105 protein-coding genes, 1 pseudogene and 1 riboswitch (1 of these 107 running past the window's edge) are annotated in these 111,233 nt (G+C 70.6%); of the genes and pseudogenes, 68 read left to right on the top strand and 38 right to left on the bottom strand.

The window, feature by feature from the left end:
* The 3 genes from OVA30_RS03755 to OVA30_RS03745 all read right to left on the bottom strand — a co-directional run.
* On the bottom strand, window positions 1-23 hold the beginning of the coding sequence (locus OVA30_RS03755; protein WP_268174656.1) for a uracil-DNA glycosylase. 682 nt of this gene lie to the left of the window's left edge; the window shows 23 of its 705 coding nt (coding positions 1-23); the start codon lies at window positions 21-23; its stop codon lies beyond the left edge, outside the window.
* A gap of 167 nt (window positions 24-190) precedes the next feature.
* Window positions 191-1,708, bottom strand: a complete 1,518-nt coding sequence (locus OVA30_RS03750; protein ID WP_268174655.1) for a bifunctional metallophosphatase/5'-nucleotidase — start codon at window positions 1,706-1,708, stop codon at window positions 191-193.
* 7 nt (window positions 1,709-1,715) lie between these two features.
* Window positions 1,716-2,687, bottom strand: a complete 972-nt coding sequence (locus OVA30_RS03745) for a class I SAM-dependent methyltransferase (RefSeq protein WP_003597672.1) — start codon at window positions 2,685-2,687, stop codon at window positions 1,716-1,718.
* A gap of 191 nt (window positions 2,688-2,878) precedes the next feature.
* Here OVA30_RS03745 and hemH point away from each other — a divergent pair, with 191 nt between their 5' ends.
* The 7 genes from hemH to OVA30_RS03710 all read left to right on the top strand — a co-directional run bounded on the left by hemH (window position 2,879) and on the right by OVA30_RS03710 (window position 9,752).
* Window positions 2,879-3,949, top strand: a complete 1,071-nt coding sequence (gene hemH, locus OVA30_RS03740; protein WP_012253087.1) for a ferrochelatase — start codon at window positions 2,879-2,881, stop codon at window positions 3,947-3,949.
* A gap of 268 nt (window positions 3,950-4,217) precedes the next feature.
* A complete protein-coding gene (locus OVA30_RS03735; protein WP_076644266.1) occupies window positions 4,218-4,787 on the top strand; it encodes a F0F1 ATP synthase subunit delta in 570 nt (189 codons plus the stop codon).
* A gap of 74 nt (window positions 4,788-4,861) precedes the next feature.
* The gene (gene atpA, locus OVA30_RS03730) at window positions 4,862-6,391 is read left to right on the top strand and encodes a F0F1 ATP synthase subunit alpha (RefSeq protein WP_003597667.1); all 1,530 of its coding nucleotides are present in this window, start codon (window positions 4,862-4,864) and stop codon (window positions 6,389-6,391) included.
* 185 nt (window positions 6,392-6,576) lie between these two features.
* Entirely contained in the window at window positions 6,577-7,467 is an 891-nt protein-coding gene (locus OVA30_RS03725; RefSeq protein ID WP_076644267.1) for a F0F1 ATP synthase subunit gamma, read from the top strand.
* Window positions 7,468-7,491: 24 nt separating this feature from the next.
* Window positions 7,492-8,949: a F0F1 ATP synthase subunit beta gene (gene atpD, locus OVA30_RS03720; protein ID WP_003597665.1), complete on the top strand. Its 1,458-nt coding sequence runs from the start codon at window positions 7,492-7,494 to the stop codon at window positions 8,947-8,949.
* A 123-nt stretch (window positions 8,950-9,072) separates the two neighbouring features.
* Window positions 9,073-9,324, top strand: coding sequence for a hypothetical protein (locus tag OVA30_RS03715; protein WP_003597664.1), 252 nt, complete (start codon window positions 9,073-9,075; stop codon window positions 9,322-9,324).
* Between the two features lie 26 nt (window positions 9,325-9,350).
* Window positions 9,351-9,752: a F0F1 ATP synthase subunit epsilon gene (locus tag OVA30_RS03710; RefSeq protein ID WP_003597663.1), complete on the top strand. Its 402-nt coding sequence runs from the start codon at window positions 9,351-9,353 to the stop codon at window positions 9,750-9,752.
* A gap of 100 nt (window positions 9,753-9,852) precedes the next feature.
* On the opposite strand, the gene OVA30_RS03705 is transcribed toward OVA30_RS03710, so the two are convergent.
* From OVA30_RS03705 to OVA30_RS03685, 5 genes are all read right to left on the bottom strand, one after another.
* A complete protein-coding gene (locus OVA30_RS03705; RefSeq protein ID WP_268174654.1) occupies window positions 9,853-11,127 on the bottom strand; it encodes a CCA tRNA nucleotidyltransferase in 1,275 nt (424 codons plus the stop codon).
* Complete coding sequence (locus OVA30_RS03700; RefSeq protein WP_268174653.1) at window positions 11,124-11,381, bottom strand: DUF6111 family protein; 258 nt, start codon at window positions 11,379-11,381, stop codon at window positions 11,124-11,126. The genes OVA30_RS03705 and OVA30_RS03700 overlap by 4 nt, the downstream gene beginning before the upstream one ends.
* A gap of 68 nt (window positions 11,382-11,449) precedes the next feature.
* Window positions 11,450-12,130: a CoA pyrophosphatase gene (locus OVA30_RS03695; protein ID WP_268174652.1), complete on the bottom strand. Its 681-nt coding sequence runs from the start codon at window positions 12,128-12,130 to the stop codon at window positions 11,450-11,452.
* Window positions 12,127-12,708 (bottom strand): DUF1285 domain-containing protein, encoded by a 582-nt coding sequence (locus OVA30_RS03690; RefSeq protein ID WP_268174651.1) that lies wholly within the window; start codon window positions 12,706-12,708, stop codon window positions 12,127-12,129. Before OVA30_RS03690 ends, OVA30_RS03695 begins: the two co-directional genes overlap by 4 nt.
* Window positions 12,705-13,139 (bottom strand): PaaI family thioesterase, encoded by a 435-nt coding sequence (locus OVA30_RS03685; RefSeq protein WP_268174650.1) that lies wholly within the window; start codon window positions 13,137-13,139, stop codon window positions 12,705-12,707. Before OVA30_RS03685 ends, OVA30_RS03690 begins: the two co-directional genes overlap by 4 nt.
* Before the next feature lie 196 nt (window positions 13,140-13,335).
* Here OVA30_RS03685 and OVA30_RS03680 point away from each other — a divergent pair, with 196 nt between their 5' ends.
* The 4 genes from OVA30_RS03680 (at window position 13,336) to OVA30_RS03665 (ending at window position 20,404) form a co-directional block, all read left to right on the top strand.
* On the top strand, window positions 13,336-14,346 hold the full coding sequence (locus tag OVA30_RS03680) for an AAA family ATPase (protein WP_012253080.1): 1,011 nt from the start codon (window positions 13,336-13,338) through the stop codon (window positions 14,344-14,346).
* Window positions 14,347-14,357: 11 nt separating this feature from the next.
* Window positions 14,358-15,272: a DUF58 domain-containing protein gene (locus OVA30_RS03675; RefSeq protein ID WP_268174649.1), complete on the top strand. Its 915-nt coding sequence runs from the start codon at window positions 14,358-14,360 to the stop codon at window positions 15,270-15,272.
* 13 nt (window positions 15,273-15,285) lie between these two features.
* Window positions 15,286-18,123, top strand: coding sequence for a DUF4159 domain-containing protein (locus OVA30_RS03670; protein ID WP_268174648.1), 2,838 nt, complete (start codon window positions 15,286-15,288; stop codon window positions 18,121-18,123).
* A gap of 190 nt (window positions 18,124-18,313) precedes the next feature.
* Window positions 18,314-20,404 carry a hypothetical protein gene (locus OVA30_RS03665; protein ID WP_268174647.1) on the top strand — a complete coding sequence of 697 codons (2,091 nt, stop codon included), beginning with the start codon at window positions 18,314-18,316 and terminating at the stop codon, window positions 20,402-20,404.
* Between the two features lie 53 nt (window positions 20,405-20,457).
* Here OVA30_RS03665 and OVA30_RS03660 read toward each other — a convergent pair whose 3' ends face one another.
* On the bottom strand, window positions 20,458-21,324 hold the full coding sequence (locus OVA30_RS03660; protein ID WP_326493630.1) for an AraC family transcriptional regulator: 867 nt from the start codon (window positions 21,322-21,324) through the stop codon (window positions 20,458-20,460).
* Window positions 21,325-21,491: 167 nt separating this feature from the next.
* On the opposite strand from OVA30_RS03660, the gene OVA30_RS03655 reads away from it, so the two are divergent.
* Together OVA30_RS03655 and OVA30_RS03650 are read left to right on the top strand one after the other, a co-directional pair.
* Entirely contained in the window at window positions 21,492-22,394 is a 903-nt protein-coding gene (locus OVA30_RS03655) for a DMT family transporter (protein WP_268174645.1), read from the top strand.
* Between the two features lie 155 nt (window positions 22,395-22,549).
* Window positions 22,550-25,828 (top strand): PAS domain S-box protein, encoded by a 3,279-nt coding sequence (locus OVA30_RS03650; RefSeq protein WP_268174644.1) that lies wholly within the window; start codon window positions 22,550-22,552, stop codon window positions 25,826-25,828.
* A gap of 31 nt (window positions 25,829-25,859) precedes the next feature.
* Here the strand turns inward: OVA30_RS03650 and OVA30_RS03645 are convergent, their stop codons facing one another.
* Together OVA30_RS03645 and OVA30_RS03640 are read right to left on the bottom strand one after the other, a co-directional pair.
* Window positions 25,860-27,911 (bottom strand): methyl-accepting chemotaxis protein, encoded by a 2,052-nt coding sequence (locus OVA30_RS03645; RefSeq protein ID WP_268174643.1) that lies wholly within the window; start codon window positions 27,909-27,911, stop codon window positions 25,860-25,862.
* Window positions 27,912-28,236: 325 nt separating this feature from the next.
* Window positions 28,237-29,121, bottom strand: coding sequence for an alpha/beta fold hydrolase (locus OVA30_RS03640; RefSeq protein WP_268174642.1), 885 nt, complete (start codon window positions 29,119-29,121; stop codon window positions 28,237-28,239).
* 220 nt (window positions 29,122-29,341) lie between these two features.
* Between OVA30_RS03640 and OVA30_RS03635 the strand changes: the two genes are divergently transcribed.
* The gene (locus OVA30_RS03635) at window positions 29,342-29,788 is read left to right on the top strand and encodes a hypothetical protein (protein ID WP_003601905.1); all 447 of its coding nucleotides are present in this window, start codon (window positions 29,342-29,344) and stop codon (window positions 29,786-29,788) included.
* A 23-nt stretch (window positions 29,789-29,811) separates the two neighbouring features.
* On the opposite strand, the gene OVA30_RS03630 is transcribed toward OVA30_RS03635, so the two are convergent.
* On the bottom strand, window positions 29,812-30,093 hold the full coding sequence (locus OVA30_RS03630; protein WP_268174641.1) for a hypothetical protein: 282 nt from the start codon (window positions 30,091-30,093) through the stop codon (window positions 29,812-29,814).
* A 180-nt stretch (window positions 30,094-30,273) separates the two neighbouring features.
* On the opposite strand from OVA30_RS03630, the gene fae reads away from it, so the two are divergent.
* On the top strand, window positions 30,274-30,813 hold the full coding sequence (fae, locus tag OVA30_RS03625; RefSeq protein WP_003601903.1) for a formaldehyde-activating enzyme: 540 nt from the start codon (window positions 30,274-30,276) through the stop codon (window positions 30,811-30,813).
* A gap of 114 nt (window positions 30,814-30,927) precedes the next feature.
* On the opposite strand, the gene fumC is transcribed toward fae, so the two are convergent.
* The 3 genes from fumC to cobU all read right to left on the bottom strand — a co-directional run bounded on the left by fumC (window position 30,928) and on the right by cobU (window position 34,167).
* Entirely contained in the window at window positions 30,928-32,469 is a 1,542-nt protein-coding gene (fumC, locus tag OVA30_RS03620) for a class II fumarate hydratase (protein WP_268174640.1), read from the bottom strand.
* 565 nt (window positions 32,470-33,034) lie between these two features.
* A complete protein-coding gene (gene cobO, locus OVA30_RS03615; RefSeq protein ID WP_003601901.1) occupies window positions 33,035-33,637 on the bottom strand; it encodes a cob(I)yrinic acid a,c-diamide adenosyltransferase in 603 nt (200 codons plus the stop codon).
* Window positions 33,637-34,167: a bifunctional adenosylcobinamide kinase/adenosylcobinamide-phosphate guanylyltransferase gene (gene cobU, locus OVA30_RS03610; protein WP_015822077.1), complete on the bottom strand. Its 531-nt coding sequence runs from the start codon at window positions 34,165-34,167 to the stop codon at window positions 33,637-33,639. Before cobU ends, cobO begins: the two co-directional genes overlap by 1 nt.
* Window positions 34,168-34,248: 81 nt before the next feature.
* Here cobU and OVA30_RS03605 point away from each other — a divergent pair, with 81 nt between their 5' ends.
* The 17 genes from OVA30_RS03605 (at window position 34,249) to OVA30_RS03525 (ending at window position 50,787) form a co-directional block, all read left to right on the top strand.
* A complete protein-coding gene (locus OVA30_RS03605; RefSeq protein ID WP_268174639.1) occupies window positions 34,249-34,740 on the top strand; it encodes a MarR family winged helix-turn-helix transcriptional regulator in 492 nt (163 codons plus the stop codon).
* A complete protein-coding gene (locus OVA30_RS03600) occupies window positions 34,727-35,149 on the top strand; it encodes a DUF1772 domain-containing protein (protein ID WP_015822075.1) in 423 nt (140 codons plus the stop codon). The genes OVA30_RS03605 and OVA30_RS03600 overlap by 14 nt, the downstream gene beginning before the upstream one ends.
* A gap of 44 nt (window positions 35,150-35,193) precedes the next feature.
* A riboswitch (cobalamin riboswitch) is annotated at window positions 35,194-35,392 on the top strand.
* Between the two features lie 41 nt (window positions 35,393-35,433).
* Entirely contained in the window at window positions 35,434-35,616 is a 183-nt protein-coding gene (locus OVA30_RS03595) for a CbtB domain-containing protein (RefSeq protein WP_003606625.1), read from the top strand.
* Window positions 35,617-35,646: 30 nt separating this feature from the next.
* Entirely contained in the window at window positions 35,647-36,414 is a 768-nt protein-coding gene (locus OVA30_RS03590) for a CbtA family protein (RefSeq protein WP_268174638.1), read from the top strand.
* Complete coding sequence (locus OVA30_RS03585) at window positions 36,407-36,814, top strand: DUF1636 domain-containing protein (RefSeq protein ID WP_268174637.1); 408 nt, start codon at window positions 36,407-36,409, stop codon at window positions 36,812-36,814. The genes OVA30_RS03590 and OVA30_RS03585 overlap by 8 nt, the downstream gene beginning before the upstream one ends.
* Window positions 36,811-37,845, top strand: coding sequence for a cobalamin biosynthesis protein CobW (cobW, locus tag OVA30_RS03580; protein WP_003606629.1), 1,035 nt, complete (start codon window positions 36,811-36,813; stop codon window positions 37,843-37,845). Before OVA30_RS03585 ends, cobW begins: the two co-directional genes overlap by 4 nt.
* Complete coding sequence (locus tag OVA30_RS03575) at window positions 37,842-38,738, top strand: DUF4349 domain-containing protein (RefSeq protein WP_268174636.1); 897 nt, start codon at window positions 37,842-37,844, stop codon at window positions 38,736-38,738. The genes cobW and OVA30_RS03575 overlap by 4 nt, the downstream gene beginning before the upstream one ends.
* Before the next feature lie 13 nt (window positions 38,739-38,751).
* On the top strand, window positions 38,752-42,183 hold the full coding sequence (cobN, locus tag OVA30_RS03570; RefSeq protein WP_268174635.1) for a cobaltochelatase subunit CobN: 3,432 nt from the start codon (window positions 38,752-38,754) through the stop codon (window positions 42,181-42,183).
* Window positions 42,180-43,466, top strand: coding sequence for a precorrin-3B synthase (gene cobG / locus OVA30_RS03565; protein ID WP_268174634.1), 1,287 nt, complete (start codon window positions 42,180-42,182; stop codon window positions 43,464-43,466). The genes cobN and cobG overlap by 4 nt, the downstream gene beginning before the upstream one ends.
* 6 nt (window positions 43,467-43,472) lie before the next feature.
* Window positions 43,473-44,105 (top strand): precorrin-8X methylmutase, encoded by a 633-nt coding sequence (locus OVA30_RS03560; RefSeq protein WP_012253060.1) that lies wholly within the window; start codon window positions 43,473-43,475, stop codon window positions 44,103-44,105.
* The gene (locus OVA30_RS03555) at window positions 44,105-44,902 is read left to right on the top strand and encodes a precorrin-2 C(20)-methyltransferase (RefSeq protein WP_003602221.1); all 798 of its coding nucleotides are present in this window, start codon (window positions 44,105-44,107) and stop codon (window positions 44,900-44,902) included. The genes OVA30_RS03560 and OVA30_RS03555 overlap by 1 nt, the downstream gene beginning before the upstream one ends.
* On the top strand, window positions 44,899-45,660 hold the full coding sequence (gene cobJ, locus OVA30_RS03550) for a precorrin-3B C(17)-methyltransferase (RefSeq protein ID WP_268174633.1): 762 nt from the start codon (window positions 44,899-44,901) through the stop codon (window positions 45,658-45,660). The genes OVA30_RS03555 and cobJ overlap by 4 nt, the downstream gene beginning before the upstream one ends.
* A gap of 424 nt (window positions 45,661-46,084) precedes the next feature.
* Window positions 46,085-46,513, top strand: a complete 429-nt coding sequence (locus tag OVA30_RS03545) for a hypothetical protein (RefSeq protein WP_042508767.1) — start codon at window positions 46,085-46,087, stop codon at window positions 46,511-46,513.
* Window positions 46,476-47,741, top strand: a complete 1,266-nt coding sequence (locus tag OVA30_RS03540) for a DNA-packaging protein (RefSeq protein WP_268174632.1) — start codon at window positions 46,476-46,478, stop codon at window positions 47,739-47,741. The genes OVA30_RS03545 and OVA30_RS03540 overlap by 38 nt, the downstream gene beginning before the upstream one ends.
* Before the next feature lie 46 nt (window positions 47,742-47,787).
* On the top strand, window positions 47,788-48,960 hold the full coding sequence (locus OVA30_RS03535) for a phage portal protein (RefSeq protein WP_268174631.1): 1,173 nt from the start codon (window positions 47,788-47,790) through the stop codon (window positions 48,958-48,960).
* A 57-nt stretch (window positions 48,961-49,017) separates the two neighbouring features.
* The gene (locus OVA30_RS03530) at window positions 49,018-49,488 is read left to right on the top strand and encodes an HK97 family phage prohead protease (protein ID WP_268174630.1); all 471 of its coding nucleotides are present in this window, start codon (window positions 49,018-49,020) and stop codon (window positions 49,486-49,488) included.
* Window positions 49,489-49,521: 33 nt separating this feature from the next.
* Complete coding sequence (locus tag OVA30_RS03525) at window positions 49,522-50,787, top strand: phage major capsid protein (RefSeq protein ID WP_268174629.1); 1,266 nt, start codon at window positions 49,522-49,524, stop codon at window positions 50,785-50,787.
* 6 nt (window positions 50,788-50,793) lie between these two features.
* On the opposite strand, the gene OVA30_RS03520 is transcribed toward OVA30_RS03525, so the two are convergent.
* Both OVA30_RS03520 and OVA30_RS03515 read right to left on the bottom strand, forming a co-directional pair.
* Window positions 50,794-51,642, bottom strand: a complete 849-nt coding sequence (locus tag OVA30_RS03520) for a S1 family peptidase (RefSeq protein WP_003606880.1) — start codon at window positions 51,640-51,642, stop codon at window positions 50,794-50,796.
* A 147-nt stretch (window positions 51,643-51,789) separates the two neighbouring features.
* A complete protein-coding gene (locus OVA30_RS03515; protein ID WP_268174628.1) occupies window positions 51,790-52,545 on the bottom strand; it encodes a trypsin-like serine protease in 756 nt (251 codons plus the stop codon).
* Between the two features lie 32 nt (window positions 52,546-52,577).
* Between OVA30_RS03515 and OVA30_RS03510 the strand changes: the two genes are divergently transcribed.
* From OVA30_RS03510 to OVA30_RS03425, 18 genes are all read left to right on the top strand, one after another.
* The gene (locus OVA30_RS03510; RefSeq protein ID WP_268174627.1) at window positions 52,578-53,153 is read left to right on the top strand and encodes a head-tail connector protein; all 576 of its coding nucleotides are present in this window, start codon (window positions 52,578-52,580) and stop codon (window positions 53,151-53,153) included.
* Between the two features lie 22 nt (window positions 53,154-53,175).
* Window positions 53,176-53,517 carry a head-tail adaptor protein gene (locus OVA30_RS03505; RefSeq protein WP_268174626.1) on the top strand — a complete coding sequence of 114 codons (342 nt, stop codon included), beginning with the start codon at window positions 53,176-53,178 and terminating at the stop codon, window positions 53,515-53,517.
* Window positions 53,514-53,933: a DUF3168 domain-containing protein gene (locus OVA30_RS03500; RefSeq protein WP_268174625.1), complete on the top strand. Its 420-nt coding sequence runs from the start codon at window positions 53,514-53,516 to the stop codon at window positions 53,931-53,933. The genes OVA30_RS03505 and OVA30_RS03500 overlap by 4 nt, the downstream gene beginning before the upstream one ends.
* A 29-nt stretch (window positions 53,934-53,962) precedes the next feature.
* Entirely contained in the window at window positions 53,963-54,373 is a 411-nt protein-coding gene (locus OVA30_RS03495; protein WP_268174624.1) for a phage major tail protein, TP901-1 family, read from the top strand.
* A gap of 2 nt (window positions 54,374-54,375) precedes the next feature.
* Window positions 54,376-54,702: a gene transfer agent family protein gene (locus tag OVA30_RS03490; RefSeq protein ID WP_268177452.1), complete on the top strand. Its 327-nt coding sequence runs from the start codon at window positions 54,376-54,378 to the stop codon at window positions 54,700-54,702.
* Window positions 54,699-54,929, top strand: a complete 231-nt coding sequence (locus tag OVA30_RS03485) for a phage tail assembly chaperone (protein ID WP_015950370.1) — start codon at window positions 54,699-54,701, stop codon at window positions 54,927-54,929. Before OVA30_RS03490 ends, OVA30_RS03485 begins: the two co-directional genes overlap by 4 nt.
* Window positions 54,929-55,555, top strand: coding sequence for a phage tail tape measure protein (locus OVA30_RS03480; RefSeq protein WP_268174623.1), 627 nt, complete (start codon window positions 54,929-54,931; stop codon window positions 55,553-55,555). The genes OVA30_RS03485 and OVA30_RS03480 overlap by 1 nt, the downstream gene beginning before the upstream one ends.
* A gap of 11 nt (window positions 55,556-55,566) precedes the next feature.
* A complete protein-coding gene (locus OVA30_RS03475) occupies window positions 55,567-56,208 on the top strand; it encodes a DUF2460 domain-containing protein (protein WP_268174622.1) in 642 nt (213 codons plus the stop codon).
* Between the two features lie 10 nt (window positions 56,209-56,218).
* Window positions 56,219-57,112: a DUF2163 domain-containing protein gene (locus OVA30_RS03470; RefSeq protein ID WP_268174621.1), complete on the top strand. Its 894-nt coding sequence runs from the start codon at window positions 56,219-56,221 to the stop codon at window positions 57,110-57,112.
* Window positions 57,113-57,119: 7 nt separating this feature from the next.
* Window positions 57,120-57,584, top strand: coding sequence for an NlpC/P60 family protein (locus OVA30_RS03465; RefSeq protein WP_268174620.1), 465 nt, complete (start codon window positions 57,120-57,122; stop codon window positions 57,582-57,584).
* A gap of 25 nt (window positions 57,585-57,609) precedes the next feature.
* Window positions 57,610-61,518: a baseplate multidomain protein megatron gene (locus tag OVA30_RS03460; protein WP_268174619.1), complete on the top strand. Its 3,909-nt coding sequence runs from the start codon at window positions 57,610-57,612 to the stop codon at window positions 61,516-61,518.
* A 24-nt stretch (window positions 61,519-61,542) separates the two neighbouring features.
* On the top strand, window positions 61,543-62,625 hold the full coding sequence (locus tag OVA30_RS03455) for a DUF2793 domain-containing protein (protein ID WP_268174618.1): 1,083 nt from the start codon (window positions 61,543-61,545) through the stop codon (window positions 62,623-62,625).
* 120 nt (window positions 62,626-62,745) lie between these two features.
* Entirely contained in the window at window positions 62,746-63,309 is a 564-nt protein-coding gene (locus tag OVA30_RS03450) for a lysozyme (RefSeq protein WP_268174617.1), read from the top strand.
* 33 nt (window positions 63,310-63,342) lie between these two features.
* Window positions 63,343-63,945, top strand: a complete 603-nt coding sequence (locus OVA30_RS03445) for a hypothetical protein (protein ID WP_268174616.1) — start codon at window positions 63,343-63,345, stop codon at window positions 63,943-63,945.
* A gap of 49 nt (window positions 63,946-63,994) precedes the next feature.
* Window positions 63,995-64,348, top strand: coding sequence for a hypothetical protein (locus OVA30_RS03440; protein ID WP_268174615.1), 354 nt, complete (start codon window positions 63,995-63,997; stop codon window positions 64,346-64,348).
* A gap of 20 nt (window positions 64,349-64,368) precedes the next feature.
* Window positions 64,369-64,617, top strand: a complete 249-nt coding sequence (locus OVA30_RS03435) for a hypothetical protein (protein ID WP_268174614.1) — start codon at window positions 64,369-64,371, stop codon at window positions 64,615-64,617.
* Window positions 64,618-64,798: 181 nt separating this feature from the next.
* Entirely contained in the window at window positions 64,799-65,170 is a 372-nt protein-coding gene (locus OVA30_RS03430; RefSeq protein ID WP_012752448.1) for a PepSY domain-containing protein, read from the top strand.
* A 38-nt stretch (window positions 65,171-65,208) separates the two neighbouring features.
* A complete protein-coding gene (locus tag OVA30_RS03425; RefSeq protein WP_003606557.1) occupies window positions 65,209-65,886 on the top strand; it encodes a response regulator transcription factor in 678 nt (225 codons plus the stop codon).
* Window positions 65,887-66,054: 168 nt separating this feature from the next.
* Here OVA30_RS03425 and OVA30_RS03415 read toward each other — a convergent pair.
* A pseudogene (locus OVA30_RS03415) lies at window positions 66,055-66,180 on the bottom strand (type II toxin-antitoxin system VapB family antitoxin); the annotation flags it as partial.
* 91 nt (window positions 66,181-66,271) lie between these two features.
* Here OVA30_RS03415 and OVA30_RS03410 point away from each other — a divergent pair.
* The 8 genes from OVA30_RS03410 to OVA30_RS03375 all read left to right on the top strand — a co-directional run bounded on the left by OVA30_RS03410 (window position 66,272) and on the right by OVA30_RS03375 (window position 75,220).
* Window positions 66,272-67,687, top strand: a complete 1,416-nt coding sequence (locus OVA30_RS03410) for an ATP-binding protein (RefSeq protein ID WP_012253034.1) — start codon at window positions 66,272-66,274, stop codon at window positions 67,685-67,687.
* A 146-nt stretch (window positions 67,688-67,833) separates the two neighbouring features.
* Window positions 67,834-69,417 (top strand): c-type cytochrome biogenesis protein CcmI, encoded by a 1,584-nt coding sequence (ccmI, locus tag OVA30_RS03405; protein ID WP_268177451.1) that lies wholly within the window; start codon window positions 67,834-67,836, stop codon window positions 69,415-69,417.
* Between the two features lie 162 nt (window positions 69,418-69,579).
* Window positions 69,580-70,125, top strand: coding sequence for a cytochrome c maturation protein CcmE (ccmE, locus tag OVA30_RS03400; protein ID WP_268174613.1), 546 nt, complete (start codon window positions 69,580-69,582; stop codon window positions 70,123-70,125).
* 46 nt (window positions 70,126-70,171) lie between these two features.
* Window positions 70,172-72,172: a heme lyase CcmF/NrfE family subunit gene (locus OVA30_RS03395; protein WP_268174612.1), complete on the top strand. Its 2,001-nt coding sequence runs from the start codon at window positions 70,172-70,174 to the stop codon at window positions 72,170-72,172.
* Window positions 72,169-72,630, top strand: coding sequence for a cytochrome c-type biogenesis protein (locus OVA30_RS03390; RefSeq protein WP_268174611.1), 462 nt, complete (start codon window positions 72,169-72,171; stop codon window positions 72,628-72,630). The genes OVA30_RS03395 and OVA30_RS03390 overlap by 4 nt, the downstream gene beginning before the upstream one ends.
* Window positions 72,631-72,744: 114 nt before the next feature.
* A complete protein-coding gene (locus tag OVA30_RS03385) occupies window positions 72,745-73,422 on the top strand; it encodes a DUF1007 family protein (RefSeq protein ID WP_265222707.1) in 678 nt (225 codons plus the stop codon).
* Entirely contained in the window at window positions 73,413-74,426 is a 1,014-nt protein-coding gene (locus OVA30_RS03380) for a nickel/cobalt transporter (protein WP_268174610.1), read from the top strand. The genes OVA30_RS03385 and OVA30_RS03380 overlap by 10 nt, the downstream gene beginning before the upstream one ends.
* Before the next feature lie 62 nt (window positions 74,427-74,488).
* The gene (locus tag OVA30_RS03375; protein ID WP_268174609.1) at window positions 74,489-75,220 is read left to right on the top strand and encodes a hypothetical protein; all 732 of its coding nucleotides are present in this window, start codon (window positions 74,489-74,491) and stop codon (window positions 75,218-75,220) included.
* Here the strand turns inward: OVA30_RS03375 and OVA30_RS03370 are convergent.
* Window positions 75,211-75,822 (bottom strand): histidine phosphatase family protein, encoded by a 612-nt coding sequence (locus OVA30_RS03370; protein WP_056112173.1) that lies wholly within the window; start codon window positions 75,820-75,822, stop codon window positions 75,211-75,213. The genes OVA30_RS03375 and OVA30_RS03370 overlap by 10 nt on opposite strands.
* A gap of 244 nt (window positions 75,823-76,066) precedes the next feature.
* On the opposite strand from OVA30_RS03370, the gene OVA30_RS03365 reads away from it, so the two are divergent.
* The 3 genes from OVA30_RS03365 to OVA30_RS03355 are packed head-to-tail and all read left to right on the top strand — an operon-like array spanning window position 76,067 to window position 79,719.
* The gene (locus OVA30_RS03365; protein ID WP_268174608.1) at window positions 76,067-78,235 is read left to right on the top strand and encodes a marine proteobacterial sortase target protein; all 2,169 of its coding nucleotides are present in this window, start codon (window positions 76,067-76,069) and stop codon (window positions 78,233-78,235) included.
* Window positions 78,232-78,867, top strand: coding sequence for a class GN sortase (locus OVA30_RS03360; RefSeq protein ID WP_268174607.1), 636 nt, complete (start codon window positions 78,232-78,234; stop codon window positions 78,865-78,867). The genes OVA30_RS03365 and OVA30_RS03360 overlap by 4 nt, the downstream gene beginning before the upstream one ends.
* 51 nt (window positions 78,868-78,918) lie before the next feature.
* Window positions 78,919-79,719: a helix-turn-helix transcriptional regulator gene (locus tag OVA30_RS03355; RefSeq protein ID WP_253389108.1), complete on the top strand. Its 801-nt coding sequence runs from the start codon at window positions 78,919-78,921 to the stop codon at window positions 79,717-79,719.
* Window positions 79,720-79,723: 4 nt separating this feature from the next.
* Here the strand turns inward: OVA30_RS03355 and sugE are convergent, their stop codons facing one another.
* From sugE to OVA30_RS03335, 4 genes are all read right to left on the bottom strand, one after another.
* Window positions 79,724-80,044 (bottom strand): quaternary ammonium compound efflux SMR transporter SugE, encoded by a 321-nt coding sequence (gene sugE, locus OVA30_RS03350; protein ID WP_003607143.1) that lies wholly within the window; start codon window positions 80,042-80,044, stop codon window positions 79,724-79,726.
* 138 nt (window positions 80,045-80,182) lie between these two features.
* The gene (pbpC, locus tag OVA30_RS03345; RefSeq protein WP_268177450.1) at window positions 80,183-82,219 is read right to left on the bottom strand and encodes a penicillin-binding protein 1C; all 2,037 of its coding nucleotides are present in this window, start codon (window positions 82,217-82,219) and stop codon (window positions 80,183-80,185) included.
* Window positions 82,220-82,389: 170 nt separating this feature from the next.
* Window positions 82,390-87,708 carry an alpha-2-macroglobulin family protein gene (locus OVA30_RS03340; protein ID WP_268174606.1) on the bottom strand — a complete coding sequence of 1,773 codons (5,319 nt, stop codon included), beginning with the start codon at window positions 87,706-87,708 and terminating at the stop codon, window positions 82,390-82,392.
* 112 nt (window positions 87,709-87,820) lie between these two features.
* Window positions 87,821-88,267 (bottom strand): DMT family transporter, encoded by a 447-nt coding sequence (locus OVA30_RS03335; RefSeq protein WP_265225246.1) that lies wholly within the window; start codon window positions 88,265-88,267, stop codon window positions 87,821-87,823.
* 179 nt (window positions 88,268-88,446) lie between these two features.
* Here OVA30_RS03335 and OVA30_RS03330 point away from each other — a divergent pair, with 179 nt between their 5' ends.
* Window positions 88,447-89,934, top strand: coding sequence for a trypsin-like peptidase domain-containing protein (locus OVA30_RS03330; RefSeq protein ID WP_268174605.1), 1,488 nt, complete (start codon window positions 88,447-88,449; stop codon window positions 89,932-89,934).
* Between the two features lie 15 nt (window positions 89,935-89,949).
* On the opposite strand, the gene OVA30_RS03325 is transcribed toward OVA30_RS03330, so the two are convergent.
* The 3 genes from OVA30_RS03325 to OVA30_RS03315 all read right to left on the bottom strand — a co-directional run bounded on the left by OVA30_RS03325 (window position 89,950) and on the right by OVA30_RS03315 (window position 91,565).
* Window positions 89,950-90,105, bottom strand: a complete 156-nt coding sequence (locus OVA30_RS03325; protein ID WP_003603329.1) for a DUF3309 family protein — start codon at window positions 90,103-90,105, stop codon at window positions 89,950-89,952.
* A 112-nt stretch (window positions 90,106-90,217) separates the two neighbouring features.
* Window positions 90,218-91,264 carry a cysteine synthase A gene (locus OVA30_RS03320; RefSeq protein WP_253389112.1) on the bottom strand — a complete coding sequence of 349 codons (1,047 nt, stop codon included), beginning with the start codon at window positions 91,262-91,264 and terminating at the stop codon, window positions 90,218-90,220.
* Between the two features lie 67 nt (window positions 91,265-91,331).
* The gene (locus OVA30_RS03315) at window positions 91,332-91,565 is read right to left on the bottom strand and encodes a hypothetical protein (protein ID WP_003603325.1); all 234 of its coding nucleotides are present in this window, start codon (window positions 91,563-91,565) and stop codon (window positions 91,332-91,334) included.
* Between the two features lie 137 nt (window positions 91,566-91,702).
* On the opposite strand from OVA30_RS03315, the gene OVA30_RS03310 reads away from it, so the two are divergent.
* Window positions 91,703-91,840, top strand: coding sequence for a hypothetical protein (locus OVA30_RS03310; RefSeq protein WP_268174604.1), 138 nt, complete (start codon window positions 91,703-91,705; stop codon window positions 91,838-91,840).
* A 530-nt stretch (window positions 91,841-92,370) separates the two neighbouring features.
* Here OVA30_RS03310 and OVA30_RS03305 read toward each other — a convergent pair.
* From OVA30_RS03305 to dctP, 4 genes are all read right to left on the bottom strand, one after another.
* Window positions 92,371-92,568 (bottom strand): NepR family anti-sigma factor, encoded by a 198-nt coding sequence (locus tag OVA30_RS03305; RefSeq protein WP_012253017.1) that lies wholly within the window; start codon window positions 92,566-92,568, stop codon window positions 92,371-92,373.
* A 167-nt stretch (window positions 92,569-92,735) separates the two neighbouring features.
* Window positions 92,736-94,088 (bottom strand): TRAP transporter large permease, encoded by a 1,353-nt coding sequence (locus OVA30_RS03300; protein WP_003603321.1) that lies wholly within the window; start codon window positions 94,086-94,088, stop codon window positions 92,736-92,738.
* Complete coding sequence (locus OVA30_RS03295) at window positions 94,085-94,810, bottom strand: TRAP transporter small permease (RefSeq protein WP_268174603.1); 726 nt, start codon at window positions 94,808-94,810, stop codon at window positions 94,085-94,087. The genes OVA30_RS03300 and OVA30_RS03295 overlap by 4 nt, the downstream gene beginning before the upstream one ends.
* Entirely contained in the window at window positions 94,807-95,829 is a 1,023-nt protein-coding gene (gene dctP, locus OVA30_RS03290) for a TRAP transporter substrate-binding protein DctP (protein WP_268174602.1), read from the bottom strand. Before dctP ends, OVA30_RS03295 begins: the two co-directional genes overlap by 4 nt.
* A gap of 163 nt (window positions 95,830-95,992) precedes the next feature.
* Here dctP and OVA30_RS03285 point away from each other — a divergent pair, with 163 nt between their 5' ends.
* Together OVA30_RS03285 and OVA30_RS03280 are read left to right on the top strand one after the other, a co-directional pair.
* Window positions 95,993-96,664, top strand: coding sequence for a GntR family transcriptional regulator (locus OVA30_RS03285; protein WP_012253014.1), 672 nt, complete (start codon window positions 95,993-95,995; stop codon window positions 96,662-96,664).
* A 104-nt stretch (window positions 96,665-96,768) separates the two neighbouring features.
* Window positions 96,769-98,241 (top strand): carbohydrate porin, encoded by a 1,473-nt coding sequence (locus OVA30_RS03280; RefSeq protein WP_268174601.1) that lies wholly within the window; start codon window positions 96,769-96,771, stop codon window positions 98,239-98,241.
* A 150-nt stretch (window positions 98,242-98,391) separates the two neighbouring features.
* On the opposite strand, the gene OVA30_RS03275 is transcribed toward OVA30_RS03280, so the two are convergent.
* The 7 genes from OVA30_RS03275 to OVA30_RS03245 all read right to left on the bottom strand — a co-directional run bounded on the left by OVA30_RS03275 (window position 98,392) and on the right by OVA30_RS03245 (window position 105,990).
* The gene (locus OVA30_RS03275; protein WP_268174600.1) at window positions 98,392-100,239 is read right to left on the bottom strand and encodes a caspase family protein; all 1,848 of its coding nucleotides are present in this window, start codon (window positions 100,237-100,239) and stop codon (window positions 98,392-98,394) included.
* A gap of 245 nt (window positions 100,240-100,484) precedes the next feature.
* Entirely contained in the window at window positions 100,485-102,638 is a 2,154-nt protein-coding gene (locus OVA30_RS03270) for a TonB-dependent receptor family protein (protein ID WP_268174599.1), read from the bottom strand.
* Window positions 102,639-102,680: 42 nt separating this feature from the next.
* Window positions 102,681-103,037: a hypothetical protein gene (locus OVA30_RS03265; RefSeq protein ID WP_268177449.1), complete on the bottom strand. Its 357-nt coding sequence runs from the start codon at window positions 103,035-103,037 to the stop codon at window positions 102,681-102,683.
* 142 nt (window positions 103,038-103,179) lie between these two features.
* Window positions 103,180-103,827 carry an SCO family protein gene (locus OVA30_RS03260; RefSeq protein WP_015822021.1) on the bottom strand — a complete coding sequence of 216 codons (648 nt, stop codon included), beginning with the start codon at window positions 103,825-103,827 and terminating at the stop codon, window positions 103,180-103,182.
* On the bottom strand, window positions 103,817-104,341 hold the full coding sequence (locus tag OVA30_RS03255; protein WP_268174598.1) for a copper chaperone PCu(A)C: 525 nt from the start codon (window positions 104,339-104,341) through the stop codon (window positions 103,817-103,819). The genes OVA30_RS03260 and OVA30_RS03255 overlap by 11 nt, the downstream gene beginning before the upstream one ends.
* A gap of 115 nt (window positions 104,342-104,456) precedes the next feature.
* Complete coding sequence (locus tag OVA30_RS03250) at window positions 104,457-105,512, bottom strand: DUF1775 domain-containing protein (protein WP_268174597.1); 1,056 nt, start codon at window positions 105,510-105,512, stop codon at window positions 104,457-104,459.
* A gap of 64 nt (window positions 105,513-105,576) precedes the next feature.
* Window positions 105,577-105,990, bottom strand: a complete 414-nt coding sequence (locus tag OVA30_RS03245; RefSeq protein ID WP_268174596.1) for a hypothetical protein — start codon at window positions 105,988-105,990, stop codon at window positions 105,577-105,579.
* A 284-nt stretch (window positions 105,991-106,274) separates the two neighbouring features.
* On the opposite strand from OVA30_RS03245, the gene OVA30_RS03240 reads away from it, so the two are divergent.
* From OVA30_RS03240 to OVA30_RS03230, 3 genes are all read left to right on the top strand, one after another.
* Window positions 106,275-107,579: a L,D-transpeptidase family protein gene (locus OVA30_RS03240; protein ID WP_012253006.1), complete on the top strand. Its 1,305-nt coding sequence runs from the start codon at window positions 106,275-106,277 to the stop codon at window positions 107,577-107,579.
* Window positions 107,580-107,817: 238 nt separating this feature from the next.
* Window positions 107,818-108,381, top strand: a complete 564-nt coding sequence (locus OVA30_RS03235) for a sigma-70 family RNA polymerase sigma factor (RefSeq protein WP_012752434.1) — start codon at window positions 107,818-107,820, stop codon at window positions 108,379-108,381.
* An 85-nt stretch (window positions 108,382-108,466) separates the two neighbouring features.
* Complete coding sequence (locus OVA30_RS03230; RefSeq protein WP_015822017.1) at window positions 108,467-109,237, top strand: anti-sigma factor family protein; 771 nt, start codon at window positions 108,467-108,469, stop codon at window positions 109,235-109,237.
* 1,055 nt (window positions 109,238-110,292) lie between these two features.
* On the opposite strand, the gene OVA30_RS03225 is transcribed toward OVA30_RS03230, so the two are convergent.
* A complete protein-coding gene (locus OVA30_RS03225) occupies window positions 110,293-110,940 on the bottom strand; it encodes a hypothetical protein (protein ID WP_268174595.1) in 648 nt (215 codons plus the stop codon).
* Window positions 110,941-111,233: the final 293 nt, after the last annotated feature.

Below are 111,233 nucleotides of genomic sequence, written 5' to 3'. Positions count from 1 at the left end.
GCGGCCTCGACGGGTCCGGTCACGTGAAGTCCCCTCTCATACCAAATCCGTTTGATCCCTCCGGGATGGCGGATTTGGGCTTCGGTGGGATCCCATCGCGCTGGCGCGATGGGTGCCCTCCTCAAGCGCCGCGCGGGCTGACCGATACGGTTCCCGCTTTGATCAAGCGGAAACCGTATCAGGCCGGTTTTCACGGCAGCAGCCGAATCCGCCCTCCGGTCTCGGCCGGCAGTGGCGCGTGGGTGCGGATATAGGCCATCACCTCGTTGGCGAGCAGCCGCCCGTCGGTGCCGCCGATCAGGACGCGGCCCTGAGCCAGCATCCCGTAATCGTTGCCGCCGCGCAGCATGAAGTCGTTGGCCGCCACGCGGTAGATGCGGGCGTCGTCCAGGGGGGCGCCCCCGACCGTCGCCGACACGACGCGCCGGCCCGGCGGTGCGTTCGGGTCGAGCGTCACCACCATTCCGGAGAGTTGAAGGAACCGGCCGGACGGCCGGCCGAGATCGCGAAACCCGTTCTCCAGGGCCTCGCGCAGGGTCGCCCCGTCGATCGCCACGAGCACGGTGGTGTTGCCGAAGGGCAGTTCGCTGAGGATGTCGCGCCGCGTCAGGCTGGTGCCCGCCGGGTAGAGTCGGTCGCCGCGGATGCCGCCGCCGTTCATCAGGCCGATCTCGGCCTCTGTGCCCACCCGCACCGCGTCGGCGACGAGATCGCCGAAGCTCGCTTCCCGCACCCGCACCGAGGCGATCCGGCTGTCGAGCGCGCCTAGCGTCGTGCCGATCACGACGTCGAGCTCCCGCGACAGCTCGCCCCCGAGCCGGCGCACCACGGCGAGCGTGTCCGGATCGGGCGTCACCTCGGCGGTGTCGTGGATGCGGAAGGCGGCGCGCCAGCGCACCGGCCCGTCGCCGGTCCCCGTGACGAAGACATCGATCGCGGTGACGTAATGGGCGTCGTGGCTCGATTCGACCATCACCGTCTGCCCGTCGTCGCGCACGACGAGGTCGTGGTCGTGGCCCGAGAGCAGGATATCGACGAGGCGCGCACGCACGATCGCGTCGTCGGTGACTCGCGCGGTGTGGGCGATCCCGACGATCATCTGCGCCCCGGCCTTGCGCAGGGCGTCCGCCTCGCGCGCCAGGGTCTCGATCTCGGGGCCGAAGCGTAAGGTCCCGGATTGCGATTTTTCCGGCGTCGCCTCCAGAGCGATGCCGACGAGGCCGACGCGGATGCCACCGAGTTCGATCAGCCGCGCATCCTCGATGCCGGGCAGTTGTTGGCCGTCCGCCCCGCGCAGGTTGGCGGCGAGGAAGGGGAAGCGGGCCTCCCTCCGGCGCTCGGCGAACACCGCGGGGCCGAAATCGAACTCGTGATTGCCCGGCACGAACACGTCGGGGGGTGCCAGATTCAAGAGTTCGACGATATGCGCGCCCCGGTCGAAGCCCGACATCAGCGAGGGCGAGAAGCTGTCGCCGGCATGCGCATAGAGCAGCGGCGCGCCGCGGGCGCGCTCGGCCTTCACCACCGCGTTGAGCCGGGCAAAGCCGCCGCGCCCCTCCACCGCGTCCATCGCGTAGATGTCGTTGACGAGGAGCAGGGTGAAGGTCGGCGTGCCGGCCAGCGCCGTACCGGTGCCGGCTGCGAGGAGACCCGCGCCAAGAAGCCCGGTTCCAAGCCCGACGACGGTCTCGCGGCGGCTCGGGCGCATCACCGGCTCAGCGCTTGGTGAGCCCGTCCTTGCTCATCCCGTCCCGCACCGCCTTGGCGTTGCGCCGCAGCGCCGGCCAGATCCAGGCGCCCGAGGCGAAGTAGAGCCCCGCCGACATCGGCTTCAGATCGACGGCGAGCCGGTCCGCGAGGCCGGGATTTTTCAGCGGCACGGCGGGCGCATCGGTCTTGCGGTAGACCACCGTGGTGTCCTCGCGCCAATACTCGGTATGCGGCACGAGGCCGGCGCGGCGGGCCAGCAGGTCGAAGGTCTCGCGCACGTAGCCGTGGACATGGGCGAAGTGGAAGCGCTCGTGCGGCGGCTTGCCGGTGGCGGCCATGTTCGGCACCGCCGCGTAGAGGATGCCGTCGGGCTTCAGCCAGCCGGCCAGCCGCTCCATCGTCTCGGCCGGGTTGCGCAGATGCTCCAGCACGTGGTGCGTGGAGATCACGTCGAAATGGCCGGCGGGGAAGCGGTTCGGGTCCTCGGCCTCGTCGAGCACCTCGACGCCGTGATGCGTCCGGGCGAAGGTCGCGTAGTCGCGGCCGGGCTCGACGCCGATCACCTCGCAGCCGCGCCGTTTGGCCTCCGCCAGGAACTCGCCGGAGCCTGAGCCGAAATCGAGCAGCTGCGCGCCCGCCTTCAGCTTCGGCGCCAGCAGGTCGGCGCGGAACGTCGCCTCGCGGGCCGAGCGGTTGAGATGGTGGCGCGGCGGCCCGCCCGCGAAGGCGAGCTGGTAATCGGCGCGGTAGGCGGTCGAGTAATATTCGGCCAGCTCGTCCGGCGTCGGCATCGGATCGGTGCGGATCAGGCCGCATTGCAGGCAGGCGATCGAGCGCAGGGTCTTGAGCCGCCGGTCGGTCTCGGCCACGGTGACGGCGTCGCGGCATCCGCACAGGTTGCACGCGGCCGGCGCCCCCTCGTAGGGGTAGCCGGTGAACGGCACGAAGTGCTTCAGGAAGTAGCGGGGGGACGGCATGTCGCGCTGGCCTCCGGAGCGATTTCGGGCAAAGGGTTTGCCGAGATTCGGGCCGGACTCCCCGCAAGAGTGTTCTCTCTCGGGTGAGCCTTGGCCTTGAAAAGCCGCCTGCTCTAGATCGAACGGCCGGTCCGCACAACCGGATCGCTTGCCGCATTGAGGGAGGCGGGGAGCCCGTGACCGGAAACCCGATGAACGAACGCGTCGAACCTCACACCCTCCTGCGCGATCCCGTGCCGGTCGCGCCCACCGCCCTGCCGCCCGACCACCCGGCGGTGCGGACCGGCCGCGTCGGCGTGCTGCTGATGAATCTCGGCACCCCCGAGGGCACGAGCTACTGGCCGATGCGCCGCTATCTCAAGGAGTTCCTCTCCGACCGCCGGGTGATCGAGGTGCCGCGGCTGATCTGGTGGCCGCTGCTCAATCTCATCATCCTGACCAAGCGGCCGGGGCCGAAGGGCCGCGACTACGCCAGCATCTGGAACAACGAGCGCGACGAGGGTCCGCTCAAGACGATCACCCGCGGCCAGTGCGAGAAGCTCCAGGCGGCGATGGGTGATTCCGTCGTGGTCGATTGGGCGATGCGCTACGGTAAGCCGGAGGTGAGCCTGCGCATCCAGGCGCTGCTCGACCAGGGCTGCGACCGCATTCTGCTGGTGCCGCTCTATCCGCAATACGCGGCGGCGACCTCGGCCACCGCCTGCGATCAGGCCTTCAAGGCCCTGATGCAGATGCGCTGGCAGCCGACCGTACGGGTCTCGCCGCCCTACCACGACGATCCCGTCTACATCGAAGCCATGGCCCAATCGATCCGCGAGGGGCTGGCCAAGCTCGATTTCGAGCCGGAGGTGATCCTCACCTCGTTCCACGGCGTGCCCAAGAGCTACCTGCTCAAGGGCGACCCCTACCATTGCCAGTGCCTCAAGACCGGCCGGCTGATCCGCGAGGCGATGGGCTACACGCCCGAGCGGATGCGGGTCACCTTCCAGTCCCGCTTCGGCAACGAGGAATGGCTCAAGCCCTATACCGACGAGACCGTGCAGGCGCTGGCCAAGTCCGGCGTCAAGCGCATGGCGATCGTGGCGCCGGGCTTCACCGCCGACTGCCTGGAGACGCTGGAGGAACTTGACGGCGAGAACCGCCACTATTTCGAGGAGAATGGCGGCGAGAAATACGCCTTCATTCCCTGCCTCAACGATTCCGACCTCGGCATGCGGGTGATCGAGAACGTGGTGCGCCGGGAATTGCAGGGCTGGATCTGACGGGGCTCGGACGGGGCTCGACGAACGCCGCGCAGGGTCCGCCGTGATCCCGCGCGGCGGTTCGCCATGCCGCGAAAGCGCTCCATCATCGCCCTAACGTTGCCTTGCGCCCCCTCGGAACGCATGCTAGGCGACAGCCGCGCCGCGGGGAGACCGATCAAGGCCTTCCGAGCCCGGTGCAATTCCAATCCCCACGGGTCTCACGCCGTCGCCGCAAGGCGAGTTCGAGCATGAGGGGCCGGCGGGCAAGGACAAGAGAGAGCGACGGGTGGCGCAGAACGGTTCCGAGGGTCCCCTGTTGGCCGGTGTGGCGGGCCGCTACGCGTTGGCCCTGTACGAACTGGCTCACGATCAGGGTCAGGTCGATGACGTCGCGAAGAACCTCGACGCGTTCGACGCGCTCTATCGCGAGAGCGACGACCTGCGCCGCCTCGTGCGGAGCCCGGCCTACTCGGCCGCGGAGCAGACGGCTGCCATCGGCGCCCTGCTCGATCGGGCGGGAATCTCGGGTCTGGCCGCCAACTTCATCAAGCTCACGGCGGCCAACCGCCGCCTCTTCGCCCTGCCGGGCATGATCCGCGCCTATCGCGAGAAGGTGCGTGAATCCAAGGGCATCATCCGCGCCGAGGTCCGCGTCGCCGAGAAGCCCTCGGACGCGGTGATCGAGGACATCAAGGCCTCGCTGCGCGACGTCGCCAAAAGCGAGATCGATCTCGATCTCCACATCGACCCGAGCCTGATCGGCGGCATCGTCGTCAAGATGGGCTCGCGCATGGTCGACGCCTCGCTCCGGACCAAGCTCAACAGCATTCGCCTCGCCATGCGGGAAGCCCGCTGAGCGGTCTCGATCAGACCCTCGCGAACCTCCCGACAGCCGAACAGACAGCCCCAGACCTTTAAAGAGGCCCGACGATGGACATCCGCGCCGCCGAGATCTCCGCGATCCTGAAAGAGCAGATCAAGAATTTTGGCCAAGAGGCCGAGGTCACGGAAGTCGGGCAGGTGCTCGCGGTCGGCGACGGCATCGCCCGCGTCTACGGCCTCGACAACGTCCAGGCCGGTGAGATGGTCGAGTTCGAGTCGGGCGTGCGCGGCATGGCCCTCAACCTCGAGCAGGACAATGTCGGCGTCGTGATCTTCGGCTCCGACCGTGAGATCAAGGAAGGCCAGACCGTCAAGCGGACCGGCTCCATCGTGGACGTACCGGTCGGCAAGGGTCTGCTCGGCCGCGTGGTCGACGGCCTCGGCAACCCGATCGACGGCAAGGGCCCGATCCAGTCGACCGAGCGTCGCCGCGTCGACGTGAAGGCGCCGGGCATCATCCCGCGCAAGTCGGTGCACGAGCCGATGTCCACCGGCCTCAAGGCGATCGACGCCCTGATCCCGGTCGGCCGCGGCCAGCGCGAGCTGATCATCGGCGACCGCCAGACCGGCAAGACCGCCATCGCGCTCGACACCATTCTCAACCAGAAGTCGGCCCATGCCGGCGCGGACGAGAACGCCAAGCTCTACTGCGTCTACGTCGCCATCGGCCAGAAGCGCTCGACGGTGGCCCAGTTCGTGAAGGTGCTGGAGGACCAGGGCGCCCTGGAATACTCCATCGTCATCGCCGCCACCGCCTCGGACGCCGCGCCGATGCAGTTCATCGCGCCGTTCGCCGGCTGCGCCATGGGCGAGTATTTCCGCGACAACGGCATGCACGCCGTGATCGTGTATGACGACCTCTCCAAGCAGGCCGTCGCCTACCGCCAGATGTCGCTTCTGCTGCGCCGCCCGCCGGGCCGCGAGGCTTACCCGGGCGACGTGTTCTACCTCCACTCGCGCCTGCTCGAGCGCGCCGCCAAGATGGGCGACGCCGCCGGCAACGGATCGCTCACCGCGCTTCCGGTGATCGAGACCCAGGCCAACGACGTCTCGGCCTACATCCCGACCAACGTGATCTCGATCACCGACGGCCAGATCTTCCTTGAGACCGACCTGTTCTACCAGGGCGTCCGCCCGGCGGTGAACGTCGGCCTCTCGGTCTCGCGGGTGGGCTCCTCGGCCCAGACCAAGGCGATGAAAAAGGTCGCCGGCAAGATCAAGGGTGAGCTGGCGCAGTACCGCGAGATGGCGGCCTTCGCGCAGTTCGGCTCGGATCTCGACGTCTCGACCCAGCGTCTGCTCAACCGCGGCGCGCGCCTCACCGAACTCCTGAAGCAGCCGCAATTCTCGCCGCTGAAGATGGAAGAGCAGGTCGCGGTGATCTACGCCGGCGTCAACGGCTACCTCGACAAGCTTCCGGTGGGTAAGGTCCGCGCCTTCGAGGAGCAGCTCCTCGGCACCCTGCGTTCGAAGCACCAGGATTGGCTGAACGCGGTGCGCGACTCCAAGGACCTGTCGGACGCCAACGCCAACACGCTCAAGGGCGTGGTCGAGGCCACCGCCAAGTCGTTCGCTTAAGAACAAGCGTTCGCCTGAGAACACGCCGTTCGCCTGACGAACGCACGTCCCTTCCCGCCCGCGGGAGGGGACAGGGGTCGGGCGGTGCCGGACGAAGCTTCCGGCGCCGCTTGAGCCACCCCGACCTCCGGCTCCTCCCCGCAGGGTGAGGAGAGGCCCTTCCGAACGGACCCGGACGCCCACCGATGCCCAGCTTGAAGGATCTGCGGAACCGCATCACCTCGGTGAAGGCGACGCAGAAGATCACCAAGGCGATGCAGATGGTCGCCGCCGCAAAGCTACGGCGCGCCCAGAATGCCGCCGAGAACGGGCGTCCCTACGCCGAGAGAATGGCCCAGGTGCTCGGCAATCTCGCCGGCAACCTGATCGGCGGCGTCGGCGCTCCGCGCCTGCTCTCCGGCACGGGTCAGGACCGGGTGCACCTGCTCGTCGTCTGCACCGGCGACCGCGGCTTGGCCGGCGCGTTCAACTCCTCGATCGCCCGTCTGGCCCGCGACCATGCCAACCGGCTGATGGCCGACGGCAAGACCGTCAAGATCATGACGGTCGGCAAGAAGGGCCTCGACGTCCTGCGCCGGCAGTTCCGCGACCAGATCATCGCCTCGCGCGACATCCGCGGCAACAAGCCGGTCGATTACCCCTTCGCCGCCGAGATCGCCGACGACATCCTCGCCCGCTTCGAGGCCGGTGAGTTCGACGTCGCGACGCTGTTCTACTCGGAGTTCCGTTCGGTGATCTCGCAGATCCCGACGGCGCAGAAGCTCATCCCGGCCGAGCTGCCGACGGCCGAGGGCGCTGCCGCCACGGGCGCCGGCTCCGATGCCGCGATGGAATTCGAGCCGAACGAGGAGACGATCCTCGAGACGCTGCTCCCGAAGAACCTCACCGTCCAGATCTTCCGGGCGCTGCTCGAGAACGCCGCCTCCGAGCAGGGCGCACGCATGAGCGCCATGGATTCGGCGACCCGCAACGCGGGCGAGATGATCAAGAAGCAGACGCTGATCTATAACCGGACGCGTCAGGCCATGATCACCAAGGAACTCATCGAGATCATTTCGGGCGCGGAAGCGCTCTGACCGCCGCATAAAGGAATCATCGCAATGGCGAACACCGCTTCCCCCCTGCAGACGACCGGCGCCAAGGGCAAGATCACCCAGGTCATCGGTCCCGTCGTGGACGTGCAGTTCGACGACCACCTGCCGGAAATCCTGAACGCGCTCGAGACCCGGAACCAGGGCAGCCGCCTCGTTCTCGAAGTCGCCCAGCAGCTCGGTGAGAACACCGTCCGCTGCATCGCGATGGACACCTCCGAGGGCCTCGTCCGCGGCCAGGAAGTCCGCGACACCGGCGCGCCGATCAAGGTGCCGGTCGGCCACAACACGCTCGGCCGCATCATGAACGTCATCGGCGAGCCGATCGACGAGGCCGGCCCGATCCAGTCGGACACCCTGCGCGCCATCCACCAGCCCGCCCCGCCCTACACCGATCAGTCGACCGAGTCGCAGATCCTGGTGACCGGCATCAAGGTCGTCGACCTGCTCGCCCCCTACGCCAAGGGCGGCAAGATCGGCCTGTTCGGCGGCGCCGGCGTCGGCAAGACCGTGCTGATCATGGAGCTGATCAACAACATCGCCAAGGTTCACTCGGGCTACTCGGTCTTCGCCGGCGTCGGCGAGCGCACCCGCGAGGGGAACGATCTCTACCACGAGATGATCGAGTCCAACGTCAACAAGAACCCCAAGGAGAACGGCGGCTCGGCCGAGGGCTCCAAGTGCGCGCTTGTCTACGGCCAGATGAACGAGTCCCCCGGCGCCCGCTCGCGCGTCGCGCTCACCGGCCTCACCATCGCCGAGGACTTCCGCGACCAGGGCCAGGACGTGCTGTTCTTCGTGGACAACATCTTCCGCTTCACCCAGGCCGGCTCCGAGGTCTCGGCGCTGCTCGGCCGCATCCCCTCGGCGGTGGGCTATCAGCCGACGCTCTCCACCGACATGGGCGCCCTGCAGGAGCGCATCACCACGACGACCAAGGGCTCGATCACCTCGGTGCAGGCGATCTACGTCCCGGCCGACGACCTGACCGACCCGGCGCCCGCCGCCTCCTTCGCCCACTTGGACGCGACCACGACGCTGTCGCGCTCGATCGCCGAGAAGGGCATCTACCCGGCCGTCGATCCGCTCGACTCGACCTCGCGCATGCTGTCGCCCGCCATCCTCGGCGAAGAGCATTACGAAGTCGCCCGTAAGGTCCAGCAGACGCTGCAGCGCTACAAGTCGCTTCAGGACATCATCGCCATCCTCGGGATGGACGAGCTGTCGGAAGAGGACAAGCTGACGGTGGCCCGCGCCCGCAAGATCGAGCGCTTCTTCTCGCAGCCCTTCTCGGTGGCTGAGATCTTCACCGGCTCGCCGGGCATCCAGGTGCCGCTGGAAGACACCATCAAGGGCTTCAAGGGCCTCGTCGAAGGCAAGTACGACGACCTGCCCGAGGCGGCGTTCTACATGGTCGGCACGATCGAGGACGCCCAGGAAAAGGCCAAGAAGCTCGCGGCCGCCTAAGGCATCATCCCGAAAGGTGGTTACCGGCTTTCGGAACAAGATGATGCAAGAACAAAAGGCTAGAGCATTGTCCTGGATCCGATATCCAGGACAATGCTCTAAGGCACGGGCGCGGGAACGATCGTGAACGCCAAGGTCGTTCTCCTTCTCGTCGGCGTCGTGGTTGGGGGCCTCGTCGGCTACCTGACCCGGCCGCAGGCCGCCGAGCTCAAGCTCGGTCCGCTCAGCGTCGAGATCCAGGACAAGGACTCGGCGGTGGGCGCACGCGGCGGAGAGCTGACCACCGGCCAGCTCCAGCATGTCGGGCTGTTCGCCCTGATCGGCGCCGTGATCGGCTTCGGAGCAGGCTTCGTCGCCGACCGCAGCCGGCGCTGACATCCAACCTCGGGACCTGATTGACGATGGCCACCTTCCACTTCGATTTCGTCGGCCCCGAGCGGACGCTGTATTCCGGCGAAGTCGAGGCCGTGCAGCTTCCCGGCTCCGAGGGCGAGATGACCGTGCTGCCGGGCCATGCCCCGGTGCTGACCACCCTCAAGGTCGGCGTCATCACCGTCACGGAGACGACCGGCAACGGCATGCGCATCTACGTCCAGGGCGGCTTTGCCGATATCGGACCGAAGAGCGTGACGGTTCTGGCCGAGCGCGCCGCGCCGATCGAGGAGGTCACCCCCGGCATGATCGACCGGGAGATCGAGGCGGTGGAACTCGTCCGCGACGCGACCCAGGATCTCGCCAAGCGCGAGGCGCTGAACGCCCAGATCGTTCAGATGCAGGAAGCCAAGAACACGCTGAGCCGCTGATTTTCGTCAGAGCTTCGAAATTCGGAAAGGCGCTGGGAAACCGGCGCCTTTTTTGTTTTTGCGCCGGGATCGTGCTTGCGGACGCTGCCAAGAAAGCCGTCTACGGCGCTGTCGCGGCTTCCAGCGCCCGCGCAATCAGCCGCTCGCGCGCCTGCGCATCGTCCGGGCATCCGCTGGCGAGCCAGAGGTCCCGGGCCGCCCGCAACCCCGCACCGACCGCCCGGCCCGGCGCTACGCCGCGCGCCACGAGGTCGGCGCCTGTGACCGGGAGGACGGGGCGCGTGCCGGCGGCTTCCATCCGGTTGAGTTTGGTGCGCGCCTCCGGCGTCGCGCGCGGGCGCGGCTCGCCGTCGAGGGCGATCAGCAACTCACGCAGGGGCCCGGCGCCATAGGTGGCGACGAGAGCCGGCACCGCGTCGGCCTCGATCACCGGCCGGTCGTGCAGGGCCGCGAGGGCGATGGCGTAGCCGGTGAGGCGCGCGTGCTCGGCCCGCGACAGACGAAGGCTCGCCTGCAGCCGGTCCGCGTCCTCGATCGTCCGCACCGCGAGCGCGGCGAAGCGCGCGGTGGCGTCGAGGTGCGGCTCGGCCGCCGCGCAGCGGGCGAGCCGGCCCAGTTCGCCGACGCCGCCGAGGATGCGGGGGAGCAGGCCGGTCTCGCTCAGGATCGCCACCGCATCGACGGCGCGGGGCGCTAGCAGCAGCTTCAGGAACTCGGCGCGCACCCGCTCCCGCGAGAGCCGGTCGAGGCTATCACGCGCGGCGACGGAGGCGGCGAGGCCCTCCGCGTCCGGTGCGCCGCTCCCGTAGCGGGCGTGGAAGCGGAAGAAGCGCAGCAGCCGCAAGGCATCCTCGCGCAGGCGGGTCGCCGCGTCGCCGATGAAGCGCACCCGGCCGGCGGCGAGGTCGGCGACACCCCCGGTCGTGTCGTGCAGGCGTCCCTCCGCGTCGAGCGAGAGGGCGTTGATGGTGAAGTCGCGCCGCTCGGCATCGCGAACGAAGTCGCGGCCGAAACGCACCACCGCGTGGCGCCCGTCGGTCTCCACGTCCTCGCGCAGGGTCGTCACCTCGTGCGGCTCGCCGCCGACGACGAGGGTGACCGTGCCGTGCTCGATCCCCGTGCCCACCGCCTTGATCCCGGCGGTGCGGGCGCAGGCCATCACGGCCTCGGGCCGGAGCGTGGTGGCAAGATCGATGTCGGCGACGATGGTGCCCAGCAGCGCGTCGCGCACGCAGCCGCCGACGAGACGCGTTTCCTCGCCCGGCGCATCGAGTGCCGCAAGGCAGGCTTGCACGCCCGCCCGCGCCAGGAGGCGGGCCGGCCCGTCCGCGACCAGCGGCGGGGCAACGGATGAGGGCCGCGTGTCGGTGATCATCGGAAATGGCCCGGCACCAGCCGGCCGTTCTCGAAACGCGGCAGCTCGTAGCCGTCGTGGGTGCGCTGCCCGAGCAGGCCGACCGCGACGAGGGAGGCGATGACGATGAACAGCCCGGCCAGGATCAGCCGCGTCCAGTGCGGCTTCCACTCGGTATGGTCGAGCGGCGAGCGTCGGGCAAACAGCAGCCAGCCCGCGAAGGCCAGGAAGGGCAGGGAGAACAGGAGGATTTCCTGAAGGACGAGGCGGAGCATGGATGGCGCAATCTGCGAGGGGCCGTGGGGCGCCCGTCAAGCGTCGAGGCGTTCAGGGATCAAGACGTTCAGGGATAAAGGCGTTCTTGGAGGTTGTGCACGATCCCTGCCGTGACGCCCCAGATCAGGTGCTCGGCGAAGGGGATGGCGTAGAAATAGCGCGTCCGGCCCTTCCATTCCGCTGAACGGACGAGATGCCGCGCCGGGTCCATGAGGAAGGCGAGCGGCACTTCGAACACGGCCGCCACCTCCGCCGGGTTCGGCCGCAGCACGGCATCGCGCGCCACGAGCCCGACCACCGGCATCACGAGGAAGCCGGTGCCCGAGAGATAGGGATCGAGATAGCCGAGCGGGCGCACGGCGTCGCTCTCAAGTCCGATCTCTTCCCAGGCCTCGCGCAAAGCGGTGTCGATCGGCGTGGTGTCCTCCGGATCGACCTTGCCGCCGGGAAAGGCGACCTGCCCCGAATGGTCGCGTAGATGCGCCGCCCGCTTCGTGAACAGCAGCGTCGGCCCCCCGGGACGGTCGATGACCGGCACCAGCACCGCCGCGGGCCGGTGGGGTGTGGCCGGCGCAACGGAAAAACCCTCCGGCTGGAGGTCGTGGTCGCCGCGCGGGTTCGACAACGGCACGCCCGGCCCCGGCGGCACGTGGCTCAAGCGGGTTTCCGCCCGCGCCAGGAAGGCATCGAGGGCGAAATCCTCCGCGAGCCCGTCCGCCACGGGCCCGGCCGCCTGGGACAGCCTCACGCCGCCTCGGCCGGGGCGATGCGGTGGAAATGCCCTCCGGCCCAGAGCCCGAACCACCTCTGCCCGTCGATCTCGCACTCCTCGCCCATCTCCACGAGATCGTAGGTGAGGGGGCGGGTGACCAGGGCCCAGAGGTCGCGGCGGACATGGAGGTAGGGCTTGAGACCCTCCGCCCCGTCCTCGAAGCGCAAGCGATGGTCAGCATCGGCCGAGACGAGGTCGTCCACATTGGTGCGGAAGGCGATGCGGCGGCCTTCGCCCTCGCCCTCCACCGCCATCTCCACGGCCGCGAATGCCGCGTCCTCGACGGTGATGCGGACTTTCTCGGCCGGTGTGACGAGCACGGTCGAGCCGTCGGGCTCCTTGCGCAGGATCGAGGCGAAGAGCTTGACCAGCTTCGGCCGCCGGATCGCCGAGCCGTCGTGGAACCACGTGCCGTCGGCGGCGATGCGGATGTCGATCGTGCCGCAATGCTCCGGATTCCAGCGCTCCACCGGCGGCAGGCCGCGTTTGCCGATCTCGCCGAGGGCGGCGCTGAGGCGGGCGAGCGCCGGATCGTCGGGTGTGCTCTGGGTCATGATTTGTCGCCGGGCTTGTCCCGCAAAACCTTCCAGATTCCCGTCACCGCCGCCAGAGGCCGGCCGCCGCTGGTGAGCGTGCCGCGCACGAAGACGAGGGACGCGGTTTTCCGCACGATCTCCGGCACCGTCTCGATCAGGTCGCCGATCTGGGCCGCGCCGACGAACTGGCTCGACATCTCGATCGTCACCGCGCGGGCCCCGTCGCAGGCGTCGCGCACGACGATGCTGAGCGCCCGGTCGGCGAAGGTGAGCAGCATGCCGCCATGGACGATGCCGACGAGGTTGCCGTGCCGCTCGTCGGTGCGGAAGGCGAACGCTTTCGTGCCCTCGACCGTCCGGTGATAGACCGGCCCGACATGGGCGATGAAGCCCGGATCGGTGAAAGCCTCCCACCCCTCGGGGAAGGCCATGCGCTCCTCGTCCGTCATCCGGTCTCGCCTTCCTCGGGGCGGGTGCGTCCCGCCCGCGATGCACGATGTCGCGGGCGTCCTGCCCGCCGCGTCTGGAGCGCCCATATAGTGCCGATCTGCCGCGCGGCAGCGCCGCGCTTGCGTTCGGCCCGCGTTCGGCGCCAGACTCCGCACTTTCCGGGCCTCCGCGCCCGGCCATCGCAAGGTTCACTTCATGGCACAGGGCGCCGGATCGGCCAGCACGACGAGTCTCGACGACGGGATCGTCGCCACCGCCGAAACCTGCCTCGCCGCGATCGAGCAGGCGCGCGAGGCGATCCACGGGGTCATCTTCGGGCAGGAGAAGATCGTCGATCTGGCGCTGGTCACGATCCTGGCCGGCGGCCACGGCTTGCTCGTCGGCCTGCCGGGTCTGGCCAAAACCAAGCTGGTCGAGACGCTGGGCACCGTGCTCGGGCTGGATGCCCGCCGCGTGCAGTTCACGCCGGACCTGATGCCCTCCGACATCCTCGGCACCGAGATCCTGGATGAGGATGCCGAGCGCCGCCGCTCTTTCCGCTTCGTCAAAGGGCCGGTCTTCACCCAGCTCCTGATGGCCGACGAGATCAACCGCGCCAGCCCGCGCACGCAATCGGCGCTGCTCCAGGCGATGCAGGAGCATTTCGTCTCGGTGGCGGGCGAGCGCCACGACCTGCCGCGCCCCTTCCATGTGCTGGCGACGCAGAACCCGATCGAGCAGGAGGGCACCTACCCGCTGCCCGAGGCGCAGCTCGACCGCTTCCTCCTGGAAATCGATGTCGGCTATCCCGACCGCGCCGCCGAGCGCCGCATCCTGATCGAGACGACCGGCGTCGAGGACGCACGGGCCAAGACCGTGATGACCACCGAGCAATTGCTCACGGCCCAGCGCCTCGTGCGGCGCCTGCCGGTGGGCGATGCCGTGGTCGATGCCATCCTCGACCTCGTGCGCTCGGCCCGGCCCGAGGGCGGCGATCCGTCGGTCGCCAAGAAGCTGCTCTGGGGGCCGGGCCCCCGCGCCAGTCAGGCGCTGACGCTGGCCGTGCGCGCCCGCGCACTGATCGAGGGCCGGGTCGCCCCCTCCGTCGCCGACGTGAAGGCTTTGGCCGAGCCGGTGCTCAAGCACCGCATGGCGGTGACCTTCGCCGCGCGGGCCGACGGCGAGACGGTGACCGGCCTGATCGGCCAGCTCGCCGCGAAGCTCTGAGCCCGCCGCGGATGGCCTCCACCCGGCTCGTCGAGGCCGAGAGCCGCCGCCCCGGCGGCCCCGAAACCGGTGGCGCCCTGGCGCTCGCCGAGGTGATGCCGCGGCTCGTGCTCGAATCGCGCCGCGTCTCCGGCACCCTGGCGCACGGCCTGCACGGTCGCCGCCGCGCGGGGCCGGGCGAGAGCTTCTGGCAGTTCCGCCCCTTCGTGCCCGGCGAGGCGGCGGCGCGCGTCGACTGGCGCCGCTCCGCCCGTGACGACCGGCTTTACGTGCGTGAGCGCGAGTGGGAGGCGGCCCACAACATCTGGATCTGGATCGACCGCTCCGCCTCCATGGGCTTCGCCTCAAGTCTCGCCCAGACCTCCAAGATCGAGCGGGCGCTGGTGCTGGGGTTGGCGCTGGCCGACACGTTCGTGGAGGGCGGCGAGCGCGTCGGCCTGCTCGGGCTCACCCGTTCCAGCGCGACGCGCGGCATCGTGGAGCGGCTTGCCCAGGCGCTCGTCAACGACCGGGCCGGCCTGACCCAGGATCTGCCGCCGGGAGCGACGCCCGGCCGGTTCGACGAAGTGGTACTGATCAGCGATTTCCTCACGCCGCTGGATCGGGTGCGGGGTGCCGTGCAGACGATCTCGGCGCGCGGCACCCACGGCCATCTCGTGCTGGTGGCCGACCCGGTGGAGGAGACCTTCCCCTTCACCGGCCAAGCGGTGCTGCACGATCCCGAGGGCGGCCTCAGCCTTGATATCGGTGAGGCGTCGGCCTGGGGCGAAGCCTATCGCACCCGCATCGCGGCCCATCGCGACGGGCTGTCCGAGATCGCCCGGCAGCGGGGCTGGACGCTGACGATCCACCGGACCGACCGGCCGGCGAGCGAGGCGGCCCTGCGGCTGCTCACGCTCGTCGCCGCCGCGCGCGGCCTCGGCTGAAAGGCGAAGCGCATTGTTCGGAGTTCCGCTCACCTTCGCCGCCCCCCTCGCGCTGGCCGCCCTCGTCGCGCTGCCGGCCCTGTGGATCCTACTGCGGGTCACGCCGCCGCGCCCGCAGCGCATCCATTTCCCGCCGCTGGCGCTGATGGCCGACCTGCTGCCGAAGCGCGAGACGCCGGCCCGCACGCCGCCCTGGCTCCTGATCCTGCGGATTCTCGCCGCCGCCTGCCTCATCCTCGCGGTGGCCGGGCCGGTGTGGAATCCCGGCGGCATCGGCGCTGCGTCGGGGCGCAACCCGCTGCTCCTCATCCTCGACAACGGTGTCGTCGCCGCCCACGACTGGCGCGACCGCCTCCGTGCGGCGACCGACGAGATCGAGGCCGCCGCCCGCGACGGTCGCCCGGTGGCGCTGGTTGCCAGTGCCGAGCCCCCCGCGCCGTTCGAGGCGAAGGCCCCGGCCGCCGCGCTGGAGCGCCTGCGCGCGATCAAGCCGCGTCCGCATCTCGGTGACCGCGGGGCGCATCTGGCCTCGATCGGTACCTTCCTGGAGCGGGTGCCCGGCGCCTCGATCGTCTGGATCAGCGATGGCGTGCGCGGCGTCGGCGAGGCCGATTTCGCCACGTCCCTCGGCGAGATGGCGGCCCGCCACGGCAGCGCGGTGACCGTGCTGAAGGCCGAGCGCTCCCCGGCGCTGGCGCTCGAAGGCTCCCCCGTGCAGCCGGGCGAAAAGCTCTCGGCGCAGGTGCTGCGGGCCGAAGGCAATGGCCGCGACGCGGGGCTGGTGCGGGCGCTCGACCAGAAGGGCCTGCCCCTCGCCGAGAGCCGCTTCACCCTTGAGCCGGAGGCGCGCGAGACCCGTGTCAGCTTCGACCTGCCGGTGGAGCTGCGCAACGCCATCGCTCGCCTCGAGATCGAGGGCGAGCGCTCGGCCGGGGCCGTGGTGCTGATGGACGAGCGCGGCAAGCGCCGCCGGGTCGGCCTCGTCTTCGGCGGCACCCTCGATCAGGCCCAGCCGCTGCTCGCGCCGACCTACTACCTCGCCAAGGCGCTCACCCCCTTCGCCGACGTGCAGCAGCCCCGCGGCGGCCAGGGCACGGCCGAGTCCATCGGCCAGATGCTCGACAATCAGGTCTCGGTGCTGGCGCTCGCCGATGTCGGCGCGCTGGACGAGCGCACCCTCGCGCGGGTCGAACAATTCGTGGACGAGGGCGGGCTGTTGCTGCGCTTCGCCGGTCCCCGGCTTGCCGCCGGCAACGACCCGCTCGTGCCGGTGCGCCTGCGCCGGGGCGGTCGTTCGCTCGGCGGCACCCTCTCCTGGGACCGGCCGCGCACGCTCGCGGCCTTTGCTCCCGAGAGTCCCTTCGCCGGCCTGAACCCGCCGGCCGATATCGGCGTGCGCCGCCAGATCCTCGCCGAGCCCGACGGCGACCTGCCGGGCAAGACCTGGGCGGCACTCGAGGACGGCACGCCCATCGTCACGGCGCAGAAGCGGGGGCAGGGGCTCGTGGTGCTCTTTCATGTGACCGCCGACACGACGTGGTCGAACCTGCCGCTGTCGGGGCTGTTCGTGGACATGCTGCGCCGGGTGGTCGGGCTCGCGGGTCCCTCGGCCAAGCTCGGCGAGGGCGACGGGAGGCCGGCGAAGGCCGCGCTGCTGGCGCCGCGCCTGACCCTCGACGGCTTCGGTGCGCTCGGCTCGCCGCCGGCGGGCGCCACGGCGGTGCCGGCCGATTTTGCCGACCGCGCCGGCCCCGAACACCCGCCCGGCTTCTACGGCACGGCGGAGGGCGGCATCGCCGTCAATGCGCTGGCGCCCGGCGACCGGCTCCAACCCCTCGACCTCACCGGCCTCAAGGGCGCCCGCACGGGTTCGCTCGCGGGCGCCGAGACGCTGGATCTGCGCGCGCTGCTGTTCACCCTCGCGCTGGCGCTGCTGGCCCTCGACACCCTGGCCGGCCTCTGGCTTGGCGGATTTTTTCGCAAGTTTGGTCGAGGTTCACACGGGAAGGCGGCACCGGCCGCCCTGCTTCTGCCGACGTTGCTCGGCCTTGCGCTGGTCTTCGCCCCGCCTCCGGCACGGGCGCAGGAATCAGCGGCCAACCGGCCGAACGGCATCGAATCGGCGCTGGCCACCCGCCTTGCCTTCGTCGTCACCGGCGACGCCGCGACGGACGCGGCGAGCCGGGCGGGCCTGTCGGGCCTGAGCCAGATGCTCGCCGCCCGCACCGCCCTGGAGCCCGGCGAGCCCGCGGGCCTCAATCCGGAGAAGGACGAACTCGCCTTCTACCCGCTGATCTATTGGCCCATCGTCGCCGGCCGTCCGCAGCCGAGCGAGGCGGCGATCCGCAAGATCGACGCCTTCATGCGCAACGGCGGCACGGTGATCTTCGACACCCGCGATGCCCAGACCGCCCGCCCCGGCGGCCCGCCGAGCCCGGAAGCGGCGTATCTGCGCAAGATGCTCGCCACCCTCGAAGTGCCGGAGCTGGAGCCGGTGCCGGCCGACCACGTGCTCACCAAGGCGTTCTATCTGGTGGATTCCTTCCCTGGCCGCTTCGGCACCGGCCAGACCTGGGTCGAGACGATTCCGCCCGCGGGCGAGGGCGGCGAACGCCGTCCGGCCCGGGCCGGCGACGGCGTCACCCCGCTCATCATCACCGGCAACGATCTCGCCGCCGCCTGGGCGGTCGGCCGCAACGGCGAGCCGCTCTACCCCGTCACCGGCGGCGACCAGCGCCAGCGCGAGATGGCGTTCCGCGGCGGCATCAACATCGTGATCTACACCCTGACCGGGAACTACAAGGCCGATCAGGTCCACGTGCCGGCCTTGCTGGAGCGGTTGGGACAGTGATTTTTTCCGCGCGACGTTCCGACATCGCCCTCTCCCCTCCGCAGGAGAGGGTGGCCCCCGAAGGGGGGTGGGTGAGGGGAGCGCCGCTTCCGGAAGGGCCTGAGCCGGCCCCTCTCCCGCCTGCTCCGCAGGCACCCTCCCCCGCAGCGGGGGGAGGGATTTTTGTCGTTTCCAATGAAGGCCCCGCCCGATGCTGAGCCTCAGCTTCACGCCCCTCGTCCCCTGGCCGGTGCTCGTCGGATTCGGCGTGCTCGCCGTGACCCTCGCCGTCGTCGCGGTCCTTGCGCGTGGGCGCACGGCCCTGTTGCGGGCGGTGGCGCTGGGCCTCGTCATCGCCGCGCTCGCCAACCCCTCGCTCGTGCGCGAGGACCGCGACCCGGTGAAGGACGTGGCGGCCATCGTTGTCGATCGCTCCGGCTCGCAAAGCTTGGGCGATCGCCCGGCCATGACCGATGCGGTGAAAGCCGAGCTGGAGCGCCGCTTCGGGGCGCTGACGAATATCGAGCCCCGCTTCATCGAGGTTGGCGACGCCCAGGGCGGGGAGGGCGACGACGGCACCAAGCTGTTCACGGCGCTGACCCAGGCGCTCGCCGACGTGCCGCCGGAGCGGATCGCCGGCGTGGTGATGCTCACCGACGGCGTGGTGCACGACATCCCCGCCTCGCTCGAAGCGCTCGGGCTCAAGGCGCCGCTGCACGTTCTCGTCACCGGCAGGCCGGACGAGCGCGACCGTCAGATCAAGATGCTGGAAGCGCCCCGCTTCGGCATCGTCGGCCGGGACGTCACCTTGCGTGGCGAGGTGATGGAGCGCGGCGGCACCGGCACGGCGACCGTCACCGTGCGCCGCGACGGCGAGGAGATCGACCGGCAGAGCATCGCCACCGGCGTGCCGTTCTCGCTCACCACACATATCGAGCATGGCGGCCCGAACGTCGTCGAGATCGAGGTCGAGCCGCTGCCGGGCGAGCTGACCACGGTCAACAACCGCGCCGTCCTGCCCATCGAAGGAATTCGCGAAAAACTGCGGGTGCTGCTCGTCTCCGGCGAGCCGCATCAGGGCGAGCGCACCTGGCGCAACCTCCTGAAGTCGGACGCCTCCGTCGATCTCGTCCACTTCACGATTCTCAGGCCGCCGGAGAAGCAGGACGGCACCCCGATCTCCGAACTCTCGCTGATCGCCTTCCCGACCCGCGAGCTGTTCGTCCAGAAGATCAAGGATTTCGACCTCATCATCTTCGACCGCTACGCCAACCAGAGCGTGCTGCCGTCCGCCTATTTCGACAACATCGCCCGCTACGTCCGCGAGGGCGGTGCGCTCCTCATCGCCGCCGGGCCCGAATTCGCCGGTCCCGCCAGCCTTGCCCGCACCCGGCTCGCCTCGATCCTGCCGGGCGATCCCTCGATGAAGGTGGTCGCGCAGCCGTTCAAGGCGACGCTCACCGAGACCGGCCACCGCCACCCCGTCACCCGGGCGCTGCCGGGCTCTGAGGCGAATCCGCCGGCCTGGGGCGACTGGCTGCGCATCGTCTCGGCGCAGACCCGTCCCGGCGTGCAGCCGATCCTGTCGGGCGCCAACGGCCTGCCGCTCTTGGCGCTCTCACGTGAGGAGAAGGGCCGCGTCGCCCTGATGCTGTCCGATCAGGCCTGGCTCTGGGCCCGCGGCTACCAGCAGGGCGGCCCCTATCTCGATCTGCTGCGGCGCCTCGCTCACTGGCTGATGAAGGAGCCCGCCCTCGAAGAGGAGGCCCTGCGCGCCCAGACCACGGGCCGGGGCCGCGAGGTCCGCGTCGAGCGCCAGACCATGGCCGAGGAGGCGGGCCCCGTCACCATCACCGGTCCGACCGGCAAGGAGCGCAGCCTCGACCTGTCGAAGGCCGAGACCGGCCTGTTCACCGCGACCTTCGAGGCGGAGGGGCTCGGGCTTCACACCATCCGCTCGGGCAGCCTCGTCGCCTTCGTCAGCGTCGGCCCGGCCAACCCGCGCGAACTCGCCGACGTGTTCAGCGACACCGATCGGCTGAAGGGCGTGGCGGACGGCTCCGGCGGCACGGTGCGCCGGGTCGCGGCGGCCGGCGGCGGCATCGAGCTGCCCCGCCTTCAGATCACCCGCGGCGGCCGTCTGGGCGGCGCCGACTGGATCGGCTTCCGCCCGAGCGACAGCGCCACGATACGCGGCGTCGAGGTCTATCCCCTCGGCATCGGCCTGTGGGCGCTGGTGGCCCTCGCCGCCGCCGTGCTGGCGATGTGGCTGGTCGAGGGACGGCGCGGCCGCGCGGCGTAGCGGAGGTGACGACCGGCGGGTGGTTGTCGTCACGGACGCTCAGGAATCGGCGGTCACGATCGCTTTTTCCATTCGCCGGGCGTCATCTGGGTCGCGGTCTTGAAGACGCGCGTGAAGTGGCTCTGCGAAGCATAGCCGCAAGCCAGCGCCACTTCGGCCAGTCCGGCCGGTTCCCCTCTCAAGAGCTGTTTTGCCCGCTCGATACGCCGTGCGCCGAGATAGCGATGCGGGGGCATGCCGAAGCTGATCCGAAACATCTTGGCGAAGTGGAACGTGCTGAGGCGAGCCTCCGCGGCCAATCGATCGAGCGTCAGCGGCTCGTCGAGATGCGCTTCGATCAACGCTGCAATCCGTCGCCGCGTCGTGGGCGACAGGCCACCGCGGACGGGCGCCGGCCCCGTGGCCTTGGCGTATTGCCGTAGGAGGCGGTGAACGAGGAGGTGGCAGGCGGCATCCAGCGCCGGGCCATCGCCTCCCTCCGTCCAGTCGAGGGGCATCACGCCACCGCGAACGATCATCGCCATCGCGGGATCGTCGGAGAAGGTCAGGTCTTGAACGTTGATCCGGCGCGGATCCACGTCGAAGGCCGTCAACGCTCGATAAGCGAGCACGTCAGGCTCGATATAGAGGTGGAACATCCGGAGCGATCCGCCGATGTGCCAGTGGCTCTCGTGTCCGGCGGGCAAGAGGCAGAGCTTGTCCGGCCCCCCGCCCGACAAATGCCGGTCTTCGCGCACGACGCGCTCGCCCCCGTCGAGATAGATGCTGAGCGTGTGGTGATCGGGCCGATCGTAACGGGCTTGGTTGTCGCGGTTGCTCCATTCGGCGAGCGAGAGCCCACGCCCGACCGTTCCCGACCGCATCAGCTGCGCGCCGGTCCGGGAGAGGGTGCGGGCAACGCTGGAGGACGGGCGTTCCATGCTCACCGCCGAGAGATGCCTCGTTCCTTGGACTGCGCCTGGCATCGGTGCAACGCGCTGGCGGGAAAAGCCCAAGATTGTGCAAAGCCGTCGCCGATCCGGGAAAGCATCGTGGGGCGGCATCGGCTGTTCTCTCGGCGGCCTCAGCCGGCCTCAAGGGACCGCCCGTGACCGCCTTCTTCTACGCGCTGACCGTCCTGATCTGGGGCACGACCTGGATCGCCATCAAGAACCAGCTCGGGGCCGTGCCCGTCGAGGTCTCGATCGCGTACCGTTTCGCGCTGGCCGGATCGGTGCTGTTCCTGGCTTTGGTCGCGATGCGGCGCTTCCAACCCATCGCCCTTCGCCATCAGCCCTTCGTCGCGCTTCAGGCCGTCTGCCTCTTCTCGTGCAACTTCCTGTGTTTCTACAACGCGACGATCTACGTCCCGAGCGGCATCGTCTCGGTGGTGTTCTCGGCGGCCACGATCTTCAACATGGCGAACGCCTTCCTGATCCATCGCCGCAAGCCGGAGGGCCGGGTTCTGGGCGGTGCGATGTTCGGCATTGCGGGGATCGCCTGCTTGTTTTGGGAAACGGTGACGAGCACGCAATTCGGCGCCGACACGGCCTTCGGCTTAGGTTTGGCGCTGCTCGGCACCTGGTTCTTTTCCGCCGGCAACCTCGTCTCGGCCCGCAACCAGCGCCATGGCCTGCAGGTCGCGTCGGTGAACGCCTGGGCGATGCTGTACGGGGCCGGGATCGTGTCGCTCGTCGCCCTGGCGCAGGGCATCCCTTTCGCCTTCGAAACCTCACCCGTCTATGTCGGATCTCTCCTCTATCTCGCCATCCCCGGCTCAGTGATTGGCTTCACCACCTACCTCACCGTCGTTCACCGCCTCGGACCGGAGCGGGCGGCCTCGATGACCGTGCTCTTTCCGGTCGTCGCCCTGACGATCTCGGTCTTTGCCGAAAGCTACCGGGTCACGCCGTTGGTCGGCTTGGGCCTCCTGTTCGTGCTCCTCGGCAACGGGCTTGTTCTCGGACGATGGCACCGCCCGGCTGCTCGACGTCCCATGGCGAAAGCCTGAGAAGATAGCCTTCCCAAGGCTGGTGGTCCAAGCTGTCGGGATGAACCGCATCCGTCGCCGGGCATTCGGAACCGGCCGGCCGGGCCCGATCACGTTCGAATTGGGACGCGACCCGGACTCTGGTGGCCGGGCGCGACCTGTGCAATCCCGGCCCGATGACCGACTCACTCCCGTTCCTGGCCGGCGGCGGCGAGGCCGCCCGCATGATCGCCGAGCGCGACTGGTCGGATCATCCCCTCGGGCCGCCGCAAACCTGGCCGGAATCGCTGCGCACCGCGCTCAGCCTCGTGCTGAACTCGCCCGAGAGCATGATCCTGGCCTGGGGGCCGGAGCTGCACTTCTTCTTCAACGACACCTACTTCCCGCTGCTGGGGCCCCGTCTCCCCTGGGCCATGGGCGAGCGCTTCGACCGGGTCTGGGCCGATGCCTGGGATCAGGCCAAGCCGATCATCGACGACGCCTTCGCCGGCAAGAGCCGCCGCTTCGAGGATCTGCCCTGGACGCTCGCCACCGACCGGGGCGAGGCGCAGACGTGGTGGAGCTTCTCCTACTCGCGGGTGCTCGACGGGGAGGGCCGCATCGCCGGCCTGTTCGTCTTCACCAACGAGACGACGAAGCGCATCCGCATGGAGGCGCTCCAGCGGGAGAGCGAGGCGGCCCTGCGCCGCAGCGAATCCTTCCTGGCGGCGACCCTGCAAGGGCTGCCGGTCGGCGTGATCATCGCCGACGCGGAGGGGCGGATCGTCCACGACAACGCCGCCAACCGCGAGATCTGGGGCATGCCGCCGCAGACCGTGAATTGGGAAAGCTACGGTGACTGGGTCGGCTACTGGCCGGAGACGGGCGAGCGCCTGCGCGCCGAGGAATGGGGCATGGCCCGCGCCCTGCTGCACGGCGAGACCGTGCGCGGCGAACTCGTCGAGATCGAGCGCTTCGACGGCGGCGGGCGGCGCCTGTTCCTGAACAACGCCGCACCGATCCGCGATCGCGCGGGCGCCATCGTCGGCGGCGTGGTGGCCGAACTCGACGTGACCGAGCGGATCGAGGTCGAGCGGCGGCTGCGGGAGAGCGAGGCGCTCGCCCGCGTCAACGCCGAGCGGGTCCAGCTCGCGCTCTCGGCCGGCGCGATCGTCGGCACATGGTTCTGGGATCTGCCCAGCGACCGCTTCACCGTGGACGAGGGGTTCGCCCGCGCCTTCGGCCTCGATCCGGCGCTCGGCCGCGAGGGCCTGAGCCTCGCCCAGGTGGTCGAGACGGTCCATTCCGACGACAAGGCCGGGCTGGCGAAAGCAATCGGCGAGGCCATCGCCCGCGGCGGCGCCTACGCCCACCAGTACCGGGTGCGGCGGGCGGACGGGCGCTATTACTGGATCGAGGCCAACGGCCGGGTCGATCACGCGCCCGACGGCACGCCGCTCAGCTTTCCCGGCGTGCTCATCGACGTCGAGGAGCGTCGCGCCGTCGCGGCCGAGCGCGACCGGGCCACTGCGCTCCTGCGCGAGAAGGCGGTGGAGTTCGAGACGCTGGCCGACAACATCCCGGCCCTGTGCTGGATGGCCCGGGCCGACGGCCACATCTACTGGTACAACCGGCGCTGGTACGACTACACCGGCACCGATGCCGAGAGCATGCAGGGCTGGGGCTGGAAGGCGGTGCACGATCCCGCCGCGCTGCCCGGGGTGACCGAGCGCTGGCAGCACTCCATCGCCACCGGCGAGCGCTTCGACATGACCTTCCCGCTGCGCGGCCGGGACGGCACGTTCCGCCCCTTCCTGACCCGCATCGTACCGATCCGCGACGAGACCGGCACCGTCGTGCGCTGGTTCGGCACCAACACCGACATCACCGATCTGCGTGCGGTCCAGGATGCCCTGCACCGGCTCAACGAGACCCTGGAGGAGCAGGTCGCCGCCCGCACCGCCGAGCGCGACCAGATTTGGCAGGCGTCGAGCGACCTTCTGGCCGTGGCCGATTTCGAGGGCCGCTTCGTCAGCCTCAACCCGGCCTGGAGCGCCACGCTGGGCTGGAGCGAGGCGGAGTTGAAGGCGGTCCCCTTCCTCGACTTCGTCCACCCCGAGGACCGGGAATTGACGCGCGCCGCCGCCGCCAGCCTCGCCCGCGGCGAGATGCAGCTCGGCTTCGAGAACCGCTACCGGACCCGCGACGGGGATTACCGCTGGTTCTCCTGGAACACCGTGCCGCGCCAGGGGCTCATCTACGCCTCGGTGCGCGACGTCACCGCGATCAAGGGGCAGGCCCGCGCCCTGGCCGAGGCCGAGGAAGCCCTGCGCCAGTCGCAGAAGATGGAGGCGGTGGGCCAGCTCACCGGCGGGCTGGCCCACGACTTCAACAACCTGCTCGCCGGCATCTCGGGCAGCCTGGAGCTGATGCAGACCCGCATCAGCCAGGGCCGGCTCAAGGATGTCGACCGCTACATGGGCGCCGCCCAAGGCGCGGCCAAGCGCGCCGCCGCGCTGACGCATCGCCTGCTCGCCTTCTCCCGCCGCCAGACCCTGGACCCGAGGCCCACCGACGTGAACCGGCTGGTGATGGGCATGGAGGATCTGATCCGGCGCACGGTCGGTCCCACCATCACCATCGAGGTGGTGGGGGCGGCCGGACTCTGGCCCTCCCTCGTCGATCCGCCGCAGCTCGAAAATGCGCTGCTCAACCTCTGCATCAACGCCCGCGATGCGATGCCCGAGGGCGGGCGCATCACCATCGAGACCGCCAACAAGTGGCTCGATGCCCATGCCGCGCACCAGCACGACGTTCCGCCGGGCCAGTACCTCTCGCTGTGCGTGACCGATACCGGCACCGGCATGAGCCCGGACGTGCGGGCCAAGGCGTTCGACCCGTTCTTCACGACCAAGCCGACCGGCCAGGGCACAGGCCTCGGCCTGTCGATGATCTACGGCTTCGCCAAGCAGACGGGCGGGCAGGTGCGGATCTATTCCGAACTCGGCCAGGGCACGACGGTCTGCATCTACCTGCCCCGCTTCCACGGCGAGGCGGAGGATCTCGATTCGCTCGGCCCCCTGGTCGATGCGCCGCGCGCCGAGCAGGGTGAGACGGTGCTCGTGGTCGATGACGAACCGACCGTGCGGATGCTGGTGACGGAGGTGCTGGAGGACCTCGGCTATACCGCGATCGAGGCCGCCGACAGCGCCAGCGGCCTCAAGGTGCTGCAATCGGACGTGCGCATCGACCTGCTCATCTCCGATGTCGGGCTGCCCGGCGGCATGAACGGCCGCCAGATGGCCGATGCGGGCCGTCTCTCGCGCCCCGGTCTCAAGGTGCTGTTCATCACCGGCTATGCCGAGAACGCGGCGGTGGGCAACGGCCACTTGGAGCCCGGCATGGCGGTGCTGACCAAGCCGTTCGTGGTCGAGACCCTGGGCTTGCGCATCCGCGAGATCATCGCGCGGGGGTAAGGGGGAGCGGCCGGGGCTCCCAGTCGCCCCATCAGGCCCGGATCGAACCGACGAAGTGCTGGACGGAGCTCCGAAGCTCGGTGGATTGCCCGTTCAGCGCGATGGCGTCCTGCAGCACTCGATCCGCCGCACGCCCCGTGGCGCTAGAGGCGCCGATGACGGATTCGATCTCGCCGGTGGCCAGGCGCATGCCGTGCGAGGCGGCCGAGATGTTGTGGGCGATCTCCTGGGTCGCCGTCGATTGCTCGTCGATGGCGTAGGCGATCGCGTCCGCCATGCCGGTGGCGCGCTGGATCGCCTGCGTGATGTTGCCGATGGCCTGCACCGTCTGCTCCGTGGCCACGCGGACCGAGCCGATATGCGCCGCGATCTCGTCGGTGGCCCGGGCCGACTGACCCGCCAGCGCCTTCACCTCGGCGGCGACGACGGCGAAACCCTTACCGGCGGCGCCGGCGCGGGCGGCCTCGATCGTGGCGTTGAGCGCCAGCAGGTTCGTCTGCTCCGCCACACCGCGGATGAGGCCGAGCACTTCGCTGATCCGCGCGGCGGCGGCGCCGAGATCGGCGACCTTGGCTTCCGTCGAGGCGGCTTCCTGAGCCGCCTCCGAGGCTGCCGCGGACGACCCTCGCGCCTGCTGGCGGATCTGATCGATCGAAGCGGACAGCTCCTCCGCGGCCGCGGCCACGGCCTCGATGTTCTGCGAGGCCGAGCGGGAGAGCCGTGCGGCCTCCGCCGAACGCAGGTCGGCCTCCCGGGCCGTGCCGGCCAGGTTCGTGGCCTGTGCCTCGAACGAGCCCGCCGCCGTCGCGACCTGGCCGACGATGCCCCCGACCGAACTGCCGAACTGGTCCGCGGTCCGCTCCAGGCTCTGGCGCCGCTCCACCTCGGCGGATTGCCGCAGGCCCTCGCGCTCCCCTCTCAGCCGCTCCGCCTCGGCGCCGTGCGCCTTCAGGACATCCACCGCGCGGGCGATTTCGCCGATGTCGTCGCGGCGGTCCGTTCCGAGCACCTCGACGTCCCGTGTGCCCTCCACGAGCTGCGTGATGGTCCGCGCCAGCGAGGCCAGCGGCTGCACGACGCGGCGGGTGAAGAAGACCACGATGCCGAAGGTGAACAGGATGACGAGGAGCAGGGTCGCACCTGCCACGGCGAGGCGCTGCAGCGCTGAGGCGATCGTCTCGTCGGCGGTGGCGAGGGCCGATTGCAGGGCGGCATCCCTGACGCTGAGGATCGACTGGAGCATTTTGGTGGTGTGGGGCCGCCATTCCGTGAGGGTCATCGGCGGCTCGGTCCCATCCCGGCCGGCCGCGAACATCCCCGCCACCACCTGTCCCGGATCGGCGATGAAGTTGCGCTCGACCATCGTGAGGGCATCGACCAGAGGGCCTTGCGTCTCGACCTGCATCACGCTGCGCTGCAGCCGCTGCCAAGCCTGCTCGATCCGGCCGTTCATCTCGTGGATCTGCACGGTCAGGGCCGGAGAGAAGCGCTGCTTGGCGCCCGCATACTGACTGAACCAGATCGAGCGGCTGCCGCCGATGTCGCGCAGCTCCATCGCGAGGCTGACGACCGGCACCGAGCGGGCGACCTCGGGATTCTCCCGGGTGATGTCGATCTCGATCATGCCGAGCGTCTTCGCGTTCTGGGCGACGACCGCGATGATCGCTTTCTGGAACGACTTGGCGGCCTGCTCGTCGCGCTCCTTGAGCGGCTTGGCGATCTCGCTATCCGCCGCCGCACGCGCGCCCTCGAGTTGGCGGATCGTCGGCTGCAGGGCTTGATCGAGCACGGCCCGCTTGTCGGCGGGCAGGGCCGCGACGGCGCCCGTGATCCGGCCGGCAACGGCCTCGGTCGCCTTGCGGTTCGCCTCCGCCGAGGCCCGGATCGGCGCCTGCTCGGCGCTGTCCGAGAGCAGAAGCTGGTTGTAGGAGCCGCGTTCGAGGGCGAGGCGCTCGTTAAAGCGGGCGATCTCCCCCAGGACCCCGACGAGCTGACGTGCCTCGTCGGCCTGCGACCAGCGCTGCCATTCCTGCCAAGCGATGAAAGAGCTCGAACCCGCAGTCACGAGTCCGACAGTGGCCATGCACGAAACGAAGAGATTCCGGACGCGCATCGGCCCCCCAGTTGTTTTTTCGAAATTTTCGCCACGTCGGCGCTGGGGGCGATTACGCTATGATATTTGTGAACGATCGGTTGACCGGGAATCGAACTGGGTAACGCCTGTTGTTGCACGTTTGCGTGAATTTCGGAGTCTGGGTTCACGTGTCTTTCGGGAGACGCTGACCGGCGCGGGTCAGTTCGCGGCGCGCTCGGTCGAGAACGCTACCGTCGGCGTCGGATCTTCGAAGCTTGGCTCGGCGGTGACGACTTGGACGTTGCGCTCGCGACCCAGATGCGTGCCGCCCGCCTCAAGCCTCCAGCCGCGCGAAGAACGCCGCGATCGCCGCCGCTGCCTCTTCGGGGCGTTCCCGATGCGGAAAGTGCCCGGCGCCCTCGAACGGGGCGAGATCGAGATTCGAGAAGGTCTCGCCGAGCCGGTCGGTCCAGGCGTAGGGGAAGAGCGGATCCTGCGTGCCCCAGCGGATACAGGTCGGCACGCGGATCGGCGGCAGGGCCGGCGCCTCGCCCCGCAGCATGGCGAGCCGTCCCGCCTGCCGGCTCAGGTACCAGTTGAAGCCGCCCTGCAGGTTGCCCGGGACCAGGAAGTTGTCGGTGAAGGCATCGAGCACCGCGTCGAAGGCGGATGGATTCCCGCCGGCCCAGTGGCGCAGGAAATGGCCGATATACGCGCGGCAGCTCTCGCGGCTGGCGCCGACCACCTCCGCGGCGAACGGCTTGAGGTGGAAGGACTGGTACCAGATCTCGGCCAGCATCTCCGGTTGGGCCAGCCGCGGGCCGATGCCGGGATAGGGACAATCGAAGAAGAACAGGCCGGTGAGCCGGTCCGGATGCGAGCGCCCGAGGGCTTGCCCGACAGAGGCGCCGACATCGTGCCCGACGATCCCGACACGCGCGAGGCCGAGGGCATCGAGAAGGCCGACGATGTCGGCGGCGTGGACCTCCGGACCGGCCCTGTCCGAGGGGCCGTGATCGGGCTTCTCGCTGGCGCCGAAGCCGCGCAGGTCCGGCGCGATCAGGCTGAAGCGGTCGGCGAGCCGGGCCATCACCGGCTCCCAGGTCAGCCAGAATTCCGGCCAGCCGTGCAGCAGCACCAGGGGGCTGCCGGTTCCGGCCCGGGCGACGTGCAGCTGCACGCCGTTGCCCGTCACCGTGTCGTGCTGGATCTCCACCATGCTCAGCCGTCCCTCTTCCTGTCGTGTCGCCCGCGAAGCCTTCCGCGGGCAACGCGGCGGCCCCGCCGGTCCGTTCCGCAGCGCGCCGTCACAGGCGCGTGCCGTGAGGCCTCGTCGGACCGATCCGGAACGGGGCCGGCTTGACCGGGCAAGCTGGACCGTTTCAATGCGTCCATTCCTGCCGGTCGCGGGAGAGAGATGGCACCGTATGAGGCGGCAGATGGCGACGACGGTTCGGTGGCTCGCGCTCCCGCTCGTGCTGGGCGGCAGCCTCGCCGTCTCGGGCTGCACCGGCTTCGGCTACATCTCGCAGACCTACGTCAGCCAGGTGCCGCAGGTCGTCACGATCGGCTGTAACGAGCCCTACGAGGTCTACGACAACCGCCAGCGCCGCCGGGTTCTGGTGGTCTCGAACGCCCTGCGCGAGGTGACGGGCTGCGATGTGGGCCGGGTCGGCAACGGGCGTCCGCCGGCCGAGACACGGGCCGCGCGTTTCCGCACGGCGGCGCGCACCTATCTCGACGAGACCGTGCGCGAGGATTGCAAGATCACCGGCGAGACCGTGTTCAGCGATCTGCAGACCGAATTCGCCTATGCCTGCGACGCGCCGGTGGAGCCGCGCGGCACGGCGGTGCCGCGGCTGCCCGGACGGCGCAACCAGCGCTGATCGGGGCGCGGTCAGGCCCGTCTTCAGGTTTCGTGGTCGGCTTCTTGCGGACTGACGAAGGTCCGCTCCGTCGCATCGCCCGCCGCGGCGAGCAGCGCCCGAGCGAAGGCCCGCGCCTCGGCGCGGTCGAGGCTGAGGATCGCGGTGACGGGGCGGCCGCCGAGATCGGGCAGTCCCAGTTCCAGGCGCACGCCCTCGCCCTCCGGCGTGGCGGACAAGCTCCAGCCGCGCTCACCGCTCGGTGCGTTGCCCGTTCCCTCGCCTGATCCACCGCCCATTCCAACGCCCTTGCCGGGCTCGCTCATCGAATCGATCCTTCCGGTCCTTGCCGAGCCTGACATGGAGGGTTTCTCCGCCTCAGACCAGGGGCGCGGCGCGGGCGGGCGGCTCGGTGAAGACGATTGACGCGCGCGGCCGGGGATGATGTCTGCGCGCCGACCGCCCGCCGGGCGCGACGCCACACGACAACGCAAGGGATGACCGACATGTCCGAGATCTGGTTCCGCACCGGCGAGGCGACCGTGCTCGCGGCCGAAGGGCAGTTCACCGACGCGATGCCGGAGGTGCTGATCGGCTCCACCCGCGGCCCCGTGGGCCACGGTTTCGCGAGCATGCTGGGGCAGGTCCAGGGCCATACCCGCATGTTCGTGGTGCGCGACCTCAACCAGCTCGTGCGCCCGTCCACGATCATGACCACGAAGGTCACGATCCACACCGCCGAATATGCCGAGCTGCTGGGCGGCGTGGTTCAGGCGGCCACGGCTGACGCCATCGTCGATTGCGTCATCGAGGGCATCCTGCCGAAGGACGGCCTCGACGAACTCTGCATGATCATCACGATCTGGCTCGACGAGCGCTGCGGCACGGACGAGAACCTCGACCGCAAGGATCTCTACCGCACCAATTACGAGGCGACGAAGCTCGCCATCGCCCGCGCCATGAAGGGCGAGCCGACGATCGACGAGCTGATCGCCAACCGCAAGACGGTCAAGCACTACGCGCTCGAAGACATCATCGAGTATTGATGTTTTCGCACGCGACGGGACGCGGCTTAGGCCGCGCCCCGGTCGATGGGCTTCGGTCGCTCGGCCCGATCATCCCGTGGTCTTGGGGTGATCGGACCGCCTCACGCGAAAAGACTACTTCTTGGCGACGTAGGGGGCGATCATCTTGCGCGGATCGACAATCCGGTCGTAGTCGGCCTCGGAGACGTAGCCGAGCTTGAGCGCCGCCTCCCGCAGGCTGAGATCCTCCTCGTGCGCGAGGTGGGCGATCTTCGACGCCTTGTCGTAGCCGATCGTCGGGGCCAAAGCCGTCACCAGCATGAGCGAGCGATCGACGTAGTCCTTGATCCGCTTGTGATTGGGCTTCGTGCCCTCGATGAGGTGCTTGCGGAAGTTGCGGCTGCCGTCGCTCAGCAGCCGGATCGACTGCAGGACGTCGTAGATCATCACCGGCTTGTAGACGTTCATTTCGAGCGAGCCGCTGGCGCCGCCGAACCCGGTGCTGACGTCATTGCCCATCACCTGAAGGGTGACCATCGTCAGCGCCTCGACCTGGGTCGGGTTCGTCTTGCCCGGCATGATCGAGGAGCCCGGCTCGTTCTCCGGAATGATCAGCTCGGCCAGGCCCGCGCGCGGACCGCAGGACAGCAGCCGGATGTCGTTGGCGATCTTGTAGAGCGAGCCGGCCAGCGTGCGCAGCGTGCCGGACAGGTGGACGATGGCGTCGTGCGCGCCTTGGACCACGAACTTGTTGGGCGCCGTGACGAAGGGCAGGCCGGTCAGCCGCGCGATCTCCTTCGCGCTCGCCTCGGCAAAGCCCGGCTGCGCGTTGATGCCGGTGCCGACCGCGGTGCCGCCGAGGGCTAGGCGGTACACGCCCTTCAGCGCATCGTCGAAGCGCTCCAGGTTGTCGCTCAGCATGCCCGAATAGCCCGACCATTCCTGCCCAAGCGTGATCGGGACGGCATCCTGCATATGGGTGCGCCCGATCTTGATGATGTCCTTCCACGCCTCCGCCTTCGCGGCGATGCTGTCCCGCAGCTCGGTGATGGAGGGCGCGAGCCGCTGCCGGACCGCGATCGCGGCGGCCATGTACATCGCCGTCGGGAAGGTGTCGTTCGACGACTGGGCCATGTTGACGTGGTCGTTGGGATGCACGGGATTCTTGCTCCCGAGCGGCTGACCGGCGATCTGGCTCGACCGGTTCGCGATCACCTCGTTGACGTTCATGTTGAACTGGGTGCCGCTGCCCGTCATCCAGACGTGCAGCGGAAACATCTCCGCGTGCTGTCCGGCCAGGATCTCGTCGCAGACCTGAACGATGAGCTTGTGCTGCGTCTCGCCGAGGCGGCCATCCGCGAAATTGACGTTGGCGGCGGCCTTTTTCAGGATCGCGTAGCTCGACACGAGCTCACGCGGCATCCGCTCGATCCCGATGTCGAAATTCTCGATCGATCTCTGCGTCTGGGCGCCCCACAGCTTGTCGCAGGGGATCTTCACCTCACCCATGCTGTCCTTCTCGACGCGGAAGCACTCGCCGCCATCCGTCGCAGAGCTCCCGGCGGGCTGCACGCCGGCCTTGCCGGTCTCCGCGGCCGCCACCTTCGGGATCGTCGCACCGGCCGCCAAGCCGATCGACGTGAGCAGTCCGGTCTTGAGGATGTCCCTGCGCTCCATGGAGCCGTGCCCTTTCTTGCTCTCGCGACCGACGTGCCGAGGAGGACGGGCGATCACGGCCCGTCCGGCCGCGGCCCGCACGCGATCCTCCGGCGAGGCGCACGCGATCAATGATCCATCGTCCACGGGCAGGATGAGCCCGGCCGGGCGACGGCCGGGGCTGCATGCGTGGCGCAAGGCAGGTGATCAATTGTTATGGAGGGATAGGGCTGACACTTGGTCTGCCCTGTAGGCCTCTCACCTGATGCTTCGGCGGTGAAAGGCAGATGAGTGCTGAATTTCCAGGCTTCGGTTTGATCTTGTGATAATATAATTCAATATCGTCAGGTCGGCATCGATCGTGCCGATGGGCGTGTCTCTCAGGATACGCCCGCTGCGCCATCGAGCCCGGTGCCGAAACGGTCAGGGATCCGGCATTTCGTGACGCGGGCCCACATCGGACTTGGTCAGATCGGACTTGGCGGACATCGCCGCGCGTCGTGCCCGAACTTCGGACGCCCTCATTCCGGGGGAGGGCGCTGACGACCGGAAGCGGCGTCCCGGCCCCTGGCCCTCGGGCCGGGCGTCAGAACTCGATCCCCTCCTGCGCCTTCACCCCCGCCGAAAAATGGTGCTTCACGCTGCCCATCTCGGTGACGAGGTCGGCGGCCTCGATCAGCGCCGGCTTGGCGTTGCGGCCGGTCACGACGACGTGGAGGTCGGGGCGCCGGGCGGCGAGGTCGGCGAGCACCGCGTCGAGGTCGAGATAGTCGTAGCGCAGGGCGATGTTCAGCTCGTCGAGGACGAGGAGGCGGATGCTCTCGTCCGCCATCAGCGTCTTGGCCGTGTCCCAGGCGTTATGGCAGGCGGCGATGTCGCGGGCCTTGTCCTGCGTCTCCCAGGTGAAGCCCTCGCCGAGCGCCTGCCAGACGATCTGGTCGCCGAAGCTCTTGAGCGCGCGGGCCTCACCCGTGTCCCAGGCGCCCTTGATGAACTGCACCACGCCGACCCGGTGACCCCGCCCGAGCATGCGCAGCACGAGGCCGAGGGCGGCCGTCGTCTTGCCCTTGCCGGGGCCGGTATGGACGATGAGCAGGCCCTTCTCGATCTTCTTCGAGGCGACCTCGGCGTCCTGCACCGCCTTGCGCTTGGCCATCTTTTCGCGGTGGCGCGTGTCGTCTTCGGTCATCAGGGATTCTCGCGTGAGGGTTTGACCGTCAGCGGCAGCCCGGCGACGGTGAGCACGACCCGGTCGGCCTCGCGCGCCAGCCGCTGGTGCAGCCGCCCGGCCGCATCGCGAAAACGGCGGGCGAGGGCGTTGTCCGGCACGATGCCGAGGCCGACTTCGTTGGCCACCAGCACCAGCGGACCCGGTGCGGCGGCGCAGGCCCGTGCCAGGGCCTCGGTCGCCGCGTCGAGATCGGCCTCGGCCAGCAGCAGGTTGGTGAGCCAGAGCGTGAGGCAATCGACCAGCACCGGCCCGGTCGCGGCGGCCACCGCCTCCGGCAGCGCCATCGGCACGTCGAGGGTGTGCCAGGAGTCGGAGCGCCGCGCCCGGTGCTCGTCGATGCGGACCCGCATCTCCTCGTCCCAGGCCTGCGCCGTGGCGATGTAGAGCCAGGGGGCGGGACAGGCCTCGATCAGCCGCTCGGCATAGGCGCTCTTGCCCGAGCGCGCACCGCCGAGCACCAGGGTCATCCGAGGGGCGGCCTGAAGCATCCGCACCCTTTGCCTCACGCGCCGCCAGCGCGTCAAAGCCGTTCTGTTGACAGCGTGTTGTCAAATCGGCAGCATATTGTCATGAAGCGTTCGGATCATGACGCCGCGGACGCCGCGACGGCTCTGGTGCTGGAGATCTTCCGGTCGAGCGGCGCGCTGCTGGCTGCCGGCGATCGGTTGGTGGGGGATTTCGGCCTCACCAGCGCCCGCTGGCAGGTTCTGGGCGCCGTCGCGCTCGCGGCGCAGCCGCTGCCGGTCGCCCGCATCGCCCGCGACATGGGCATGACCCGCCAGGGCGTGCAGCGGACGGTCAATGAGCTGGCGAAAGCGGGCCTCGTGAGCTTCGCGGACAATCCCCACCACCTGCGCGCCCGCCTCGTTCTCCTCACGCCCGCGGGCCGGGATGCCTACGCGGCGGCGGCGGCGCGGCAGGCGCCCTGGGCGGCCGCACTCGCCCGCGGTCTCAACCCTGCGGCGCTCGAGGCCGCCCGCGCCCTCGTGCGGACCATCGGCGAGCGGGCCGGCGAACGCCGGAGCGGCGAACAATCGGGAGACCACGATGCTGATCGGTGAACTCGCTCTCGTCGCGGCAGCGGCCTTTGCCGGCGCCGCGCTGTATGTCGGCTTCGTGGAGCATCCGGCCCGGCTCGTCCTCGACCCGGCCTCCCAATTGCAGCAATGGCGCCCGAGCTATCGCCGCGCGACCCGGATGCAGGGCGGCTTGGCGCTGGCCGCCACCGCCCTCGGCCTGCTCGCCTGGGCGCGTACCGGCGATCCGCGATGGGGGCTCGGGGCGGCGCTCGCGCTCGCCAACTGGCCCTACACTTTGCTTGCGATCATGCCGACCAACCGCGCCCTGCTCGCCGCATCAGCGACCGATCCGGTCGTGGCGCCGCTGATGCAGCGCTGGATCCGCCTGCACGCGGTCCGCAGCGGGCTCGGTCTAGCGGCGGTGGCGGCCTTCCTCTGGGCGCTGTGGTGATCGCGGCCGGTGCGGGACACGTTGTGCGTCCGTCCGCATCAGGCTATGACCGCTCCGTGACGGTGCCCCGGCAACGGGGTGAAAAGGGAATGCGGTGAGAGGTTTTCCAGAAGCCTCGATTCCGCGGCTGCCCCCGCAACTGTAAGCGGCGAGTTCCTGCCACGAGCCACCGGGTGATCCGGGAAGGCGGCAGGCACGATACCAGCCGCGAGCCAGGAGACCTGCCGTCCAGCGAAGTTTTGTTCTCGAACGCCGCCGGTGGGGCGGCCGGAGCCCGTGACCCGATGACGACTGCGACCCTTCAGACCCAGGCCGCCACCACCCGTTCGGCCGAAGGCGCCCGCGCGCTCCTCGTTGCCGCCTTCCTCGGCCTCGGTCTCGTCTTCGTGGCGGGCTTTGCTCCGGCGAGCGTCCTGCACAACGCGGCGCACGATTTCCGCCACGCGCAGAACTTCCCCTGCCACTGATCCGCGCATCCAGCGGCTTCAAGCAGTTCCATGATCATCCGGTTGCTGTCGGCGGCGCTCGTCGCCGGCTTCCTCGCGTCCGTCGTCGCGACGGGCCTGCAGCTCACGCTGACCTCCCCGCTGATCCTTCAGGCGGAGACCTATGAAGGCGAGGGCGCGCATGCCGCCCTCCCGCCCTCCCGCGATGAGACCTCCTTCGCCGCCCTGATCGTCCCGGCCCACGCCCATGCGCATGGCGAGGGCGGACACGATCACGGCAAGGCCGACGCGTGGCAGCCCGCGCCGGGCCTGCAGCGCATGGCCTTCACCGGTCTCGCCACGCTGGTCGGCGGCGTCGGCTACGCGCTGCTGCTCGCGGCGGTGATGCTGGCGCTGCGCCGCGAGCCGACCCCGCAGGGCGGACTCGTCGTCGGCATCGCCGGCTTCCTCGCGGTGGTCCTCGCCCCGGCCATCGGCCTGCCGCCGGAATTGCCCGGCATGGGCGCGGCGCCGCTCGTGCTGCGCCAGTCGTGGTGGCTGATGACGGTGGTGGCGACCGGGCTCGGCCTCTACCTGATCGCCGTGCGGCGGGTGCCGCTGACGATCCTCGGTGGCCTCGTCCTCATCGTCGCGCCGCATCTTGCGGGCGCGCCGCAATCGATCGACACCGTCTCTTCGCAGGTGCCGCCGGCCACGGCCGCTCAGTTCGCCGCGCGCGCGCTCGCCATCGGCTTCGTGTTCTGGGCGGTGATCGGGCTCGCCTATGGCTGGGCCTGGGGCCTGTTCGGCCGCGAGGCGGGTGCCCGTGCGAATGCCTGATCCCGATACCGCCATCCTGTCGGTCTGCACCACCTGCCGCGCGGCGGGCGATGTCTCCGAGCCGCGCGCCGGGGCCAAGCTGCTGGCCGCGCTGCTGGCGGAGGCCGGGCGCGCGCCCGTGCCGGGCCTGACGATCGAGGGTGCCGAGTGCCTCTCGGTCTGCAAGCGGCCCTGCACCGTCGCGGTCGTCTCGCCCGACCGCTGGACCTACGTCTACGGCGACTTCGACGCGCTCGAAGATCCCGACACCTCCGCCCGCACCATCCTGGCGGGTCTGCGTCGCTACCTCGAGACCCCCGACGGCGTCGTGCCCTGGCGCGAACGGCCGGAGGCGTTTCGCAAGGGCGTCGTCGCCCGCATCCCGCCGCTCAAGGCGGCCCGAGGGGAGACCCCATCATGAGCCTCGTCGAAAAAATCCCCTGCACCATCGTCACCGGCTTCCTCGGAGCCGGCAAGACGACGCTCGTGCGCCACACCGTCGAGAACGCCCGCGGGCGCCGCCTCGCCATCATCGTCAACGAGTTCGGCGATCTCGGCTTCGACGGCTCGTTCCTCGCTGCCTGCGGCATCGAGGGCTGCAACGAGGATTCGGTGGTGGAGCTGCCCAACGGATGCATCTGCTGCACCGTGGCCGACGATTTCGTGCCGGCGCTGACCAAGCTGCTCGACCGGCCCGAGCCGCCGGAGCACATCCTGATCGAGACCTCCGGCCTCGCCCTGCCCAAGCCCCTAGTCCAGGCGTTCCAGTGGCCGGCGATCCGCTCGCGGGTCACCGTGGACGGCGTCGTCGCGGTGGTGGACGGCCCGGCGGTCGCCGCGGGGATGTTCGCCGAGGACCCCGACGCCCTCGCCAACCAGCGCGCGGCGGACCAGTCGGTCGATCACGACAATCCGCTGGAGGAAGTGTTCGAGGACCAGATCCTCTGCGCCGACCTCGTGGTGCTCAACAAGGCCGACCTGCTCGACGCGGCGGGCCGCGACAAGGTCCGCGCCGATATCCAGGCGCACCTGCCGCGCGCGGTCGAGATCGTCGAGACCGAGCACGGCCGGCTCGACCCGCGTGTGCTGCTCGGGATCGCCGCGGCGGCCGAGGACGACCTCGACGCCCGCCCCTCGCATCACGGCGAGGGCGAAGACCACGACCACGACGATTTCGAATCGGTCGCGATCCCCGTCGGCATCGCCGGCAGCCCGGAAGATCTGTCCGCCCGCGTCGAGAAGGCGGCCGAGACCGAGGGCGTGCTGCGGATCAAGGGCTTTGCCGAGGTGAAGGGCAAGCCGATGCGCCTCGTGGTGCAGGGCGTCGGCCGGCGCGTCGCCTCCCATTACGACCGCCCGTGGAAGGGTTCGGAGCCGCGTGACGGACGCCTCGTCGTCATCGGCCTCAAAGGCTTCGATCAGGACGCGGTCGCCGCCGCCCTGCGCGGATGAACCGGGGCGAGGCCGCAGGCCGGCGGCCGCGCGGGCTCTGGCTCGCGGTCCCCGTCCTCGCCCTGCTCGCCGGTTGTTCCGACAGCGGGCGCGAGGCGGACGGGGCGATGCGGATGGCCCAAGCCCCTGCGCCCGCGCCCTTCGTCTCCGCCGCGCGTGACGGAAGCACGGCCAAGCTCGCCTATCGCCACGATCTCACCGTCGGCCTCGGGCCGGACCGGGTGGCGCCGCACTTCGCCGCCGCCCGCGACCGCTGTCTCAACGAAGCTGCGACCTGCACGCTGCTGAATTCCTCGATCCGGGACGGCAACGGCGCGAGCCCGCCGCAGGCGCAGATCGAGGTGCGGCTGCCGCACGCCGCGGTCGCTCCTTACGTCGCCTTCGTCACCGGTCCGCTGCCGGGCGAGGCGGCGGGCGACGTCGTGCTGATCGAGCAGGCGACCCGCGCCGAGGATCTGACGGCCTCGATTGCCGATACCGGCCGGCGCCTCGCCCAGCTCAACGATTACCGCACCCGCCTGACCGCGCTCGCCGAGAAGCCGGACAACCGGGCCGAGGATCTGATCAAGATCGCGGGCGAGCTGGCGCAGGTTCAGAGCCAGATCGAGGAGGCGGAGGGGACGCGCCGCGGGCTCGACGAGCGCGTGGACACCGAGATCGTCACGGTGGACTTCCGCACCAGCCGGGCGCGGGCCGGCGCCTTCGCTCCGGTGCAGGAGGTCTGGGCCCGCAGCGGACCGATCCTCGGCGAGAGCGCGGCCTCGGCCCTCCGCTTCACCGTCGCGAGCCTGCCCTGGCTGCCGATTGTTCTTTTTGCCGCCTTGCTCCTCCGGCTGGTCTGGCGCATCCGGCGCAAGCGGGCCCATCCGGCGCGCGTCCCGTTGGAGCCGTGAGGGCGCCCGCGCCATGCACCTGATCCGCCTCGATACGGTCTCCCTCGACGAGGGCGAGGCGGCGGTCGATCTCGGCCAGAGCCCGGGCGAGATCGTCTTCCTGTCGTTCACCGATACCGACCTCGCGGCCGTCGCGCGCGCCCATGCGGCCGAGCCCGGCCTGCCCACGCTGCGGCTCGCCAAGATGGCGCAGCTGCGCCACCCGATGTCGGTCGATCTCTACGTCGATGCGGTGATCGCCCGCGCCAAGGTCTGCGTGATCCGCTGCCTCGGCGGGCTCGACTATTGGCGCTACGGCATCGAGCGGGCTGCCGCGGCGGCACGGGCGCAGGGGGTCAAACTTGCGGTTTTGCCCGGCGACGACCGGCCGGACCCGCGCCTCGACGCCTTCTCGACCGTGCCGCCCGAGACCTGCATCCGCCTCGACGCCTATTTTCGCGCGGGTGGCCCGGAGAACCTGAAGAACCTGCTGCGCAGCCTCGCGGCGGAGGCCGGCGCCGTCTTGGAGCCCGAGCCGCCGAAGGCATTGCCGCGCGGCTTCGCGTGGTGCCCCGGCTGCGGGCCCGTCGCGCTCGAGACGGCGATGCGGGCCGCCGGGCCGGGGCCGCTGGCGCTGCTGCTGGTCTACCGCTCGGCGGTGCTCTCCGGCGAGACGGCGCCGGCCCTGCAGCTGGCCGCCGCGCTGACTGAGCGCGGCATCGGCAGCGTCACGCTCGCGGTGTCGAGCCTGAAGGACCCGGAGGCCGTGGCGAGCTTGCGCGCGGCGTTGGCCCTGCGCCGGCCGGACATCGTGCTGGCCGCTACCGCCTTCTCCGCCCGCGACGATGCCGGCTTCGTGCTCGACGCCGCCGATTGCCCGGTGATCCAGGCCTATACGATCGGCGCGCCCCGCGACGCCTGGGCCGCCTCGGGTCGGGGCATGAACGCGTCCGACCTCGCCATGCAGGTGGCTTTGCCGGAATTCGACGGGCGGCTCTCGGGCTTCCCGATCTCGTTCAAGGAGGAGGCCGCGGCGGTCGAGGGCTTTTCGGAGCGCCGCGCCGTGCCCGATCCCACGGGCATCGCCGAGCTCGCCGAGCGCGCCGCGGCGTGGGTCCGCCTGCGTCGAACGCCGCGCGAACAACGCCGGCTGGCGATGGTGCTCTCCGATTACCCCGCCCGCGGCGGCCGCGCCGGCTACGCGGTCGGCCTCGATACGCCGGAAAGCGCCCGCGCCATCGCGGCCGACCTCGCCGCAGCGGGCTTTGCCGCGGGCGAGTTGCCTGACGCGGGCGCGCTGATGGCGTCGCTGACGGAGGGCGAGCCGAGCTTTTCGGTATCGCTGACCGATTACGCGGCGTGGTTCGGGGGGCTGCCGGAGGAGCGCCGGACGGAGCTGACGGAGCGCTGGGGCGCACCGGAGGACGACCCGCTCTGCCGGGACGGGGCGTTCCGGTTCCGGATGGTCTGCGCGGCGCAAAACCCTCCCCCCTCTGCGGGGGAGGGTGCCTGCGAAGCAGGCGGGAGAGGGGCCAGCTCAGGTCTTTCTGGAACGGGCGCTCCCCTCACCCGACCCCCTTCGGGGGCCACCCTCTCCCGCAGAGGGGAGAGGGATGAGAGTCTCACCCTCTTCCTTCAGCCTGATCGCGGCCGCGCCGCCGATCGCAAGGCCGGCTACCATGACCCCGACGAGCCGCCGACCCACGCCTATCTCGCCTTCTACCTGGGCGTTCGGAGGGCCTTCGTCGCGCTGATCCATCTCGGCACCCACGGCACCACCGAGTGGCTGCCCGGCAAGGCGGTGGCGCTGTCGCCGGATTGCTGGCCGGCTTTGGCCGTCGGGGCGCTGCCGGTGGTCTATCCGTTCATCGTCGACGATCCCGGCGAGGCCGCGCCGCTCAAGCGCCGGCTCGGCGGGATCGCGCTCGGCCACCTCACCCCCACCGTCGAGGCGGCCGGGCTCACCCCCGAGGCCGCGGCGCTGCGCGAACTGGTCGAGGAATACTCCGCCGCGAGCGTGCTCGATCCGCGCCGGGCCGGGCTGATCGCCACGGCGATCCTCGACGAGGCGGCCTCGGCCGGCCTGCTCGAAGGCGCGGGCGTCGATGGCGACACGCCGATGGCCGACGCGCTGACCGCGCTCGACGCGCATCTGTGCGATCTGGGCGAGACCCCTTTTCGCGATGGCCTGCACGTGTTCGGCCGTGCACCCGCCGATGCCTCGGAGGCGGTCCAGTCGAGCGCGGAGGCGGAGCGCGCTGCCCTAGCCGCCGCCCTCGACGGCTGCTTCGTCGCTCCGGGCCCCGCCGGCTCGCCCTCGCGCGGGCGCCAGGACGTGATGCCGACCGGCCGCAACCTGACGACGCTCGATCCGCGCGCCCTGCCGACCCGCGCCGCGACCATGCTCGGCGCCAAGGCGGCGGACGCGGTGGTGCTTCGCTACCTTCAGGACGAGGGCGAGTACCCGGCCCGCATCGTCATGGATCTCTGGGCCTCGCCGACGCTGCGCACCGGCGGCGAGGACGTGGCGCATGCGCTGGCCCTGATGGGTGTGCGCCCGGTCTGGGACCATGCCTCGACCCGTGTCACCGGCTTCGAAGTGCTGCCGCTGGCCCTTCTCGACCGGCCGCGCATCGACGTGACCTGCCGCGTCTCCGGCGCGTTCCGCGACACCTTTCCCGAGACCCTGGCGCTGCTCGACCGCGCGGCCCGCGCCGTCGCCGCCCGCGAGGAGGAGGACGAGGAAAACCCGCTCGCCGCCGCCCGGCGCCGGGGCGAGTCCGCCGCCCGCATCTACGGCGCGGCCCCCGGCCGCTACGGCGCGGGCGCGGCCGAGACCGCGCTCGACGGCGCGTGGGAGGCGCGCGCCGATCTCGGCACCGCGTATCTTGCTGCCACCACCCACGCCTACGGCGACGCGGAAGGCGCGGATGCGGATTTCGCCGCCCGCGTCGCGGCGGCGGACGCCTATGTCCACGCCTTCGACGTCGCCGAGCGCGACCTGCTCGACGGCGATGCAGCCGCCGACGCCATGGGCGGGTTCTTTGCCGCCGCCGCGTCCGAGGGGAGGGCGCCCGCGCTCTACAGCCTCGATGTCTCGAATCCGGAGGCGCCGCGCACCCGCACCGCCCGCGAGGACGTCGCCCGGCTGATCCGCGGCCGGCTCGGCCATCCGCGCTGGATCGCGGCGCAGCTCCGCCACGGCTACCGCGGCGCGCAGGAATTCGCACAGGGCATCGACGCGGTGTTCGTGCTCGCCGCCGCCACCGATGCGGTGTCGAGCCAGGATCTCGATCGGCTCTACGGCGCCTGGATCGCCGACCCGGAAACCTTCGACGCCTTGAAGGCGGCGAACCCCGAGGCGACCCGCGCCATCCTCGAGCGCTTCGACGAGTTGCGCGCCCGCGGCCTGTGGCAGAGCCGGCGCAACGCCGCCCCGGCCGACGCTTTGCTGGCCGCCGAATGAGCGCCCGCCGCACCCTGCCCGAAGGCGCCCGCCGCGGCTGGTGCCCCTCGCTCGCCCGGCCGATGCCGACCGGCGACGGGCTGCTCGCCCGCATCCACCCGCCGCTCGGGCGCCTGACGCCGGCGCAGTTACGCGCGGTGGCGGACGGCGCGCGGGCCTACGGCAACGGCCATATCGACGTGACCGCCCGCGGCAACCTCCAGATCCGCGGCGTCAGCGAGGCGAGCGCCGCGCCGCTTGCCTGCGCCCTCGCGCAAGCCGGCCTCGGCGACACCCGCGACGACGGCGGCCCGCAGCGCCTGACGCTGACGGCGCCGCTCGCCGGCCTCGATCCCACGGAACAGATCGACGTGCCGTCGCTCGCCCGCGCGGTGGAGGCGGCGGGGCTCGCGGTGCCGGGCCTGCCACCCAAGACGCTGGTGGCGATCGACGGCGGCGGCGCCCACGGCCTCGGCACGGTCGAGGCCGATTTCTTCCTGTTCGCCGAGGGGCAGGGGCAGGTCGCCTTCGGCCTCGCGACCGAAACCGGTCCCCTGCGCTGCGGCGTGCTGCCCGAGCGCCAGGCGGCGGGCGCCATCGGCCTTGCGCTCGCGGCCTTCGCCGAGATCGGTGGGCGCCGGATGCGCGACCTCGACGCCCATGGCCGGGCCGTGATCGCGGCGGTGGCCGGCTTCTTCCCGTTCGAGCCGACGCCGCTCGCGCCGGCTCCGGCTCCGGCCGCGCCGGGGCTCGCCGTCCTGACCGCGGACAGAGCGGCGCTCCTCGTCCAGGCGCCGTTCGGCCGCTGCACCGCGGATCGGCTGGAACAGGTCGCCGCGCTGGCCGGGGCGCAGGACGTGCGGCTGAGCGCGGAGCGCGGCCTCGCCCTCGTCGTTCCCGCAAGCCGCTCCGCCGTCCTCCAGGCCGAATTGGCGCGGGCCGGCTTCATCGTGGCGCCGGACGATCCGCGCCGGGCGGTCGCCGCCTGCCCCGGTGCGCCGGCCTGCCGCTCCGGCACGACCCCGGTGCCCGACCACGCCGCCCGGCTGGCGCAGGCGCTGGCGCCGCTGGCCGGCCTCACCGCTCATGTCTCGGGCTGCGCCAAGGGCTGCGCCCATCCGGGCCCCGCCGATCTGACCCTGGTGGGCCGCGACGGCGCCTACGATGTGGTGCTCGCCGGGCCCCCCTCTGGCGAGCCGGCAACGCGTCTCGCTTTCGAGGTGGCGCTGGACCGGATAAGGAAGGCCGCAGCCGCCGGGCTTCCGGCGCTGGACCCCGTGTTTCAAGACGACGTGCCAGGATAACGTGCGATGAGTGCCCGCCACGACTACATCCGCGACGGCGGCGCGATCTACGCGCGCTCCTTCGCGATGATCCGCGCCGAATCCGATCTCGCCCGCTGGTCCGGCGCGGCCGAGCGCGTGGTGGTGCGGATGATCCATGCCTGCGGCATGACCGACCTGCCGCGCGACGTGGAGATGTCGGACGATTTCGCCGCGGCCGGCGAGGCGGCCTTGAAGGCCGGCGCGCCGATCCTCTGCGACGTGCGCATGGTCGCCGACGGCGTGACCCGCACCCGGCTGCCGGTGAAGAACGAGGTGATCTGCACGCTCGGCGATCCGCGCGTGCCGGGGCTGGCGGCCGAGATGGGCACCACCCGTTCGGCCGCGGCGATGGAGCTGTGGCGCGAGAAGCTACCCGGCAGCGTCGTCGCCGTCGGCAATGCGCCGACCGCCCTGTTCCGCCTCCTCGAACTGCTGGATGAGGGCGTCGCGCCCCCGGCGGCGGTGATCGGCATTCCCGTCGGCTTCGTCGGCGCGGCGGAATCCAAGGAGGCGCTGGCGCGGGACGGGCGCGTGCCCTTCGTCGTGGTCCATGGCCGCCGCGGCGGCAGCGCGATGACGGCGGCTGCCGTCAACGCGCTCGCGAACGAGATCGAGTGATGGAGGGGAGCGTGCGCATCGACGCGCCGGCCGAGACCACGGACGGCGCGGGCGAGACCCCCGCCGCGGCCAAAACCGGTACGCTCTACGGCGTCGGCATGGGGCCGGGCGATCCGGATTTCCTCACCGTGAAGGCGATGCGGGTGCTGGAGCACGCCCCCGTGCTCGTCCACTTCTGCAAGCGGGGCAAGCGCGGCAACGCCCGCACCATCGCCGACGCGGTGATGATCGATCCGACCCGCGAGTTTCCGCTGGCCTATCCCTACACCACCGAGCTTCACCCCGATCACCCAGAATACGTCGCGGCGTTGGCCGGCTTCTACGACGAGGCGGCGGGACGGCTCGCCGACCATCTCGGTGCCGGCCGCGACGTGGCGATCCTGTCGGAGGGCGATCCCTTCTTCTACGGCTCGTTCATGCATCTGTGGCGCCGCTTGAAGGACCGCTTCCCCGTTGAGGTGATCCCCGGCGTCACCGGCATGTCCGGCTGCTGGACCCGCGCCGGCACGCCGATCACCTGGGGCGACGACGTGCTCACCATCCTGCCGGCGACGCTGCCGCGCGAGGCGCTGGTGGAGCGGCTGAAGGGCACGGATGCGGCCGTCATCATGAAGCTCGGCCGACACCTGCCGAAGGTGCGCGGCGTGCTGGCCGAGACCGGCTTTCTGGCGCGCGCGGTCTATGTCGAGCGCGGCACCATGGCCGGCGAGCGGGTGGTGCCACTGGCCGAGAAGGAGGACGACGTCGCGCCCTACTTCTCCATGGTGCTGGTGCCCGGCGAGGGCCGGCGCCCGTGAGCGCGTCAGGGAGCGTGACGATCATCGGCCTCGGGCCGGGTGATCCGCGCCTGCTCACCGAATCGGCGCGCGACGCCCTCGACCGGGCGCAGGATCTGATCGGTTACATCCCCTACGTCGCCCGCGTGCCGGAGCGCGAGGGACTGACCCGTCACGCCAGCGACAACCGCGTCGAAGTGGACCGCGCCCGGCATGCCCTGGAACTCGCCGTGGCCGGCCGGCATGTCGCGGTGGTGTCGGGCGGCGACCCCGGCGTGTTCGCCATGGCGGCCGCCGTGTTCGAGGCGGTCGAGCAAGGCCCCGCGTACTGGCGCAACCTCGACATCCGGGTCGAGCCCGGCATCACCGCGATGCTCGCCGCCGCCGCCCGCCTTGGCGCACCGCTCGGCGGCGATTTCTGCGCGATTTCGCTGTCGGATAACCTCAAGCCCTGGGACGTCGTGACCGCCCGGCTGGAGGCGGTGCTGCGGACAGGATTCAGCGTCGCCCTCTACAATCCGATTTCCTCCGCGCGGCCCTGGCAACTCGGCAGGGCGCTGACGCTCGCCGCCGAGATCCTGCCTGTCACGACGCCGGTCATCTTCGCCCGCGCCGTGACCCGGCCGGACGAAGCGTTGCGGGTGCTGACCCTGGATGAGGCCCGCACCGCGCCGGCCGATATGGCGACCATGATCATCATCGGCGCCGCCACGACGCGGCTGATCGAGCGGGAGGGGCGTCTGCCCTTCGTCTACACGCCGCGGAGCGTCACGCTCTGACGCGGACACCTCCGCAGCGTACTCCTACAATCGAAGGATGTGCCGTTCCGAGGTTCAGGTCCCAGAATCCGGCGCTCTCCAAGCTTTAGAAGACGTTGAAGAACCACAGCAGAAGAATGATCGGCAGCGGAATGCCGATCAACCAGAGAAGTCCACCTTTGAGCATCGTGCTGTCTCCCGTGTGATGGAGGCGGTGACGCGCACTCCTTAGCTTATCTACCAATGAGGCTCGGTTGGCGTTCCTGATCTATGGAAAAATTCATAATCGGGCGGGTTTGCAACGACAGGCAATCGCAAGCCGCGGGTTCAGCTTTTCGGACCAAATTCCTCTGATGCGGCTTAGATAGGAATTTATGGATTGACACCGCGACGCTCCTCGTGTAGGTAAAGGGCACGCTCAAGAAGTGTGGATGGAGACACCGCGATGCCGGACCCCTCCGAGCCACGCGGCGAGCCCGAGCCGGGCGCCCCTTCGAAGCCAAGTGCCAAGAAAGCCCGCAAGCGTGTCCCGGATGCCCGGCAGCTGCGGGCGCAGTTGCGCACGCATATCGAACGGCAGATCGCTCGCTTCGATGCCGCGCTCGATACCGCGGCACCACCGGCCGGGCTGGATTCCGCGAAAGTGCTGCGCGATCTCGGCGGCCTGAAGACCATGCTCGACGACATGAAAGCGGCCGACCGGGCCGCGCGGAAGGGAGGGACGGATGGTGCAGCCAGCCGACCAACCCTGCACGCCGCCGACCTCGTGGCGATGCGCTCGGATATCGCGCGCCGCTATGCTGCATTCGCGGCGGCGGAGCCGGACGACGGCGTTCTTGACCCGTCTCTCGCCGGACCATCTGCGCCTGCTTGAGGCCGACTGGCTTCACCTCGCGCGGCACGACCAGCTTCCGCCCCCGGGAAACTGGACGACCTGGGCCGTGATCGGGGGACGCGGCTCCGGAAAAACCCGGACCGGCGCCGAATGGGTGCGCGGCCTCGCCCATGGCGACCCGGTGTTCACGCCGGAGCCGGTGGAGCGGATCGCCCTCGTCGGCGAGACCTTCGCCGATGTGCGCGACGTGATGATCGAGGGGCCGTCCGGGCTTCTCGCCCTGCCGCGTCTCGGCGGTGCGCCGCCGGTCTGGCAACCGTCGCGGCGGCGGGTGGTGTTCGGCAACGGCGCGGTGGCGCTCGCCTTCTCCGCCGAGGAGCCGGATTCCCTGCGCGGCCCGCAATTCGGTGCCGTGTGGTCCGACGAGGTCGCCAAGTGGCGCGAGGCCGAGGCCACCTACGACATGATCCAGTTCGGTCTGCGGCTCGGAACGCATCCGCGCGGTCTCGTCACCACGACGCCGCGTCCGGTGCCGCTGATCCGACGGCTGCTTGCCGACCCGCGCACGGTGGTGACGCGCTCGCGCACCGCCGACAATGCTCAGAACCTCGCGCCGAGCTTTTTGGAGGAGGTGGTCGGCCGCTACGCCGGCACCCGGCTCGGGCGGCAGGAACTCGATGGCGAGTTGATCGAGGACCGGCCGGATGCGCTCTGGACCCGTGATGCCATCGAGCGGGCGCGCGTCTCCGAGGCGCCGCCGCTGCAACGCATCGCCGTCGCCATCGATCCGCCGGCCTCCTCCCGTGTCGGAGCCGATGCCTGCGGCATCGTCGCGGCCGGGCTCGCGGCCGACGGAACCGCATACGTGCTGGCCGATGCAACTTTGGAACAGGCTGCACCCGCCGTCTGGGCGCGAGCCGCACTGGCCCTGTACCACCGCCTGGCGGCCGACGCGCTGGTAGCCGAGGTCAACCAGGGTGGCGAGATGGTTGTCGCGGTGTTGGCGGAAGCCGACCCGAGCGTGCCTGTTGCGACGGTGCGAGCGACGCGGGGCAAGCTGCTGCGGGCCGAGCCGGTCTCGCTGCTCTACGCCCAGGGGCGCATCCGCCATGTCGGGCCATTACCGGCGCTGGAGGACGAGATGTGCGCCTTCGGTCCCGGCGGTCTGCCCGGTGGCGGTTCGCCGGATCGGCTCGATGCGCTGGTCTGGGCGCTCACGCACCTGATGCTCGCGCCGTCCGTCGAGCCGCGTATCCGCTGGCTCTGACGGCGCAGTTAATTTCACGTGAAACATTGCAAGCGGGAGGCGTGCCATGCCTGGATTCATCGCGCGGCTCGCGAGGGCGGCGGGGCTCGTCCCCGAGACGAAAGCAAGCGCGGCTTTTGCGCTTTACGGCGAGGGACGAGCGGTCTGGACCGCGCGCGACTACACGGCTTTGGCCCGCGAGGGATTCCAGCGCAACGCTGTCGTCCACCGCTCGGTCCGGCTCGTCGCCGAAGCCGCGGCCTCTCTGCCGCTGACGCTAGCCGGCGCCGAGGATGCCCATCCCTTGCTGGGATTGCTCGCCCGGCCGAATCCGCGCGAAGGCGGGATGCGCTTCCTCGACGGGATCTACGGGCACCTCCTCGTGTCCGGCAATGCTTACATCGAAGCGGTCGAGATCGATGGCCGGCCCCGAGAACTGTTCTCCCTGCGTCCCGACCGGATGCAGGTCGTGGCCGGCGCCGACGGCTGGCCCGCGGCTTACGAGTACGCCGTTGGGGGGCGCCGACTCCGCTACCAGCAGACCGGCGCCGTGCCGCCGATCCTGCACCTGACGCTGTTCAACCCGCTCGACGACCATTACGGCCTCTCGCCGATGGAGGCGGCGGCGGTCCCGCTCGACATTCACAACGCGGCTGGCGCCTGGAACAAGGCCCTGCTCGACAACGCCGCCCGCCCCTCCGGCGCCCTGGTCTTCGCGCCCTCGACCGGCGCCGCCTTGAGTGACACGCAGTTCACGCGGCTCAAGGCCGAGCTGGAGACAAGCTACCAGGGCAGCGCCAATGCCGGCCGGCCGCTGCTGCTCGATGGCGGACTCGATTGGCGGCCGCTCTCGCTCTCACCGAAGGAGATGGACTTCGTCGAGGCGAAGGCAGCCGCGGCTCGCGAGATCGCGCTCGCCTTCGGCGTGCCGCCGCTCTTGCTCGGCCTTCCCGGTGACAACACCCACGCGAACTACGCCGAGGCCAACCGTGCCTTCTACCGCCAGACGGTGATCCCGCTGGTGCGCCGCACCGCCGATTCGCTCGCGCGCTGGCTGGAGCCCGCCTTCGGCCCCGCTCGGTTGGAGCCGGATCTCGACGCCGTCGAGGCCCTGGCGACCGAGCGCGAGTCGCTCTGGCGCCGGGTCCAGGGCGCGGACTTCCTGTCGGTCGCCGAGAAGCGCGAGGCCGTCGGCTACCCTCCCCAAAGTCCGGGGCAAGGCACGGGCTCTCCGGCCTGAGGCCCCGGCGGGTTTCGCGCAGAGCCCGCTCTTCACTCCTCTTGTCGAGGTCTTGTCATGGATGGCCATTTCACCGGCTACGCCAGCCTGTTCGGCGTGCCCGATCTCGGCCGCGACACCGTCGCGCCGGGGGCGTTTGCCGCGAGCCTCGCCCGGCGGGGCGCGCGCGGGGTGCGGATGCTGTGGCAGCACGATCCAGCCGAGCCGATCGGCTCCTGGCTCTCCCTCAAGGAGGATGGCCGGGGCCTGCGCGTCGCAGGCCGGCTCAACCTCGCGGTTCAGCGCGCCCGCGAGATCGACGCGCTGATGCGCGAGGGCGCCCTCGATGGGCTCTCCATCGGCTTTCGCGTCGTGCGGGCTTCGCCTGAGCGCGGCGGGCGTCGGCTGATCGCCGTCGATCTCTGGGAGGTCTCGCTGGTGACCTTCCCGCTGCAGCCCGACGCGCGGGTGATCCGCGCCGCAGCACCCCGCCCCTTGGTCCGGCCGCGCCTGCGCCTGGCGGCCCCGCCGCTCGCGGCGCGCGCCTGAGCTTTTCTGTCTTCCTTCACCAACGAGGATGCCATGACCGAGATGCGTTTCGAGACCAAGGCCCCCACCGGCCTGCCCGAGAACAAGGCGGCGACCTTTGGCACCGAAGCGGTGCTCGACGAGTTCGCCCGCGCCTTCGAGGCGTTCAAGGAGGCCAACGACGTCCGCCTCTCCGAGATCGAGACCCGGCTCACCGCGGATGTGGTGACCGAGGAGAAGCTCATCCGCATCGACGCCGCCCTCGATCAGGCGAAGAACCGCCTTGATCGGATCAGCCTCGACCGTGCCCGGCCGCCGCTCGGCGGGACGGAGCCGGCGCGCGACGCCTCCGCCACCGAGCACAAGGCGGCATTCGACCTCTATGTTCGAGCCGGCGAGAGCGCCGGCCTCAAGCGGCTGGAGGAGAAGGCACTTTCCGCCGGCTCCGGGCCGGATGGCGGCTACCTCGTGCCGCCGACGATCGAGCGCGAGGTGCTGCGTCGGCTCGCCGAAATCTCGCCGATCCGCGCGATCGCCACGGTGCGGACCGTCTCCGGCGGCCAGTACAAGCGCGCGGTCTCGGTCAACGGTCCCGCCGCCGGCTGGGTCGCCGAGACCGCGCTCCGGCCGCAGACCGACACGCCGAACCTGTCCGAGCTGAGCTTTCCGGCGATGGAGCTCTACGCCATGCCGGCAGCGACCCAGACGCTGCTCGACGACGCGGTGCTCGATATCGATGCGTGGCTCGCCGAGGAGGTAGAGGCGGCCTTCGCCGAGCAGGAGAGCGTCGCCTTCGTCACCGGCAATGGCGTCGGTCGGCCGAAGGGCTTTCTCAGCTACGACACCGTGGCCAACGCCAACTGGGCTTCGGGCAGGCTCGGCTTCATCGCGACGGGGGCGGCCGGCGCCTTCCCCGCGAGCAACCCGAGCGACGTACTGTTCGATCTGATCTACGCGCTGCGTGCCGGCTATCGCCAGGGTGCGAGCTTCGTGATGAACCGGCGGGTGCAGAGCGCGATCCGCAAGTTCAAGGACGCGGACGGCAACTACCTCTGGCAGCCGCCGCTTGCCGCCGACCGGGCCGCGACGCTGATGGGCTTTCCGCTGGTCGAAGCCGAGGCGATGCCCGACATCGCCGCTGGCAGCCACGCCATCGCCTTCGGCGACTTCAAGCGCGGCTACCTCGTCGTGGACCGCGTCGGCCTGCGGACGCTGCGCGATCCCTACTCCGCCAAGCCCTACGTGCTGTTCTACACCACCAAGCGCGTCGGCGGCGGGGTGCAGGACTTCGCCGCGATCAAGCTGCTCCGGTTCGCCTGATCGCTTTCAGTACATCCGCCGCCGGCCGGGCCGGGCCATCCACTCGGTGCGCCCGGCCTGCGCCGCCGCCATGTCGGCGGTCATCGCTTCCATCTCGGCGGTACGCGAGGAAATCCAGCTCGCGTGCTCGCCGGTGGGGGTGACGGCTGTGAAGCCGCCGCAGGCGGTGCGGGCGCGCCGGTCCTGGCGCATGGCGCCGCTCGACCAGCTCACGACGCCGACCATCTGGCCGCCGCGCAGGATCGGGCCGCCGGAATCACCCAGGCACGCGCCCGCACCGGCGGTTTCGGCCATGCGCCGCGAGTCGGTCACGACCGTCACGCGGTTGGCGACCTGCAACGAGCCGATCGACACGAGATGCGCCGTGCGCAGCGTCCGCGCGGTATTGCGGCGGTTCTCGGCGAGCACGCCGAAGCCGGCGATATCGACGTTGTCGCCCGTGGTGATCGAACCGCCGCGGGGATCGAGTGGGCGGAAGCCGGCGCCGACCGGCTGCTCCAGCTTGATCAGGGCGAGGTCGATGCCGGGCTGCTCCTCCGGCGTCGTGCCGGGGACGAATTCGGGATGCATCGAGACCGCGACCGCCCGCAGGCGGCGCTGGCGGAAATTTGGATCGACCACGACGACGTTGTAGCCGGCCTTGTGCATCACGCAGTGGGCCGCCGTCAGCACGATGTCCTGGGCGATCAGGGTGCCCGAGCAGATCTCGCCCTGCGTGCTCTCGATGCGCACCACCGAGGCACGAAGCCCGCCGGGATCACGGGAGGTGCGGCCCTCGACCACCGCTTGCGCCGAGAGGGGGACGAGACCCAGCAAGGCACCGAGCACGCACGCGCGAAGAGGGCTCGCAACCATCTTTTTTGTTCTCCCAGGGCCCAGGCGCGGTGCGCCGGATTCCATGAATGAATCCCGGACCGGTTGAAGCGTATCCGAAGGCAATTCGGCGGCCAAGGTCCGGTTCCTCATGGGCCGCGGCGCGCGGATCACGATCGGTCAAGGACGTCACCAGCGCGCGGAGGCGCCCCAGCTGGACAGCGTCCGGTCGATCCAGTCCCGTTGCGGCCCGAGCAGGATGCCTTGGGTCAGGCCGCCGCAGGCATCCTTCACCCATGCGGCGACCGCGACCACCGCCGCGCCCTCAAGGATCGGCCCGCCGGAATCGCCCTGGCAGCCGCCCGCTCCCGGTGCCTTCAGCCAAACCAGGATGCGGCTCGGGCCGTAGGGCTCGACGACATTGAGCGCCGCGCCGCGATAGCAGCCGATCGAGCGCCGGTCGCCGCCCCGCGCGGCTCCGTAGCCTGCGAGCGTCAGGCTCTGGCCGGCCCGCGGCATCGCGGCGCTCAACGCGGCCGGCACGAACCGAGCCGGCAGGGGCTCGCGGGTGCGCAGCAGCGCGAGGTCGATGGAGCGGGTGCGCCCGCGGATGGCATCGCCGTCATAGGCCGGATGCAAGCTGCGTGCGGCCGTCTCGGCCAGCACCGGGCGGCCTGTTTCGTCGCGGTAATGGACGCGGTTCTCGCCCACGCCCGCCACGCAATGGCCGGCGGTGAGCACCGCGTCCGGCGCGACGACGATCCCTGAACAGACCCCGCCGCCGGAGGTCAGCACCATCACCGCCGAGGCCGCGCCCGGCACCTCCGCGCCCTCCCGGCCGCCGACGATGGCGGTCGCCGGCGTGGCCGCGAGCAGGAGCGTGAGGGCCGCCGCCCCGAGGCCAAGGCCTGCACCGCGCGGAAGAGATAGGTTCGGCGAGCGCATCGATTGCGAAAACGCTTTCAGGAGAGGCTGGTATGACCCCGATACGCGTCGAGGAGATCGGCGTCGAGCCGGTGAGCGTGGCCGAGATGCGCGGCTATCTCCGGCTGTCCTCCGACGAGACTGCCGAGGACGCCTTGATCGCCCGCCTGATCCCGGCGGCGCGGGCGGCGGTCGAGGCGACCGCGCGTCGGCTGCTGCGGCCCACCCGCTTCCGGATGGTGCTGGCAGCCTGGCCCCGGCTCGGGCTGATGCCGCTGCCGCTGAGCCCGCTCGTTGCGGTGCTCCGCACCGGCCTGGTCGATGGGCGCGGCGCCCTCACCGAGATCGAGCCGGGGCCGATCAGGATTGGCCCCGACCCGTGGGAGGCGCCCTGCCTCCTGTTCGGGCCGGACCTGCCGCCGCTCGGCACGGCCTCGGCGCTGGTCGAGATCAGCGCCGGCTGCGGCGGCGAGGGGCCGCCGGTCCCCGAGCCGCTGGTTCAGGCCCTGCGTCTGACGATCGCCGACTGGTTCGAGAACCGGGGCGATGCGGGCGGCGATGGCGTGCCCCGCCCGCTCCCGCCCGAGGCGGCGGGGCTCGCCGCCGCCTGCCGCCGGATGCGGCTCTGATCCTGATCTACGGAGACCGACCATGACACACAGGCCGCTCGGCGCGCGGCGGCGTCGCCTCGTGCTCGAAGTCCCGGTGGACGAGCCCGACGGGTTCGGCGGCCGGCTCCGCCGCTACGTTGCCGGACCCGTGCTGTGGGGCTCGCTGGAATCGCTCGGCAGCGCCGCCGCGCCCCGTGGCGGGCGCACCGACCGGCCCGGCCTCTACCGCGTCGGCCTGCGCTACCGCCCCGGCGTCACCCCGGCCATGCGCTTCGCCGACGGACCGCGCCGCTTCGCGATCCGCGCGGCCGACGACCCCGACGGGCGCCGCCGCGACCTCGTCTGCGAGGTGGAAGAGGTGATCGAGGAGGCTTCCCCGTGACGCGTTCGAGCCCGCTGCTGGCCCTGCGCGCCGGCCTTCTCGCTCACCTTGCCGCGGATACGCTGCTCGCTGCGCTGATGGGCGGCCGCCTGCGGCTCTACGACGAGCCGCCACGGGGCGCCGCCCCGGTCTATGCGCTGTTCGGACCGAGCGAGGTCAGCGACGATTCCGTCGATGGTGCGCAGCGCCACCGCCACGCCTTCGCGCTGACGGTCTTCGCCAAGCCGGGCTCGGCCCGCTCGGCCCTGGAGGTGGCCGAGCGGATCGCCGCCCGCCTCGACGAGGCCGACCTCGCCGTGAGCGGCCACGCCCTCGTCCTTCTGCGCCTCAAGAGCCTCGCCTGCCTGCGCGACGAGCGCACCGGTGAGGCGCGCGCGACCCTTTCCTTCGAGGCGGTGACCGAAGTCGCCCCCTGATTTTCCTCGAGAACGCCGGAGCCGCCAGCATGAGCGCACAGAGAGGCAGGGACCTCCTGGTCCGAGTCAGCAACGGGGCCGGCGGCTTCGTCGCGGTGGCGGGCCTGCGCGCCCGTCAACTCGCCTTCAACGCCGAGACAGTGGACGTCACCAACGCCGATTCCGCCGGGCGCTGGCGCGAGCTGCTGGCCGGCGCTGGTGTGCGCCGTGCCTTGGTTGCCGGGTCGGGCGTGTTCCGCGACGAGGCCTCCGATGCACGCCTGCGCCAGATGTTCTTCGATGGCGTGATCGGCCTGTTTCAGATCGTGGTGCCGGATTTCGGCACGATCGAGGGCCTGTTCCAGATCACGAGCCTTGAATATCGCGGCGAGCATGCGGGCGAGGTGACCTTCGACATGGCCCTCGATTCCGCCGGCCCCTTGAGCTTCGCGGGCGCATGACGATGGCCAACCGCCGACGCGGCGAGGTGCCGCTGACTTTAGGCCAGGAGCGCTACACGCTCTGCCTGACCCTCGGCGCGCTCGCCGAACTGGAAGACGCGCTCGGCGCGGGCGACCTCGCCGGCCTGGCCGAACGCTTTGCCGGCGGGCGGCTCGCCGCCCGCGACGTGATCGCGCTGCTCGGCGCGGCGCTCCGCGGCGGCGGCCACGCCCTCGACGACGAGGTGGTCTCTCGCCTTCCGCTCTCCGGCGGATTGGCGGCCGTGACCGCAGCGCTCGGTGAGGCGCTGGTCGCGGCCTTCGGCGAGGCGCCGCCCGCGGACCCTTGATCCCTGCGGGAAGCCACGCGCCGGAGACGCCCGTCTCCGCCTTCCCGTGGGATGCGGTGCTGACGCTCGGTCTCGCGACCCTGCGCTGGCGCCCGCGCGACCTCTGGGCCGCCACGCCCCGCGAACTCGCCGCCGCCGCGGGCCTGACTCGCCCGGCCCACGACGCGCCGAGCCGGGCCGATCTCGAACGGCTGCTCGCCGCCCATCCCGATCCGGGGACCCCGTGATGACCGACAGCGACCGCAGCACGGCCGAGCGCGCCCGGCAGCTCGAAACCCTCGACCAGCTGGCCCAGCGCTTCGGCCAGAGTCTGTCCTCGGCCTTCGACCGCAACCTCAATGCCGGGCGTCAACTCGACGGCGTGCTTGCCTCGCTGGCGAGCAAGCTTTCCAACGTTGCGGTCAAGGCGGCGCTGGCTCCCGTGAAAGCGGGCGTGACGAGCCTCGTCAACAGCCTGCTGAGTGCGGCCTCCGAGGGCGGCAGCACGACGGCGCTCGCCAAGGGTGGCGTCGTCTCCGACGGGCGGATCATGCCGTTCCGCCTCGGCGGCGTTCTCGGCGGGGGACGGGTGCGCCCCTTCGCGGCCGGCGGGGTCGTCGCGGCACCGACCTATTTTCCGCTTGCCGGCCCTGGGAGCGACGCCGGCCTGATGGGCGAGGCCGGGCCGGAGGCGATCCTGCCGCTCAGGCGCGGCAGCGACGGCCGTCTCGGCGTCGCCGCGGGCGGTGCCGAGCGGCCGGTCGCAGTCACCGTCAACATCGCCACGCCGGACATCGAGGGCTTCCGCCGCTCCGAGGCCCAGGTCGCCGCCCGTCTCGCCCGCGCCGTGGCGCGCGGCCGCCGAGCGCTCTGAGGAGCACCGCCATGGCATCCGACTTTCACGAGGTCCGCTTTCCCCTCGATGTCGCCCTGCGCGGCAGCGGCGGCCCGGTGCGGCGCACCGAGATCGTCACGCTGGCCTCGGGCCGCGAGCACCGCAACAGCCGCTGGGCCAATTCGCGCCGCCGCTACGATGCCGGGCTCGGCATCCGCACCCTCGACGCCCTGCACGCGGTGCTCGGCTTCTTCGAGGAGCGGCGCGGGCGCCTCTACGGGTTCCGCTACCGCGACCGGATCGATCACCGCTCCGGTCCGCCCTCGCGCCCTATCGCGCCGACGGACCAACGGATCGGCACCGGCGACGGCGCGACCCGCATCTTTGCCCTTGCCAAGACCTACGGGAGCGGCCCGGAGGCCTACCGCCGGGCGATCGCCAAGCCGGTGGCCGGCACTGTGCGCGTGGCAGTGAATGGTGCCGAGGTGGCGGCCCCGAAGCTCTCCGTCGATCCGGTCACGGGCCGGGTCACCTTCGCCGCCGACGCGGCGCCGCCGCCGGGCGCCGCCGTCACGGCCGGTTTCGAGTTCGATGTGCCGGTCCGCTTCGACACTGACGAACTCACTGTGGACCTCGCCGCCTTCACCGCTGGCGAGGTGCCGCGCATCCCGCTGATCGAGATTCTGCCCTGAGGGAAAGCCCATGCGCGCCGTCCCGCCCCGTCTCGCCGCCCGCCTGGAGGGCGGCGCCACCACGCTCTGCCGCTGCTGGGCCCTGCGCCGCCGCGACGGACTCGTCCTCGGCTTCACCGACCACGACCGCGATCTCGTCCTCAGTGGCGTGACCTACGCCGCCCGCAGCGGGCTGGAGGCGGCTGAGGCAAGCGCGGAACTCGGCTTCGCCGTCGGTGGCGGCGAGGTCGCCGGGGCGCTGACCTCGGCCGGGATCACGGAGATCGACGTCGCGGCGGGGCTCTATGACGGGGCCGGGGTCGAGACCTGGCTGGTCGATTGGGCCGAGCCCGAGGCGCGTCTGCTCCTCGACGTGGCGACCCTGGGCGAGATCCGCCGGGAGGGGGGCGCCTTCGTCGCCGAACTGCGCGGGCTGATGCACCGCCTCGACGTCACGGTCGGGCGCAGTTTCCGCGCCGCCTGCGACGCGGAACTCGGCGATGCCCGCTGCCGCGTCGATCTCTCGGACCCGCGCTTTCGCGCGACCGGCACGGTACGGGTCGCGTCCGAGCCCGGCCGGCTCAGCGTCGCGCTGGCGGGGACGTTCACGACCGACTGGTTCTCCGGCGGGCGCCTGACCTGGGACACCGGCGCCAATGCCGGACACGCCGCGGACCTGCGCGGCCATCGCCGCGACGGCGCGGCGACGATCCTCGACCTGTGGGACCCGCCGCCGCGCCCGGTTGTGACCGGCGATGCCTTCACGCTCGTCGCCGGCTGCGACAAGAGCCTTGCCACCTGCCGGGACAAGTTAGCTAACACCCTCAACTTCCAGGGTTTTCCGCACATGCCCGGCAACGACTTCGTGCTGCGCTCCGGGCCTGAGGCCGGCGCGCGCCTCGACGGCTCCAGCCTGTTCCGATGAGGCCATCATGGATGACGACGTCTCGCCGCTCGCCGGACGGATCGTGGCGGAGGCCCGTGCCTGGGCCGGAACGCCCTACCGGCACCAAGCCTCACTGAAGGGTGTCGGCTGCGATTGTCTCGGCCTGCTGCGCGGGGTCTGGCGGGCCGTGCTCGGCCCCGAACCAGAGGAGGCGCCGCCCTACGCCGCCACCTGGGCCGAATCGGCTCTCGACGGCGACGACCCGCTGGTCACCGCCGCGCGGCGGCACCTCGTGCCGATCATGGGACCGTTGAATGCCTATCAGCCCCGAGCCGGCGACGTCCTGCTCTTCGCGTTTCGCGCATATTTGCCGGCAAAGCACTGCGCCATCGCGACCGGGCCAGGGGCGATGATCCATGCCCATGACGGCGCGGCGGTGACAGAGGTTGCGCTCACGCCGTGGTGGCGGCGCCACCTCGCCCACGCCTTCCGCTTTCCCGATCCGCCCTGACCCTTTCACTGACGGAGGCACCGCCATGACGACGCTCGTCCTGCAAACCGCCGGCGAGGCGGTCGGCACTGCGCTCGGCGGTCCCATCGGCGGAATGATCGGGCGCGTGGCCGGTGCGGCCGGAGGCGCGGCGCTCGACGGCGCGCTATTCGGCGCCGGCACGAGCCCGCGCTTCGTGGACGGGCCGCGGCTGACCGAACTCGGCGGCCTCGCCTCCACCGAGGGCGCGCCGGTGCCCCGTGTCTACGGCCGGGCGCGCATCGGTGGCACCCTGATCTGGGCGACGCGCCCGCTCGAGATCGCCAACACCACCGTGGAGCGATCCTCCTCCGGCTCGAAGGGTGGGGCGGGCGGCCAGAAAACCGTGCGCACCGCCTATAACACTTTCATCGATCTCGCCGTCGGGCTCTGCGCGGGCGAGATCGCCCTGGTCCGCCGGATCTGGGCCGATGGCAGCGAACTCGACCTGACGACGCTCAACTGGCGCGTCCATACCGGCTCGGGGACGCAGGCGCCCGATCCGCTGATCGTCGCCAAGGAAGGCGCGGACAACGCGCCGGCCTATCGCGGGCTTGCCTACATCGTGTTCGAGCGGCTGCCGCTCGCTGCGTTCGGTAACCGCATCCCGCAATTCGCCTTCGAGGTGATCCGCCCCGTCGCCGGGCTGGCGAGCAAGCTCCGCGCGGTCTGCCTGATACCGGGCTCCACCGAGTTCGGCCTCGACCCACTCGCCGTCAGCGAGGATGCGGGATTCGGCGCTACGAAGCCGGCAAACCGTTTCCAGTTTCAGGGCGCGAGCGACGTCGTCGCCTCGCTCGATGCGCTCCAGGCTTTGTGCCCCCGGCTCAAGCGCGTCTCGGTGGTGGCAAGCTGGTTCGGCGACGATCTGCGCGCCGGGCACTGCACCGTGACGCCGCGGGTCGACACGACGGCGAAGGCGACGACGGGCGAGCCCTGGTCCGTTGCCGGGCTGAACCGCGCCGCGGCGCAGGCCGTCTCCCGCTCCGGTGAGACGGCCGCCTATGGCGGCACGCCGTCCGATGCCGGGCTCGGGCGGCTGGTGGCGGAGCTGACCCGCCGCGGCCTCGCGGTAGTGCTCTATCCCTTCGTGATGATGGACGTGCCGGCCGGCAACGCCCTGCCGGACCCATACCGGCCCGGTGAAGCGCAGCCGGCTTACCCTTGGCGCGGGCGCATCACCTGCGATCCCGCTCCCGACCGGGCCGGAAGCCCGGACGGCACCGGCGGCGCGGCCGATCAGGTCGTAGCCTTCTTCGAGGGGCCGCAGGGCTACCGGGCGATGATCCTGCACTATGCCGGCCTCGCCGCCGGCTGGGCGGCGGCGGGAGCGCCGCTCGCCGGCTTCATCCTCGGCAGCGAGTTCGTCGGCCTCACGCGGGTGCGCGGACCGGACGGCGCCTATCCGGCGGTCGCGCAGCTCCGGCGCCTCGCCACGGAGGTTCGCGCCCGCCTCGGCCGCGATGTGAGCCTCGTCTACGCCGCCGACTGGACCGAGTACGGCGCCCATGTCCGCGATGGCGGCGCCTCCGTGCGCTTCCCCCTCGATCCGCTCTTTGCCGATCCGGCCATCGACGCCGTCGGCATCGACTACTACCCGCCGATCTCGGATTGGCGCGATGGGCCCGATCATCGCGACGCGGCGGAGGCCGCGAGCCTCTACGACCGCGCCTATCTCAAGAACCGCCTCGGGGCGGGCGAGGCGTTCGACTGGTACTATGCCAGCCCCGAGGATCGCGCCGCGCAACGCCGCACGCCGATCACCGACGGCGCCCACAATAAGCCGTGGATCTACCGGGCCAAGGATCTCGTCGCGTGGTGGTCGAACCCGCATGTCGAGCGCGCCGGCGGCGTCGAGACCGGGCCGACGGCCTGGGTGCCAGGGGCCAAGCCGATCTGGCTCACCGAGATCGGCATCCCGGCAGTCGATCGCGGCACCAACGGGCCCAATGTCTTCCCCGATCCGAAATCGTCCGAGAACGCGGCGCCGCCCTTCTCCCGCGGCACCCGCGACGACTTGATCCAGGCCCGCGGACTCGACGCGATCCTCTCGCGTTTCGATCCTGAATCCAAGGGTTTTGAGCCGGCTCATAATCCGGTCTCGCCGGTCTATGGCGGCCGGATGATCCCGGCCGAAGACATCTATGTCTGGGCCTGGGATGCCCGGCCGTTTCCGGCTTTCCCCGATTTCACGAGCCTGTGGTCGGACGCCGCCAACTGGGCCCTCGGCCACTGGGTCACCGGCCGGATCGAGGGGCTGGAACTCGACCGGCTGATCGCGGCAATCCTGGCCGATCTCGGCATCGACGCGCCCCTCGACATCGATGCCGCCGGCTTCCTCGACGGGGCCGTCCTCGATCGGCCGCTCTCCGCCCGCGAGGCGCTGGAGCCGCTCGCCCGACTGTTCAACCTCGACGTCTCGGTTTCCGCCGGCACCCTGCGGATTCGCGACGGGCACACGCGCACGCCCGCCATGCTGGACGCGGGCGACCTCGTGCTCGGCGAGGGTGAGGCGGCGCCCCTACGCCGGGTACGGGCGCAGGAGAGCGAGTTGCCGCGCTCCGTCGCGATCGGCTTTTCCGACGGCGAGAGCCCGGATTACCGCCGCGCCACGGCATCCGCCGCGCGCCCGGCCGGCGCGCGGCGGCAGGAGGTGCGGGTTGACGCGGCCATCGTCACCCGGCGCGACGCCGTGCAGGCGCTGGCGGAGGCCGTCCTCGACGCGGCGCTCGCGGGCCGGGATACGGCCGCCTTCGGGGTGAGCCCACGCCGGATCGATCTGGAGCCCGGCGATGTGGTGGCACTCCCGGACGCGGATAGCGGGACGCTTCACCGGATCGTGCGGATCGACGACGCGCCCACGGGCCGCCGGATCGAGACCCGGGCCGTGCCGCTTGCCCGGCCCGATCCCGCGCCCATCACGCCGGCCCCGAGAACAGGCCGGAGGCCGCCGGCGGTGCCGGGGCCGGTCTTCGCCCTGCCGCTGCTCCTACCTGTGGAGCGCGGCGACCCGGTGCCGCTGGCCTATCTCGCGGTCTCGGCCGATCCCTGGCCCGGTGCCGTCGCGGTCTGGCGCTCGGCCAGCGAGGGCGCGCCGTTCGCGCTCCACCGCACCCTCGACCATCCGGCCTGCCTCGGCCGCACGCTGACCCCACTGCCGCCGGGCCCGCTCTGGCGCTTCGACCGCAACGCCCGCCTCGACGTCACCCTGCGCCACGCGGAAGGGTTGAGCGCCATCGGCGAAGCCGCCGCCCTGGCCGGCGGCAACCTGTTCGCGGTGATCGGCGCGGACAGGGCGGTCGAACTCCTGTCCGCGGCGAAAGCCGAGCTGATCGGGGCCGGCACGTGGCGGCTCTCGGGCCTGCTGCGGGGGTTGGCCGGAAGCGAGGTCGCCGCCGGCCGTTCGGCGGGCACGGGGAGCCTGATCGTGCGCCTCGACGATGGCGCCGTCCGGCCCCTCGTCGATCGGCTCGACGAGGCCGGCCGCCGCTTTCTCTACCGGGTCGGCCCGGCGGAGCGCGATCCGGCCGATCCCGCTTTCGTCGGTTTCGCGGCAACGGCCGACCTGACCGCCTTCACCCCCTTGAGCCCGGTTCACCTGCGCGCCCGGCGCGAGGCCGAGGGCATCCGCTTCCATTGGATCCGGCGGGCGCGGCGCGACGCCGACGCCTGGGAGCCGGCCGACCTGCCGCCGGGCGAGGGGGCGGAGGCCTACCGCCTCGACATCCTCACCGAGGACGGGGGGATTCTGCGCAGCCTGAGCACCGGCACGACCAGCGCGCTCTACGCCCGCGCCGACGAGATCGCCGATTTCGGCACGCCCCGCACCGAGATCGACGCGGCATTGGTGCCGATCGGCCCGCTCGCCGGCCCCGGCCCCGCCCGCCGGACACGGGTGAGCCTGCGGACCGTCTGACACCTGACATTCCCGGAGTGGCCCATGGCCGATACGACCCCGAGCCTTGCCCTGCCGCTGATCGCGGGGGGGCAGGCGCAGAAGCACGTCACCCACAACGAGGCCTTGGCGCTGCTCGACGCGCTGGTGCAGCTCGCCGTCCTCGACAAGGACCGGGCCGCCCCACCCGCGAGCCCCGCCGAGGGCGACCGCTACCTGATCGTCTCGGGCAACCCGAGCGGGGCCTGGACCGGCTGGGCCGGGCGCATCGCCCGCTTCCAGGACGGTGCGTGGCTGTCCCTCAAGCCGCTTGCGGGCTGGACGGCTTATGTCGCCGACGAGGCCGAACTCTACACCTTCACCGGCTCAGCCTGGATGCCGTTCCGCGCGACGATCACCGCCCTGGACAATCTGACCCGCCTCGGGCTCGGCACCGGGGCGGATGCGGACAATCCCTTCGCGGCCAAGCTCAACAAGGCGCTCTGGACCGCGCTGACGGTCGCAGAGGGCGGAAGCGGCGATCTGCGCTACACCCTGAACAAGCAGGCGGCCGGCAACACCCTCTCCCTGCTGATGCAGACCGGGTTCTCCGCCCGCGCCGAGATCGGCCTGACCGGTGACGACGACCTTCGTGTGAAGGTCTCCCCGAATGGCGGCGACTGGTTCGAGGCGCTGCGGATCGCGCGCGAGACGGGGCGGGTCGCCTTTCCCGGTCGGATCACCGTCGCGGACGTGCCGGTTCTGACGGCGCAGGTGATCGCCGGCAACAGCGGGCCGGGCTCCATCCCGGCCGGGGCGACGCGGTACTTCACCAATGCCCTCGTCGGCGGCCACCCCAGCGTGGTCTACGCCGCCGCCGGCCGGCGGGGGCGGTTCCGCGATCTGCGGGTCGTGACGCAGGGCGCGCCGGGCACCGGTCAGAGCTGGACCTTCACGCTCCAGAACCTGTTCACCGGCACGGCCCTGACTTGCACGATCGCCGGCGCCGGTTCCAACCAAGCGGCCGACCTCGTCAACAGCGCCGTCTTCGAGGCGGCGGACCGCTGGTGCCTCAAGATCGTGTCGAGCAGCGGGGCACAGCCCACGACCAACATCCTGTTCTCGCTGCTGTTCGAGGGCCTGGATTAGAGCGCATTCCGACGAAGTGCTGACCGGTTCGTCGAAAGAATGCGCGGTAAAACAATGACCTAGAGACGCCGGCCGCCGAGCCCGCCCCTCGACCCATCCCCTCAAGACCGGAGATTGACGATGGACCTCAGTGCCGTCGGCCGCGCCGTGCTGATCGCCCGGGAGGGGCGACGGTTGGAGGCCTACCGCGACAGCGTGGGGGTCTGGACCATCGGCATCGGCCACACCGCCGCCGCCGGGCCGCCCATGCCGCGGGTGGGCCTGCGCATCGAGGCCGGGGAGGCGGACGCGATCTTCACCCGCGACGTGGCGGCCTTCGTCCGCACCGTCGCCGAGACGATCCCCGAGCCGCTACCGCAGCACGCCTTCGACGCGCTGGTCTCGCTTTGCTTCAACATCGGCCCGGCGGCGTTCCGGCGCTCCACGGTGCTGCGGCGCCTGCGGGCCGGCGACCGGGCGGGCGCGGGCGAAGCGATCCTGATGTGGAACCGCCCGGCCGCGATCATCCCGCGTCGACAGGGCGAATTCGACCAGTTCCACACGCCCTACGAAACCGCCCTGCCGCGCGCCCGACGCAGCGATGCGCAACCCGTCGCCGCCCCCGTCGAACGCCCATCCTCGCCGTCCAGCGCGCGGACCGGCTGGTGCGCGCGCCTGTGGGACTGGCTGCGCGCCGGCCGCTGACCGCTTCCCCCCGCCCCCGAAAGGATCGCTGCCATGACGCCGACCAAGGTGACGCCCAACAAGGTCTTCGCTCGAAGCTTTGCCCGAACCATGGCCAGGGTCTTCCTCATCAGACCCGTCCTGCTGCCGCTCCTCCTGCTCGGCTGCTGCGCGCCCGCGCACGCAACTGCGCTCCCTGCCGTCGACGCCGCCGCGCTGGTCTTGCCCTGGGGCGGCGCCGTGGTGGCGCTCGCCCAGGGCTTGTCCGCGCTGCTCACGCCGGTGCTCGTCGCCGCGTTCGCGGCAGTGCTCGCGCGGTTCGGCGGTCCCCTGCGCCTCCTCGTCACCGACGCGCTGGTCGAGCGCCTCGTGCGCAACGCCACCGACTACGCCCTGAACGCCGTGGCCGGCGCCGTCCAAGGGCGTAGGCTGACCGTCTCCGTCGGCTCGGCGGTGATCGCGCGGGCCGTGCAACGGGCGCTCGACCAAGCGCCGGCCTGGTTGATCCGGGCGGCGGGCGGTGGTGAGGGGGTCGCGGAGAAGGTGTTCCGATCCCTGCCCTTGGAGGCGGCGGCGACCGCGGGCAACACCCTCGAACCCGCTCTGGAACACGCCCTGGGACAAGGGACCGCGCGCGAGACCCGTAAGGCCGTCTGATCGTCCGGTATCGCGCAAGACCGGAGCCGAGAATCCGGGAGGCGTTGCAATGGACAAGATCGCAGCGGAAGCCGCGCGCCTCCTCTTCGCCGACGGGGGCGCCGGCTGGATCGTCGCGGTGCTGCTGGGGCTGGCCTGCCTCCACCTCTACCGGGACGGCCTGCGCGTGCTGGAAGCCCGCATCGCCGAGACGGGTGCCACCGCCGCGGCGCTGGAGCGCGCCTCGCAGACCAACGCGGCGGTGGCCGCCGCCCTGGAGAGCCGCACCCGCGTGCTGGAGGATCTGGTCCGGCTCACGGGCGAGACCGCCGGGGCGGTCGCGCGCAGCGACGAGCGCGCGCGGGAGCGGTTCGAGGATCTCCTGCGGCGCATCGGCGAGTTGCAGCACCGGCCGAATCTTTGACGGGTCACAGGGAGTCACCGATGCCTGCCCATATCTCTTCCGCGCCGGCTGCCGCCGTCACGGATGGAACCAGCTCGCAGGCCTCGCGCCGAAGCCGGTCCCGTGCCGCCGCCGGCCGCCTGGAGGCGGCGCGCCACGGCTTCGAACGCTCCCTGATCACGCTGCGCCGGGCCGCCCTCGACGCCATCGACAGCGGCGATCTGGCGAGCCTGACCCTGCGGGTGTGCGGTGACCGCCGCCGGCATGCCGGCGGAGAGGGGGCGGCGTGAGGCGTGCGGAGTCATGCCCACGGAACCGCGGCGGCAATCCCGCCTTGTCCCCGGCAACATCGCCGACCCGGACATGGCCCTCGAACGCAAGACATCTTCTCCGGCCGCTTCCTCACCGAGTGCGCCCGCGCTCGCAAACATTCAGGGCGCATTCAGTGCGCTGGCGCGACAGTCACCCTCGATGCGCCAAGCTTTCGCCCTGTTGATCGTCGTCTCGACCGCCGCGGTCCTCGCGGCGGGGGCGGTCGGCCCGCTCGCCGAGGAAACCGGTGCCCTCGCGCCCGTTCCGGCGCAGCGGGCGCCGCTGAATCGCGGCGACGATTGCCTGTCGCCGGCCGACCTGCGCGAGGCGGTGGCCGAAAAGCGTGTCGTGCCGCCCATCGCCGCGATCCGCGCGGCGCGCCAGATCGTTCCGCGGGCCGAAATCCAGCGCGCCAGCCTGTGCCGGCACGAAGCGGGGCTCGTCTATCTACTGACGGCCTTGCGTCGTGATGGGCATTTCATGCACGTCATGGTCGATGCCCAATCGGGACAGGTGAGCGGGCATTGGTAAGCGTGGCGGTGCGCCGCCGGGATGAGGAGTAACCGACCGTGCGTCTGCTCGTGGTCGAGGATGACCGTGACATCAACCGGCAGGTCGTGGCCGCGTTGGAAGAGGCCGGCTACGTCGCCGACAAGGCCTTCGATGGCGAGGAGGGCGGCTATCTCGGCGAGAACGAGCCCTACGACGCCATCATTCTCGACATGGGCCTGCCCAAGGCCGACGGCGTCACCGTGCTCCAGAACTGGCGCCGGGCCGGGGTGAAGACCCCCGTCATCATTCTCACCGCCCGCGACCGCTGGTCCGACAAGGTGGACGGCTTCGACGCGGGCGCCGACGACTACGTTACCAAGCCCTTCCACATGGAGGAGCTGATGGCCCGCGTCCGCGCGATCCTTCGCCGCGCGGCGGGTCACGCGTCCAGTCAGATCGCCTGCGGCCCCGTCACCCTCGACACCCGCTCCGGCCGCGTCTTCGTAGACGGTGCCCCGATCAAGCTGACGAGCCACGAATACCGGCTGCTCTCCTACCTGATGCACCACACCGGCCGTGTCGTCTCCCGCGCCGAGCTGACCGAGCACCTCTACGACCAGGATTTCGACCGCGACTCCAACACCATCGAGGTGTTCGTCGGGCGCCTGAGGAAGAAGCTCGCCGTGGACCTGATCCAGACGGTGCGGGGGCTGGGCTACCTGATTGATCCGAACCAGCCGCCGGGGCGGGCGTGAGACCCTATGGGCCGCCGAGATCGGTGAGCGCGAAATCCGCGCCCTTGTAGAGGAGCGGCACGCCGTGATTCTGCGCGACCGCGTAGGCGAAGCCGTCGCCCACAGTGAGGCGGGCCGCGCGGCAACGTGCTCGTGCAGAGGTTTCAGCCGAACCCACAAGCCGGGGCGACGCTCCTCCCGCTCCAACTCGTTGCGGACAGCGAGCTTGACGGCTTCCGTGAGTGGAACGCCCTTCCGCTCGGCCAAGAGGCGGACGATGCGGTCCGTCTCCGCAGCGCCGATGTGCAGGGCCATAAGCGCCTCCTGGCGGGCCGTGTAGAAAGCCGGTGCGCATGATGTACATGCCCGCAAAGTTGCGAGCGAGCCGAGATTCGAGCCAGGATTCATGACCGACCGCCTCGCTTGGCTCCCCTTGCGCCGCCGCTCCATTGCGGTGCGGCTCGCGGTCTCCTCGTTCCTGTCGAGCACCGCGATCCTCGTCATCGCGGCCTTCATCCTCACCACGCTCTACCGCGAGAACACCGAGCGCGCCTTCGACAGCCGCCTGCTCGTCTTCGCCAACAATCTCGCCACCGATCTCGTCTCGCCGAGCGACCCCGAGACGCGCTCCTTCTCGCTCGGCGATCCACGCTTCGACCTGCCACTGTCGGGCTGGTACTGGCAGGTCGGGCGACCCGATGCGAAGCCGCGGGACCTGCGCACCTCGCGCTCGCTCGTCGGCGTGCCGCTGAAAGGCCCGGATCAGGCCGGCACCGCGACCGTCGGCCAGATCCGCCAGGGCTACGGCCGGGGGCAGGACGACCGCAGCCTGCGCATCGTCGAGCGCGACGTCGATGTCGGGGCCGACGGGCGCTACACCGTGCGGGTGGCTGGGCCGGCGGACGAGATCGTCAACGACGTCGAGCGCTTCCGCTTTTCGCTGTTCATGACCTTCGGCCTGCTCGGCTTCTCGCTCGCGGCCACCGCGCTGCTGCAGATCCGCTTCGGCCTCGCCCCCTTGCGCAAGCTGCGCACGGCGCTCGGCTCGATCCGCCGCGGCGAGGCCGACCGGATCGACGGCGAGTATCCGCGCGACATCGCGCCCCTCGCGGGCGAGATCAATCTGCTCATCGAGACCAATCGCGAGATCCTGGAGCGGGCCCGCACCCAGGTCGGCAACCTCGCCCACGCGTTGAAGACTCCGCTCTCGATCATCGTCAACGAGGCCAGCGGCAGCGACGCCCCGCCGGAATTGTCGGAGAAGATCCGCGAGCAGGCAGCGGTGATGCGCGATCAGGTGAACTACCACCTCGACCGTGCCCGCGCCGCCGCGCTTGCGGGCACGCTCGGCACCTCGACGGAGGTCGAGCCGGCGCTGGCCGGCCTCGTGCGGACCTTCGGCAAGATCTACCGCGACAAGGACATCGCCTACGAGGTCCACGTCCCGCCGGGTCTGCGCTTCCGCGGCGAGAAGCAGGATTTCGAGGAGATGATCGGCAACCTCGTCGACAACGCCTCGAAATGGGCAGCGGGCCGGGTCTCGATCTCCGCCGCGCCGACGGCCGAGCACGATTATCCCCACCTCCTCGTGGCGGTGGAGGATGACGGGCCGGGTCTGCCCGAGGAGGACCGCGCGGCGGTGCTCAAGCGAGGCCAGCGTCTCGACGAGACCAAGCCGGGCTCCGGGCTCGGCCTGTCGATCGTCGCGGATCTGGCCGCGCTCTATCGCGGCCGCTTCCGCCTGGAGGCCGCCGCGCTCGGGGGCTTGCGCGCGGTGATCGAAGTGCCGGGCGACGCGCCCGCGGGGGGCGGACAACGCTGAGCGGCGGGCCTTGCGAAGGTTACGCACCGGCAGGCCTGTGCTATGGCCATGCTTCCCTCGCGCGTGACGACGTGTCACCCGGAAGCGATGTCGTGCGGGCCCCGCTCGGGCTCTACACGGGGCCGAGCTTAAAAACTTTGGGTCTGATGACGGCGATCTGGTTCATCCTGGCGGCCATGACCGGCGCAGCCGTGTTCGCGCTGCTTTGGCCGATGTCGCGCCGCCGCCGGCAAGGAGTCGGTCCGGAGGCGGAGGGCGGCGACGGGCTCGCCACCGAAACCGGCTTCTACGAGGACCAACTCGCCGAGATCGAGCGCGATCTTGGTCGTGGCCTCATCGCCCCGGCGGAGGCCGAGGCCGCGCGCGCCGAGGCCGCGCGACGGTTGCTGCGGGCGAGCCGCGAGGAGCGGGCGGACGGGGCGGGCGCCGCGCCGATCGCCGAGCCGCATCTGCGCCAGCGCCGGGCGGCTTCCGCCTTCGCGCTGTCCACGATCCCGCTGGTCGCGCTCGTCGTCTACGGCCTCTACGGCTCTCCGAATCTCCCGTCGCAGACCGACGCCGACCGCAAGGCGACGCGGGCCGGCGCGCAGGATCTGATGACCGCCATCGGCCAGATCGAGGCGCGGCTCGCCAACCACCCCGACGACGTTCGCGGCTGGAGCGTGCTCGGGCCGGTCTATATGCGGCTCGGGCGGTTCGACGACGCGGCCCGTGCCTACGCGGCGCTCGTGCGCCTCAAGGGCGAGGACGCCCAGGCGCTGTCGGATTGGGGCGAGGCCCTGGTGGCGGCGGCCGACGGCACCGTCTCGCCGGAGGCGCGCAAGGTGCTGGGCCGGGCGCTCACCGCCGATCCGAAGGCGGCCAAGCCCCAGTTCTATCTCGCCCGCGGCGACGAGCAGTCCGGCGACGTGGCCGGCGCCGTGCGGCGGCTGGAGGCGATGGCGGCCTCCGCCCCCGCGGATGCGCCCTGGCTGCCGACAGTGCGCGACAACCTCGCCCGGCTGAAGGGCGAGACCATGGCCGCGCCGAAGGCCGAAGGGGAGGCCGGGGAGGGCGCTCGGGATCGAGCCAAGGACGGCGCCAAGGACGGGGCCAAGGATGGGGCGATGTCCGAGGCGCCGGTGGCCGGGCCGGGCAGCAACATCCAGGCCCTGCCGCCCTCCGAGCGGATCGACGCGATCCGCGGCATGGTCGAAGGGCTGGAACGGCGCTTGGCCAAGCAGGGCGGCAGCGCCGACGAGTGGCTGCGCCTCGTGCGCTCCCACGCGGTGCTCGGCGAGCGCGACAAGGCGCTCGACGCGTTGGAGCGCGGGCGAAAGGCGTTTCCCGACGATAAGGAAGCCCAGGCGCGTTTCGATGCGCAGGCCCACGAACTCGGCCTTGCCGGGGCCGGGACGCCACCGCCGAAGGCAGAGAACAGCGAAAAGCCCGGTGAGCGGAATGCGGCCGAGCCCGACACGGCCGCCAATGCGATCCGGGCGATGCCGCCGGCCGAGCGGGAGGCGGCGATCCGCGGCATGGTCGCCAGCCTCGACCGGCGGCTCGCCGCCAAGGGCGGCAGCGCCGACGAGTGGATGCGGCTCGTGCGCTCCTACGGTGTGATCGGCGACCGGGCCGCCGCAGCCCAAGCCCTCGACCGGGCCAGGATGGCGCTCGCCGCCAACCCGAAAGCGGTCGAACGCCTCGACGCGCTCGGCAAGGAACTCGGTCTGACGCCCGCTCAGCCGTAGCGGAAGGCGGCCCCTGACAATCGGTCCCGCCCGTTCAACCTTGACCCCGCGGGCGGGCGGGCCGAAACCCGTCTCTTGATCCTCAGCAGACGTCGCACCGCCGTCAGGCCTTCGCCAGCCTGAAGGAACGAGAAGAAGCCGACGAACCGGGACGGAACCGTTTTGACCCGCAAGAGCCGCCGCCTGATCCTCATCGCCGCCTGCGGCGCCGTGCTGGCGCTGGCGCTCGGGCTGATCCTGTCGGCGATGAGCGGCTCGATCGTGTTCTTCCGCTCCCCCGCGGAGGTGGCGGCGCAGGGCGTCTCGCCCGGCACCCGCTTCCGCCTCGGTGGCCTGGTCAAGGACGGCTCGGTGAAGCGAGGGCCCGACCAGCACGTCGAATTCGCGGTCACCGACACCAACGCCACGGTGCCGGTGCAGTATCGCGGCCTCCTGCCCGACCTGTTCCGCGAGGGCCAGGGCATCGTCGCCGAGGGCACGCTCGATGTCGGCGGCGTGTTCCGGGCCGATACGGTGCTCGCCAAGCATGACGAGAACTACATGCCCCGCGAGGTCGCCGACGCGCTCAAGGCGCAGGGGCGCTGGCAGGAAGGCGGGGGCAAGGAAGCCCCCAAGGACGTGCCCAAGGACGCCTCTAAGGCGGCTCCGAAGGATGGGGCGAAGCCGGAAACGGCCGATGCCACCCTGGGCCAGCGTAGCGAGCGGTGAAAGATTCCATGACCGTCCGGACCGAAACCGCGCGAGGGGACTGCCGGTGATCGTCGAGATTGGCCATTACGCTTTGGCGCTCGCGCTGGCGCTCTCCCTGGTGCAGGCGGTGATGCCCGCCTGGGCCGCCCGCTCGGGCGACGCGGCTTTGCGCGAGGTGGCGGGGCCCGCCGCGCTCGGCACCTTCGCCTGCATCCTGTTCGCCTTCTGCGCGCTGACCTACGCGCACATGACGTCGGACTTCTCGGTCCAGAACGTCGTCGAGAACTCGCACACCGCTAAGCCCCTGATCTACAAGATTTCCGGCGTGTGGGGGAACCATGAGGGCTCGATGCTCCTCTGGGTGCTCATCCTCGCTTTGTTCGGCGCCTGGGTCGCCACCGCCAAGACCTCCGTGCCGCCGGTGCTGCGCACCAACACGCTGATGGTGCAGGCGAGCGTCACCTTCGTGTTCGTGCTGTTCATCATCACGACCTCGAACCCGTTCGCCCGCGTCGCGCCGGCGCCGCTGGAGGGCAACGATCTCAACCCGCTGCTGCAGGATTTCGGCCTCGCGATCCATCCGCCGCTGCTCTACCTCGGCTATGTCGGCTTCTCCGTCACCTTCGCCTTCGCCGTCGCCGCCCTGATCGAGGGGCGCATCGATGCCGTCTGGGCGCGGGCGGTGCGGCCCTGGGCCCTGATCGCCTGGAGCTTCCTGACGCTCGGCATCGCGATGGGTTCGTACTGGGCCTATTACGAACTCGGCTGGGGCGGCTGGTGGTTCTGGGACCCGGTCGAGAATGCCTCGCTGATGCCCTGGATCGCCGGCACGGCGCTGCTGCACTCCATCGTCGTCATGGAGAAGCGCGACGCGCTCAAGGTCTGGACGGTCCTGCTCGCCATCCTCACCTTCTCGCTCTCGCTGGTCGGCACCTTCATCGTCCGCTCCGGCCTGCTCACCTCGGTGCACAGCTTCGCCTCCGATCCGAGCCGCGGCGTGTTCATCCTCGCGATCCTCGCGCTCTTCATCGGCGGCGCGCTGAGCCTGTTCGCGTGGCGGGCGCCGAGCTTGCGTCAGGGCGGCCTGTTCGCGCCGATCTCCCGCGAGGGCGCGCTGGTGATGAACAACCTGTTCCTGGTCGCGGCCTGCGCCACCGTCTTCGTCGGCACGCTCTATCCGCTGCTGCTGGAGATGCTGACGGGCGAAAAGATCTCGGTCGGCCCGCCCTTCTTCAACTGGACCTTCATTCCCCTGGCGCTGCCGCTCCTCGTGATCGTGCCGTTCGGGCAGGCGCTCGCGTGGAAGCGGGGCGATGCCGCGGCCGCCGCGCAGCGCCTGCTGGCGGCCTTCGCGGTGGCCCTCGTCGTCGCCCTCGGCGCGGCGGCTTGGGCCTGGGGCGGCCCGGTGATGGCGCCCGTCGGCCTCGGCTTCGGCGCCTACCTCATCATCGGCTCCGTCCTCGAGATCTGGGCGCGCGCCCGCGGCTACGGCCACAACCGGACGCGTGATTTCGGCACGACGTGGCGCCGGGCGATCGGCCTGCCGCGCTCGGCCTGGGGCACGGCTCTGGCCCATGCCGGCGTCGGCGTCGTCGTGCTCGGCATCGCCGGGCAAGGCTGGGCCACGGAAGGGCTCGCGACGATCCGGCCGGGCGGTCAGGTCGCCTCCGGCCCCTATGTCGCCACCCTCGACCGCATCGGCCCGACCAAGGGTGAGAACTACGAGGAGACCACTGCCTTCCTGACGCTGCGCAACCGCGCGGGCGACTATGTCGGCACCGCCGAGACCGGCAAGCGCTTCTATCCCTCCCGCCGGATGACGGTGACGGAGTCCGGCCTGAAGACGGTCGGCGTCAGCCAGATCTACGCCAGCCTCGGCGAGGTGATGCCCGACGGCTCGATCGGCATGCGGCTCTACTACAAGCCGCTGGTGCTGCTGATCTGGATCGGTTCGCTCATCATGGCGGCCGGCGGCGGCCTCTCCCTCACCGACCGGCGCATGCGTGTCGGCGCCCCGGTCAAGGCGCGCGCCAAGCTGCCGCCCTCCGCGGTGCCCGCCGAATGAGCCGCTTTCGCTCCACGATCGCCGCGCTCGGCTTAAGCCTCGCCGCACTCCCTGCCCTTGCGGTGCAGCCGAACGAGGTGCTGAAGGACCCCGCCATGGAGGCGCGGGCACGGCACATCTCGGAAGGCCTGCGCTGCCTTGTCTGCCAGAACCAGTCGATCGACGATTCTGACGCGCCGCTCGCCAAGGATCTACGCGTACTGGTGCGCGAGCGGCTCAAAGAGGGCGACAGCAACGGTCAGGTCATCGATTACGTCGTGGCCCGCTACGGCGAATTCGTGCTGCTGCGCCCGGTCTTCGGCTGGCACACGCTGTTGCTTTGGCTGAGCCCTCTGCTCGCGGTGGGTCTCGGCGCCTTCGGCATCTGGCGCCTGTCGCGCCGCCGCCCGCCGACGCGGGTCGCGGGTCTGTCCAAGGCGGAGGAAGCCGAAGTCGAGGCGCTGCTCAAGCGGCCGTAAGCTCACCGGGATTGGCAGAGGCGCCCCGGCGCCCTGCTTTCGCCCGATCGGACGGGCAGGGTCCGGCGCATCGTCGTCACCGCCCCGACCTGCCGCGAGCCTCCCCCGAGCGCCATGCCGATCGCCGCCTCTCTCAGACCTCGCGTCCTTGCCGCCGCGCTCGGCCTCGTTGCCGGCCTTGCGACCGTGAGCCCGGCCTGGGCCCACCCCCATGTCTGGATCACAGCCAAGGCCGAACTCGCCTACGAGGCGGGCCGCGTCACCGGCATCCGCCATGCCTGGACCTTCGACCCCGAATACACCGCCTTCCTGACGCAGGGGTTGGACGCCAACGGCGACGGCAAGGTCTCGCCCGAGGAACTTCAGGGCTCGGCCAAGGAGCATGCCGGCAACCTCGCCGAGTTCGCCTACTTCACGAAGCTCAAGGTGGCCGGCAAGGAGCAGGCCTTCGCCGAGCCGCAGGAGGCGCGCATGGCCATGGAGGGCGGCAAGCTCACCTTGAGCTTCCTGCTGCCGCTGAAGACCCCCGCCGCCCAGGGCAAGGGCGTCGCGGCGGTCGAGGTCTACGACCCGACCTACTTCATCGCCTTCAGCCTCGCCGAGGGCGCCGACGCGCTGCGCCTCGCCGGCGCCGCCCCTGGCTGCAGCATGACGGTGACGCGGGCGAAGAACACCGAACCCACGGTGGCTTCGGCCGGACAGTCGATGACCGAGGCGATGTTCGAGGCGCTGACCGCCGCCTCGAATTACGGCGAGCAATTCGCCAACCGGGCCATCGTCGCATGTCCCTGACCGCGACCCTGCGCCCCGCGGGCGTGGCGGCCGGCCGGTGGCCGCTGCGGCTGGCGTTCGCCGCCGGGGCGGTGCTGGCGGCCGCCGGTCTCCTTAGCGGCATCGCCTGGGCGCTCGGCCCCGTTGCCGCGCCGCCGCCGCGCTCGCCCTTCGGCATCGGTTTTCGCGAGGCCGCGCCCGCGACGACCGGACTCGGCGGCTGGCTGCTCACGGTCCAATCCAACTTTTCGAGCCAGCTTCGGGCTGCCGTGTCGGCCTTGAAGGCGGGCGGCCCCTGGATGCCGCTCATCGTGATGGGCTTCGCCTACGGCGTGTTCCACGCCGCCGGGCCCGGCCACGGCAAGGCGGTGATCGCCGGCTACATCGTGGCCGGCGAGCGTACGCTGCGGCGCGGCTTCGCCCTGAGCGCCGCGGCGGCCCTGCTCCAGGCTCTCGTGGCCATCGCCATCGTGCTGGTCGGCGTCCTCGTCCTCAACACGACCGCCGCGGGCATGACGCGGGCCGGCACCCTGATCGAGACCGTGAGCTTTGCCCTCGTGGCGGGGCTCGGCGCCGCGGTGACGTGGCGCAAGGCGGGGCGGCTTGCCGGCCTTGCCACCGACGCGCCGCCCGAGGCGTGCGGTCCCGGCTGCGGCCATACCCACCTGACCGATGCCGCCGCCCTCGACCGGCTCGGCGGCTGGCGCGAGCGGGCGGGCGTGGTGCTCGCCGCCGGCTCGCGTCCCTGCGCCGGGGCGGTGCTGATCCTCGTGTTCTGCGCCGCGCAAGGCCTGCTCGCCGCCGGCATCGCCGCGACCTTCGCCATGGCGCTCGGCACTGCACTCACCACCGGGGCGCTCGCGAGCCTCGCGGTGTTCGCCAAGGCCCTGGCGTTGCGCCTCGCGGGCGGGCGCGGGCAGGCCGGCGCGCTGGCGGTCGGCGGGCTCGAATTGCTGGCCGGCGCCTTCGTGCTGGTGCTCGGGCTTGCCATGCTGTCGGGATTGGCGACCGGCTTGGGTGGCTAAACGCCCTCTCGCCAAGTCCCTCGAAGCTGTGCAAGCTTCTCTCGGATCGGGAGGAGCCCTGCTTGAGCGAACACCACGCCCTCGACGCCTTCGCGCCCCTCCTCAACTGGCGGCTCTTGAAGGGCTCCCACGCTTTCCCCGGACCGGACGGGGGCACCTGCATCAACGAGGCGGCGATGGTCGCGGCGGGGCTGCCCTACCGGGCGATCACCGCGAGTGAGGATTGTCCGCCCTGCTTCTCGCGCCCGTTGGCGGCCTACGCGCTCGGCCTCAACGACGCCATGCCGGAGGCCGAGCGGCAGGGATTGATGGCGTTCGTGCTGCGGCTTTCCGGCTCGGTGGATGCGCCCGCGGTCGAAGCCGCCCGCACCGCCTTCCTCGCGCTCGAGAGCGCCCGCCGCATCCTGCCGCCGCTGCTCGACGCCGCCGGATTGCCGGCGCTCGCCGCACGCTGCGAGACGGCCTCCGACGCGGGGGCGGCCAGGGTTGCGCTCCGTGCCGCCGAGATGCAGGGCGGCGCGCTGTCCCACGCCGCCGCCGGCCGCCATGCCTGGATCGCGGGCGCCCGCGCCTCCGCCGTGTCGCGCACCGCCACGGCGGCTTTGCGCGCCTTCGACGACCCGCGCAGCGCCGCCGAGGTGGCCGAGGGGGCAGCGCCCTTCGCGGATGGGACGTGGCCGATCGCGCTCGGCCTCCTCGACGCGGCGCTTCGGATCGGCCGGCAGGCCCCGGAGATCGACCTGCCCTCCGCCCGCGAACGCCTGGAAGCGGCGCGGGCAAAAGTTCAGCCATAGGCGCGCGGGCGCGGCTCCGCCGTGAGGTCGACGTCGAGCGCCTCGCAGTTGGCGAGCCAGCGCCCGGTCAGATGGTAGAAGAAGGTGCAGTGGCCGACGACCCCAATGGTCCGCTCCGGCCGCGCCCGCAGCCAGTCGCGAAACCCCGAGACGCGTTGGTCGAACAGCGTCCGCGGCTCGACATGCCAGCCGTCGGGCCCGGCCTCGCCGTCCGCGTACCACCACGTCTCGGGAAGATGGCCGACTTGGAAGGCCGGAAATTCCTGCGCCAGCACCGAGGCCGCCCGGCCGATGTCGCAACTGCTCTCCTGGCATTCACGGTGGAGCACCTCGACCAGCACATCCGGCCGCGCCGGGTGATCGGAGAAGATCCCGGCAGTGGTCTGAAGCGCCCGGGTCAGCGGCGAGGTGACGACGAGTTCGAAGGGAATCGCGCGCAGAGCCGCGCGGGCCGCAGCGACCTGGGCGTGGCCGCGCTCGGACAGGCGCGCATCGATATGGCCGGGGTCGCGCCCCGTCGCCTCGTGATGCGCGTTGAACGTCGATTCGCCGTGGCGGATGCAGACGATGCGGGTGGTGGAAGGCGGGGTCGAGCGGGACATCGCCCCGATGTAGGCGGTTCGCGCGCCGCGGGAAGCGGGCCGTGACGCCGCGCCCGATCTCCGCACCGATCCGGACGAAGCGTCACCATAAGCGGGCAATGGCGCCGCTTTCCGGACATCGCGGGCCGCCCGGGTGCGGAGCGGGGCCGAAGGTTGGCGAAGCGTCCCGTGGCGGCGCAGCGTCCGCTGGAGGAGCCTTAGCAGGAACCGGCCACCGGGCCGGCATCCGCCGATGGAGGCTCCCATGCTCTCGCTTCCCCACTCCCCGCATCCCCGATCACCGCTCGCGCACCCGGCTCCGGGCCTGACGCGCAACTTGCTGCTCGGGCCGCTGATCGCCCTCCTGCTCGCCCTCATTGCCGGCATCACGCCCGCTCGCGCTCAGGACGGCAGCGGCACGCTGCTGCTGCGCTTCGACGGCGGCACGCCCGTCGAGGCGCCCCGCCTCAAGGCGGACGCCGCGATCACCGTGAGCGGCCCGACCGCACGGGCGACGGTCACCCAGGCCTTCCGCAACACGACGAGCGAGTGGGTCGAGGGTACCTACCTGTTCCCGCTGCCGGAGGATGCGGCGGTCGATACGATGAAGCTCGTGGTCGGCGACCGGGTCATCGTCGCCGACATCCGCGAGCGCGCGGCGGCGCGGCGCGTCTACGAGGCGGCAAAGGCCGAGGGCAAGGCCGCCGCGCTCACCGAGCAGCAGCGGCCCAACCTGTTCACCAACGCGGTCGCCAATATCGGCCCTGGCGAGACCGTGCTGGTGCAGATCGAATACCAGCAGCCCGTGCGGTCCTCCGCCGGCACCTATGCCTTGCGCCTGCCGACCGTTGCCGCCCCGCGCTACAGCCCCGCTCCCCCGGCGGTGATGGCCATCGTCGAGCGGGGCGCCGCCGATCCCGTCCCGGATCGCGAAACGATCGCGGCCCCGGTACTCGACTCGGCCCGTCACGCGCCGAGCAACCCGCTGACGCTCACCATCGATCTCAAGGCCGGCTTCACCCTGGGCCAGGTGCGCAGCGCCACCCATGCGGTCCGTATCGAGGAGCTGTCCGCGAGCGAGCGCCGCATCACGCTTGCCGACGGCGCCGCCGCCGCCGACCGCGACTTCGAGCTGACCTGGAATGCGGCCCCCGGCGAGGCACCCTCGGTCGGCTTGTTCCGCGAGCGGGTGGCGGGGGCTGAGGCGGTGCTCGCCGTGGTGACCCCGCCGGAAACCGCCAGCCCGGCCTCGCCCGTGCCCCGCGACGTGGTGTTCGTCATCGACAATTCCGGCTCCATGGGCGGCGCCTCGATGCGGCAGGCTAAGGCGAGCCTGCTCATCGGCCTCGACCGGCTGGGCGCGGGCGACCGCTTCAACGTGATCCGCTTCGATCACAGCTTCGACACGCTGTTTCCCGATCTGGTGCCCGCCGACGCGGGCCATCTGATGCGCGCCAAAAGCTTCGTGGCGGGGCTCCAAGCGAGCGGCGGCACGGAGATGCTGGCGCCACTCCAGGCCGCCCTGCGGGACGCGACGCCGGAGGAGACGGGGCGTCTGCGTCAGGTCGTGTTCCTCACCGACGGCGCCATCGGCAACGAGGCGCAGATCTTCTCGGCCATCACGACGGAGCGCGGGCGCTCGCGGCTGTTCATGGTCGGCATCGGCTCGGCCCCGAACGGCTACCTGATGCGCCACGCCGCCGAACTTGGGCAGGGCAGCTTCACCCAGATCGACACGCCCGATCAGGTGACCGAGCGGATGCGCGCCCTGTTGGTGAAGCTGGAAAGCCCCGCCGTCACCGACCTGACCGCGACCTTCTCCGAGCCCGGCATCGACGTGACGCCGGCTCGCCTGCCCGACCTCTACCGCGGCGAGCCGCTCACCCTCTCGGCCCGGATGGGGCAGGCCCGCGGCACCCTGACCCTCTCCGGCCGCATCGGCGGACAACCCTGGCAGACGCAGCTGCACCTCGATGCGGCGCAGGACGGGACCGGCATCGGCAAGCTCTGGGCGCGGGCGAAGATCGCAGAGGCCGAGACCGCGCGGCTGACCAGCGGGCTCACGGCGGAGGCGGCCGACGCGGCGATCCTGCGGCTGGCGCTCGACTACGGGCTGACGACGCGGCTGACCTCGCTGGTGGCGGTGGACGCCACCCCGCGCCGGCCGGCCGGGATGCGACTCGCCAGCACCGAGCTGCCGCTCAATCTGCCGGCCGGCTGGGACTTCGAGACGGTGTTCGGCACGCAGGATGAGGCGCCGCAGCTTCCCCCGCCGCCGCGCCAGCGCCGCGCCGCGGCCCCGGCCACGCAGATCGCTGCCGCGCAAGCCGTGGCGCTGCCGCAGACCGCCACGGATTTCGAGATCCGCGCATGGCTCGGAGCGCTGCTGCTGGCCCTCGGTCTCGTCCTCTCCCGCGGCCGGCTCGCAGCGTGAGCGGGATCGCACAACAGGGCACCGCATCGCGGCGCTCGGGTCGGAGGGGCTTCGCGGCTCTTCCGGTCCCCTTGCCGGCCTTCCTGCTCGCCGCGGCCGGTTTGGTTCTGCTGGCGCAGGCGGCCTGGATTCCGGCCAAGGCGGCTCTGGCCCAGGTGCTTCTGGAGCGCGCCTTCGCCCGCACCTTGGCCGAGGGCGTGCCCGCCCGCCCCTGGCCCTGGGCCGACACGGTGCCGGTCGCCCGCATCGGCTTCCCCCGGCTCGAAGAGCGCTACGTGGTGCTTGCCGGCTCGAGCGGGCAGGCGCTGGCCTTCGGGCCCGGCCATGTCGAGGGTACGCCAGAGGCAGGCGAACCGGGAATTGCGGTCTATGCCGCCCACCGCGACACGCAGTTCCGCAGTCTCGGCCGCGTTGCGGTCGGGGACGTGATCGCGGTGGAGCGCCGCGATCGCGTCACCGTCCGCTTCCGTGTCACAGGGCGCCGGGTCGTGCGCTGGGACGCCTCCGGTCTCGACCCGCAGGCGCCGGGCCGCCGCCTCGTCCTTACCACCTGCTGGCCGCTCGACGCGGTGACGCCGGGGCCGGAACGGTTGCTGGTGGAGGCGGCGCTCGACGAAACCGCCGAGCCTTGACGCTTCCCTCCTCTGTGCGGTTCTGTGCGGATCCGTCCGGAACCGCACGCGATGTCGCTGATCGAGGCCGATCACCCCGAGACCGAACTCCCCGCCGGGCAGAGCCGCGCCATCGCGGACGCCGTGCGCGAGGCCCTCGCCCGCCGCCGGATGTCCCGGCAGGCGCTCGCGGACGCCGCCCGCATCAGCATCTCGACTCTTGAGAAGGCGCTCTCCGGCCGCCGGCCCTTCACGCTGGCCACCACGATCCGCCTGGAGGAGGCGTTGGGGTTGCCCCTGAGGATGCAGGCCCCCGCGCTGCCGGTGGCGGCCCCGGAAAAGGCCCGCCACGCGCCGGAGGAGTTCGGCTCCTATACCCGCGAGGCGGTGGCCTTCCTGACCGGGCGCTACCTAACGCTCCGCCCCTCCTTCGGGCAGGCGGGGGCGATCTTCGCCTACCGCACCGAGATCGCCTGGGACGCCGACAGCGCCCGTCTCGTCTTCCGTGAAGCCGAGCGGCTCGACGCGCCGTTCGCGCAATCCGGCACCGTCTCGGTGCCGAACCAATCGGGCCAGATCTACCTCGTCACGAACTTCCAGGGGCAGTACCGGCTCGCCGTACTCGGCCGCCCGACGATCCAGGGCGAGATGTTCGGCATCCTGACGACCCTGTTCTCCGGCCGCGGCACGCAGCTGACCCCGGCGGCCACCCCCCTCGCCCTGGTGCCGGAGCGCGGGGCGCTGGCCGAGGGCGCGCAGTACGGGCGCATCACCGCCGGCATGGCCTGCGAGCCGGCCTACCGCCGCCTCCTCGACCGGGTGCGCGAGGATGTGTTCGCGGTGTTTCCCGGCTGCGGGGAGGGGACGGCCTGAGCCGTCAGGCGGTGCTCGACAGCTTCATCAGCACGAGGCCGCTGACGATGAGCACCGCCGCCAGAATGCGGGTGGCGTTCATCGCCTCGCCGAGGAACGCGATGCCGACGATGAAGGCGCCCACCGCGCCGATGCCGGTCCAGATCGTGTAGGCGGTGCCGAGCGGCAGGCTGCGCATCGCCCAGGCGAGGCAGGCGAAGCTTAAGCCCATGGTGACGAGGGTGATGACGCTCGGCCAGAGGCGGGAGAACCCTTCCGACTGCTTCATCGCGAAGGCCCAGACGACCTCCAGCAAACCGGCGAAGACGAGAACGATCCAGGCCACGGCAGCCTCATGCAGTTCATGAGCCGGGCCGTCCCGGACTTCGGCCCTGATGGGGGAGAGGACGTTGCCTCGCGCGGGGTGAGCTAAAGTCTGAGGCACCGGAGTCACGTGTGCCATCGCACGGCGGCGGGCGAGGGGCTATTCCAGCCGCACCACTACGCTGTCGCTCGCACCTGCCGCATCCATCACCGAGATCCGGGCGAAACCGGCGCCTTCCGGGCTCCACTCCGATTGCCGGCGCATCGCCTCGGCCACCGGCAGGCCATCGACCATCCAGGTCAGCGGCGGCTGGCCGCCCAAGGCCTTGAGGGCGAGGCGGGCCTGCGCGCCTTCGCTGATTCCGAGATCGACCCGTGCGCCGTCCGGCGGGTAGGCGATCTTGAGCGGCACACCGAGGGTCGCCGCGAAGGTTTTCGGGGCGTCGCGGCGGATGTGGCGCAGGGGCGGCGGCAGGGCGGCGGTGGTGGCGACGAGGGCGTCGCGGGGCCGGGGCAGGGCTTCCGGCTCGCCGCCGAAGCGGGCGAAGGCGTCGAACAGGATCGGGGCGGCGTGGCTGCGCCCGACCAGCCCCGGCACCGAGGCGCCGTCGGGGCGGCCGATCCAGACGGCAATCGTGACGCGGGCATCGAAGCCCACCGCCCAGGCGTCGCGGTAGCCGTAGGAGGTGCCGGTCTTGAAGCTGATCCGGCCGGGCAGGGCGTTCTCGGGCGGCGGGGCGCCGCGCAAGGTATCGGCGACGTACCAGGCGGCCACCGAATCGGCGACCCGCCGCTCCGGCTCGGGTGCGGCCGGCGGCCCGTCGAGGCGCCGGGCCAGCGCCGGTACGGTGCCGGAGCGTGCGAGACCCGCATAGAGCCGGGCGAGGTCAGTGAGCGTGATCCCGAGCCCGCCGAGCGCTACGGGCAGGCCCGGCGCCGTGTCGCGCGGTAGCAGGATCGTCGCGCCGGCGCCCCGCAGCCGCGCGACGAAGCGGGCGGCGCCGACCGCATCCAGAAGATCGACCGCGGGCAGGTTGAGAGATTGTTGGAGCGCGACCCGCGCCGTGACCGTGCCGCGAAACCCCATGTCGAAGTTTTCCGGGGCGTAGCTCGCGGCAAAGCGCGCCGGGCGGTCGTCGAGGAGCGTTTCCGGGTGGGCGAGCCCATCCTCGAAGGCGAGCGCGTAGATGAAGGGTTTGAGCGCCGAGCCCGGCGAGCGCACCGCCTGCGTGGCATCGACGGCGCCGGCGCGGGCCGCATCAAGATAGCCGGCGCTGCCGACATGGGCGAGCACCGCGCCGCTACGGTTGTCGATGGCGAGGATCGCGGCGGAGAGCGCCGGGCCGGCGGCCGCCGCGCGCTCGGTCGCCAGCGCCTCGAGGCTCGCCTGAAGGCGGGCATCCAGCGTTAGGTGCTGCACCCGCGCGTCCGGGTCGGCGGCGTGGGCCTGCTCGGCGGCGTGGGCGGCAAGCATCGGGAACTGCTTTCGGAATCCCGGCACCGGCTCGGCCTTGGCCGCGCGCGCCTCGGCGGCGGTCAGCACGCCGCGCTCGGCGGCGATGTCGAGCACCCGGTCGCGGGCGCGCCGCGCATTGGCGGCGAAGCGGTCGGGCCGGCGCGCCTCCGGTGATTGCGGCAGGGCGACGAGGAGCGCGCTCTCGGCAAACGACAGACGGGCCGGCTCGCGACCGAAATAGGCCAGACTCGCCGCCCGCACGCCCTCGACCGGGCCGCCATAGGGGGCCAGCGCGAGATAGAGGTCGAGCACGCCCGATTTGCCGAGTGTACGCTCCAGCTCGACCGCGCGGACCATCTGCCGGAGCTTTGCGGGAAGCGAGCGCTCGGCCCGCGGCTCGACGAGGCGGGCCACCTGCATCGACAGCGTCGAGCCGCCCGACACGATCTTACCGTGCGCGAGCCATTGCCACGCGGCGCGCAGCGTCGCCGCCGGATCCAGGCCGGGATGGCTGTCGAAGCGGCGGTCCTCGTAGGCCTTGAGCATGGCGAAGTATCGCGGATCGATCGCGTCCGCGGTGACGGGCAGCCGCCAGCGCCCGTCGGCGGTGGCGAAGGGGCGCAGCAGCTGTCCCTTCCGATCGAGGATGACGGTGGAGCGGAGCGAGGCCTGGGTCAGGTCGAGGGGCGGGAGGGTCGTGGCGTAGCGCCAGAGGGCGCCCGCCAGCAGAAGCGCGACGATGACGAAGAGGGCGAGAAGAGCCCTCCTCCCTCTGCGGGGGAGGGTGCCTGCGGAGCAGGCGGGAGAGGGGGCGACGTGTCCGGAGAGGGCGTTCCCCTCACCCGACCCGCTTCGCGGGCCACTCTCCCCCGCAGAGGGGGGAGGGGGAGGCGGCGTCGCGCATCATCGCCCTACTTCGCCGCGGTCACCTCGACCGATCCGAACGCAGTGCGCCCGAACCGCTCGGGGCGGTACATATCCTCGACGCTCGCGCCCGGATGCACGTAGCTGCCGGGCGAGACCACGCGCACGGTGTAGGCCGCCGAGAAGAAGGCGGATTGCTCCGGTGTGCGGTCGTAGGCGGCCACGAACCGGTCGTCGCGGAACTCGGTATGGACCGGGGCCACCTCGCTCTTCGCGAAGCTGAGGCTTGAGAGCGCGTCGGCGTCGAGGAGCTTCGGGTTATCGATCTCCAGCCCCGCGGGCAGGCGATCGACCAGCAGCAGGCGCCCGGCGCTGGCCTTGGCCTCTGTCACCTTCAGCACCACGACGAGGCGGTCGTTCTGGCGCAGCGGCTTGGCCAGATCCACCGGGCTGCCGTCGAGCCGGTAGACGTTGCGCTCGACCGTGAAGCCCTGCGAGGCTGCCGGCTCCGGGGCGATCGGGTTGCCCTGGACACCGATCGCGACCAGCACCGCCTCGCGGCCGGCATTGACGATCCGCACCGGCCGCGCCTCCAGGGCGGGGGCCCGGTAGAGCCGCGAGAGCGGTCCGGTCTCGGTCTTGCCGTCGATGGTGAGCGCGAGGGTGTCGGATTCCTTAGCGAGGCTCTGCGCCGCCAGCACCATCCAGGCATTCTCCTGGGTGCTGGTCGAGCGACCGTCCGCCCGCTCCTGGCCGAGCACGGCCGCGACCGGTTGCAGCGTCGCTTGAGAAAACCCAGCCTCGGCCGAGAGCGCCAGCAGGGCGGCGCCGTCGCGCAGGCGCGAGCCATAATCGGCGCGATAGGTGCCCCGGTCGCGCTCGGCCTGGAGCGCCTGCACCGCCGCCTCGAAGCCTTTTTGCGCCCGGCCGCGATCACCGAGGAGGGCCAGCGCGGCGGCGAGCTGCCCGCGGCCGAGCGGGGTGGCGAAATCGCTGAGCTTGGTGTCGGCGAGGTAGCGCAGGTCCCCCATCACCGGCCGGCCGTTGCGGGCGAGCACGTAGGCCGCGTAGGCCAGATCCATGCCGCCATTCTCGACATTGGTGGTGTTGGCCACCGTGTTGCGCAGGCGGTCGAGCGCGCTGTTGAAGGCGGTCTGCGGCACGGCAAAGCCCCGCTCGCGGGCGCGGGTGAGGAAGTCGGTCACGTAGGCGGCCAACCACGTGTCGCCGGCATTCTCCGTGGACCACGCGCCGAAGGCCCCGCTCGAATCCTGGCGCGCCAGCACCCGTTCGATTGCCCCGCGCACCCGCTCGTCGAGTTTCCCGTCGAGGCCGAGCTTTTCCGTCGCCGCGAGCGCGTTGACGTAGAGCAGCGGCATCGCCCGGCTGACGATCTGCTCGGAGCAGCCATAGGGGTAGCGGTCGAGCGATTGCAGCAGCGCGGCGACGTCGATGCCGCTGAGGCGGTTGGCCGAGACCGAGACCGCTCCGGTGCCGGGCAGGATGTCGGCGAGCAGGTCCGGCGTCAGGTCGAGGCCGGCGCCGGGCTCCAGCGGGCGCACATTGCGGCGGACCAGCGCCCCGGTGCCCGGATTGATTCCGAGCGCGAAGGACTGGCCGGCGCTGCCCTGGATGCCGGGGCCGGTGAGGCTCAGGTCGAGCCGGGCCGTTCCGGGGCCGGCGGCGGTGATCGGGATCACGAGCTGCCCCTTGGCGCCGGCCTCCAGGCGCAGGGTGGAGTGCACCGCCTCGCCCGCCACCACGACGGGACCGGTGAGGTCGAGATCGACGGTGTAGTCGCCGGCCGCCCCCTCGACATTGTCGAGGGCGACGAAGAAGCGCGAGCGGTCGCCGACATTGAGGAAGCGCGGCAGGGTGCCGGTGAGCACGACGGGATCGCGGACGATCACGTCGGTCTGGGCTTGGCCGACCCTGGCCTTGGTCCAGGCAGTCGCCATCAGCCGGGCGGTGCCGTTGAAGGCGGGCAGCTCCAGCGGAATTTTCGCTGTACCGTCGGCGCCGACCGTGACCACGCCGGAGTAGAGCGCGAGCGGGGCCTGGGTCGGAGGCGCGTCGGCAAGTTCCGCCGCGCCGCCGTCGCCGCCGGAGCGGATCGCGCCGAGCGTGCCCTGCATGCCGTCGATCAGGTAGCCCCAGAGATCGCGGATCTCGGGGCCGAGCGCCTTCTGGCCGAAGAAGTAGCCGAACGGGTTCGGCGCTTCGTAGCGGGTCAGGTTGAGGATGCCGACATCGACCGCCGCCAGCGTCACCCGCGCCTCCTCGCCAGCGGCGAGACCGGCGAGCTTCACCGGCACGGTGAGGGTGCCGCGGGGGCGCACCTTCTCCGGCGCCTCGATCGCGACGGAGAGGCCGCGCTTCTCCTTATCGACGGAGAACCAAGCGACGCCGAGCGCCCGGCCCGGCATGCGCTTGGCCGCCTGGTCGAGCGGCCGGTAGGCGGTGGCGACGAGGTAGGCGCCCGCGCCCCATTCCGCCTTGACCGGAATATCGACACTGGTGCCGCCCTCCGCGACCGTCACGTCCCGGATCTCGTGCACCCGGTCGCTGACGATGGCGAGCGTCGCCGTGCCGGCGAATTTCGGCGCGAGCCGGGCGCGCAGCCGCTCGCCGGCCGCGTAGGCGCCCTTGTCGAGGGTGAGGTCGAGAAGATCGGGCACATCGGCGCTCTCGGAGCCGCCCCAGCCGACGGTGAAGGACACGCTCGCCGCCGCCTGCGGCTGGCCCGGCACGCTCGCCTCCAGGCGATACTGGCCGAATCCCACCGGCACGGCGATGCGCGCGGGCGCCTCCGCCCCGATCGCCACGCGCCCGTCGGCGATGCGGCGGCTGGATTTGACCGGCTCGAAGCTCCAGCGCCCGTCGGCACGGTACCATTGGTAGGTCCGATCCACCTTCGACAGCGTCCAGGTCACGCCGTCCTGTGTCAGGCGCCGGCCGTCGGGCGCGGCCATGGCGACGTCGAAGGTCGCGGTCGCGTTCTCGGCCAGATCGCCGCCAAAATTCTTGCGGATCGCCAGCACCGGCTGGGCCGGCAGGATCGGCAGGGTCACGCTGCGGCTGAGCGCCCGGCCGCCCGGCTCGCCGACGGCGAGGGTGATCTTGGCTTCCAGCGCGCGGGGGGCGGCCACTTCCTGTACCGGCACGGTGATGGTGGCATGGCCCCGCGCGTCGGTGGTGGCCTTGGCGTCGATCTCGGCCGTGGTCGCCTCCACCGCCTCGTCGTCGAGGCCGATGGAGAAGCCCTCCAATCCCTTGATGCCGGAATTGGCCGCCGCCTGAACCGCGACGGAGCCCGAGACGTCGAGCCCCGTGCCCGGCGCGCCGTAGAGGTAGCGCGCGGCGACATCGATGGTCGCGGCCTCGCCGCGGGTCAGGCTCGGCGTCTTCGGGGTGAGGCTCACCTCCAGCCGCTCGGGCACATAATCCTCGACGAGCCAGCTCGCCTCGCCGACCGGCGGCGCCTTCGGATCGGTATAGGCCGAGACCCGCCACGTGCCGTGCATCGCGCCCGCCATCAGCGGCAGGGCGAGCGAGCGCCCGCCGAGGCCCTCGTCGGCGACAGCCGCGCGGCGATACTCGACGCCGTCGGGCCGCTTCACCACCAGCGTCAGCGGCAGGCCGGCCACCGCCGCCCCCTGGGGGTCGCGAAGAAGCGCGGTGAGCTGGACCGTCTCGCCGGAGCGATAGACGCCGCGCTCGGGGAAGACGTAGGCCTCGGCCCCGCCGGGGGCCGGGCGGCCCTTCACCCCACGGTCGGAGAGATCGAAGGCGCCGAGCGCCAGATCGAGGAAGCCGTAATCGTCGCCGACCTGCGCCACCACGAGGCCGGGTGCCAGCCCGCCCTCGCCGCGGGCGAGGCCGGCGGGGAAGGCGGCGTGGCCCTGGCCGTCGGTCTTGGCGGTCGCGAGCACATCGTTGTTGCGGGCAACAAGGCGGATCTCGGCGCCGGACACGGTCTTGGCGCTGGCGAGCGAGCGGGCGAAGACGTGGACGCCGTCGCGGCCCTTGAAGGCGGTAAGACCGAGATCGGAGACGACGAACCACTGAGTCGCCTGGGTCTCGTAGCCGCCATACTCGTCCTCAGACGAATCCGTGGTGCCGGTGGGCTTGGCCAGCATCAGGTAGAGGCCGGGCTCCAGCTTGCCGACCGCCTGGAGCACCGGGAAGGCGGTCACCGCCTCGCGGTTGGTCTCGGCCTTGGCGGTGTCGAGCGTGCCCTTCCAGACCCGCTGGCCCTTCTGGTCGGCGATGGATTTGGCCGTCGAGCCGCTGAGCTGGCTTAGGAAGTCTTCCGAGCGGAGCGCGGGCAGCAGGCCGCGGTCGCCGATGCGCAGCACCTCGACGTCGAGCTTGTCGGCGTTGACCGAGACCAGCGGCACGCCGGCCTGACCGGTGCGCGGCAGGACGTAGTTGCGGCCGGTGAAGCGCACTTGTGGCGAGCGGTCGCGAACGTAGACCTCGTAATCGGCCGATTTCAGCAGATTCTCGCCGACCGAAGAGGGCAGGCCCTGGCGCACGACGAAGGCGTAGCGCTCGGAATGTTTGAGCCCATCGACGCAGACCTGGGAGCCTTCCGCCGTGACGGCGGCGTTGGCGGCACCCGAGACGGTGATGTAGGGCGCGTAGTCGGTCTTCGGGACGAGACCTTCCGAGAAGGTGAAGCAGACCCGGGGCGCGGCGGCGTCCGAATCGACCTTGTAGTCGAGGATGCGGAAGCCGTGCTCCTCGCGCAGTTTCTCGTAAGCGGCACGGGTCTGCGCCTCGTCCCGGATCGCGAGGCTCGCGCGGTAGGCTTCCAAAGCGGACCGCCACTCGGACTGGGCCGCCTGGATCTCACCGAGCCGGGCCAGGGCGCGGGCCTCGTCCGCCGGGTTTTTGGCGCGCAGATAGCCCTGATAGGCGGCGGCGCTCGCGCGGCCCTTCAGCTTGAACCGGGCGGAATAGTCGGCGCGCTCCTCGTCGTTGCCGGCGGCAATGGCCGCGTTGGCGTAGTCGAGCCAATTTCGAACATCGTTCGGGTCGGCCGCGACGGCGGCGGCACGGGCGTTGAGTTCGGCGTCGGGCTCCCCGCCCTCGCTCTGGGCGGCGACCTCCGCCTCGCGCCGCCACTGCGCGGCGGTCTTGGCGCCGGGGGGCGCTTCGCTCTTGAGTGCGGTCTCCAACCGGACGCCCGCACTCGCCAGCGCCTCGCGCACGAAGGTCTTCGCGACCGGTGCGGTCGCCGATCTCAGGGGCGCAGTGGGGGGCGCGGCCGGACGCGGAGCCTGGGCCAGGGCCGGAACACCGAGCAGCATCGCGCCGATCAACGTCGCACCGAGGTGCCCGAGACTTTTGCCTTGGGACATGCGCGCGTCTCCTCCGACCGGTGCGCCCGAAGCAGGGGCGCCCGCGGCCGGCACGCTATCACTTGCCGCGCCGGCCGCAACGCTCACTCCGAGCCATCGGCGAGGAGGGGCCTCAGAACAGGCAGATCAGGGCGACGCCGGCCAGCAGAAGCAGCGCGCCGCCGAGCCGCGGCAGGTTCGCTTCGTGGACCGGCACGCCGAGCAGCCCGAAATGGTCGAGGGCGAGCGACATCAGCATCTGCCCGACGATGAGGAGGGCGACGACCGCGGCGGCGCCGATGCGCGGGATCAGGAAAATCGCCCCGACGACGTAGACCGCGCCGAGCAGGCCGCCGGTCCAGGCGTACCAGGGGGCGCGGGCGGCCGCGTCGAGCGAGGGCAACGGCTCGCGCAAGGTCAGCGCCAGGAGGCCAACGGCGAGGCCGCCGACGGTGAAGTTGACGAATCCCGCCCAGAGACCGGAGCCGAGTTCGCCCCTCAGCCCGGCATTGACCGCCTGCTGGACCACGAAGGCGACACCCGCCAGCGCCGCCGCACCGTACAATCCGATCTGCAGCAAAGCCGCGCCCTTCCGAATGCCTTGAAGTCCTGCGCCAAAGCTGTCGCCCGGGACCTGTCCGTCCACCGGCGTGCGATCACGATCCCGCAGGACGGCTCTGCGCTGCGGCTTGTGGGGGGCACGCTCTGGCTGGCATCATCCCCCGCACGACGAATCGAGCGGTGGTGATGACGGGACGGATGAGAGCTTTTCGCACCGGCCTACCGGCCCTGCTTGCCGCCGGACTTGCGACGGGCGCCCTCGCACAAGGGACCCTCCCACCGGCCGCGCCGGCCCGGCCGAAGCCTGCCGCTGCCCCCCAACCCGCGCCCGATCCCGCCTTCGAGGCGGCGCGGACGGCCTTCGAGGCCCTGCCCGAGGCGGAGCGGCGGGGGCTGCAAGATGCCCTGGTCTGGACCGGTGACTATAACGGCGTGACGACCGGGGCCTTCGGAAAGCGTAGCTTCGAGGGCATCCAGACCTACCAGACCCGCACGGGGGCCGCCCCGACCGGCCTGCTCACGCCACCGGAGCGCGCGGCGCTCAAGCGCGAGGCGGAGGAGGCCCGGCGGGCCGCGCGCTTCAAGGTCCAGCCCGATCCGGCGAGCGGCGTGGTGGTCGGGGTGCCGGAGGCGCTGCTGCCGAAAAAGAGCGCGATCCCCGGTGGCACACGCTGGCAGAGCGCCGACGGGCGGGTGACCCTCGACACCAAGTCGTTCCCGCAAGGGGAGACCAGCCTCGACGCCCTGTTCGAGCGCGCCATCGCCGCGATGCCCGGCCGCAAGGTCACCTACAAGCTGAAGAAGCCGGACTTCATCGTCATCACCGCCGAGACCGCGGGCGGGCGCTCCTATATCCGCTACGCCGAAGGCCCCCAGGGCATCCGCGGCTTCACCCTCGGCTATGACAGAACGTTGGCGGACACGGTCGATCGTCTCGTCATCGCGGTGGCCAACAACTTTTCACCGTTTCCCGAGGACGCGCCGGCTCCCATCGCTCCGACGGCGGCCACCGGCCCGGCTCCTCGCGCGCCCGCCTCCGGCCTGGCGGCCGCGCCCGCAGCACCGCCGCTGCCCGGCGTGCAGGCCGAGGCGCGCCCCGCCGCGACCGGCCTGCTGCTGGGCGGCGGGCGGGTGCTGACGGCGGCCTCCGCCCTCGAATCCTGCGCCGCGCCGCGCATCGGCGGTGCGGCGGCCCGGATCGAGCGGCGCGACGCGGCGGGCACCCTCGCGCTTCTGTCCGCCGAGGGGTTGGCGGGTGGCGCGCCGCCGCCGCTCCGCGCCGAGGCGGTGAGCGAGGGCGAGGCTCTGCTCGTGCTCGGTGCCCAGGCGAAGGGCCGCCCGAGCGTCGCCCCCGCCACCGCTGCCGTCGAAGGCGTTTATGCGCCGCTCCAGCCCGGCGCCGCTGGTGCGCCGGTGCTCGACCGGTCGGGACGGCTCGTCGGGCTCGTCGCCCGCTTTCCCACTGCACCCCGCCTGATCGCCGGGGTAATGCCGCCGACGCGCTATGCCGTCGTACCGGGGAAAGCCGTCGCGGCGTTCCTGGGCGAGAGCGGCCTGCCCGCCGGAGCGGGCAAGGACGCGGCCAAGGACGCGGGAAAGGATCTCGCGAAGGGCGCCGCGACCACGCTGGGCGGGGCGGCGGCGCCCGTTCTCGACGCCGTCGTTGCCATCACCTGCGCCCGGTGAGGGAAGTACCGGGCCTTAGACCCGGTTCGTCACCAGCAGCACGATCAGGATGATGATCAGCAGGCCGCCGAGGCCGAAGCCGGGGCCGCGGAAGCGACCGCCGCCGTAGAAGTTGCCGCCGCCGAACAGGAGCAGGATCAGCAGGATCAGGAGGATGGTGGTGATCGTCATCGGCGGAAGCCTCTTTGGTCCGCCCAGACCCCTTTGCCTGAGCGCCAACAGCAACGCTTCTGCCGGCGATTTCGTTCAGCCGGCTCGGGTCTTATCCCGCGGTCGTCTGGCCTCAGGCTCGCCAATCCGGCAGAGCGCCCCCGGTCTCTGCAAGCCACGCGGGAATCGGCAGGCTGCGCTCGCGCAGGAAGGCGGGGTTGAACAGCTTCGAGGCGTAGCGCGCAGCCCCGTCGCAAAGGATCGTCACGATGGTATGGCCGGGCCCGAGTTCGCGGGCGAGCCGGATCGCGCCCGCCACGTTGATGCCGGACGAGCCGCCCAGCGATAGGCCCTCCTCGCGCATCAGGGCGAAGATGATGCCGAGCGCTTCCGTGTCCGGAATCCGGAACGAGTGGTCGGGCGTGAAGCCTTCGAGGTTCTTCGTCACCCGGCCCTGGCCGATGCCCTCGGTGATCGAGGAGCCTTCGGCCTTGAGCGTGCCGGTGCTGTAATAGGCGTGCAGCGCCGAGCCCTCGGGGTCGGATAGGGCGATCTTCACGCCGGGCTTGGCCGCCCGCAGCGCCTCGGCCACGCCCGCGAGCGTGCCGCCGGTGCCCGCCGCGCAGACGAAGCCGTCGACCGCGCCACCGGTCTGCGCGAAGATCTCGGGGCCGGTCGCCTCGATATGGGCGCGGCGGTTGGCGGTGTTGTCGAACTGGTCGGCAAAGAAGGCGCCGGCCGCTTCCGTCTCGGCCAGCCGCTCGGCGAGGCGGCGGGCGGCGTGGACGTAGTTGTTCGGGTTGGCGAAGGGGACGGCGGGCACCTCGACCAGCCGGGCGCCGGCGAGCCGCAGCGTCTCCTTCTTCTCTGCCGATTGCGTCTCCGGAATCACGATCACGGTGCGGTAGCCGCGCACGGAGGCCACCAGCGCCAGCCCGATCCCGGTATTACCCGCCGTGCCCTCGACGATGGTGCCGCCGGGCCGGATCAGGCCGCGCGCCTCGGCATCCCGCACGATCGAGAGCGCCGCCCGATCCTTTACCGAGAGGCCGGGATTGAGGAATTCGGCCTTGCCGAGGATGGTGCAGCCGGTCTCCTCTGAGGCGCGGCGCAGCCGGATCAGGGGCGTGCCGCCGATGGCAGCGAGCACGTCGGGCGAGACGGCGGAGGATGCGGACATGCGGTGCGGCGGCCTTCCTGAGCGCCCGCGCGGGGCGGCGGATCAGGCAGGCTTAACCAACCGATTTTCAGGAATCCAGGTAGCCCGCCTCCCGCAAGGCGTCGGCGACGGCAGTAAAGAAGGGATCATCTGCCGCGGCGTCGTCCTGCGACAGCGTTCTTCCCCCGCCATCGGACGCGGTCTCGCTCCGGTCGAAATCCCGGAAGTCCTGCGACTCCGCCGGGTTTCCGGCCGATGCCGCGGATGCGCCGAGCCCGAACAGGCCGGCCGCGGTGAGGAGGGTCTCGTTCAGGGAGATCATGGCCGGCTCCTGTCTCGAAACGAGACGTCGCCAGCCTAATCGGTTCATGAAATCTTAGCAATATTGAGAGGCTGAGCCCAAAACAGCGTATCGGCCCTCATCGCTCCGGAGCGCCGGGGGCAGCGTAGAAGACGATCATGCCGCGCGTGCGGGCCGCTTTTGACGCCGCGTTCATTGCCGTCGCCGTGCAAAAGACCGCCGCGCGGCGCCCGCTTTTGAGAATTTCGCTTCCGCGGTTCGGCGAGCGGAGCGAAAACCCCGACCATCCGGACTGAGCCCTTCCGGCGGCCATTCGGCGCTTTCGGTTCAGCTCCGGTTCAAGCGCGACGGTGCAGTTTGGCCGCAGGTTGAGGGCTGTGATGTTCCTGCACCGGTTTTGGCGAACCGAGCCGCTTCGGCGCCGCAATCAGGCAGGATGAGCACTCCGTCAAGCTTATCCCGCTAGACGCTCCTCTCGCGGCGGTTCGATCCGCCGCCTTCGATGCCTGCCCCATTTTCTCTCAGTCGCGAATCCAATCCATGACGGTCGTCGCCCTCATCGCCTGCAACCTGCTGCTGGCGGGCCTTTTTTCCCTGGTCGCCGTCGCCCTCGACTGAGGGCCTCCCGAGACGACACCCGCCATGCCGTCGTGGGCAACAGCCCACGGCCGGCCATCGGGCGTTTCGTGAGGCGCTTTTGAGCGCCGCGCTCCCGCGCAAACCCGCACCGCACAGATCAAGAACCCCGGTCGCTCCGTCGCGGCCGGGGTTTTCGGCTTAGCTGGACCGTTTGGCGCGACCGTTTGACGGGACCGTTTTCGAAGCGTCAGTCGCGGGTCGCCCGGTCCTGCAGCGTGTCCAGACGTCCGATGAGCGCTTCGAGACGCTCGCCGACCGGCTCGGTGAGGCTGTCGGCGTAGTGGCTGCGCAGGTTCTTGCCGAGATGGCGGCGCACGCTCGCGCTCAGCGGCGGCGCCTCCGCGGCATCCTCTGCGCGTTTCGTGTCGGCGATGGGCTTCGTCACGGATCGTCTCCCGTCCGGTGCCGGAAGCGGCTGTGAGGCGGCGATCCTGCGCGCTGGAAAGTTAAGGCGAGTTTTACTGCGGCGACCAAGAAACGATTAACCCTCCGTGCCAGGGCACGGAGGGTTCTTCTTCCTCGAAACCATCGGTCCGAGTGCGGCTGCCGTTCTTACCGGGTCGTCGGCAGGAGCAGGTCCGGTAGCCAGAGGGCGATGCCCGGCACGAGGCAGAGCAGGAGGATCGCGACAGCCATCAGGATCACGAAGGGCAGGGTGCCCCAGATGATGTCCTTGAGCGGGATGTCGGGGGCGATGTTCTTGATGACGAAGATGTTGAGGCCCACCGGCGGGTGGATCAGCCCCATCTCCATGGTGATCGTCATCACCACGCCGAACCAGACGAGGTCGAACCCGGCTTCCTTGAGCGGCGGCAGGATGATCGGCGCCGTCATCAGGATGATCGAGACCGGCGGCAGGAAGAAGCCGAGCGCGATCACCAGGGCCAGGATCGTGACGAGCAGGACCCAGGGCGAGAGCTGCATCGCGACGATGGCCTGGGCCGCCGCCTGTGAGATGTGGAGGTAGCTCATCACGTAGGCGTAGAGGAGCGACATGCCGATGATCAGCATCAGCATGGTCGATTCCCGCAGCGTCGCCGTGAGGATCGGGTCGAGATCGCGGAAGCGCCACACGCCGTAGATCACCGCGATCAGCGCCAGCGCCAGCAGGCCGCCGAGGCCGGCCGTCTCGGAGGGCGTGGCGTAGCCGCCGTAGAGCGCGACCATGACGCCGGTGAGCAGCACCACAAAGGGCAGCACCCGCGGCAGCGTCGAGAAGCGCTCGCGCATGCTGTAGCTGTCCTCCTTGAGGATCGGATGCTGCGCGCCCGTCCGCTCGTAGGCGAGCTTGGCCGCCGCGAACTCCGAGCGGAAGCGGAACACCGACCAACTCGCAAACAGCGCGACGAGGAGGAAGCCCGGGCCGATGCCGGCCAGGAACAGGCGCCCGAGCGATTGCTCGGCGGCCACCGCGTAGAGGATCATGGTGATCGAGGGTGGCAGCAGGATGCCGAGCGTGCCGCCCGCCGCGATGATCCCGGCGGCGAAGCCCGGCGAGTAGCCGCGGCGGCGCATTTCCGGAATGCCCGCCGAGCCGATCGCCGAGCAGGTGGCGGGCGAGGAGCCGGCCATCGCTGCGAACAGGGCGCAGGCGAACACGTTGGCGATGCCCAAACCGCCGGGGATGCGGTGCATCCAGGCATGCATCGCCGAGTAGAGATCCTGGCCCGCCTTGCTCCGTCCGATCGCCGCGCCTTTCAGGATGAAGAGCGGGATCGAGAGCAGGGTGATCGAGGCCATCTCCTCGTAGACGTTCTGCGCCACCGTATCGAGCGAGGCGGCGGGCATGAACACGTACATGAAGGCCAGGGCCACGAAGCCCAGCGCAAACGCGATGGGGATGCCCGAGAGCATCGCCCCCAGGGTCGCCCCGGCATAGAGGAAGCCGATCGCGGCGGTGCTCATGCCTTGCCTCCCCTCGTCGTGATCGGCCGAACCGGGGCCGCTGTCGGTGTGATCGTGCTCTCCAGGGGATCCGGCCCCTCGGGCGTCAGATCCGGGCGGTCGCGCATGTCGCGGTTGACGTCCGCCCCGATGCCGATCTTCGGCTTGGCCCAGCCGGCGGCGCGGGGGCCGTAGAGGACGGCCTCAGTGATCTGCAGGACGAACTGGACGGCGAGCAGGCTCATGCCCGCGGCCATCAGCAGGTAGGGAATCCAGAGCGGCGGCCCCCAGGTCGATTGCGAGATCTGGCCGTCTTCCCAGGCCTCGTGGAACAGGCTCCAGCTCTTCCAGGCGAAGAAGGTCACGAAGGCGAGGCTGACGATGTCGACGAAGATCAGGCGCACCCGGTTGACGCCCGGCGACAGCAAGCCGGTGAGGGCCTCGATGGCGACGTGGCCGCGCTTGGCCTGGACGCCCGCCGCCGACAGGAAGGTCGCGCCGACGATGAGGAACACGGCGGTCTCGTCCTGCCACTCGGTCGGCTCGTGGAAGACGTAGCGGGTCAGGACGGAGTAGCTGAGCACGAGGCAGGCGGCGACGAGCGCCACCCCGCCGCACACCAGGATGAGGTGGTTGAGCCGGCGCGTGGTCCGCTCGATCACGCCGAGCAGGCCCGGAATCCGCGGCTCCTCGGCGCGTTTCGTCTCGGAGGCGGCCGAGGCCGCGTCGAAGGCGTGGCTCATCCGACCTTCTCCGCCAGCTTGAGCAGCTCGGCGCAGCTCGCGTTCTTGTTGGCGAAGTCCTTCCAGGCGGTGTCGCGGGCGATGTCGCGCCACTTGCCGAGATTGACCTCGTCGAGCTGCACCACCTTGGCGCCGGCCTTGCCGAATACTTCCTCGACGCGGGTATCGTCGGCCTTTGCGCCCTCCTGGCCGAAGCTCTCGAGCTCGGCGCCGACCGCCATGATGAGATCCTGCTGGTCCTTGGGCAGACCGGAGAACACGATCTTCGACATCATGATCGGCTCGAGCATGAACCAGTAGGAGCGCTCGCGGCCGGAGGTCAGGGCCTTCGAGATCTCCTCCAGGCGGAACGAGATCAGGCTGGTGGAGGAGGTCAGCACCGCGTCGCAGGCGCCGGTCTGCATCGCGGCGTAGGATTCGTTCGACGGCAGCGAGAGCGTGGCCGCGCCGGCCTGCTTCATCATCAGGTCCATCTCGCGCGAGCCGCCGCGGACCTTCATCCCCTTGGCGTCGTCGGGCGTCAGCAGCGGGCGCTCGCGGCTGGCGATGCCGCCGGCCTGCCAGACCCAGGACACCAGCACGATGCCCTTGGAATCCAGGATCTCGGTGAGCTTGCGGCCGACGGGCGCGTCCTTCCAGGCGAGCGCCTGGGCATAGGAGGAGACCAGGGCCGGCATCAGGCCAATATTCATCTCCGGCACCTCGCCGCCCGCGTAGGGCGAGGGGTAGAGCGAGAGATCGAGCGCCCCTTTGCGCATGGCGCTGAACTGGGCGTTGGTCTTCATCAACGAGGAGCCGGGATAGACCTGCACCTCCATCGCGCCCTTCGAGCGCTCCTTGATGGCGGCCGCGAACTTCCGGCACATCCGATCGCGAAAGTCGCCCTCGTCGATCGAGCCGCCGGGGAACTGGTGCGAGAGCTTCAGGGTCGTGGCGGCCCGGGCCGGGCCGGTTCCGAACTTCAGCAGCGCGGGCGCAGCAAGCCCGGCCGCGAGAAGGTGGCGGCGGTTCAGCGTCATGGCGTTTCCTTCCCAATACCGCTTTCGCGGAATTCTACTCGTCCGTTCGTGCGGACTTTTGTGCGGCGCACAATATACGTTTCAGCGCAGCATTTAATGCAAGATCGCGTCATCTTGCATATTTTGTCAACGCCCGTGAATATGGATCGGCAGGAAATCGCCGATGACTCGACCGATGAACCAGACCCAGCGCCTCAGGCAGACGATCGAGGACGAGATCGTCGAGGGGCGGCTCGCCCTCGGCGCGCGCCTCGACGAGACGCAGCTCGCCGAGCGCTTCGGCGTCTCGCGCACGCCGATCCGCGAGGCGCTGCTGCAGTTGGCCGCCACCGGCCTCGTCGAGACCAAGCCGCGCCGCGGTATGGTCGTGAGCGCGCCTGAGCCGGGCCATCTCTTGGAGATGTTCGAGACGATGGCGGAGCTGGAAGCCGCCTGCGGCCGGCTCGCCGCGCGCCGCCTCACGCCGGAACTCGAGGCGGAGTTGACGGGCGCCGTCGCAGCCTGCGCACGGGCCGCCGCCGCGGGCGATCCGGAAGCCTATTACGGTGAGAACTACGTCTTCCACACGGTGATCTACCGCGCCTGCCGCAATGACTTCCTGTGCGGGCAGGCGCTGGCGCTGCACCGCCGCCTCTCGCCCTACCGCCGCCTGCAACTGCGCACCCGCCACCGGGTGGCGCAATCGCTCGCCGAGCACGAGGCGGTCGTCGCCGCGATCCTTGCCAGCGATGGCGCCGCGGCGGCCGATCAGCTCCGCCGCCACGTCCTGATCCAGGGCGACGGCTTTTCGGAACTGGTGGCGAATCTGCGGGCGCTGGATCACAGCGCGGCGTGAGCACCCCGAAGGGTCGCACATCGCGAGCGTCGCTTCCGGTGCCCTGGCAGGGCCAGCGCGGAGGCCGTAAACTCACGCTTCGCGGTTCGCCGTGGAGGTTCTTCGTGTCCCGCCGCCCCATTCCAGGCGCCCTTCCGGTCGCGCTCGCCCTGACGACGCTCGCCGGATCGCCCGCCCTGGCGCAGTCCACCGGACTGCCGGTCTACGAGGGCGCGGGCGGCGATCCGCGGATCGCGGTGGCCCAGCCGGAATCGACGAGCCAAGCCTCCGGCGGCTACGTGCGCTCGATCGAGCCCTCACTCGGGCCCTTCGGCGACCCGCTCGGCCTGCGGCCCCTGCTGAAGGAGCGGGGCATCGAGTACAGCCTCACCTACATCGCCGAGACGCTGGGCAATCCCGTCGGCGGTATTCGCCAGGGGGCGATCGTCGAGGACCGGCTGAACCTGCGGCTCAATCTCGACCTGCAACGGCTCGCCGGCTGGGACGGCGCCACGGTGCACGCCAACGCCTACTTCATCCACGGCACCGGCCTGTCGCGCTACGATGTCGGCAACCTGCTGGCCGCCAGCGTGATCGAGGCGCTGCCCGCCTCCCGCCTCTACACACTGTGGCTCGACCAGCAGCTCTTCGACGGCCAACTTGGCATCCGGATCGGCCAGCAAGCGGCCGACACCGAGTTCTTCGTCAGCCAGACCGCGACCCTGTTCGTAAATTCGACCTTCGGCTGGCCGGCGATCGCCGCGCTCGACCTGCCGAGCGGCGGCCCGGCCTACCCGCTCGCGACGCCGGCGATCCGGGCCAAATACGTGCCGGGCAACGGCTTCTCGCTCCAAGCCGGGCTCTATGACGGCGATCCGGCCGGGGCCAATCGCCCGGGCGAAGACCCCGAGGGGCAGCGCCTCGACCGCACCGGCACCAATTTCCGCACCCGCGATCCCGCCCTCGTCGTGGCCGAGGCGACCTACGCCTTCAACACGCAGGAAGGTTCGAAGGAACTGCCCGGCGACATCACCCTCGGGGGCTGGCAGCATTTCGGGCGCTTCGAGAGCTTGCGCTTCGACCAGACCGGCCTGCCGCTCGCCGACCCGAACTCCACCGGCATCGGCCGGCGCCTGCGCGGCAATGCCGGAATCTACGCGATCTGGGATCAGACGCTCTACCGAGAATCGGGCAAGGACGACGAGGGGCTCGGCTTCTTCCTGCGCGCGGCGTGGTCGCCGACCCGTTCCAGCCTCGTCTCCGCCTATTTCGATACCGGCCTCGCCTATAAGGGCCTGTTGCCGGGCCGCGACAACGACACGGTGGGCCTCAGCCTGGCGCAGGCCCGCCTCTCCGACGACGCGCGCCGCTCCGACATCGACACCATCGTCCTGACCGGCACGCCGATGCCGCGGCGGCGGGCCGAGACGGTGATCGAGGCGACCTATCAGGCGGTGGTGGTGCCGGGCTTCACCGTCCAACCGGACGCGCAACTGATCCTGCATCCCGGCGGCGGCATCGCCAATCCGCGCGACCCGGAAGGCCGCCGGGTACGCAACGCCGCCGTGCTGGGGCTTCGCGCGACGGTTCAGTATTGAGGGGACCGGCCTTCGAGGCTCGGAAGGCTCCCCTGTGCTCCCCGCCGATCGGCTGTCGCCCGCCGTCTCCGCGCATCGGTGCGGCGGCTCGCGCCCACATGAGCGCTGGGTGATGCGCTCATGGCAGCCGTTCGAAGCGCGTCCAAGGTCTCACCCGGAGGTTCGCGGCGTCGCTGAGCCGGGCAGGTTGCGGGCGGGCGGCTGACCGACTCGCCCTGTCTCGAACGGCACCTTCGCATCGAGGTCGATGGCTGGCCCCAGGATTTGTGGCTTCTGGTTATAGCCGAGCCGTTCCAGACGCTCAGTCGCGAGCTGTACAAGCTTCTGGAAGGTAATATTCTTCTCTTTGCGCAGGATGGATGTGAGGCAGAAGGTGAAGGCGCCGTAGCTGGTCGCGCCATGACGATACTCGTAGGAGTATTGCTCCTCTCCACAGGCTTCGATGATGACGGGGAGGAACGGTCCAATCGGCGCTCCGCGTGCTTTCTTGGCCCGGTCGTAGCTCTTCTGGTCGTTGACGCGGAGCAAGGCGGCGCGTCCCAGGCGGACCGTGGCGAGGTTGGAGCCGAAGAAAGCCTGCCGTTTCGCCGCTTGGCTCGAAAAGGCCTTGTTGAGCGGGGTGAAGTCACGCTCGACCCACATCTCCGCTTCGCGGTTCCATCGGAGCTGGCGGTGCCGAATGTCGTCCGGGGGCGTGATCCCACGTGCGCGACCGGCGCCATCGCGATGCATGCTGCCGGAATGGCAGCAGTCGAAAATCATCAGGAGGTGGGTCTCATAGGGAAGTTGCGCGTAGAAGCTGTTGATCTGCTCATCGGACACGCCGTGCTCTGGCGTCCAGTCGAAGTCATACGGCACGAGCGTCTCAGTGAGACGGTCCGGCTCCTGCTGTTGGCCGTATTCCGGCACGCGCGCGCCGTGCCCGGAGTAGAAGAACACCAACTGGTCACCGGGTTGCGCACCATCGACCAGCCATTCGAGCCGAGAGATGATGCCGTCCGCAGTGGCGCGCTCGTTCAGGCATACGCGAATCTGCTCCGGCTCGAACCCGCAATCCTGCAAGGTCGCGCTCATCGCGAAAACATCGTTGACGCAACCCGACAGCCGATTGGCGGGATCGGGATAATCGTCGATTCCGATCAGGAGTGCTTTGCGCCGCGTGGATGGGGCCGCGGTCGGAAGCGAGCGATTCCAACGATCGACGCCCGCCACCGCTTTGCGACCCACCGCCCTGGATTGACGGGCCGCGAGGTCGACCATCGGCGTCCAGAAGGAGGTTTGGGTCACGGCATGCGTGAGGTAGCCGGCCGCATCATGATCTCCGAAACCGGGGAGATCGAACGGCGTCAGAAGCTGATTGAAATTGTCGACACCTTGAACTTTTAGGGGTGCGGTGAAAACATCGTCGTGTTCGTTGTAGAGATGGTGCCAATGCCTGACGGCAAGACGTTGAACGCGGCCGTATGTCAGATTTCCCAGGACAAAAGGATTTCCGATCTGCGATCCGAACGTCACGTAGTGTGTGCCCGCGAGCGCCTTGGCCGCCTCGCTTTCCGCCGCATCCGCGTGTGAGAAGGCATTGTAAGTGACGAGAGAGCCGAGGCTATGAGCAAGGACGATGTCGGGCTTGTAGTCGCGCAGCGTATCGAGCACGAGCGCGCGGGTCTCTTGCTGGAACTGTTCATCCTCCACCCAGGCAACGACGTAGCCGGCGGTCCAGCGGAGTCGGTCCGAAATATTGCTGACCGGGCCACGCGGCTGACGAAACAAGCCGCCGAGGCCGCTGCGCGCCAGCTTCCAGAAGGCGCCGAGCGTCTCCGCAAAATTGATATCGGTGCGTTCGAATATGGGATCGTAGGTCAGAAATCGGAAATCCAATTCAACGCCAGCACTCGTTCCGACGGCTCGCTTGATCGCACTCGACCAATCTGCGTCCCAGTTGCTTTGACGTTGATCGCCAAGGCCATGCACGCAGAGAATTCGCAATGAACTCGGCATGAGCCATGCTCCCGTGTCGCGGGGATAAACGCCTGAAGTTTCTGATTTACCGCTCGACGAATACAATAAGTCTGGCGCAGGGTTTTGCTAAGATCAATCCCTTGGAGTGCGCAAAATATGATTAGAGGCGTGTGAACACTCCGCGCCCGCTTCGCACGTCCAGCCGCCCTGCGGGCACCGTTCATTTTCAATCCCTCACAGCCGACGTCGGCCATGAGCCGGCGCCGGTTGAGGGGCCCGAGCCCTCAGAACGAGGCCCGCACGCCACCGAACACGCTGCGGCCGTTGCCCGGAAAGAACGCCACCGGCCCGCCCGCCACGGTCGCGGCGTTGGTTACCGTCGAGATGTCGGAGACGTAGCGTTCGTCCGTCAGATTGCGGGCATCCATGAACAGCGAGACGCCGTTGGAAAAGTCGATGCCGGCCTGGAGGCCGAGCAGGGCGTAGCCCGGCACCTTGAGGGTGTTGGCGTGGTCGGCGAAGGCGCCCTGCGGCACCCAATCGAGGGTCGGGGCGAGATGGAAGCCGCTCGGATGCCGGTAGCCGAGCACCGTGCGCAGCACGTTCACCGGCACGCCGGCGATGCGGTTGTTGGCAAAGACCGGGTCGCCGACGAAGCGGAAATCGTTGTGGGTCCAGATCTGCGTCACGGCGAGCCGATCGCCGACGCCGGTCAGATCCGTGGCGAGGTCGAGGGTCACGGCGGCCTCGACGCCCTGGTGGCGGGTGCGCGGCGCGTTGAAGGTCGCCGCCGGGATGTTCAAGCCTGGATTGGGCGTGAAGTTGATCAGGGCGTCGCGGACTTCCGCCCGGTAGAGCGTCACATCCCAGGCGAGGCGATCGATCCGGCCGCGTGAGCCCGCCTCGTAGGTCCAGGCGCGTTGCGCCTCGAGCGGCACGAAGGTGGTGCCGAGCAGGTTCGCCTGCACGAGGTCGGAGAAGTCCGGCACGTCGCGCGAGCGGGTGATGTCGGCAAACACCTGAATCTCCGGCAGCGGTTGCCACAGCAGGCCGAGCTTCGGGTTGATGCCCTCGTAGGTGACATTGGCAAAGCGCGCCGTGGGGCTCGCCGGCAGGCCGCCCCTGTCGCTGAAGGTGCGGTTCGCGGAGAACAGCTTGGCGCCGGTCATCAGCGCCATGTCGGGCCGGAACCAGAACCGGTTCTCGGCATAGGCCTCGTAGTTCGAGGCGCTCTGGCGGGCATTGAGCGTCTGGGCGCCGCGGAACCCCGCCACGTTCACGAACTGCCGGGCGTCGTTGATGCCGGCGAACGCCCGCAGGCCGAGGATCAGGTCGTTGCGGAAGCCGCCGAGATCGAAGGTGCCGGCCCAGCGCGGCGCGACGCCGTAGGTCCAGCCGTCCTGGTCGATCACCTGGAAGATCGGGTGATAGAGGTTCTTGTGAATCGCCCAGGAATCGATGTCGAGGCGCCCGACCTCCAGTTCGAACGAGGTGCGGTTGGCGATGCGCTCCGTCGTCACTTTTCGCGATTGGTTGCCGGCAAGGGCCGCCGGGTTGGCAAGGCGGGGATTGTTCAGCGCGTCGAACAGCGAGAGCGAGCCGGGCAGCTTCTGGTCGGTGTCGTAGAAGCCGAGGAAGAACCGCGTCTCGACGCCCGGCGCGAGGCGGTAGCCGAGATTGGCGTTCACGTTGCGGGTGCGCTGGGTCTCGTGATCGCGAAATCCGTCGGAATTGGTTGCGGTGCCGGAGATCAGGACATCGGCCGGCCCTGAGATCCGCGAGAGCTGGAAATGCTCGCGGATGGTGTTGAAGCTGCCGCCGTCGATCCGAACGCTGTTCGGGCTGAGCGCCGTGTAGGCGGTCGGCGTCACGAAGTTCACCGCGCCGCCGAGCGTGGTCGCGCCGAAGGTCAGCGCGTTGCCGCCCTTGTAGACCTCGACCGAGCGCAGGCTCAGCGGATCGATCTGGTAGAAGTCGCCGCTGCCGTCGGCGAGGTTGAGCGGAATGCCGTCCTGCAAGAGTTCGATGCCGCGGACATGGAAGCCGCGGGCGATGCCGGAGCCGCGGATCGAGAGGCGCATCTCCTGACCGTAGCGCTCCTGCACGAACACGCCGGGCACGTCTTTCAGCACGTCGCGCACGGTGTTGGCGTAGCGGTTCTGGAACGTCGCGGCATCGACGAAGGCGACCGAGCCGACGGTGGCGTTCACCGCCGCTCGCTGCGCGGCCACGCTCGGCACGGTGAGCGAGCCGGCGGTCTCGGCCGGGCCGGCGGGGCGCCCGGTGGCGGGCGCAGCGGTGCCGGAGACGCTGATTTCCGAAAGCGTCGCGCTCTCCCGACGCGCCTGCGCAAGGACGGGGGCGGGCAGGACGAGGCCGGAGACGAGCAGGGTCGAGGACAGGGCGGCACGCGGCACGGCCCGGTGACGGAAAGGCATGAGGAAACGTCCGTTGTCTGAAGGATCGGGAGAGGCGATCGATCAGACGACGGGTGGGGCGCGTACGCTCGGGCGTGTGCCGGGCGGGGCACGGGGGAGGGCGACGATCTCGGGCCGCCATGCGACCGGGGCGGCCTGCTCCCGCGGCCACGCGACGAGGGCGTGGGCGGGCTCCGGAACGTCGAGGCTCGGCAGCGCGTGCGCGGCTTGGCAGCAGGGCAGGTGCCCGTGGCCCGGATGCGACTTCAGGGGGCCGTCGGCCTCAACGGCATCGGGGGCGCAGAGGATGTGAACGAGACCGTTCTGCGGGCCGAGGCTCCCGGCGAGCGAGGCTCCGCCGAGGACGACCTGCAGGGCGAGCGCGTAGAGCGCGGCCACGGCGATGACCGCGCGGCACACGGACCATCCCGGCAAGCGCCCTCGCATGGCGCCAGCTATGGCCAAGCTTGCCCGAACGTCAACGGAGGCGGGTTCGGCCGAGCCCTGTTTTCTCATGCGGCCGACCGCGGAACGGAAGACCGGCCCGCGCGAGCCGAAACGGTCAGGTGTTGCGGCCGTCGGAGACCAGTTTTCGCAATTGCTTGAGGGCGAGGGCGTGCCCCGCGTTCAGGTCGAGCGGTCCGGCAAAGCCGCCGTCGCGGTCCATCATGTAGACCATCAGCGTGTGCTCCAGGGTGTAGTCGCCCCCCGGCAGCGGCACCCGCTTCACATAGGCGCGGTAATCGCGCGCCACCCGCTCGATCTGCTGCGGCGTGCCGCTCAATCCTGTGATCCGATCGGTGAACGAGGCCATGTATTCGCGCATCACCGCCTGCGTGTCCCGCTCAGGGTCGAGGGTGATGTAGTAGGCCTGGATCTCGCCGCCCTGACTGCCGAATTCATCGAGCAGGGTGCCGAGGTCGGCCAGCGTCGTCGGGCAGACGTTCGGGCACTGGGTGAAGCCGAAGAAGACGAGGAAGGGTTTGCCCTTCAGCGCCTGCGAATCGACGGTGCCGCCCTTCGAGGATTCGAGCCGGAACGGGCCGCCGACCACCGACAGGGCGGAGGGCCTGTCCCCCCGCGGCAGGAAGGCGACCGTCGCCGCCACGATGCCGACGAGGGCGAGCGCGAAGGCGGCGAGGATCAGCGTGCTCCCCCGCTGCGAGGCGGGGGAAGCCGTCCGGGGCTCGGGTTCCGGTTCAGTGGCCATGGTCGTGTCCCCCGTGGTCGTGCGCCTCGGGCCCCTTCTCGGACCGCGTCTCGGGGGCCTTGGCGGCGAGGCTTTCCACGGCGAACTCGACCGGAACGCTGCCGGCCCGCTCGAAGCGCAGCATCCCCTTCACCCGCTCGCCCTTCTTCAGCGGCGTTGCCAGGTCGAGGAACATCAAGTGATGGCCGCTGGGGGCGAGCGTCACCGTCTGGCCGGGCGGGATCGCCAGGCCGTCGGCGAGCGGCGCCATCTTCATCACGCCGCCCTCCATCGACATCGTGTGCAGCTCCCCGCGCCCGGCCGCCTCGATCGCGCCGCCGGTGAGCCGGTCGGGTTCGGTGCCGGTATTCGTAACCGTGAGATAGCCGGCCGCGACCCGCGCGCCGCCGGGCGTCGCCCGTGACCAGGGATGGCCGATCTTGAGCGGGCCGGCCTTGTAGTCATGGGCGTGGGCCGGGCTCGTCGCGGCAAGGCCGAGCGCGAGGAGGGCGGCCGGGACAGCGTGAAGGCGCATGATCGTGTCTCCGTTCGGAGCGGGAAAGGGGAGGGCGCGCGGACCTCGAGCCTCGAACGCCGCATGCGGGGGCGATGCTCCCGTGAGGCTCCTGCCCGCGCGGTGATGTCGCCGTTCAGTGGTGATGCTTGTGGCCGTCGGTCTCGGGCGCGGCGCCGGGTCCTTGCCTGTCGGGTCCTTGCGCGCCGATCGGTGCCACGGTGAAGGTCACCGGCACCGTTCCGGCCCGCTCGAAGGTCAGTGTGCCCGCGACGGTCTCGCCCGCCTTCAGCCCGTCCTTCAGGTCGAGGAACATCAGGTGGTAGCCGCCGGGCTTGAGCGCGACGCCGGCCCCCGGTGCGAGAGCGAGGCCACCCTCGACGGGGGCCATCTTCATCACGCCGCCCTCCGTCGTCATCGAGTGGATCTCGGCCCGGCCCGCCTGGGGGATCGCGGCACCCGTCAGCCGGTCGGGCTCGGTGCCGGTGTTGCGCAAAGTCACGTAGCCGCCGGCGACCTTCGCGCCGCCCGGCGTCGCCCGCAGCCAGGGCGCCTCGATCGCGATCGCTCCGGCCTTCGCGGCGGGCACGGCCGGAGCCTGCGTCGTCGTTGCTTGGGTCGCCGTTCCTCGCGCGGCGATGATCCGCACTGCCGGGGCCGGCGCCTTCAGGGCCTGCGCGTTCCCGTTCTCGGCCGGAACATCGCTCCAGCGGTAGCTGCCCTCGGTGCAGTCCTGCTCGACGGGGAAGTAGATCGTCGCGCCCGGCGCGAAGGCGTCGGAAATCCGGGCGAAGAAGGAGAACTCGTCGATCTGCTCGTCCGGCAGGCTGCCGCCGCTCCAGGTAATTTTCGTGACGCCCTCCGAGACCTGTCCGTGAAAGGACGGGTAGGACCGGGCATAGGCCGACTTGACGGTTTCGATCGTCCAGCCGGGCTTCGGCATCGGCTTGGCCCCGGTCACGCCCTCGGGGATGGTGACGCTGATGCGGGTGGTCGGCCGTCCGTCACAGCCGTGCATGATCTGGACGACGCCGCGATAGGCGGCGTTCGGCGCGGCCTCCTTGCGCTCCAGCACGGCATGGGCCGAGGCGGGCGAGACGAGGCCGAAGACGGCGCAAGGAACAGCGCTTGAGCCGATCAGGACGAGCGGCAGGGCGGCGCGAAGCGGGGCGCTGAGGCAGAGGCGAGGCATGGGACGGTTCCGGTTGTCTGACATCGAAGGATCGCTTGGCGAGGGATCACTTGGATCGGGCGGGTCAGGCAGCCGGCGGGGCTCGGGCGTGGGCGAGGGTGAAGGGCGGCGGACGGGCAGCCCGGCGCTGGACCCCGGACCAACCTGCGCGGGCGGCATCCCGCTCGGGCCACGCGGCCTCGGCGGAGAGGGGAGGGGTGAGCGTGGCGGCGGGCTGGTGATGCGCGGCGGTGCAGCAGCCGGCGTGGTGTGAATCCGGGGCCGGAAGCCCGTCCTTCGCCGCCTCGGCGGAGACGGCTCCATCCGCGATCTGTTGCGCGATCGGCTGGCAGAGGAAGGCGGGCGCACCCGTAACGGGAAGGGCGGCAATGCCGCCGAGCAGGGCCTGGAGCACCAGCGCGTAGAGGGCGGCCACGGCGGTCAGCCCGCGCAGGACGCGCGGCGCTCCTCCGGTCCGGTCGCGGCGTGGGCTCGGCATGGACACGAGCCTTACGCCGCTTCGTGCCGCTCCGGTAGGGGCCGGGCCGGCGCCATGCCGCCGCGCCCCGGCGAGGCCTCCCCGAGCGCATCGCTGAACGCACTGCGTGCGCCCTCACACGCGGACGCCATAATGTAGCCCGGAACGGCATGGCTTCTTAACCACGAGACCGCGACAACCGCGGCACGATGACTTGGCCGAGACTTGGTTCTTCGACGCGTCGCGTTTGAGCCATGAATCCCGGCTGGATCCACTGACCGCACCTTTCTCCAGAGCCCGGATCGATGCTGCAGAGCGCGCGCCACCCCCACTTCCGCCCCCTCGCTGCCGCCCTCGTGGCGGCGACGGTGCTCGCCGGCCCGGCGCTTGCCCGCGAGGGCGGGTTCGCCCAGGCCGAGTGGGCGCAGGACTATTCCTCGCCCACGACCATGCAGGTGCATCGGTCCTCGACGCCGATCCTCTCGCCCGACACCATCGCGGCGACTGAGTCGATGGCCGAGAAGTATCGCGCCATCGTCTCCCGCGGCGGCTGGCAGAACGTGAGCGGCGCGGCCGGTCTGCGCGTCGGCTCCCGCGGACCGGCGGTGGCGGCGGTGCGCCAGCGCCTGATCGTCACCGGCGACCTCGACGCCACGGCCGGCGGTGCGGGTGTCTACGATTCCTACGTCGCGGCCGGCGTGAAGCGCTTCCAGGCCCGGCACGGCCTGTCGCAGACCGGCCAGATGAGCCCGGCGACCCAGGCGGCGATGAACGTGCCCGCCGAGGTGCGCCTGCGCCAGCTCGAGACCAACGTGATCCGCCTGCGCTCCTATTCGGGCGATCTCGGCCGGCGCTTCGTCATCACCAACATCCCCGCCGCCCTGGTGCAGACGGTGGAGAACGGCCAGGTCGTGACGCTGCACGCCGCGGGCGTCGGCAAGATCGACCGCCAGTCGCCGATCATGAACACCAAGGCGACGCAGATCAATTTCAACCCGACCTGGACGGTCCCGGCCTCGATCGTGAGGAAGGACCTGATCCCGAAGATGCAGAAGGATCCGAACTACCTCACGGACAACAAGATCCGCATCCTCTCGGGGGGGCAGGAGATCTCGCCGCGCTCCGTGAACTGGAACTCGGATGAGGGCACCCGCTACACCTACCGCCAGGATTCCGGCGCCGACTTCAACTCCATGGGCGTGGTGCGCATCAACATTCCGAACGCGCATGGCGTGTTCATGCACGACACCAACTCCCGCGGCGTGTTCGGCGACGACTTCCGCTTCATCTCCTCGGGCTGCGTGCGCGTGCAGAACGTGCGCGAGTACATCACGTGGCTGCTGAAGGACACGCCCGGCTGGGACCGCACCCGGGTCGAGCAGGCGGTGGAGAGCGGCCAGCGCATCGATGCGACGCTGACCCAGCCCGTGCCGGTCTACTGGACCTACATCACTGCCTGGGCGACCCCGGACGGCACGGTGCAGTTCCGCGACGACATCTACAAGCGCGACGGCGTGAACGTGCCCTCCACCATCGAGGCGCCGACGCCGGTCGCAAGCGCCGCCTCGACCCGGCCCGAAGTGTACGAGCCGGGCGACGAGGAGAACTAAGCGCCCGCTCGTTCGAGCCATCTGCCGGGTGACGCCAAACAGCCCGGGCCGGATCTCGCATCCGGCCCGGGCTGTTCGCGTTTCAGGGCGCTTGATCCCGGGCGCGGCCCGCTGGCCGCAAGGCCGCGTGCCGTGAAGACCGCCCGGTCTTCGGAGCGCGCGGATTTCTTCGAAAAAAGAACGGGGCGCCGGATTAAAGGCGTGGGCCAGCCGTCAACGGATTATGGTGGCCGACAGAATGCGCTCGAAACGCTCCGAAATCGTCGACCTGCTGGTGCCCTTGCGGCGCTACGCCCGGTCGCTCACGCGGGATTCGCTGAAAGCGGATGACCTCGTGCACGATACCATGGTTCGCGCCCTCGAATCGCGCGCGAACCTGAGGCCGGACACCAACCTGCGCACCTGGATGATGACGGTGCTGCACAACGTCTTCATCGATGAGCAGCGCCGCAAACGTGTCGAGGCACGCCACGCCGATGTGCTGGTGCAGCTCTCCGACGACGTGGCACCGCCGGCCCAAGAGGGGCAGGTGCGGCTCATGCAGATCCGCAAGGCGTTCGAAGGACTGCCCGAGGAGCAGCGCGCCGCGCTCCACCTCGTGACGCTCGAAGGCATGGCTTATGCCGACGCGGCGGCCGTGCTCGGAATCCCGATCGGAACCCTGATGTCGCGGCTCGGCCGCGGCCGGGCGGCCCTACGCGCCTTCGAGGAAGGCGGCCGCAAGGGCAAGGCCACCGCCGGATCTTCCGACGATGGCCCCGACCGTGGCCGTGCACATCTACGCGTTGTTGGTGGGAATTGATGACCCTGTTGAGCCGTTAACAACGGAAGACACCGGAAAACGAAGAGGTTCGACGGTGGGCAAGCAGGGCAGTCGGAGTGGGCTGATGGTCGATCCGGTTACGGAAACCGAACTCATCGCGTATGTCGATGGTGAACTCGAGCCGATGCGTCGCGTCGAAGTCGAGGCGCATCTCGCGCGCAATCCGCAGGACGCGCTGCAGGTCATGGCCGACCTGCGCGACCGCGACGCCCTGCGTGAAGCCTTCCTGCCGGTGCCGAGCCTGCCGCCGGAGCGGTTGCGCTCCAGCGCTCGCCGGATCGACCGCGCCTTCGCGTGGCAGCGGGTTCGCTCCCGCCTGCGCCGGGCGGCGGCGGTCGTGGTCCTGGTCGGAGCGGGCTGGCTCGCCCACACCGAGAGCGGCAGCTTCGGCGTTCCCGGCTCCATCGCTTCGCCGATCGATCCGTCCCTGGCCGAGGAAGCCAAGCAGGCCCGCGAGGCCGTGCAGATCCGCGCCCGCACGACCAGCCAGCCCATGGCCTCGGCCTACGATCCGGCCGATCTCGAAGCTGCGACCGGTGTCGATCTTCCGCCTCTGCCGAAGGGGTGGATCGTCCGGGACGTGCAGATCTTCCCGAGCCGGAGCGGCACCGGGATCGAGGTCTCGATCCAGTCGGCCGAGATCGGCGAACTCGCGCTGTTCGCCAAGCACAGCAGCGGCGCGCCCCTGTCCGAAGGGACGGAGCCGGTTGCACGCTCGAGCGACGGGACGACGGCCTATTGGCGGACCGGCGGCACCGCCTACGCGCTGAGCGGCTCGCGCGACGACCCGGCCCTGCACGCCGCCGCCGCCCGCCTTGCCGCGCTCCGGAAGTAAGAGCTTTCCCAAGCGCGCCACCGAGTTCCTCGGTGGCGCGCGAGCCTAGATTAAGAGCCGAGTGTTTCGTCTTGGATCGATCCAGGCCGAGACACTCGGCTTTCTTTTGGCTCCGGCAGCCGCATCGGGGCGGGCTCGTTTCTGTTGACCTTGCCACCAGGTCGCGCCTGATGTGGGCCTGCTGGTTCTGAAGCTCGGCGATGAGCGTGATGGCCCTCTCGCGATCGAAGCGGACGCCATCCTGCTCCTGCTCCCAAATGATCCGTGCGACCTCGTTCTCGGTCTCCAGGGTCAGTTCGGACCAGACGGGGTTGGGCTGAACGTTCCTGGTCCCGAAGAGGAAATCCGCGGCGACTTTACGGTTCGCCCCGTCCCACCCGATGCGCTTCTCGATGAGGCGCCAGAGGGCGAGCGTGCCTCTGATGTCGCCATCGGGTAGACCGACATGGCGGGGGAGCAAGCGCCGAAGCACCCGGTGTACTCGCCCTTTTTGGTGCCCGTGCGGTAGCCCCAGGCGCTAAGGCTATGCCTCTTGAGGTACTTGGCCTGGCATCCGGCCCTCGCGGATGCGCTTGAGGTCGGGGCCGATCAGGGCGTCATACGGCTAGGCCACCTTTGCGATGACCTGGGTGTCCCGCGACTTAGCGGGGCGACACCAACCGGGATAAAGCTTCTCGATTGCCCGGTAGTCGTACCCAGTGCCGTTGTGGGCCAGGAGGAGTGAGGCCTGCCCGCGGAACTCGATGCAGTCCGCAAGGGACCCCGCCCAGAGATCCACGCCCCAGTAGAACGCCTCGCCCGTGTCGATATCCACCGCGGCAGTGCACCAGAAGGCGATCAGCCCGGGGAAGAAGTCGCCGCTCTCGATGTCGAAGATCAGACCCCGGCCGTGCCCTGTGCGGTCCCCCCCGAAGAAACGGCGTCGGGTCCCAGGCTTCGTCTTCCGGCCGCCACCGCAGGGCGGCGCCAGAGCGGGTGCTCATGTGTCGGGTCGTCTCCGGGCAAAGAAAAAGCCGCCCAGAGGCGGACAGAGGTTGAGGGTCTGGTGGGTGTCGTCAGCAGGCCGCGTTGTAGCCGATGCAGACGTTGGAGCTGTCGCCCCCGTTGCCGTAATCCCTGGCCCCCTGCTTCACGTTGATCCATCGGCCGCGCCGGTAGACGTTGCCGGTGGAGCCCCCGAGGTTCGTGACCCCGGTATCCACCTTCGAGAGGATCATGTCCCCCACGATGTTGTCGCTCGCTGCCGACCACGCGACGCCCACGAGGCTAGTCGTGTCGGCGTAGTTCACGCACTCGCCGCCGAGGATCTGGCTCTTCTTCACGCAGGTGATCTGGTAGCAGACCCCGTTCGTGGTCGCGTCGGCGCGGTGGTAGAACAGGTTGCCGTAATAGGCGCCCTGCGTGATGTCTGTGATATCGACCGCAGCGTTGAAGAAGTCAGTCTGGCTGCTGAAGATATTGATGGGCGGGGTCTGCTGGCTGGGCCGCAGGAACCACCCAAAGCGCACCGCAACGTTGATGCAACGCCCACAGTAGAGCCCCTCCATATAGCCGGAGAGGTTGTAGGCTTGCTCCGCTGCGTTGCAGCGGGTGTCCGAGAAGACGTAGTTGGTCATCCCCGGCAGCGTGTTCACGATGTCGAAGCAGACATCCATGTTGGTGAGACTGGCGGGCCCGCCGCTGGTCGACTGCCGCCCGGTCACCGTGACTTCGATACCTTGGGCGTGTTCACGTTGCGGAGACGGTGCCCGTTATTGAAGCCATGCTGGCCCGGATCCATGCCGCGGAACTCCGTGTGGCTGATCTGGACGCGCTCTTCGAGGTTGCTCTGGATGGGTAGCCGTAGCGGCGGAAGGTGGCGGCCTCTAGTTTCCAGGTGTCGGACTTCCAGTAGGGGGCATATGCGAGTGGTCGAAAAGGTGCTGGAGTACCTGCCTTTCGAACTCCCACAGGAACGGCTCCCGCCGAGATCCGCCGCCAGACTGCGACGCTCGAG

The sequence above is a fragment of the Methylorubrum sp. SL192 genome, from assembly GCF_026672325.1.
GTDB classification, from domain to species: Bacteria; Pseudomonadota; Alphaproteobacteria; order Rhizobiales; family Beijerinckiaceae; genus Methylobacterium; species Methylobacterium extorquens.
This window is presented reverse-complemented; position numbering and strand designations above follow the sequence as displayed.

What these genes read in the sequence shown, in the direction of transcription:
- OVA30_RS03750 (WP_268174655.1), bottom strand. Translation starts at nt 1,708, where the DNA reads ATGCGCCCGAGCCGCCGCGAGACCGTCGTCGGGCTTGGAACCGGGCTT.
- OVA30_RS03745 (WP_003597672.1), bottom strand. Translation starts at nt 2,687, where the DNA reads ATGCCGTCCCCCCGCTACTTCCTGAAGCACTTCGTGCCGTTCACCGGC.
- hemH (WP_012253087.1), top strand. Translation starts at nt 2,879, where the DNA reads ATGAACGAACGCGTCGAACCTCACACCCTCCTGCGCGATCCCGTGCCG.
- atpA (WP_003597667.1), top strand. Translation starts at nt 4,862, where the DNA reads ATGGACATCCGCGCCGCCGAGATCTCCGCGATCCTGAAAGAGCAGATC.
- OVA30_RS03725 (WP_076644267.1), top strand. Translation starts at nt 6,577, where the DNA reads ATGCCCAGCTTGAAGGATCTGCGGAACCGCATCACCTCGGTGAAGGCG.
- atpD (WP_003597665.1), top strand. Translation starts at nt 7,492, where the DNA reads ATGGCGAACACCGCTTCCCCCCTGCAGACGACCGGCGCCAAGGGCAAG.
- OVA30_RS03710 (WP_003597663.1), top strand. Translation starts at nt 9,351, where the DNA reads ATGGCCACCTTCCACTTCGATTTCGTCGGCCCCGAGCGGACGCTGTAT.
- OVA30_RS03705 (WP_268174654.1), bottom strand. Translation starts at nt 11,127, where the DNA reads ATGATCACCGACACGCGGCCCTCATCCGTTGCCCCGCCGCTGGTCGCG.
- OVA30_RS03700 (WP_268174653.1), bottom strand. Translation starts at nt 11,381, where the DNA reads ATGCTCCGCCTCGTCCTTCAGGAAATCCTCCTGTTCTCCCTGCCCTTC.
- OVA30_RS03690 (WP_268174651.1), bottom strand. Translation starts at nt 12,708, where the DNA reads ATGACCCAGAGCACACCCGACGATCCGGCGCTCGCCCGCCTCAGCGCC.
- OVA30_RS03685 (WP_268174650.1), bottom strand. Translation starts at nt 13,139, where the DNA reads ATGACGGACGAGGAGCGCATGGCCTTCCCCGAGGGGTGGGAGGCTTTC.
- OVA30_RS03680 (WP_012253080.1), top strand. Translation starts at nt 13,336, where the DNA reads ATGGCACAGGGCGCCGGATCGGCCAGCACGACGAGTCTCGACGACGGG.
- OVA30_RS03675 (WP_268174649.1), top strand. Translation starts at nt 14,358, where the DNA reads ATGGCCTCCACCCGGCTCGTCGAGGCCGAGAGCCGCCGCCCCGGCGGC.
- OVA30_RS03665 (WP_268174647.1), top strand. Translation starts at nt 18,314, where the DNA reads ATGCTGAGCCTCAGCTTCACGCCCCTCGTCCCCTGGCCGGTGCTCGTC.
- OVA30_RS03660 (WP_326493630.1), bottom strand. Translation starts at nt 21,324, where the DNA reads ATGGAACGCCCGTCCTCCAGCGTTGCCCGCACCCTCTCCCGGACCGGC.
- OVA30_RS03650 (WP_268174644.1), top strand. Translation starts at nt 22,550, where the DNA reads ATGACCGACTCACTCCCGTTCCTGGCCGGCGGCGGCGAGGCCGCCCGC.
- OVA30_RS03645 (WP_268174643.1), bottom strand. Translation starts at nt 27,911, where the DNA reads ATGGCCACTGTCGGACTCGTGACTGCGGGTTCGAGCTCTTTCATCGCT.
- OVA30_RS03640 (WP_268174642.1), bottom strand. Translation starts at nt 29,121, where the DNA reads ATGGTGGAGATCCAGCACGACACGGTGACGGGCAACGGCGTGCAGCTG.
- OVA30_RS03635 (WP_003601905.1), top strand. Translation starts at nt 29,342, where the DNA reads ATGGCGACGACGGTTCGGTGGCTCGCGCTCCCGCTCGTGCTGGGCGGC.
- OVA30_RS03630 (WP_268174641.1), bottom strand. Translation starts at nt 30,093, where the DNA reads ATGAGCGAGCCCGGCAAGGGCGTTGGAATGGGCGGTGGATCAGGCGAG.
- fae (WP_003601903.1), top strand. Translation starts at nt 30,274, where the DNA reads ATGTCCGAGATCTGGTTCCGCACCGGCGAGGCGACCGTGCTCGCGGCC.
- fumC (WP_268174640.1), bottom strand. Translation starts at nt 32,469, where the DNA reads ATGGAGCGCAGGGACATCCTCAAGACCGGACTGCTCACGTCGATCGGC.
- cobO (WP_003601901.1), bottom strand. Translation starts at nt 33,637, where the DNA reads ATGACCGAAGACGACACGCGCCACCGCGAAAAGATGGCCAAGCGCAAG.
- cobU (WP_015822077.1), bottom strand. Translation starts at nt 34,167, where the DNA reads ATGCTTCAGGCCGCCCCTCGGATGACCCTGGTGCTCGGCGGTGCGCGC.
- OVA30_RS03605 (WP_268174639.1), top strand. Translation starts at nt 34,249, where the DNA reads ATGAAGCGTTCGGATCATGACGCCGCGGACGCCGCGACGGCTCTGGTG.
- OVA30_RS03600 (WP_015822075.1), top strand. Translation starts at nt 34,727, where the DNA reads ATGCTGATCGGTGAACTCGCTCTCGTCGCGGCAGCGGCCTTTGCCGGC.
- OVA30_RS03595 (WP_003606625.1), top strand. Translation starts at nt 35,434, where the DNA reads ATGACGACTGCGACCCTTCAGACCCAGGCCGCCACCACCCGTTCGGCC.
- OVA30_RS03590 (WP_268174638.1), top strand. Translation starts at nt 35,647, where the DNA reads ATGATCATCCGGTTGCTGTCGGCGGCGCTCGTCGCCGGCTTCCTCGCG.
- OVA30_RS03585 (WP_268174637.1), top strand. Translation starts at nt 36,407, where the DNA reads ATGCCTGATCCCGATACCGCCATCCTGTCGGTCTGCACCACCTGCCGC.
- cobW (WP_003606629.1), top strand. Translation starts at nt 36,811, where the DNA reads ATGAGCCTCGTCGAAAAAATCCCCTGCACCATCGTCACCGGCTTCCTC.
- OVA30_RS03575 (WP_268174636.1), top strand. Translation starts at nt 37,842, where the DNA reads ATGAACCGGGGCGAGGCCGCAGGCCGGCGGCCGCGCGGGCTCTGGCTC.
- cobN (WP_268174635.1), top strand. Translation starts at nt 38,752, where the DNA reads ATGCACCTGATCCGCCTCGATACGGTCTCCCTCGACGAGGGCGAGGCG.
- cobG (WP_268174634.1), top strand. Translation starts at nt 42,180, where the DNA reads ATGAGCGCCCGCCGCACCCTGCCCGAAGGCGCCCGCCGCGGCTGGTGC.
- OVA30_RS03560 (WP_012253060.1), top strand. Translation starts at nt 43,473, where the DNA reads ATGAGTGCCCGCCACGACTACATCCGCGACGGCGGCGCGATCTACGCG.
- OVA30_RS03555 (WP_003602221.1), top strand. Translation starts at nt 44,105, where the DNA reads ATGGAGGGGAGCGTGCGCATCGACGCGCCGGCCGAGACCACGGACGGC.
- OVA30_RS03545 (WP_042508767.1), top strand. Translation starts at nt 46,085, where the DNA reads ATGCCGGACCCCTCCGAGCCACGCGGCGAGCCCGAGCCGGGCGCCCCT.
- OVA30_RS03535 (WP_268174631.1), top strand. Translation starts at nt 47,788, where the DNA reads ATGCCTGGATTCATCGCGCGGCTCGCGAGGGCGGCGGGGCTCGTCCCC.
- OVA30_RS03530 (WP_268174630.1), top strand. Translation starts at nt 49,018, where the DNA reads ATGGATGGCCATTTCACCGGCTACGCCAGCCTGTTCGGCGTGCCCGAT.
- OVA30_RS03525 (WP_268174629.1), top strand. Translation starts at nt 49,522, where the DNA reads ATGACCGAGATGCGTTTCGAGACCAAGGCCCCCACCGGCCTGCCCGAG.
- OVA30_RS03520 (WP_003606880.1), bottom strand. Translation starts at nt 51,642, where the DNA reads ATGGTTGCGAGCCCTCTTCGCGCGTGCGTGCTCGGTGCCTTGCTGGGT.
- OVA30_RS03515 (WP_268174628.1), bottom strand. Translation starts at nt 52,545, where the DNA reads ATGCGCTCGCCGAACCTATCTCTTCCGCGCGGTGCAGGCCTTGGCCTC.
- OVA30_RS03510 (WP_268174627.1), top strand. Translation starts at nt 52,578, where the DNA reads ATGACCCCGATACGCGTCGAGGAGATCGGCGTCGAGCCGGTGAGCGTG.
- OVA30_RS03505 (WP_268174626.1), top strand. Translation starts at nt 53,176, where the DNA reads ATGACACACAGGCCGCTCGGCGCGCGGCGGCGTCGCCTCGTGCTCGAA.
- OVA30_RS03495 (WP_268174624.1), top strand. Translation starts at nt 53,963, where the DNA reads ATGAGCGCACAGAGAGGCAGGGACCTCCTGGTCCGAGTCAGCAACGGG.
- OVA30_RS03490 (WP_268177452.1), top strand. Translation starts at nt 54,376, where the DNA reads ATGGCCAACCGCCGACGCGGCGAGGTGCCGCTGACTTTAGGCCAGGAG.
- OVA30_RS03480 (WP_268174623.1), top strand. Translation starts at nt 54,929, where the DNA reads ATGACCGACAGCGACCGCAGCACGGCCGAGCGCGCCCGGCAGCTCGAA.
- OVA30_RS03475 (WP_268174622.1), top strand. Translation starts at nt 55,567, where the DNA reads ATGGCATCCGACTTTCACGAGGTCCGCTTTCCCCTCGATGTCGCCCTG.
- OVA30_RS03470 (WP_268174621.1), top strand. Translation starts at nt 56,219, where the DNA reads ATGCGCGCCGTCCCGCCCCGTCTCGCCGCCCGCCTGGAGGGCGGCGCC.
- OVA30_RS03465 (WP_268174620.1), top strand. Translation starts at nt 57,120, where the DNA reads ATGGATGACGACGTCTCGCCGCTCGCCGGACGGATCGTGGCGGAGGCC.
- OVA30_RS03460 (WP_268174619.1), top strand. Translation starts at nt 57,610, where the DNA reads ATGACGACGCTCGTCCTGCAAACCGCCGGCGAGGCGGTCGGCACTGCG.
- OVA30_RS03455 (WP_268174618.1), top strand. Translation starts at nt 61,543, where the DNA reads ATGGCCGATACGACCCCGAGCCTTGCCCTGCCGCTGATCGCGGGGGGG.
- OVA30_RS03450 (WP_268174617.1), top strand. Translation starts at nt 62,746, where the DNA reads ATGGACCTCAGTGCCGTCGGCCGCGCCGTGCTGATCGCCCGGGAGGGG.
- OVA30_RS03445 (WP_268174616.1), top strand. Translation starts at nt 63,343, where the DNA reads ATGACGCCGACCAAGGTGACGCCCAACAAGGTCTTCGCTCGAAGCTTT.
- OVA30_RS03440 (WP_268174615.1), top strand. Translation starts at nt 63,995, where the DNA reads ATGGACAAGATCGCAGCGGAAGCCGCGCGCCTCCTCTTCGCCGACGGG.
- OVA30_RS03435 (WP_268174614.1), top strand. Translation starts at nt 64,369, where the DNA reads ATGCCTGCCCATATCTCTTCCGCGCCGGCTGCCGCCGTCACGGATGGA.
- OVA30_RS03430 (WP_012752448.1), top strand. Translation starts at nt 64,799, where the DNA reads ATGCGCCAAGCTTTCGCCCTGTTGATCGTCGTCTCGACCGCCGCGGTC.
- OVA30_RS03410 (WP_012253034.1), top strand. Translation starts at nt 66,272, where the DNA reads ATGACCGACCGCCTCGCTTGGCTCCCCTTGCGCCGCCGCTCCATTGCG.
- ccmI (WP_268177451.1), top strand. Translation starts at nt 67,834, where the DNA reads ATGACGGCGATCTGGTTCATCCTGGCGGCCATGACCGGCGCAGCCGTG.
- OVA30_RS03390 (WP_268174611.1), top strand. Translation starts at nt 72,169, where the DNA reads ATGAGCCGCTTTCGCTCCACGATCGCCGCGCTCGGCTTAAGCCTCGCC.
- OVA30_RS03385 (WP_265222707.1), top strand. Translation starts at nt 72,745, where the DNA reads ATGCCGATCGCCGCCTCTCTCAGACCTCGCGTCCTTGCCGCCGCGCTC.
- OVA30_RS03380 (WP_268174610.1), top strand. Translation starts at nt 73,413, where the DNA reads ATGTCCCTGACCGCGACCCTGCGCCCCGCGGGCGTGGCGGCCGGCCGG.
- OVA30_RS03370 (WP_056112173.1), bottom strand. Translation starts at nt 75,822, where the DNA reads ATGTCCCGCTCGACCCCGCCTTCCACCACCCGCATCGTCTGCATCCGC.
- OVA30_RS03365 (WP_268174608.1), top strand. Translation starts at nt 76,067, where the DNA reads ATGCTCTCGCTTCCCCACTCCCCGCATCCCCGATCACCGCTCGCGCAC.
- OVA30_RS03355 (WP_253389108.1), top strand. Translation starts at nt 78,919, where the DNA reads ATGTCGCTGATCGAGGCCGATCACCCCGAGACCGAACTCCCCGCCGGG.
- OVA30_RS03340 (WP_268174606.1), bottom strand. Translation starts at nt 87,708, where the DNA reads ATGTCCCAAGGCAAAAGTCTCGGGCACCTCGGTGCGACGTTGATCGGC.
- OVA30_RS03330 (WP_268174605.1), top strand. Translation starts at nt 88,447, where the DNA reads ATGAGAGCTTTTCGCACCGGCCTACCGGCCCTGCTTGCCGCCGGACTT.
- OVA30_RS03325 (WP_003603329.1), bottom strand. Translation starts at nt 90,105, where the DNA reads ATGACGATCACCACCATCCTCCTGATCCTGCTGATCCTGCTCCTGTTC.
- OVA30_RS03320 (WP_253389112.1), bottom strand. Translation starts at nt 91,264, where the DNA reads ATGTCCGCATCCTCCGCCGTCTCGCCCGACGTGCTCGCTGCCATCGGC.
- OVA30_RS03315 (WP_003603325.1), bottom strand. Translation starts at nt 91,565, where the DNA reads ATGATCTCCCTGAACGAGACCCTCCTCACCGCGGCCGGCCTGTTCGGG.
- OVA30_RS03310 (WP_268174604.1), top strand. Translation starts at nt 91,703, where the DNA reads ATGCCGCGCGTGCGGGCCGCTTTTGACGCCGCGTTCATTGCCGTCGCC.
- OVA30_RS03300 (WP_003603321.1), bottom strand. Translation starts at nt 94,088, where the DNA reads ATGAGCACCGCCGCGATCGGCTTCCTCTATGCCGGGGCGACCCTGGGG.
- OVA30_RS03295 (WP_268174603.1), bottom strand. Translation starts at nt 94,810, where the DNA reads ATGAGCCACGCCTTCGACGCGGCCTCGGCCGCCTCCGAGACGAAACGC.
- dctP (WP_268174602.1), bottom strand. Translation starts at nt 95,829, where the DNA reads ATGACGCTGAACCGCCGCCACCTTCTCGCGGCCGGGCTTGCTGCGCCC.
- OVA30_RS03285 (WP_012253014.1), top strand. Translation starts at nt 95,993, where the DNA reads ATGACTCGACCGATGAACCAGACCCAGCGCCTCAGGCAGACGATCGAG.
- OVA30_RS03275 (WP_268174600.1), bottom strand. Translation starts at nt 100,239, where the DNA reads ATGCCGAGTTCATTGCGAATTCTCTGCGTGCATGGCCTTGGCGATCAA.
- OVA30_RS03270 (WP_268174599.1), bottom strand. Translation starts at nt 102,638, where the DNA reads ATGCCTTTCCGTCACCGGGCCGTGCCGCGTGCCGCCCTGTCCTCGACC.
- OVA30_RS03260 (WP_015822021.1), bottom strand. Translation starts at nt 103,827, where the DNA reads ATGGCCACTGAACCGGAACCCGAGCCCCGGACGGCTTCCCCCGCCTCG.
- OVA30_RS03255 (WP_268174598.1), bottom strand. Translation starts at nt 104,341, where the DNA reads ATGCGCCTTCACGCTGTCCCGGCCGCCCTCCTCGCGCTCGGCCTTGCC.
- OVA30_RS03250 (WP_268174597.1), bottom strand. Translation starts at nt 105,512, where the DNA reads ATGCCTCGCCTCTGCCTCAGCGCCCCGCTTCGCGCCGCCCTGCCGCTC.
- OVA30_RS03245 (WP_268174596.1), bottom strand. Translation starts at nt 105,990, where the DNA reads ATGCCGAGCCCACGCCGCGACCGGACCGGAGGAGCGCCGCGCGTCCTG.
- OVA30_RS03240 (WP_012253006.1), top strand. Translation starts at nt 106,275, where the DNA reads ATGCTGCAGAGCGCGCGCCACCCCCACTTCCGCCCCCTCGCTGCCGCC.
- OVA30_RS03235 (WP_012752434.1), top strand. Translation starts at nt 107,818, where the DNA reads ATGCGCTCGAAACGCTCCGAAATCGTCGACCTGCTGGTGCCCTTGCGG.
- OVA30_RS03230 (WP_015822017.1), top strand. Translation starts at nt 108,467, where the DNA reads ATGGTCGATCCGGTTACGGAAACCGAACTCATCGCGTATGTCGATGGT.